108 protein-coding genes, 1 pseudogene and 1 riboswitch (2 of these 110 running past the window's edge) are annotated in these 112,848 nt (G+C 73.5%); of the genes and pseudogenes, 68 read left to right on the plus strand and 41 right to left on the minus strand.

Annotated elements, in window-relative coordinates; genetic code table 11:
• On the plus strand, window positions 1-426 hold the end of the coding sequence (locus tag A4R25_RS15060) for a S1 family peptidase (RefSeq protein WP_064447093.1). It extends 1,125 nt beyond the left edge of the window; the window shows 426 of its 1,551 coding nt (coding positions 1,126-1,551); its start codon lies beyond the left edge, outside the window; the stop codon is at window positions 424-426.
• An 89-nt stretch (window positions 427-515) separates the two neighbouring features.
• Here the strand turns inward: A4R25_RS15060 and A4R25_RS15065 are convergent, their stop codons facing one another.
• Window positions 516-2,162 (minus strand): YbjN domain-containing protein, encoded by a 1,647-nt coding sequence (locus A4R25_RS15065; protein ID WP_064447094.1) that lies wholly within the window; start codon window positions 2,160-2,162, stop codon window positions 516-518.
• Window positions 2,159-2,638, minus strand: a complete 480-nt coding sequence (locus tag A4R25_RS15070; RefSeq protein WP_043325784.1) for a YbjN domain-containing protein — start codon at window positions 2,636-2,638, stop codon at window positions 2,159-2,161. The genes A4R25_RS15065 and A4R25_RS15070 overlap by 4 nt, the downstream gene beginning before the upstream one ends.
• 113 nt (window positions 2,639-2,751) lie before the next feature.
• On the opposite strand from A4R25_RS15070, the gene A4R25_RS15075 reads away from it, so the two are divergent.
• Window positions 2,752-5,208 (plus strand): DNA translocase FtsK, encoded by a 2,457-nt coding sequence (locus A4R25_RS15075; protein ID WP_043325782.1) that lies wholly within the window; start codon window positions 2,752-2,754, stop codon window positions 5,206-5,208.
• A gap of 64 nt (window positions 5,209-5,272) precedes the next feature.
• Here A4R25_RS15075 and A4R25_RS15080 read toward each other — a convergent pair whose 3' ends face one another.
• Window positions 5,273-5,515 carry a hypothetical protein gene (locus tag A4R25_RS15080; RefSeq protein WP_043325780.1) on the minus strand — a complete coding sequence of 81 codons (243 nt, stop codon included), beginning with the start codon at window positions 5,513-5,515 and terminating at the stop codon, window positions 5,273-5,275.
• A gap of 88 nt (window positions 5,516-5,603) precedes the next feature.
• Window positions 5,604-5,918, minus strand: a complete 315-nt coding sequence (locus A4R25_RS15085) for a multidrug efflux SMR transporter (RefSeq protein WP_043325778.1) — start codon at window positions 5,916-5,918, stop codon at window positions 5,604-5,606.
• A 57-nt stretch (window positions 5,919-5,975) separates the two neighbouring features.
• Window positions 5,976-6,041: riboswitch (guanidine-III (ykkC-III) riboswitch) on the minus strand.
• A 96-nt stretch (window positions 6,042-6,137) separates the two neighbouring features.
• Here A4R25_RS15085 and A4R25_RS15090 point away from each other — a divergent pair.
• The 7 genes from A4R25_RS15090 (at window position 6,138) to A4R25_RS15120 (ending at window position 12,280) form a co-directional block, all read left to right on the plus strand.
• The gene (locus tag A4R25_RS15090; RefSeq protein WP_187693670.1) at window positions 6,138-7,061 is read left to right on the plus strand and encodes an ornithine cyclodeaminase family protein; all 924 of its coding nucleotides are present in this window, start codon (window positions 6,138-6,140) and stop codon (window positions 7,059-7,061) included.
• A gap of 50 nt (window positions 7,062-7,111) precedes the next feature.
• Window positions 7,112-8,614 carry a 30S ribosomal protein S12 methylthiotransferase RimO gene (rimO, locus tag A4R25_RS15095; protein ID WP_043325775.1) on the plus strand — a complete coding sequence of 501 codons (1,503 nt, stop codon included), beginning with the start codon at window positions 7,112-7,114 and terminating at the stop codon, window positions 8,612-8,614.
• Between the two features lie 47 nt (window positions 8,615-8,661).
• On the plus strand, window positions 8,662-9,243 hold the full coding sequence (pgsA, locus tag A4R25_RS15100) for a CDP-diacylglycerol--glycerol-3-phosphate 3-phosphatidyltransferase (RefSeq protein WP_187693674.1): 582 nt from the start codon (window positions 8,662-8,664) through the stop codon (window positions 9,241-9,243).
• A gap of 71 nt (window positions 9,244-9,314) precedes the next feature.
• Complete coding sequence (locus tag A4R25_RS15105) at window positions 9,315-9,860, plus strand: CinA family protein (protein WP_043325772.1); 546 nt, start codon at window positions 9,315-9,317, stop codon at window positions 9,858-9,860.
• Between the two features lie 210 nt (window positions 9,861-10,070).
• Window positions 10,071-10,511: a helix-turn-helix domain-containing protein gene (locus A4R25_RS15110; RefSeq protein WP_043325770.1), complete on the plus strand. Its 441-nt coding sequence runs from the start codon at window positions 10,071-10,073 to the stop codon at window positions 10,509-10,511.
• A 127-nt stretch (window positions 10,512-10,638) separates the two neighbouring features.
• On the plus strand, window positions 10,639-11,490 hold the full coding sequence (locus tag A4R25_RS15115; protein ID WP_030503385.1) for a PspA/IM30 family protein: 852 nt from the start codon (window positions 10,639-10,641) through the stop codon (window positions 11,488-11,490).
• Window positions 11,491-11,506: 16 nt separating this feature from the next.
• Window positions 11,507-12,280 carry a hypothetical protein gene (locus tag A4R25_RS15120; RefSeq protein ID WP_043325768.1) on the plus strand — a complete coding sequence of 258 codons (774 nt, stop codon included), beginning with the start codon at window positions 11,507-11,509 and terminating at the stop codon, window positions 12,278-12,280.
• Between the two features lie 294 nt (window positions 12,281-12,574).
• Here A4R25_RS15120 and A4R25_RS15125 read toward each other — a convergent pair whose 3' ends face one another.
• On the minus strand, window positions 12,575-16,201 hold the full coding sequence (locus A4R25_RS15125) for a multicopper oxidase domain-containing protein (RefSeq protein WP_064447097.1): 3,627 nt from the start codon (window positions 16,199-16,201) through the stop codon (window positions 12,575-12,577).
• Window positions 16,202-16,371: 170 nt separating this feature from the next.
• Window positions 16,372-17,163, minus strand: a complete 792-nt coding sequence (locus A4R25_RS15130) for a DNA-formamidopyrimidine glycosylase family protein (RefSeq protein ID WP_064447098.1) — start codon at window positions 17,161-17,163, stop codon at window positions 16,372-16,374.
• A gap of 108 nt (window positions 17,164-17,271) precedes the next feature.
• On the opposite strand from A4R25_RS15130, the gene A4R25_RS15135 reads away from it, so the two are divergent.
• Window positions 17,272-18,522 carry a hypothetical protein gene (locus A4R25_RS15135; RefSeq protein WP_064447263.1) on the plus strand — a complete coding sequence of 417 codons (1,251 nt, stop codon included), beginning with the start codon at window positions 17,272-17,274 and terminating at the stop codon, window positions 18,520-18,522.
• Window positions 18,523-18,625: 103 nt separating this feature from the next.
• Here A4R25_RS15135 and A4R25_RS15140 read toward each other — a convergent pair whose 3' ends face one another.
• From A4R25_RS15140 to A4R25_RS15150, 3 genes are read right to left on the minus strand one after another with little or no spacing between them, the layout of a single operon-like run.
• Complete coding sequence (locus A4R25_RS15140; protein ID WP_064447099.1) at window positions 18,626-19,459, minus strand: S-adenosyl-l-methionine hydroxide adenosyltransferase family protein; 834 nt, start codon at window positions 19,457-19,459, stop codon at window positions 18,626-18,628.
• Entirely contained in the window at window positions 19,456-19,959 is a 504-nt protein-coding gene (locus tag A4R25_RS15145; RefSeq protein WP_064447100.1) for a GNAT family N-acetyltransferase, read from the minus strand. Before A4R25_RS15145 ends, A4R25_RS15140 begins: the two co-directional genes overlap by 4 nt.
• Before the next feature lie 30 nt (window positions 19,960-19,989).
• Window positions 19,990-24,738, minus strand: a complete 4,749-nt coding sequence (locus A4R25_RS15150) for a DEAD/DEAH box helicase (RefSeq protein WP_064447101.1) — start codon at window positions 24,736-24,738, stop codon at window positions 19,990-19,992.
• A gap of 178 nt (window positions 24,739-24,916) precedes the next feature.
• Here A4R25_RS15150 and A4R25_RS15155 point away from each other — a divergent pair, with 178 nt between their 5' ends.
• The 10 genes from A4R25_RS15155 (at window position 24,917) to A4R25_RS15200 (ending at window position 35,368) form a co-directional block, all read left to right on the plus strand.
• Window positions 24,917-25,237, plus strand: a complete 321-nt coding sequence (locus A4R25_RS15155) for a hypothetical protein (RefSeq protein WP_030504176.1) — start codon at window positions 24,917-24,919, stop codon at window positions 25,235-25,237.
• 234 nt (window positions 25,238-25,471) lie between these two features.
• Window positions 25,472-28,306 carry a Na+/H+ antiporter subunit A gene (locus A4R25_RS15160; RefSeq protein WP_064447102.1) on the plus strand — a complete coding sequence of 945 codons (2,835 nt, stop codon included), beginning with the start codon at window positions 25,472-25,474 and terminating at the stop codon, window positions 28,304-28,306.
• Window positions 28,307-28,481: 175 nt separating this feature from the next.
• Window positions 28,482-28,961: a Na(+)/H(+) antiporter subunit C gene (locus tag A4R25_RS15165; protein WP_043325764.1), complete on the plus strand. Its 480-nt coding sequence runs from the start codon at window positions 28,482-28,484 to the stop codon at window positions 28,959-28,961.
• The gene (locus A4R25_RS15170) at window positions 28,958-30,463 is read left to right on the plus strand and encodes a Na+/H+ antiporter subunit D (RefSeq protein ID WP_064447103.1); all 1,506 of its coding nucleotides are present in this window, start codon (window positions 28,958-28,960) and stop codon (window positions 30,461-30,463) included. Before A4R25_RS15165 ends, A4R25_RS15170 begins: the two co-directional genes overlap by 4 nt.
• Entirely contained in the window at window positions 30,460-31,110 is a 651-nt protein-coding gene (locus A4R25_RS15175; RefSeq protein WP_064447104.1) for a Na+/H+ antiporter subunit E, read from the plus strand. The genes A4R25_RS15170 and A4R25_RS15175 overlap by 4 nt, the downstream gene beginning before the upstream one ends.
• Window positions 31,107-31,370 carry a monovalent cation/H+ antiporter complex subunit F gene (locus A4R25_RS15180; protein WP_043325758.1) on the plus strand — a complete coding sequence of 88 codons (264 nt, stop codon included), beginning with the start codon at window positions 31,107-31,109 and terminating at the stop codon, window positions 31,368-31,370. The genes A4R25_RS15175 and A4R25_RS15180 overlap by 4 nt, the downstream gene beginning before the upstream one ends.
• The gene (gene mnhG, locus A4R25_RS15185) at window positions 31,367-31,702 is read left to right on the plus strand and encodes a monovalent cation/H(+) antiporter subunit G (RefSeq protein WP_043325757.1); all 336 of its coding nucleotides are present in this window, start codon (window positions 31,367-31,369) and stop codon (window positions 31,700-31,702) included. Before A4R25_RS15180 ends, mnhG begins: the two co-directional genes overlap by 4 nt.
• A 163-nt stretch (window positions 31,703-31,865) precedes the next feature.
• Window positions 31,866-33,221 carry a hemolysin family protein gene (locus A4R25_RS15190; protein WP_043325755.1) on the plus strand — a complete coding sequence of 452 codons (1,356 nt, stop codon included), beginning with the start codon at window positions 31,866-31,868 and terminating at the stop codon, window positions 33,219-33,221.
• The gene (locus A4R25_RS15195; RefSeq protein WP_043325753.1) at window positions 33,218-34,282 is read left to right on the plus strand and encodes a hemolysin family protein; all 1,065 of its coding nucleotides are present in this window, start codon (window positions 33,218-33,220) and stop codon (window positions 34,280-34,282) included. The genes A4R25_RS15190 and A4R25_RS15195 overlap by 4 nt, the downstream gene beginning before the upstream one ends.
• 156 nt (window positions 34,283-34,438) lie before the next feature.
• Window positions 34,439-35,368, plus strand: a complete 930-nt coding sequence (locus A4R25_RS15200; RefSeq protein ID WP_043325751.1) for a sporulation protein — start codon at window positions 34,439-34,441, stop codon at window positions 35,366-35,368.
• A 61-nt stretch (window positions 35,369-35,429) separates the two neighbouring features.
• On the opposite strand, the gene leuE is transcribed toward A4R25_RS15200, so the two are convergent.
• Complete coding sequence (gene leuE / locus A4R25_RS15205; RefSeq protein ID WP_043325749.1) at window positions 35,430-36,092, minus strand: leucine efflux protein LeuE; 663 nt, start codon at window positions 36,090-36,092, stop codon at window positions 35,430-35,432.
• A complete protein-coding gene (locus tag A4R25_RS15210; protein ID WP_064447105.1) occupies window positions 36,089-37,336 on the minus strand; it encodes a bifunctional pyridoxamine 5'-phosphate oxidase family protein/GNAT family N-acetyltransferase in 1,248 nt (415 codons plus the stop codon). Before A4R25_RS15210 ends, leuE begins: the two co-directional genes overlap by 4 nt.
• 38 nt (window positions 37,337-37,374) lie before the next feature.
• Between A4R25_RS15210 and A4R25_RS15215 the strand changes: the two genes are divergently transcribed.
• Entirely contained in the window at window positions 37,375-38,712 is a 1,338-nt protein-coding gene (locus A4R25_RS15215; protein ID WP_064447106.1) for an aminotransferase class I/II-fold pyridoxal phosphate-dependent enzyme, read from the plus strand.
• 81 nt (window positions 38,713-38,793) lie between these two features.
• Window positions 38,794-39,492, plus strand: coding sequence for a UdgX family uracil-DNA binding protein (locus tag A4R25_RS15220; protein ID WP_064447107.1), 699 nt, complete (start codon window positions 38,794-38,796; stop codon window positions 39,490-39,492).
• A 1-nt stretch (window position 39,493) separates the two neighbouring features.
• Here the strand turns inward: A4R25_RS15220 and A4R25_RS15225 are convergent, their stop codons facing one another.
• Window positions 39,494-40,147, minus strand: coding sequence for a 4a-hydroxytetrahydrobiopterin dehydratase (locus tag A4R25_RS15225; protein WP_064447108.1), 654 nt, complete (start codon window positions 40,145-40,147; stop codon window positions 39,494-39,496).
• A gap of 89 nt (window positions 40,148-40,236) precedes the next feature.
• Here A4R25_RS15225 and A4R25_RS15230 point away from each other — a divergent pair, with 89 nt between their 5' ends.
• From A4R25_RS15230 to rny, 7 genes and pseudogenes are all read left to right on the plus strand, one after another.
• The gene (locus A4R25_RS15230) at window positions 40,237-41,379 is read left to right on the plus strand and encodes an acyl-CoA dehydrogenase family protein (protein WP_043325741.1); all 1,143 of its coding nucleotides are present in this window, start codon (window positions 40,237-40,239) and stop codon (window positions 41,377-41,379) included.
• 67 nt (window positions 41,380-41,446) lie between these two features.
• Window positions 41,447-42,759: pseudogene (locus tag A4R25_RS15235) on the plus strand (MFS transporter).
• Window positions 42,750-42,950, plus strand: a complete 201-nt coding sequence (locus A4R25_RS15240) for a DUF3046 domain-containing protein (protein WP_030504158.1) — start codon at window positions 42,750-42,752, stop codon at window positions 42,948-42,950. The pseudogene A4R25_RS15235 and the gene A4R25_RS15240 overlap by 10 nt, the downstream one beginning before the upstream one ends.
• Before the next feature lie 185 nt (window positions 42,951-43,135).
• Complete coding sequence (recA, locus tag A4R25_RS15245) at window positions 43,136-44,185, plus strand: recombinase RecA (protein ID WP_013284729.1); 1,050 nt, start codon at window positions 43,136-43,138, stop codon at window positions 44,183-44,185.
• Window positions 44,186-44,196: 11 nt separating this feature from the next.
• Complete coding sequence (locus A4R25_RS15250) at window positions 44,197-44,889, plus strand: regulatory protein RecX (RefSeq protein WP_064447109.1); 693 nt, start codon at window positions 44,197-44,199, stop codon at window positions 44,887-44,889.
• 91 nt (window positions 44,890-44,980) lie between these two features.
• Window positions 44,981-45,697 carry a 3-keto-5-aminohexanoate cleavage protein gene (locus A4R25_RS15255; RefSeq protein WP_064447264.1) on the plus strand — a complete coding sequence of 239 codons (717 nt, stop codon included), beginning with the start codon at window positions 44,981-44,983 and terminating at the stop codon, window positions 45,695-45,697.
• Window positions 45,698-46,404: 707 nt separating this feature from the next.
• Complete coding sequence (gene rny, locus A4R25_RS15260; protein WP_064447110.1) at window positions 46,405-48,171, plus strand: ribonuclease Y; 1,767 nt, start codon at window positions 46,405-46,407, stop codon at window positions 48,169-48,171.
• 56 nt (window positions 48,172-48,227) lie between these two features.
• Here rny and A4R25_RS15265 read toward each other — a convergent pair whose 3' ends face one another.
• The 4 genes from A4R25_RS15265 to A4R25_RS15280 are packed head-to-tail and all read right to left on the minus strand — an operon-like array spanning window position 48,228 to window position 51,623.
• Complete coding sequence (locus A4R25_RS15265) at window positions 48,228-49,196, minus strand: amino acid ABC transporter permease (RefSeq protein WP_043325734.1); 969 nt, start codon at window positions 49,194-49,196, stop codon at window positions 48,228-48,230.
• A complete protein-coding gene (locus A4R25_RS15270) occupies window positions 49,193-49,900 on the minus strand; it encodes an amino acid ABC transporter permease (protein WP_043325733.1) in 708 nt (235 codons plus the stop codon). Before A4R25_RS15270 ends, A4R25_RS15265 begins: the two co-directional genes overlap by 4 nt.
• Before the next feature lie 36 nt (window positions 49,901-49,936).
• Complete coding sequence (locus tag A4R25_RS15275) at window positions 49,937-50,815, minus strand: glutamate ABC transporter substrate-binding protein (protein ID WP_043325728.1); 879 nt, start codon at window positions 50,813-50,815, stop codon at window positions 49,937-49,939.
• A gap of 52 nt (window positions 50,816-50,867) precedes the next feature.
• Window positions 50,868-51,623, minus strand: a complete 756-nt coding sequence (locus tag A4R25_RS15280) for an amino acid ABC transporter ATP-binding protein (protein ID WP_030504151.1) — start codon at window positions 51,621-51,623, stop codon at window positions 50,868-50,870.
• A 198-nt stretch (window positions 51,624-51,821) separates the two neighbouring features.
• On the opposite strand from A4R25_RS15280, the gene selD reads away from it, so the two are divergent.
• Both selD and A4R25_RS15290 read left to right on the plus strand, forming a co-directional pair.
• Window positions 51,822-52,811: a selenide, water dikinase SelD gene (gene selD, locus A4R25_RS15285; protein ID WP_064447111.1), complete on the plus strand. Its 990-nt coding sequence runs from the start codon at window positions 51,822-51,824 to the stop codon at window positions 52,809-52,811.
• Window positions 52,812-53,024: 213 nt separating this feature from the next.
• On the plus strand, window positions 53,025-53,504 hold the full coding sequence (locus tag A4R25_RS15290; protein ID WP_043325725.1) for a hypothetical protein: 480 nt from the start codon (window positions 53,025-53,027) through the stop codon (window positions 53,502-53,504).
• Between the two features lie 79 nt (window positions 53,505-53,583).
• Here A4R25_RS15290 and A4R25_RS15295 read toward each other — a convergent pair whose 3' ends face one another.
• Window positions 53,584-53,811: a DUF2277 family protein gene (locus tag A4R25_RS15295; RefSeq protein ID WP_043325723.1), complete on the minus strand. Its 228-nt coding sequence runs from the start codon at window positions 53,809-53,811 to the stop codon at window positions 53,584-53,586.
• A gap of 52 nt (window positions 53,812-53,863) precedes the next feature.
• Here A4R25_RS15295 and miaB point away from each other — a divergent pair, with 52 nt between their 5' ends.
• On the plus strand, window positions 53,864-55,363 hold the full coding sequence (gene miaB / locus A4R25_RS15300) for a tRNA (N6-isopentenyl adenosine(37)-C2)-methylthiotransferase MiaB (RefSeq protein WP_064447112.1): 1,500 nt from the start codon (window positions 53,864-53,866) through the stop codon (window positions 55,361-55,363).
• A gap of 94 nt (window positions 55,364-55,457) precedes the next feature.
• Here miaB and A4R25_RS15305 read toward each other — a convergent pair whose 3' ends face one another.
• A complete protein-coding gene (locus A4R25_RS15305; RefSeq protein ID WP_043325720.1) occupies window positions 55,458-57,080 on the minus strand; it encodes a cellulase family glycosylhydrolase in 1,623 nt (540 codons plus the stop codon).
• Between the two features lie 331 nt (window positions 57,081-57,411).
• Window positions 57,412-58,620, minus strand: a complete 1,209-nt coding sequence (locus A4R25_RS15310; protein WP_064447113.1) for a DUF349 domain-containing protein — start codon at window positions 58,618-58,620, stop codon at window positions 57,412-57,414.
• Window positions 58,621-58,825: 205 nt separating this feature from the next.
• Here A4R25_RS15310 and A4R25_RS15315 point away from each other — a divergent pair, with 205 nt between their 5' ends.
• The 3 genes from A4R25_RS15315 to dapF are packed head-to-tail and all read left to right on the plus strand — an operon-like array spanning window position 58,826 to window position 61,324.
• Window positions 58,826-59,545, plus strand: coding sequence for a hypothetical protein (locus A4R25_RS15315; protein WP_064447114.1), 720 nt, complete (start codon window positions 58,826-58,828; stop codon window positions 59,543-59,545).
• Window positions 59,428-60,447, plus strand: a complete 1,020-nt coding sequence (gene miaA, locus A4R25_RS15320; RefSeq protein WP_082931022.1) for a tRNA (adenosine(37)-N6)-dimethylallyltransferase MiaA — start codon at window positions 59,428-59,430, stop codon at window positions 60,445-60,447. Before A4R25_RS15315 ends, miaA begins: the two co-directional genes overlap by 118 nt.
• A 7-nt stretch (window positions 60,448-60,454) precedes the next feature.
• Window positions 60,455-61,324 carry a diaminopimelate epimerase gene (gene dapF / locus A4R25_RS15325; RefSeq protein WP_064447116.1) on the plus strand — a complete coding sequence of 290 codons (870 nt, stop codon included), beginning with the start codon at window positions 60,455-60,457 and terminating at the stop codon, window positions 61,322-61,324.
• 749 nt (window positions 61,325-62,073) lie between these two features.
• On the opposite strand, the gene A4R25_RS15330 is transcribed toward dapF, so the two are convergent.
• A complete protein-coding gene (locus A4R25_RS15330; protein ID WP_064447117.1) occupies window positions 62,074-63,546 on the minus strand; it encodes an NAD-dependent malic enzyme in 1,473 nt (490 codons plus the stop codon).
• 169 nt (window positions 63,547-63,715) lie between these two features.
• Between A4R25_RS15330 and hflX the strand changes: the two genes are divergently transcribed.
• Window positions 63,716-65,206 (plus strand): GTPase HflX, encoded by a 1,491-nt coding sequence (gene hflX / locus A4R25_RS15335; protein WP_231915529.1) that lies wholly within the window; start codon window positions 63,716-63,718, stop codon window positions 65,204-65,206.
• Window positions 65,207-65,256: 50 nt separating this feature from the next.
• On the plus strand, window positions 65,257-66,948 hold the full coding sequence (locus A4R25_RS15340) for a hypothetical protein (protein ID WP_064447119.1): 1,692 nt from the start codon (window positions 65,257-65,259) through the stop codon (window positions 66,946-66,948).
• Between the two features lie 56 nt (window positions 66,949-67,004).
• Here the strand turns inward: A4R25_RS15340 and lexA are convergent, their stop codons facing one another.
• Window positions 67,005-67,787, minus strand: a complete 783-nt coding sequence (gene lexA / locus A4R25_RS15345; protein ID WP_043325711.1) for a transcriptional repressor LexA — start codon at window positions 67,785-67,787, stop codon at window positions 67,005-67,007.
• Window positions 67,788-68,277: 490 nt separating this feature from the next.
• On the opposite strand from lexA, the gene nrdR reads away from it, so the two are divergent.
• Together nrdR and A4R25_RS15355 are read left to right on the plus strand one after the other, a co-directional pair.
• A complete protein-coding gene (nrdR, locus tag A4R25_RS15350) occupies window positions 68,278-68,778 on the plus strand; it encodes a transcriptional regulator NrdR (RefSeq protein ID WP_064447120.1) in 501 nt (166 codons plus the stop codon).
• A 34-nt stretch (window positions 68,779-68,812) separates the two neighbouring features.
• A complete protein-coding gene (locus tag A4R25_RS15355) occupies window positions 68,813-71,710 on the plus strand; it encodes a vitamin B12-dependent ribonucleotide reductase (RefSeq protein WP_064447121.1) in 2,898 nt (965 codons plus the stop codon).
• Between the two features lie 70 nt (window positions 71,711-71,780).
• On the opposite strand, the gene A4R25_RS30655 is transcribed toward A4R25_RS15355, so the two are convergent.
• The 3 genes from A4R25_RS30655 to A4R25_RS15360 form a co-directional block, all read right to left on the minus strand.
• Window positions 71,781-71,963: a DUF397 domain-containing protein gene (locus A4R25_RS30655; RefSeq protein ID WP_082931023.1), complete on the minus strand. Its 183-nt coding sequence runs from the start codon at window positions 71,961-71,963 to the stop codon at window positions 71,781-71,783.
• Window positions 71,964-72,015: 52 nt separating this feature from the next.
• Window positions 72,016-72,183, minus strand: a complete 168-nt coding sequence (locus tag A4R25_RS30660; protein ID WP_082931024.1) for a DUF397 domain-containing protein — start codon at window positions 72,181-72,183, stop codon at window positions 72,016-72,018.
• 158 nt (window positions 72,184-72,341) lie between these two features.
• On the minus strand, window positions 72,342-73,034 hold the full coding sequence (locus tag A4R25_RS15360) for a helix-turn-helix transcriptional regulator (protein WP_157539069.1): 693 nt from the start codon (window positions 73,032-73,034) through the stop codon (window positions 72,342-72,344).
• 129 nt (window positions 73,035-73,163) lie between these two features.
• Between A4R25_RS15360 and A4R25_RS15365 the strand changes: the two genes are divergently transcribed.
• From A4R25_RS15365 to A4R25_RS15400, 7 genes are all read left to right on the plus strand, one after another.
• Window positions 73,164-73,352: a hypothetical protein gene (locus tag A4R25_RS15365; protein ID WP_064447123.1), complete on the plus strand. Its 189-nt coding sequence runs from the start codon at window positions 73,164-73,166 to the stop codon at window positions 73,350-73,352.
• Window positions 73,349-73,528: a hypothetical protein gene (locus A4R25_RS15370; protein ID WP_047891714.1), complete on the plus strand. Its 180-nt coding sequence runs from the start codon at window positions 73,349-73,351 to the stop codon at window positions 73,526-73,528. The genes A4R25_RS15365 and A4R25_RS15370 overlap by 4 nt, the downstream gene beginning before the upstream one ends.
• Window positions 73,529-73,739: 211 nt before the next feature.
• Window positions 73,740-73,919 (plus strand): hypothetical protein, encoded by a 180-nt coding sequence (locus A4R25_RS15380; RefSeq protein WP_064447124.1) that lies wholly within the window; start codon window positions 73,740-73,742, stop codon window positions 73,917-73,919.
• Between the two features lie 49 nt (window positions 73,920-73,968).
• Window positions 73,969-74,928: a DUF2332 domain-containing protein gene (locus A4R25_RS15385; protein ID WP_064447125.1), complete on the plus strand. Its 960-nt coding sequence runs from the start codon at window positions 73,969-73,971 to the stop codon at window positions 74,926-74,928.
• A gap of 73 nt (window positions 74,929-75,001) precedes the next feature.
• Window positions 75,002-75,652: a class I SAM-dependent methyltransferase gene (locus A4R25_RS15390; protein ID WP_064447126.1), complete on the plus strand. Its 651-nt coding sequence runs from the start codon at window positions 75,002-75,004 to the stop codon at window positions 75,650-75,652.
• A 58-nt stretch (window positions 75,653-75,710) separates the two neighbouring features.
• A complete protein-coding gene (locus A4R25_RS15395) occupies window positions 75,711-75,944 on the plus strand; it encodes a DUF5522 domain-containing protein (RefSeq protein WP_064447127.1) in 234 nt (77 codons plus the stop codon).
• An 86-nt stretch (window positions 75,945-76,030) separates the two neighbouring features.
• Window positions 76,031-76,579 (plus strand): hypothetical protein, encoded by a 549-nt coding sequence (locus A4R25_RS15400; protein ID WP_064447128.1) that lies wholly within the window; start codon window positions 76,031-76,033, stop codon window positions 76,577-76,579.
• A gap of 6 nt (window positions 76,580-76,585) precedes the next feature.
• Here A4R25_RS15400 and A4R25_RS15405 read toward each other — a convergent pair whose 3' ends face one another.
• Window positions 76,586-77,272, minus strand: a complete 687-nt coding sequence (locus A4R25_RS15405) for a metal-dependent transcriptional regulator (protein WP_082931031.1) — start codon at window positions 77,270-77,272, stop codon at window positions 76,586-76,588.
• A 98-nt stretch (window positions 77,273-77,370) separates the two neighbouring features.
• Between A4R25_RS15405 and A4R25_RS15410 the strand changes: the two genes are divergently transcribed.
• The 3 genes from A4R25_RS15410 to A4R25_RS15420 are packed head-to-tail and all read left to right on the plus strand — an operon-like array spanning window position 77,371 to window position 82,037.
• On the plus strand, window positions 77,371-78,228 hold the full coding sequence (locus A4R25_RS15410; RefSeq protein ID WP_064447129.1) for a sulfurtransferase: 858 nt from the start codon (window positions 77,371-77,373) through the stop codon (window positions 78,226-78,228).
• A gap of 47 nt (window positions 78,229-78,275) precedes the next feature.
• Window positions 78,276-79,457 carry an acetoin utilization protein AcuC gene (locus A4R25_RS15415; RefSeq protein WP_064447130.1) on the plus strand — a complete coding sequence of 394 codons (1,182 nt, stop codon included), beginning with the start codon at window positions 78,276-78,278 and terminating at the stop codon, window positions 79,455-79,457.
• Window positions 79,458-79,481: 24 nt separating this feature from the next.
• The gene (locus tag A4R25_RS15420) at window positions 79,482-82,037 is read left to right on the plus strand and encodes a bifunctional GNAT family N-acetyltransferase/acetate--CoA ligase family protein (protein WP_064447131.1); all 2,556 of its coding nucleotides are present in this window, start codon (window positions 79,482-79,484) and stop codon (window positions 82,035-82,037) included.
• Between the two features lie 130 nt (window positions 82,038-82,167).
• Here A4R25_RS15420 and A4R25_RS15425 read toward each other — a convergent pair whose 3' ends face one another.
• The 4 genes from A4R25_RS15425 to sigB form a co-directional block, all read right to left on the minus strand.
• Window positions 82,168-82,575: a VOC family protein gene (locus A4R25_RS15425; RefSeq protein ID WP_043325703.1), complete on the minus strand. Its 408-nt coding sequence runs from the start codon at window positions 82,573-82,575 to the stop codon at window positions 82,168-82,170.
• Window positions 82,572-83,063: an SRPBCC family protein gene (locus A4R25_RS15430; RefSeq protein WP_064447132.1), complete on the minus strand. Its 492-nt coding sequence runs from the start codon at window positions 83,061-83,063 to the stop codon at window positions 82,572-82,574. Before A4R25_RS15430 ends, A4R25_RS15425 begins: the two co-directional genes overlap by 4 nt.
• A complete protein-coding gene (locus A4R25_RS15435) occupies window positions 83,060-83,395 on the minus strand; it encodes a helix-turn-helix transcriptional regulator (protein ID WP_043330536.1) in 336 nt (111 codons plus the stop codon). The genes A4R25_RS15430 and A4R25_RS15435 overlap by 4 nt, the downstream gene beginning before the upstream one ends.
• Window positions 83,396-83,504: 109 nt before the next feature.
• Window positions 83,505-84,491 carry an RNA polymerase sigma factor SigB gene (gene sigB / locus A4R25_RS15440; protein ID WP_043325701.1) on the minus strand — a complete coding sequence of 329 codons (987 nt, stop codon included), beginning with the start codon at window positions 84,489-84,491 and terminating at the stop codon, window positions 83,505-83,507.
• Window positions 84,492-84,711: 220 nt separating this feature from the next.
• On the opposite strand from sigB, the gene A4R25_RS15445 reads away from it, so the two are divergent.
• Window positions 84,712-85,500 carry a sporulation protein gene (locus tag A4R25_RS15445; protein ID WP_043330535.1) on the plus strand — a complete coding sequence of 263 codons (789 nt, stop codon included), beginning with the start codon at window positions 84,712-84,714 and terminating at the stop codon, window positions 85,498-85,500.
• Here the strand turns inward: A4R25_RS15445 and dtd are convergent.
• Both dtd and A4R25_RS15455 read right to left on the minus strand, forming a co-directional pair.
• Window positions 85,497-85,919 (minus strand): D-aminoacyl-tRNA deacylase, encoded by a 423-nt coding sequence (dtd, locus tag A4R25_RS15450; RefSeq protein WP_064447133.1) that lies wholly within the window; start codon window positions 85,917-85,919, stop codon window positions 85,497-85,499. The two genes, A4R25_RS15445 and dtd, sit on opposite strands and share 4 nt — an antisense overlap.
• Window positions 85,919-87,403, minus strand: a complete 1,485-nt coding sequence (locus A4R25_RS15455; protein WP_064447134.1) for a methyltransferase — start codon at window positions 87,401-87,403, stop codon at window positions 85,919-85,921. Before A4R25_RS15455 ends, dtd begins: the two co-directional genes overlap by 1 nt.
• Window positions 87,404-87,583: 180 nt before the next feature.
• Between A4R25_RS15455 and A4R25_RS15460 the strand changes: the two genes are divergently transcribed.
• The 3 genes from A4R25_RS15460 to A4R25_RS15470 all read left to right on the plus strand — a co-directional run bounded on the left by A4R25_RS15460 (window position 87,584) and on the right by A4R25_RS15470 (window position 90,810).
• Window positions 87,584-88,804, plus strand: coding sequence for a S8 family peptidase (locus tag A4R25_RS15460; protein WP_043325696.1), 1,221 nt, complete (start codon window positions 87,584-87,586; stop codon window positions 88,802-88,804).
• Window positions 88,805-88,920: 116 nt separating this feature from the next.
• The gene (locus A4R25_RS15465; protein WP_064447135.1) at window positions 88,921-89,505 is read left to right on the plus strand and encodes an HhH-GPD-type base excision DNA repair protein; all 585 of its coding nucleotides are present in this window, start codon (window positions 88,921-88,923) and stop codon (window positions 89,503-89,505) included.
• 72 nt (window positions 89,506-89,577) lie between these two features.
• Complete coding sequence (locus tag A4R25_RS15470) at window positions 89,578-90,810, plus strand: low temperature requirement protein A (RefSeq protein ID WP_064447136.1); 1,233 nt, start codon at window positions 89,578-89,580, stop codon at window positions 90,808-90,810.
• Between the two features lie 4 nt (window positions 90,811-90,814).
• Here the strand turns inward: A4R25_RS15470 and A4R25_RS15475 are convergent, their stop codons facing one another.
• Both A4R25_RS15475 and A4R25_RS15480 read right to left on the minus strand, forming a co-directional pair.
• Complete coding sequence (locus A4R25_RS15475) at window positions 90,815-91,126, minus strand: hypothetical protein (RefSeq protein ID WP_030502972.1); 312 nt, start codon at window positions 91,124-91,126, stop codon at window positions 90,815-90,817.
• Window positions 91,116-91,427, minus strand: a complete 312-nt coding sequence (locus A4R25_RS15480; RefSeq protein ID WP_043325691.1) for a hypothetical protein — start codon at window positions 91,425-91,427, stop codon at window positions 91,116-91,118. The genes A4R25_RS15475 and A4R25_RS15480 overlap by 11 nt, the downstream gene beginning before the upstream one ends.
• A 107-nt stretch (window positions 91,428-91,534) precedes the next feature.
• Here A4R25_RS15480 and A4R25_RS15485 point away from each other — a divergent pair, with 107 nt between their 5' ends.
• On the plus strand, window positions 91,535-91,891 hold the full coding sequence (locus tag A4R25_RS15485; protein WP_013284780.1) for a DUF3099 domain-containing protein: 357 nt from the start codon (window positions 91,535-91,537) through the stop codon (window positions 91,889-91,891).
• Between the two features lie 40 nt (window positions 91,892-91,931).
• Here A4R25_RS15485 and A4R25_RS15490 read toward each other — a convergent pair whose 3' ends face one another.
• Both A4R25_RS15490 and A4R25_RS15495 read right to left on the minus strand, forming a co-directional pair.
• Entirely contained in the window at window positions 91,932-92,828 is an 897-nt protein-coding gene (locus tag A4R25_RS15490; protein ID WP_064447137.1) for a carbohydrate kinase family protein, read from the minus strand.
• Entirely contained in the window at window positions 92,825-93,751 is a 927-nt protein-coding gene (locus A4R25_RS15495) for a pseudouridine-5'-phosphate glycosidase (protein ID WP_043325690.1), read from the minus strand. The genes A4R25_RS15490 and A4R25_RS15495 overlap by 4 nt, the downstream gene beginning before the upstream one ends.
• A gap of 88 nt (window positions 93,752-93,839) precedes the next feature.
• Between A4R25_RS15495 and A4R25_RS15500 the strand changes: the two genes are divergently transcribed.
• The 3 genes from A4R25_RS15500 (at window position 93,840) to A4R25_RS15510 (ending at window position 96,662) form a co-directional block, all read left to right on the plus strand.
• Entirely contained in the window at window positions 93,840-94,058 is a 219-nt protein-coding gene (locus A4R25_RS15500; RefSeq protein ID WP_030502976.1) for a DUF3039 domain-containing protein, read from the plus strand.
• A 40-nt stretch (window positions 94,059-94,098) separates the two neighbouring features.
• Entirely contained in the window at window positions 94,099-94,749 is a 651-nt protein-coding gene (locus A4R25_RS15505) for a trimeric intracellular cation channel family protein (RefSeq protein ID WP_043325688.1), read from the plus strand.
• A gap of 191 nt (window positions 94,750-94,940) precedes the next feature.
• Complete coding sequence (locus A4R25_RS15510) at window positions 94,941-96,662, plus strand: DEAD/DEAH box helicase (protein WP_043325686.1); 1,722 nt, start codon at window positions 94,941-94,943, stop codon at window positions 96,660-96,662.
• A gap of 151 nt (window positions 96,663-96,813) precedes the next feature.
• On the opposite strand, the gene A4R25_RS15515 is transcribed toward A4R25_RS15510, so the two are convergent.
• Together A4R25_RS15515 and A4R25_RS15520 are read right to left on the minus strand one after the other, a co-directional pair.
• The gene (locus A4R25_RS15515; protein WP_013284786.1) at window positions 96,814-97,047 is read right to left on the minus strand and encodes a hypothetical protein; all 234 of its coding nucleotides are present in this window, start codon (window positions 97,045-97,047) and stop codon (window positions 96,814-96,816) included.
• A gap of 244 nt (window positions 97,048-97,291) precedes the next feature.
• Window positions 97,292-98,896, minus strand: coding sequence for an RNA polymerase sigma factor (locus tag A4R25_RS15520; protein WP_064447138.1), 1,605 nt, complete (start codon window positions 98,894-98,896; stop codon window positions 97,292-97,294).
• Between the two features lie 287 nt (window positions 98,897-99,183).
• Here A4R25_RS15520 and A4R25_RS15525 point away from each other — a divergent pair, with 287 nt between their 5' ends.
• Complete coding sequence (locus A4R25_RS15525) at window positions 99,184-100,005, plus strand: inositol monophosphatase family protein (protein WP_064447139.1); 822 nt, start codon at window positions 99,184-99,186, stop codon at window positions 100,003-100,005.
• 71 nt (window positions 100,006-100,076) lie between these two features.
• Here the strand turns inward: A4R25_RS15525 and A4R25_RS15530 are convergent, their stop codons facing one another.
• Window positions 100,077-100,592, minus strand: a complete 516-nt coding sequence (locus tag A4R25_RS15530; protein ID WP_181373764.1) for a LytR C-terminal domain-containing protein — start codon at window positions 100,590-100,592, stop codon at window positions 100,077-100,079.
• 439 nt (window positions 100,593-101,031) lie between these two features.
• Between A4R25_RS15530 and A4R25_RS15535 the strand changes: the two genes are divergently transcribed.
• Both A4R25_RS15535 and A4R25_RS15540 read left to right on the plus strand, forming a co-directional pair.
• Window positions 101,032-101,328 carry a DUF4193 domain-containing protein gene (locus A4R25_RS15535; protein WP_013284790.1) on the plus strand — a complete coding sequence of 99 codons (297 nt, stop codon included), beginning with the start codon at window positions 101,032-101,034 and terminating at the stop codon, window positions 101,326-101,328.
• A 137-nt stretch (window positions 101,329-101,465) separates the two neighbouring features.
• Window positions 101,466-102,407, plus strand: coding sequence for a hypothetical protein (locus A4R25_RS15540; protein ID WP_373888006.1), 942 nt, complete (start codon window positions 101,466-101,468; stop codon window positions 102,405-102,407).
• 62 nt (window positions 102,408-102,469) lie between these two features.
• On the opposite strand, the gene A4R25_RS15545 is transcribed toward A4R25_RS15540, so the two are convergent.
• Window positions 102,470-102,961, minus strand: coding sequence for a DUF3093 domain-containing protein (locus A4R25_RS15545; RefSeq protein ID WP_064447141.1), 492 nt, complete (start codon window positions 102,959-102,961; stop codon window positions 102,470-102,472).
• Window positions 102,962-103,046: 85 nt separating this feature from the next.
• On the opposite strand from A4R25_RS15545, the gene dut reads away from it, so the two are divergent.
• The 4 genes from dut (at window position 103,047) to A4R25_RS15565 (ending at window position 105,423) form a co-directional block, all read left to right on the plus strand.
• The gene (dut, locus tag A4R25_RS15550) at window positions 103,047-103,544 is read left to right on the plus strand and encodes a dUTP diphosphatase (RefSeq protein ID WP_030502984.1); all 498 of its coding nucleotides are present in this window, start codon (window positions 103,047-103,049) and stop codon (window positions 103,542-103,544) included.
• Window positions 103,545-103,569: 25 nt separating this feature from the next.
• Window positions 103,570-104,193 (plus strand): DUF3710 domain-containing protein, encoded by a 624-nt coding sequence (locus tag A4R25_RS15555; protein WP_043325677.1) that lies wholly within the window; start codon window positions 103,570-103,572, stop codon window positions 104,191-104,193.
• A 172-nt stretch (window positions 104,194-104,365) separates the two neighbouring features.
• A complete protein-coding gene (locus A4R25_RS15560) occupies window positions 104,366-104,746 on the plus strand; it encodes an OB-fold nucleic acid binding domain-containing protein (RefSeq protein WP_043325675.1) in 381 nt (126 codons plus the stop codon).
• Window positions 104,743-105,423: a DUF3159 domain-containing protein gene (locus A4R25_RS15565; protein WP_043325672.1), complete on the plus strand. Its 681-nt coding sequence runs from the start codon at window positions 104,743-104,745 to the stop codon at window positions 105,421-105,423. Before A4R25_RS15560 ends, A4R25_RS15565 begins: the two co-directional genes overlap by 4 nt.
• Window positions 105,424-105,430: 7 nt before the next feature.
• Here the strand turns inward: A4R25_RS15565 and A4R25_RS15570 are convergent, their stop codons facing one another.
• Window positions 105,431-106,114 (minus strand): TrkA family potassium uptake protein, encoded by a 684-nt coding sequence (locus tag A4R25_RS15570; RefSeq protein ID WP_043325670.1) that lies wholly within the window; start codon window positions 106,112-106,114, stop codon window positions 105,431-105,433.
• A gap of 3 nt (window positions 106,115-106,117) precedes the next feature.
• Window positions 106,118-106,783, minus strand: coding sequence for a TrkA family potassium uptake protein (locus tag A4R25_RS15575; protein ID WP_043325668.1), 666 nt, complete (start codon window positions 106,781-106,783; stop codon window positions 106,118-106,120).
• 158 nt (window positions 106,784-106,941) lie between these two features.
• On the opposite strand from A4R25_RS15575, the gene A4R25_RS15580 reads away from it, so the two are divergent.
• The 4 genes in view from A4R25_RS15580 to dxs are tightly spaced (at most 58 nt apart) and all read left to right on the plus strand, a layout consistent with a single transcriptional unit that may run on beyond the window.
• Window positions 106,942-109,029 (plus strand): APC family permease, encoded by a 2,088-nt coding sequence (locus A4R25_RS15580; protein WP_043325667.1) that lies wholly within the window; start codon window positions 106,942-106,944, stop codon window positions 109,027-109,029.
• Window positions 109,026-110,306 carry a class I SAM-dependent RNA methyltransferase gene (locus A4R25_RS15585; protein ID WP_064447142.1) on the plus strand — a complete coding sequence of 427 codons (1,281 nt, stop codon included), beginning with the start codon at window positions 109,026-109,028 and terminating at the stop codon, window positions 110,304-110,306. Before A4R25_RS15580 ends, A4R25_RS15585 begins: the two co-directional genes overlap by 4 nt.
• 45 nt (window positions 110,307-110,351) lie before the next feature.
• Window positions 110,352-111,512, plus strand: coding sequence for an anhydro-N-acetylmuramic acid kinase (locus tag A4R25_RS15590; protein ID WP_064447143.1), 1,161 nt, complete (start codon window positions 110,352-110,354; stop codon window positions 111,510-111,512).
• 58 nt (window positions 111,513-111,570) lie between these two features.
• Window positions 111,571-112,848, plus strand: the 5' portion of a protein-coding gene (dxs, locus tag A4R25_RS15595; RefSeq protein WP_064447144.1) for a 1-deoxy-D-xylulose-5-phosphate synthase. 666 nt of this gene lie beyond the right edge of the window; the window shows 1,278 of its 1,944 coding nt (coding positions 1-1,278); it begins with the start codon at window positions 111,571-111,573; its stop codon lies off the right edge, out of view.

Below are 112,848 nucleotides of genomic sequence, written 5' to 3' on the forward strand. Positions count from 1 at the left end.
CGCAACAACCTCACGCTCGTCACCGCCGGTGGCCAGCCGGCCCCGACGCAGCCGCCCGCCGGTGGCGGGGAGACCGCCCCGCCGGCGACCGTCCCGCCGACCCCGCCGGCCGGTGACACCGAGTGCGCCGGCCAGGTGAGCCGGAGCGGCCGGATCGCCGCCGGGCGGGTCCAGGTGCAGCCGGACGGGCGCTTCTTCCGGGTGCCCGGCGGCACCCAGGAGGCGTGCCTGGCCGCGCCGGACGGCGTCCGGGTGACGCTGGAGCTGCAACGCTTCACCAACGGCGCGTTCCGTACCGTGGCCCGCGCCACCAGCGCCGACGGTGTGGCCCGGCTGACCGTCGAGGGCCCGGCCGGCGCCTACCGGTACCGGGTGGCCGGACTGTCCGGCTCCGGCGAGTACACGCTGGCGTTCTCCGCCCGCTGACCGCCGCATCGGAACCGCGGCCCCCGACCACCACCGCCCGGTGGTCGGGGGCCGCGCCGCGTAGCGGGCCGGCCGGTCGGCTCGGCGGCTCAGGCCAGGGCGGCGACCGCTTCGGCGTACGCCGCGCCGGTGCGTACCGCCGCGGCCACCAGCACCTCCAGCTGCGCCGGGGCGACCCCGCAGGACAGGTCCGTGGAGACGCCGGCGGCCAGCACCAGCGTTCCGTCGCCGGGCTCGTGCACGTAGGCGGCGGGCAGCAGCCGGTCGTGGTTCCAGGCGTTGCAGAAGGCGTACGCCTCGGCGCGCCGCTCGGCCGGCAGCCGCCGCTGCGCCACCACGCGGGCGTGCAGCACGTCACCGTGGCGGCCGAGCAGGCGGAACTGGATCGTGGCCTCGCCCCACCGGCCGACGAGTGTGCCGTCCGGCTCAGGCGAGTACGGCTCGCCCCGGGCGTCGAGCGCGGCGGCGAGCAGCGCCGCGTCCAGCGGGGCGGGCTCCTCCGGGCCGGGCGGGCCGGGCTCGGCCGGGTCCGATTCCGGCTCCTCGTCGAACTCGCTCTCGGCGGCCAGCGACACCGGCGCGGCGAGCGGCCGCTCGGCCAGCCACGAGGCGATCCGGCCGGACTGGTGCCCGGTGCCGTTGCGGGCGTCGAAGCTGCCGGCGAGCGCCGTGGCCAGCGCCTGGAGCTGCGCCCCGAGTGTCGCCACGTCCACCTCGGCGGCCGGCCGGGAACCGTGCCCGGGGCGGTGGATCCGCCGCCCGCCGAGCCCCGCCTCGGCGGCCAGCCCGCAGAGCAGCGCGCCGGCCGCGGCGAACTCCATCGCGGACAGGTCGTCGGCCGGGCGGTCCAGCCGGGGCAGCTGCTCGGTCAGCACCTCCAGCCCGCGATGCAGGTAGCCGCCCAGCGCGCAGAAGCGCAGGTGCGCGGCGAGCAGCGGAAACGCGGCCCGTTCCCGACGGTGCCGGCGGTACGCGCGTACGTGCGCCCGGGCCGCCTCGGTCACCGCGCCGGTGCGCAGCCACGGCAGCAGCCCCACGGTGAGCGCCCGCTCGGGCTGGTCGGTGCAGGTCGTCGCCACTGTCGCGGCGGTCTGCCGTTCGGCCCGCCGGGTCGGTGGCCCCTGCGGCTCGACCCAGCCGGTCAGCGCCGGCGCGAGCGCCGCCAGCGCCGCCTCCGGGTCACCCCACCCGGCCAGCAGGTCGGCCCGCCGCGCCGGGGCGCACCCCGCACAGCCACCCACCGGGTCCGTCGCGTCGGCGGCCGACCAGCGTTCGTACGCCCGCCGGGCCGCCGGCTCGTCGCCGAGGTGGTCGGCGACGCGGCAGCGCAGCTCCGCGACCGGCGCGGCGTCCTCGCCCAGCTCCCCGGCGAGCGTGTCCAACAGGGACCGGGCCTGATCCAGTCCCACCCGGGGCGTGCCGAACAGCGCCTCCACCGCCTGCCGCTGGTGCCGGCGCAGCCGGGTCAGCTCGTCGGGCCGGGCGTCCAGCAGCCCGGGGTGCCGGGCCACCGTCTCCCGCATCCGCCGCACCGGCTCCACCGCGCGCCACCGCTCACCCAGGTGCAGGTACGCCTCGACCAGCGCGAACCGCGCCGACAGGGCGGTACGCGGGTCACCGGTGGCGTCCGCGCGGGAGGCGATCCGCTCCAGCTCGGCGCAGCGCTCCTCGCCGTCGGGCCGGTCCCGGGCGTCGGCGAGCGCGGCGGCCAGCCCCCGGTCGCGTGCCGTGGTCATCGGAGCGTCCCGCCGGTCAGCTCGGCGACGGCGGCGGCCAGCTGACAGCCGGTGGTGACACCGCAGTCGACCAGCCGGTCGAGCTGGTGCGGTGTGACGCCGCGCTCCAGGTCGGTGGTGACCTCGCCGCAGATCTGGGCCGACCCGTCGTCGGCCACGTGCACGTACGCCTTGGGCCAGAGCCGGTCGTGGTTCCACCTGTTGCAGAAGGCGTGCAGCTCGGGCACGTGCTCGATGCCGAAGTGCGGCGCGACGACGGTGCGTACCTGGAGCAGCTCACCTGCCGCGCCCCGGCGGTGGAACCAGATCAGGTTCCGTTCCCAGCGGCCCACGAGCGCGCCGTCGGGCTCCTCGACCACCGCGTACCCCCGGTGTGCCAGCACGGCGGCGATCAGCTCGCCGGTCAGCGGGCGCAGCGCCTGGGGGTGTCCGGTCAGCGGACCGTCCGGACCGTCCTCGATCTCCGGCGACGCCATCGGGCATCCCTTCTGAGGCGAATAACACAAACGACGGTCCGACCCGTGCTGCGACGCGCGGACACGACCCGGAAAAGCGGCGTTCCACCGGGTGCCGCCGTTACCGTGACTCTATGGCGGGCCGTACCTCTCAGGCGAGCCGGCGGCGCGGCGCGTCGCCGCGTGGCACCACGAACAACCGCGCCCGGCAACCGGCGAAGAAGGCGGCGGCGCGGAAACCGGCGCGGCGGCCGGCGCGCCGCGGGCCGGCCCCGGCCGCGTTCGTCGGCCGCGCCGCGGGCGCCGTCTGGATGGGACTGGCCCACACGGTGGGCTGGGCGTTCCGGGCCGCCGGCCGGCAGGCCGCGTCCACCCGGGAGCTGGATCCGGAGCACCGCCGCGACGGCGCCGGGCTGCTGCTGTTCGGCCTGGCCATCCTCAGCGCGGTGGGCATCTGGGGCGGCGGCGCCGGGCCCGTGGGCCGGCACCTGGCCGACACCGTACGGCTGTTCATCGGCGCCATCTCGATAATCCTTCCGGTGCTGTTCATGGTCGGCGCGTGGCGGCTGATGCGGAGCCCGGCCGACCCCGAGCACCGCGGTCGCGGCCTGGTCGGCTGGGGCTCGATGATGCTGGCGACCGCCTCGATGCTGCACATCGGGCAGAACCCGGTCGACGAGGTCCAGCGCGACTACGCCGGCGGCCTGATCGGCGCGGGCGTGGGCGACGTGCTGAAGTCGGCGGTGACCGCGTGGGTGGCGATGCCGCTGCTGCTTCTGCTGCTGGTGTTCGGCCTGCTCGTGGTCACCGCGACCCCGATCAACAAGATCCCGGAGCGGCTCGGCCTGCGCGCCGACCCGGCCGCGCCCGAGGACGATGAGGAGGAAGCCGAGGCCGAGGCGGCGGCGAAACCGGCCCGTAAGCGGCCGGCGAAGCGGATGCCGTCGCCGCTGGAGCCGCTGGACCCGGACGACGAACTGGCCGGCGTCGACCTCCAGGAGACGCTCGTGCTGCCGCGCAAGCCGCCGCGGGTGCCGGCGAACCGCAAGCCGGTCGAGCCGCCGGAGCACTCGCCGCTGCCCACCCGCGCCGAGCAGCTCGCGCTCACCGGGCTGGCCGGCGACTACACGCTGCCGCCGGCGAACCTGCTCGGCAGCGGCGCCAAGCCGAAGAGCCGGAGCAAGGCCAACGACGAGGTGATCGCCGCGCTGACCGGCGTCTTCGAGCAGTTCGACGTGGACGCCGCGGTCACCGGGTTCACCCGCGGCCCGACGGTCACCCGGTACGAGGTGGAGCTGGGCCCGGGCGTGAAGGTCGAGCGGATCACCCAGCTGTCCCGCAACATCGCGTACGCGGTGAAGTCGCCGGACGTGCGCATCCTCAGCCCGATCCCGGGCAAGAGCGCGGTCGGCGTGGAGATCCCGAACACCGACCCGGAGAACGTGTCGCTCGGCGACGTGTTGCGCTCCCGCGAGGCGACCAGCGACCACCACCCGATGGTGGTGGCGCTCGGCAAGGACATCGAGGGCGGCTACGTGGTGGCCAACCTCGCGAAGATGCCGCACATCCTGATCGCGGGCGCCACCGGCGCGGGCAAGTCGAGTTGCCTCAACAGTCTGCTTGTGTCCATTTTGACCCGGGCCACGCCGGACGAGGTGCGGCTGCTGCTGATCGACCCGAAGCGGGTCGAGATGACCGGCTACGAGGGCATCCCGCACCTGGTCACGCCGATCGTGACCAACCCGAAGAAGGCGGCCGACTCGCTGGAGTGGGTCGTCCGCGAGATGGACATGCGTTACGACGACCTCGCCGCCAACGGGGTCCGGCACATCGACGACTTCAACCGCAAGGTGCGCAACGGCGAGATCAAGGCGCCGCCGGGCAGCGAGCGGGAGATGCGGCCGTACCCGTACCTGCTGGTGATCGTGGACGAGCTGGCCGACCTGATGATGGTCGCGCCGCGCGACGTGGAGGACTCCATCGTCCGGATCACCCAGCTCGCCCGCGCCGCCGGCATCCACCTGGTGCTGGCCACCCAGCGGCCCTCGGTGGACGTGGTCACCGGCCTGATCAAGGCGAACGTGCCGTCCCGGCTCGCGTTCGCCACCTCCTCGCTCGCCGACTCGCGGGTCATCCTGGACCAGCCCGGCGCGGAGAAGCTGCTGGGCCGCGGCGACGGCCTGTTCCTGCCGATGGGCGCGTCGAAGCCGCAGCGAATCCAGGGCGCCTGGGTCACCGAGCGCGAGATCGCCGACGTGGTCAAGTTCTGCAAGGACCAGCGGGAGCCGGAGTTCCGCCCGGACGTGCTCGCCCCGGCGCAGGACAGCAAGAAGAAGATCGACGAGGACATCGGCGACGACCTGGACCTGCTCGTGCAGGCGGTCGAGCTGGTGGTCACCTCGCAGTTCGGGTCGACCTCGATGCTCCAGCGCAAGCTGCGTGTCGGTTTCGCCAAGGCGGGCCGGTTGATGGACCTGATGGAGACCCGCGGCGTGGTCGGGCCGTCCGAGGGCTCCAAGGCCCGCGACGTGCTGGTCAAGCCGGACGAGCTGGAGGAGGTCCTGGCCGGCCTGCGCGGCGGCGAGGACTGACGACCCACGACGGACGACGGCGGCCCCCACCGTCAGGTGGGAGCCGCCGTCGGCGGTTTCCGGCTCAGTTGAGCAGCGCGGCGACGAGCACGGCGCCGATGATCGCGCCGACCACGCTCGCGGCGGCGGCGTACCAGCCCAGCGGCTTGTCGCCGAGGACGGCGCCGACGATGCCGAGGATCAGGCCGAGGACGCCGAAGATCAGCGGGGACAGGAAGATCGCGAGAGCCGCGAAGACGAACGCGATGATCGTGCAGATCCGGGCGGCGTTGGTACGCGGACGGGCGCTGGCGTGGATGTCGGCCATGGGGTTCCTCCGTGAGTGATCTCGCTACCGGTCAACGAAAGATCCGGTACCCCGGCCGCCGCGTCGTCCAAACCGGATGCGGCATCGATCAGGCGAACAACTTCAATCCGATCACGCCGGCGACCACCAGCAGCAGGCAGGCCACGCGCGGCAGGTTGACCGGCTCGCCGAGCGCGAGCATGCCCACCAGCGCGGTGCCCACCGCGCCGATGCCGACCCACACCGCGTAGCCGGTGCCGACCGGGATGTCGCGCAGCGCGTACGCCAGGCCGGCCATGCTGCCGACGAGCGTGACGCCGAAGACGGCGGAGGGGAGGGGACGGGTGAAGCCGGCGCTGCGATCGAGCGCGATCGCCCACGCGGTCTCCAGGAGTCCGGAGAGCACCAGTACGAGCCAGGCCATGAGATCACCTCTGACGGGCGGGCCCGGCGTGGAGCGGGCCGGGCGACGGTCGGGTCACGCGGGGCGTCTTGGCCTGACCGGGTACGCCCACCACTCGTCCGGGACGGCCCGCGGGCCGTCGTGGCCGACGGTAGCACCGGCCGGGCGGAACGGGCGGTGGGGTGAGAAAGCCCACCATGGGTGGAGTTGACGTCAACTTCAGGTTGCACGATGGAAGGCATGACCGTGCTCTTCTCCGACGACGACGTCGCGGCCGCCGTGGACGCCCCGCTCACCGTCGCGGCCATGCGGGACGCGCTGCTGGCCGCATACGCCGGGCGGCTCATCGCCCCGCCCCGGGCGTCCGCGCCGCTGGGCGGGGGCCGGATGGTGCTCACCGCCGGGCACCTGACCGGGCAGTGGTACGGCTTCCGCTCCTACGACACGTTCGGCCACCCGGAGAGCGGTCAACTGGTCGTGCTGCACGACGCCACCACCGGCGCGGTACGCGCCATCGCCGTCGGCGAGGAGCTGGGCTCGCGGCGTACCGGAGGACTCGGTGGCGTGGCGGTGGACGCCCTGGCCCGCGCGGACGCCGCCACCCTCGGCGTGGTGGGCTCCGGCCGGCAGGCGTGGACCCAGGTCTGGGCCGCCGCGGCGGTCCGGCCGCTGCGCGAGGTGACCGTGTACAGCCGCTCGGCGGCCCGGCGGGAGGCGTTCGCCGCCCGGGTCCGCGCCGAGCTGGGCGTGCCGTCCCGCGCCGTCGGCTCGGCCGCCGCCGCGGTGCGCGACCGCGACGTGGTGGTGCTCGCCACCACCAGCACCGTCCCGGTGATCGACGCCGCCGACCTGTCCCCCGGCACGCACGTCAACACCGTCGGCTTCAAGCAGACCGACCGGCACGAGTTCGGCCCCGACCTGCTCGACGCCGCCGACCTGCTGGTCACCGACTCGCCCGGGCAGGCCGCCGCGTACGTGCCGCCGATGCTCGCCGCCGTCGAGCCGTACGCCGGTCGGTTGCGCGACCTGGGCGCGGTGCTGGCCGGGGCGGTCCCCGGCCGGACCGGCGCGGACCAGATCTCGGTCTTCTGCTCCACCGGTCTGGCCGGCACCGAGGTGTTCCTGCTCGACCGGCTGGCCCGCGTGGCCGCTCCCGCCCGCTGAGCGTGCCGGACGGGCGGCGTGGCGGTACGGAACCGGCCCGGTACCCTCGGATGGTGTCTGCCACCTCCTCCACCCCGCAATCCGACGGGCGCCGGGTCGCCCTGCTGACCCTCGGCTGCGCCCGCAACGAGGTCGACTCGGAGGAGCTGGCCGCCCGGCTGCACGCCGACGGATGGCAGGTCACCACCGACGGCGAGGGCGCCGACGTGGTGGTGGTGAACACCTGCGGCTTCGTCGAGAAGGCCAAGCAGGACTCGATCCAGACGCTGCTGGCCGCCGCCGACACCGGCGCGAAGGTCGTCGCCGCCGGGTGCATGGCCGAGCGGTACGGCCGTGAGCTGGCCGACAGCCTCCCCGAGGCGCAGGCCGTGCTCAGCTTCGACGACTACCCGGACATCGCCGCCCGGCTCGACTCGGTGCTCGCCGGTGAGGCGATCGGCGCGCACACCCCCCGCGACCGGCGGGAGCTGCTGCCGCTGACCCCGGTGAAGCGCCGCGACGCGGCGGTGTCGCTGCCCGGGCACGGCACCCCGGCCCGGGTCGCGCCGGAGACCGACGCGCACACCCCGGCGCACCTGCGGCAGGTGTTGCGGCACCGGCTCGACACCGGCCCGGTGGCCTCGCTGAAGCTCGCCAGCGGCTGCGACCGGCGCTGCGCGTTCTGCGCCATCCCGGCGTTCCGCGGGGCGTTCGTCTCGCGTACCCCGGACGAGCTGCTCGCCGAGGCCGAGTGGCTGGCCAAGACCGGCGTCCGCGAGCTGGTGCTGGTCAGCGAGAACTCCACCTCGTACGGCAAGGACCTGGGCGACCCGCGCGCGCTGGAGAAGCTGCTGCCGCAGCTCGCCGCGATCGACGGCATCGTGCGGGTCCGCGCCAGCTACCTCCAGCCCGCCGAGACCCGGCCCGGCCTGGTCGAGGTGATCGCCACCACGCCCGGCGTGGCCGCGTACTTCGACCTGTCGTTCCAGCACTCCAGCGAGCCGGTGCTGCGCCGGATGCGGCGCTTCGGCTCCACCGACCGGTTCCTGGAGCTGCTCGCCTCCGCCCGCGCGCTGGCGCCGGACGCGGGCGCGCGCAGCAACTTCATCGTCGGCTTCCCCGGCGAGACGAAGCAGGACGTGGCCGAGCTGGTCCGGTTCCTGACCGAGGCGCGGCTGGACGCGATCGGCATGTTCGACTACAGCGACGAGGACGGCACCGAGGCCGCCGGACTGGCCGGCAAGGTCTCCGCCGCCACGATCAAGCGGCGGTACGACAAGCTCAGCGCGCTGGCCGACGAACTCTGCTCGCAGCGCGCCGAGGAACGCCTCGGCGCGACGGTGGAGGTGCTTGTGGACTCGGTCGCCGACGGCGTGGTGGAGGGGCGGGCCGCCCACCAGGCGCCCGAGGTCGACGGCTCGACCACGCTCGTCGCGCCGGTCGGCGGCGGCGTCGACCTGGCCGCGTTGCGCCCCGGTGACCTGGTCCGGGCCACCGTCACCGCCACCGAGGGCGTGGACCTGGTCGCCGTACCGGATGAGATGATCTCGGCGGCGCCCGGCGCGGTACGGTGACGGCGGGCCCGGACGAAGCGGGGAAGCCACGTGGGGCGATGCGGGACATGACGGGAGCGGAGTCGACGGCGGCCGCCCCCGTACCGCTGCTCAACGCGGCGAATGTGCTGACCGGCGCGCGCCTGGTGCTGGTGCCCGTCTTCGCGGCCACCGTGGTCGCGTCCGCGATGACCCACGCGGGCTGGCGGATGGCCGCCTGCCTGATCTTCGTGGTGGCGTCGGCGACCGACCTGGTCGACGGCTGGATCGCCCGCCGGTTCGAGCTGGTCACCTCGCTGGGCAAGGTCGCCGACCCGATCGCCGACAAGGCGCTCACCGGCGCCGCGCTGGTGCTGCTCTCCGTCTACGACCGGCTGCCCTGGTGGGTGACTGTGGTGATCCTCGCCCGTGAGCTGGGCATCACCGGGCTGCGCTTCTGGGTGATCCGGCACGGCGTGATCGCGGCCAGCCGGGGCGGCAAGGTCAAGACGGCGCTGCAGATCCTGGCGATCACCTGGTACCTCTGGCCGATGCCGGAGGCGCTCGCCGCGATCGGCCCGTGGATCATGGGCGCGGCGGTGGTGGTCACCGTGGTCACCGGTTTCGACTACATCGCCCAGGCGTTGCGGCTGCGGCGTCCGGCCCGTTGACCCGGGCAGCCGGCTCGTCGCTCCGGGCGGCCGAAGAGTAAGCCGCCCTGGCGCGGGAAGAGAGGGCGGGCATGGACACCGACGAGAGACACCAGCGGCCCGCCGGCAACCCGGCGGCCTCCGTCGTGCACCGCCTGCACGAGTGCGGCCAGACGCTGGCCACCGTCGAGTCGCTGACCGGCGGGCTGCTCGCCGCGGCGGTCGTGGAGATCGCCGGGGTCAGCTCGATCTACCGGGGCGGCATGGTGGTCTACGCCACCGAACTCAAGGCGACGCTCGCCGGCGTACCGGAGGACCTGCTGGCCGAGCGCGGCCCGGTCGATCCCGACGTGGCCGCCGCCCTGGCCGAGGGCGGACGGCAGCGGTGCGGCGCGGACTGGGGCCTGGCCACCACCGGCGTCGCCGGGCCGGAGCCGCAGGACGGCAAGCCGGTCGGCCTGGTCTACGTGGCGGTCGCCGGGCCGGACGGCACGCAGGTACGCCGGCTCGACCTCGACGGCGGCCGCGACCACATCCGCTCGGCCGTGGTGATCGAGGCGCTGCGGCTGCTCGCCGACCGCATCCAGCTCCCCGAGGACGCCGACGCCGCCGAGGCGGCGGGGGTCGGCCCCCGATGAGCCGGCCCGGCGCCGACACGCCCGGCCGCGGGCCCGCCGGCCGGCCGATCCGCACGGATTTTCAGAGGCGGGGTGGGATGTCGTCGTGGCAACCAACGGGTACGGTTGCGGGAAGGCTCCGACGGTCGCCGTCGGCGCCGGAGCGGTTTCCGCGTCCGGCGCCCGGCGCGGCTCGGCCGGGCATGGTGGTCCCGTCCAGGGGGAGGTGCGATGGTCCTGCTACGCCGGGTGATCGGTGACGCGCTGCGGACACGCAGGCAGGGGCAGCACCGCACCCTCCGCGAGGTGTCGTCCGCCGCCAACGTCAGCCTGGGCTACCTGTCCGAGATCGAACGCGGCCAGAAGGAACCGTCGAGCGAGCTGCTGGCCGCCATCTGCGACGCGCTCGGCGCCCGCCTGTCGGAACTGCTGCGCGAGGTGAGCGACACCGTCGCCCTCGCCGAGCAGATGCCCGGCGTGTTGGTCCCGGTGGCCGACGAGCCGGCCCCGGTGGCCACGGCCGCCGTGCGTAAGGCGACCAACCGCGGTGTCCGGCAGGTCACCACCGACGGCGCGGTCGCCGTCCAGGTCCGGCAGGACTCGCCGCTCAAGGCCACGCTGCGCAGCACCCGGGTACGCCCCGCGGAGCGGGACGTGGTCTGCGCCGCCTGACCCCGGCTGTCGCGTCGTGGGCGGTGCTGGCGTCCGCGTCGTACTGTTGATCAGGAGCGTACGGGTGCCGGAGTGGCGTCCGGCTGGAACGATGTAGGCGCGACGCTACTAAGGGGACGAGGCGGAGATGGCTAACCCGTTCGTCAAGGGTTGGAAATACCTGATGGCGCTCTTCGGCGCGAAGATCGACGAGCACGCCGATCCGAAGGTGCAGATCCAGCAGGCCGTCGAGGAGGCGCAGCGCCAGCACCAGGCGCTGGTGCAGCAGGCGGCCGCGGTGATCGGCAACCAGCGCCAGCTGGAGATGAAGCTGTCCCGGCAGATGACCGAGGTGGAACAGCTCCAGGGCAACGCGCGGCAGGCGCTCGCAGTGGCCGACCAGGCCCGGGGCCGGGGCGACGAGGCCGAGGCCGGGCGCTACGAGCAGACCGCCCAGATGCTGGCCACCCAGCTGGTCTCCGCCGAGCAGGCCCTGGAGGACCTCAAGACGCTGCACGACCAGGCGCTCGGCGCGGCCGCCCAGGCCCGCAGGGCGGTCGAGAACAACTCGATGATCCTCCAGCAGAAGCTGGCCGAGCGCACCAAGCTGCTCAGCCAGCTGGAGCAGGCCAAGATGCAGGAGAGCGTGGCCCGCTCGCTGGAGTCGATGTCGTCGCTCACCGCGCCCGCCAACACCCCGTCGCTCGACGAGGTCCGCGACCGGATCGAACGCCGCTACGCCACCGCCATGGGCCGCGCCGAGCTGGCCGGCAACTCGGTCGAGGGCCGGATGCTGGAGATCCAGAAGGCCACGCTCGACTCGGCCGGATCGGCGAGACTGGAACAGATCCGGTCGAGCATGGCCGGCGAGCAGCTCGGTGGCCGGCAGGAGACCCCCGCCGTCGGGCAGCCGGCCGACCCGGCCGCCGCGGCCCGGCTCGACGAGATCCGGGCCAGCATGAGCCGGGAACGCGGCACCGGGGAGAGCACGACCGGCTGACGGAGGGGCGGACACCATGGCGGACGAACGGGCCCGACATTTCCGCAGGTTGCGCAGGCTGCGCAACTCGGCGCGACGGTGGAGCGTGCTGGCCGGCGGGCTCGGCGGCGCCGCGGCGGTGCTCACCCCGTACGCCGGACTGGGCCTGCCGGACGCGGCCTGGGCCGGCGCCGCGGGCAGCGCCATCGCGATCGCCGCCTGGCGCTGGGCCGACCACCGGGCGCTCGCAGCAGTGCCGGCGCCGCCCGCGCTCGACCCGGCGGAGGCCGCCGCCCGCTCCCGCGCCCGGCTGGTCGCCGCCGTCGAGCGGCTGCCCGTCGGGCCGGGTGTCCTGGCCGAGGTACGCCGGGTCCGCTCCCGCATGGCGCTGCGCGGCACCGCCGCGGCCGAGCCGTGGGCACGGCTGGACCGGGCCGCGCTCACCCTGGCCGGGCTCGCCGGACGGCTGACGGGTCTGGCCGAGCCGGCGGTCCGGGAGGCGGCCGAGGCCGATCGTTCGCTGCGTGAGCTGGCGAACCGGGTGGCGGGCGTGGAACGCGCGGCGAAGCTGACCCCGCAGAGCACGCTGGACGAGGTGCACGCCACGCTGGTGGCGCAGTTGGAGGACGGGGTGGCCGCGTACGAGCGGCTGGTGGTGGCCGCCGCCGGCTACGTCGCCGAGGACGCCCGCCCCGACACCGCGCACCCGGCCGCCGCGCGGCTGACCGAGGCCACCGACCTGCTGCACGGGGTGGCCTCGGCCCTGGCCGAACTCCGCACCCCCCTCCGAGCCCCCCAGCCCGGACGCTGACCGCCCCCGCCGCACGCCGATCCCCCGCGCGCCGATCGTCCCGCGCGCTGATCGTCCCGCGCGTTGATCAAGGAGTTTGTGTCCTGAGGCGGGCCGAATCCGTACACCAACTCCTTGATCACCGGCGCGGACAGGGGGGCGGGCGGAGGGCTTCGGTCTGCCCGGGCGGGCAACTCGCGGTCAGGCACCCCCACACCCGCCCATCGCCCCGCCAGCGCCGGTGATCATGAGGTTGGCGGTGTTGTTGATCTCGGAAACTGCCGTCAACTTCATGATCGACCCTGAGTGGGAGGGCTAGGTGGGGGTGGTTATGGGGGTTGGTGGGGTCCAGGGGGACGTGCCAACCACGTTCGTCGTGCGTACTCGGTAGTAGTAGGTGGTGGAGCGGGCCAGGCCGGTGTTGGTGAAGCCGCGGCCGGTGACGCGGAACGTGGCCGGCTCCCTGGTGAACGCGGCGTCGGTGGCGCGCTGCACGATGAAGCCGGCGCCCGGTCCGGCCGGCGTCTCGGCCGACCAGCTCAGCGTCACGGTGGCGGTGTCCGGTCCCGGCGCGCTCGCGATGACGCTCACCGCCGTGGGCGTCGTCGGCCGGGCCGGGGTGGTCACCCGGGCCACTGTCGACCAGGGGGACGCCGCGCCGAGGTACGTCGTGCGTACCCGGTAGTAGTACGTGGTGTCCGGCGCGACGGCCGGGTCCACGTGGTTCTCGCCCACGGCGATGGCGGTGGTCCCCGGGCCGCTGCTGAACGTCGGGTTGGTGGCGCGCTGCACGTCCACACCGGTGGCGAAGGAGTGGTTCGCCCAGCGCAGCGCCACCCGCAGCGGCGCGGTCGGCGGCACCGCCGCGGTGAGCCGGGCCGGCGCGGCCAGACGCACCGCCGCCGGTACGGCATTCGACCAGGACGAGCAGCTCACCGCGTTCTCGGCGCGGATCCGGTAGTGGTAGGTGACGCCGGGGGTGACTGTCGCGTCGGTGTAGCGGGTCGCGGTGGCGGCCACGGTGATCTCGGTCAGCCCGGCGGTGAAGGCGCTGTCGGTGGCGCGTTGCAGCAGGTGGCTGGTGGGCACCGGGCGGCTGCCGTTGCCGGTCCAGGTCAGCGCGATGGCGGGCAGCGCGGTGGCGCTGCCGGGCGCCGGGGTGGCGGTCAGCCCGGTGGGCGCCTTGGGTGCCACCCGCAGCACCAGTGGACGGCTCATGCCCTGGTCGCGCAGTCCCGCCGAGCGGGTCTGCCAGCGGTACTCCCAGCCCAGGTTGACGAGTTGGTTGACCACCGTGGCGGGGCGGCCGTCGGCCGGGCTGACCGGGCTCGCGTCCAGCCGCGCGCCGGCGGGCCGGGACGGGTCGAGCAGCCGTACGCTGTCGCTGATCTTGAACGGCAGGGGCGGCGGTACGGGACGCAGCGCCACCACGACGTCCTCCCGGGGGTTGACCCGGACGGTGTCCTTCCAGCCCAGCTCGCCCGGCTCGGGCGGGCGCAGCGTGCCGTCCCAGCCGACCCGGTTGACCAGTTGCACGTCGCAGCCTTCGATGTGCACCGGATGGGTGCGCGGCGCGTCGCCGACGATCCGCCACAGTTGCGTGCCGTCGCCCGGCGCGCCGACCGGCACGGCCGGGTCGGTGGCGTGCAGCACCTCGGTGGCGGGTTCCACCGGGCCCAGCGGCAGCGTGGCCGGCAGCAGCGGCCCGCTGACCGGGTGGCCGACTCCGAGCCGGCCCACCGCGCGGCCGTGCCGGGGCTCGAACACCTGCCCGACCGACTTCACCGCCAGCGGCAGCGTGACCGGGGCCGCCGCGCCGGGCGGGGTGAACGTGACCGAGCCGTCCCGCGCGCCGACGAGCGTCGGACGCGGGGTGTGGGTGCCGAACGCGGCGTCGTACGCCGGTTGCGGCACGATCGGCGGCGGCTGGCTGTGCGCGTACGCCCCGGGCAGCCGGTCGGCGAGCCGGCGCGTGTCGTACGGCTGCGCAGGGCTGCCGGTGACCCGGATCTGGAGCAGCGTGCGGGTGTTCGGGCCGTAGCCGGGCCGGGTCGGCGGCAGCCCGCCCGAGCCGGTCCGGTCGGGCGCGCCGGTGTGGTGGTCGTAGCGCGTGTCGAACCGGGGCAGCGGCGCGGGGCAGTCGTTGTAGAGGATCAGCGTGCTGCCCGGCGGCACGGTGGCGAAGTCCACGATCACGTCGGCCCGCTCGCCGGGGGCCAGCAGCAGCGCGTGGCCGTCCACGTTGAGCACCGTCGGGTCCTGCCTGTCGTAGCGGTAGTCCACCGGCCGGTTGGCGAGCACCACCGGGGCGGGGAGCAGGCCGCTCTCGTTGCCTATCTGGATCAGGTCGGGTCCGGCGGCGGCCGGGTCGGGCACGCCGCCGTCGCGCCCGTCCACCGGCCAGTACGCGGGCCGCCCGGGCGCGCGTACCGCCTCGACCATCGGCACCTCGCCGGCGTCCGGGTCGGCCGGGCTGCCGTCGTCGGCCCACATCGGGCCGTCCGAGGCGGCCCGGTAGAGCTGCAGGTTGAGCGCCCGGTCCGCGCAGGCGTTGAGGATCCGGAACCGGTACGCGCGCGGGGCGACCTCCAGGTACGGGTAGGCCACGCCGTTGACGAGCGGGGTGTCCCCGTACGCCTCGGGCACCGCCGACGGGTGCGGCACGGCGGGCGCCAGCGGCGGCTCGTCCGGGTCGGCGTCTGGGTCGTGGTGCGGGTTCGGCACCGGGGCGACCCACGGGCTGGCGCCGCCGTCCGGGTCGTGGGTCCACGGGCCGTAGTCCCAGCGGCCGGTGGGGTTGCCGCCGGTGAGCCGGTACGGGTTCTGCCGGGGCTGGTAGACGTGCGGGTGCCAGAGGCTGCCCTTGGCGCCCCAGCGGTCCCGGTCCCAGGTCGGGTCCTGGGCGGCGAGTTGCGCGTCGTCGGGTACGAACGTCTTGTCCTCGATCACCAGCGGGAACTGTTCCGCGGGCAGCACGCCGTCGTCCACGAGGCGGTCCTCGGCGGGGTCGGTGAGCAGGTACAGCGCGATCTGCCCGGAGTAGACGGTGAGCCGGGACAGGCCGAGCGTGTTGTCGTGCAGCCACATCAGCCGGCCGCTCTGCTCGTTCGGGAAGTACAGCGTGGTGGCGCCCGCGCCGGGCGGCGGCATGTCCGGCACCGGGGTGACACCCACCCCGGCCGGGTACGGGGTGATCTCGCCGGCCGGGGTCACCCACTGCCACGGGTTGCCGGCGCTGATCCACCCGGTCTGCGCGCCGGACAGGTGCGGCACGGCCCGGTTCTGCGGGTACGGCGCGGGACCGTCCAGCGGGCCGGCGCCGGCCCCGTCGACGGTCTCGTCCACCGGCAGGAACAGCTCGCCCGCCCGTCCGGTGGGGAGCTGGTTGATGAACTTGATCCGGACCGGGCGGCCCCGCCGCGCGACGATCATCGGGCCGAGGTGCCAGGGGCGGTCCGGTGGGCTGACCGTGTTGTGGCCGGCGGCGTCGGTGCCCAGGTTGAGCTGCCGGTAGCCGCGCAGCCGGGTGGCCGGCAGGTCGCGGTGCAGGCGCTGCGCGTACTCCTGGAGGCCGATCTCGTAGTAGTCGCAGCCCGGCCAGGTGATGGTGTCCGGGACCGCTACCGGCAGGCGGGCGCCGAGCCCGTCGGTGGCGGGCTGCCCTGGTAGCGGCAGCGGGTCGACGAACTTGCGGATGCCGGTGCCGGGCGCCGGGCGGCCGTCGGCGTCGAGCGTGGGCAGCGGGCTGGCGGCGGTGTTCGGCACCGGGCCGAACAGGCGCGGGACGGCGGCCGGGTCCAGGCTCGCCGGGGTGGTCCCCGGCTCGTCGTCGCCGGCGCGCGCGGCGGGAACGCCCCGCGCTGCGGAACCGGTGAACGCGGTCTCCTCGGCGACTCCGGCCCGGTCGGGCCGTCCCGGCCGGAGTCTGCGGAACAGCACCATGGCTCTCCCCGGGGTCGGGGCGCGCCGGCCGACACCCCGGCGTGGCGGGCGTACGCGCTGCTGACGATCGGTGAGCGGTCAATCGCAGCATGCGACGCCACGGGGGTGGGACGGAAGTACCCAATCGTCCCTATTCTCGGCGATCTTTGGCGTTTCGTGGAAGTTCCACGTCACGAGCGGTCGGGCTGGCAGACCGGGCACCAGTAGGTGACCCGTTCGCCCAGTTCCTCCTTGCGGATGGCCGTCCCGCAGCGCCGGCACGGCTGGGCCCGGCGGCCGTAGACGTAGCTGGTCCCGCCCCGGCGCAGCACCCCGGTCGTGCTCTGCGTCCAGCGGCCCCGGTTCGCCGCGAGCAGCCGCTGCGCCAGCGCGACGGTGCCCGGCAGGTCCGGCACCGCGCCCACCGGCGTCCACGGGGACACCCCGCGCAGGAACAGCACCTCGCACTTGTAGAGGTTGCCCACCCCGGCGAGGTTGCGCTGGTCGAGCAGCGCCTCACCGATGGTGCGTTCCGGCTCGGCGGCCAGGCGGCGTACCGCCTCGTCCGCGTCCCAGTCCGGGCCGAGCAGGTCCGGGCCGAGGTGACCGACGAGCGACAGCTCCTCGGCCGTCGGCACCAGCGCCAGCTCGTGCAGGTGGTAGCCGACGGCGACCGCGCCGGGGGAGCGGAGCACCACGCGGATCAGGTGCGCCGGCCGCGCCGTCCAGCGCTCACCCGGGGTGTAGGCGCGCCATGCGCCGTCCATCCGCAGGTGCGAGTGCAGCGTCCACTGCGCTGCGGTGGGCGCGGTGAGGCGCAGCAGCAGGTGTTTGCCCCGGCTGGCCGACTCGCGCACGGTCCAGCCGGTCAGGTCGGTGGCGGCGAGCTGCGGCACGCGGAAGTCGGACCCGGTGAGCCGGGCCCCGGCCAGCGCGCGATCCAGGACGCGCGCCGTGTTCCAGACGGTGTCGCCTTCGGGCACCCCGCCATTGTTCCCTACCGAACAGAATTCGCATGTGTCGCCATTTGTACTGAGGTTCCACTTGATCAGCGGAAACGCAACGATCAGGGGGTTCTGAGGAGAATGCTGATGGCTCATTCCGGACGTCGTATCGTCGTCGCCCTGACTGCCCTGCTCACCGTGGCCGCCGGACTGCCCGGCACGCCCGCGTCGGCCGCGCACCCGTCCACCGCCGTGCCGGCTCGCGCCGGCGCGCCCGACCCCGAACGCTGGTCCGTCGACCTCGCCGTCGCCGGTGGCGACGACGTCAACGTCGCCTGGCGTTCCGGCCGCCTCCGGCTGGCCGATCCCCGCCCCTCCGCCCGCACCCGCCCGGCCGCCGTGGGCGGTCCGGTCGCCGAGGGCATCCTGCTCTCCGCGCCGCGCGTCCTGGACCGGCCCGCCACCCGGGTACGCGCCCGGCTCGCCGCCCGCACCGGCGACGGGGGTACGGCGGTGGCCCAGGTGCGCGGCTGGCGCGCCCGGGGCTGGACCGAGTGGCGCGACGCCGCCGAGGCCGTGTTCGACGAACCGGTCCGCCGGGTGCAGGCGCGCGTCGTGCTGACCACCCGGGACGCCGCCTCGGAGGCCACCGTCACCGGGCTGACGCTCGCCGCCGACTCGGCCGCCACCACGGCGGTCCAGCCGGCCGCCCCGCTCACCTACCGGGTGTACGCGACCCGGATCGGCCTGGTCGGCGGCACCACCGCGAACGGGCATACCGTACGCGCCCGGGACCACTTCGCGGCGCTGCCCAGCCGGCGCGGACTGTCCCCGCGTGGCACCGGCGACTACACGGTCAAGGTCTGCACCACCAGCGGAAGCCGCTGCGAGTACGCCCCGGTCTGGGACGTCGGCCCGTGGAACACCCGCGACGACTGGTGGAACCCGTCGTCGATCCGGGAGAACTGGAAGGACCTGCCGCGCGGGCGGCCCGAGGCCCAGGCGGCGTACCAGAGCAACTACAACGGCGGGCTGGACCAGTTCGGACGCACCGTGCGCAACCCGGCCGGGCTGGACCTGGCCGACGGGACGTTCTGGGACGGGCTGCGGCTCACCGACAACGCGTGGGTGGACGTGACGCTGCTTTGGACAGGTGGCGGGGCGCGAGCGGTCGTCGGCTCCGGGCCGCTGAACCTGCGCGCCGGGGCGGGCACCTCGTACGCGAGCCGCGGCCTGGCCGCCACGTACGCCCAGGTGCCGGTGCAGTGCTACGTGACCGGGCAGAAGATCACCGGTACCTATCGCACCACGACGAGGTGGTACCGCCTGGTCGGCGGCACCTACGTCAGCCACGCGTACCTGTCCTCGATCTACGGCGGCACCGTCCCCCGCTGCTGACCCTGCCCTCTCGCCCCCTGACTCCCGTTGATCTTGCAGTTTCGGCCCTTTCGGTGGGGCATTTGTCCTCTGTGCCGGGGCGCCAACTGCAAGATCGCGGGGGTCAAGGGTGGGGGGTGGTGAGGGTGAGGAGGGCGCCGGGGGTGGTGTGGAGGGTTTCTGCGGCTCGGCCGCTGTTCACCGCTACGGCGACCAGGCCGGCGGAGTCGACGTAGACCACCAGGGCGCCGGGCGGGGCGTCGCCGAACGTGCGGCCGTGGACCGCCTCCCGGCCGTTCACCAGCACCCGGGGCGGCAGGCCGTCGAGCAGCGTGCCCGGCGCGGCGAGCTGGACGTTGCCGAAGTGGTCGACGGTCAGCACCTCGGCGGTGAGGCTGCCCGGCTCGGCGCGGACCACCGGTTCCGGCAGCCGGACCAGCGTGCCCGGATCCACGGCCGGACCGGCCTCGGCCAGTGGCGCGCCCAGCGCCAGCCGCGCGGCGACCGGCGCGAACACGTCCCGCCCGTGGAACGTGCGGGAGACGGCCGGGCCGAGCCAGTCCGGGTTGGTCAGCTCCACCGCCGCGCTCACCCCGCCGAGCGCCTCGGCGGCCGGAAGCAGCAGCCCGTTGTCCGGCCCGACCAGCAGCCCACCGGGCGCGGCCAGCGCGATGCCTCGGCGTGCGGTGCCGACACCCGGATCGACCACCGCCACGTGCACGCCCCACGGCAGGTACGGCACTGTCTGCGCGAGCACGGCCGCGCCCCGGCGTACGTCGGCCGGCGGCACCAGGTGCGTCACGTCGATCACCCGGACAGCCGGGGCGAGCCGGGCCAGCACCCCGTGGCACGCCGCCACGAACCCGTCGGCCAGCCCGTAGTCGGTGGTCAGCGAGACACAGCTCGGAACGTCGCCCGGCGTGGCGCGGCCCTGGCCCGCGGAGACCGGGCCGCTCATCGCCGCTCCGCCACGGTCAGGCGCCGGGCCAGGCGCAACTCGTCGTGCAGCGGGATGCCGTCCGCCCCGACCTCCGGGATCGTCGGCTTGACCGCGCGGGCCCGGTCGACAGCGCCCGCGTCCACAGCGACGATCCGCAGCCCCCGGCGCTGGTAGAAGCGCAGCGCGCCCAGGTTGTCGTTCGTCGTGACCAGCCAGATCCGGTCCGCCCCGGCGGCGGTGGCCGTCTCCTGCGCGGCGGCCAGCAGGGCGGTGCCCGCGCCGTTGCCCGGTGCCGCCGCGGCCAGGCTGACCACCTCCAGCCCGTCGGCGTCGACCCGGTACGCCAGCGCCCCGGCGAACCCGCCGGTCTCGTCCACCGCCACCAGCGCGGGCAGGGCACGCAGGTCGTAGCGGGTGTCGTGGACCACCACGATCGGCCCGCCCCACTCCCGCTCGTGCAACGCCGCCAGCGCCGCGCGGTCCTCGTCGCGCGCCTGGCGTACCCGGATCGAGGCCATCGGCACACCCTAACCGGGGCGGCCGGGCCCTCAGCCGCGCAGCCGCAGACCGCGCGGGGTGGCGCGGAAACCGGCGGCGGTGAGCGCGTCGCGCAGCGGGGACGCGTGCACGGCCTCGCCGTCGGCGCGTTCCACCGAGATCGCGCCGAGCGCGCCGGAGTGCACCGCGTCGGCGAGCGCCTTGCCGGCCGCGCCGAGCGTGTCGGTGTCGTCGGTGAACGACAGGATCGTCCGGCCGCCCCGCTCCACGTAGAGCACCACGTCACCACCGACCAGGACGACCAGCGCGCCCGCCTTGCGCCCGGCCCGGTGCCCGGTGGCCGGTGCCGCGCCGTCGCCGGAGTCGACCACGCGCTCGGGCCAGGGCAGCGCCGCGCCGTACGGGTTCGCCGGATCGGTGGCGGCGAGCACCACCGCCGGGCCGCCCCGGCCCTGGCTGTCGTCGGCGAGCGCCCGGATCCGGTCGACCGCGCCGGGCACCGCGAACTGTGCCGCGCCCAGCCCTTCCACGAAGTAGCCGCGCCGGGCCGCCCCGCGTTCCTCCAGCGCGGACAGCACCGGGTAGACGGCGGCGAAACCACCGGTGACCTGTTCGGCCACGACCGCGCCCCGGGTCACCACGCCGTGCCGTTCCAGCAGCAGGTCGGCGAGCGCGGCGGCGCGCCGGGTGGGGTCGCTGTCGCGTTCGGGCAGCCGGGACCAGCGACCGGCCATTGTGGGCGGGCCGCCCCGGCTGGGCAGTGCCACCCGGCCGGGCCGGCGGTAGCGGGTGCGCGGCGCCGACGGCCGGGACCGGTGCGCCCCGCCCGCGCCGAGCGCGGCCCGCAACGGGGCGAGCGTGTCGTTCGTGAGGTGACCGGCCCAGACCAGGTCCCACACCGCGCCGGACAGGGCGTCGTCGGTGGCGCCGACCCGGTCGGAGAGCGACCGGAAGAACAGCGCCTGCCCGTCGGCGAGCGCGTCGAGCACTGATTCGTGCAGCGGGGTCAGCGTCAGCGCCTCGTCCGGCGGGGGGAGCAGCAGCGGGGCGACGTCGGCGTACGCGAGCGTCACCCACCCGTCGCCGCCGGAGATCGCGCCCGCGCCGGCCCACACCACCTCACCACTGGCGCACAGCTCGTCGAGCTGGGCGGGGGAGTAGTCGGCGACCCGGGCGGGCAGCACCAGGCGTTCCAGCGCGGACGCCGGCACGTTCACGCCCTGCAACTGTTCGAGGGCGGCGGCGACCGCCTCGACGCCCCGGGCCGACGAGCCGACCTGCTGCCAGCGGGGCAGGAACGTGGCGAGCGCGCGCGGCGGCACCGGTTCGATCTCCCGGCGCAGGGCGGCCAGGGAGCGGCGGCGCAGCAGGCGCAGCACCTCCGCGTCGCACCACTGCGTGCCCACCGTGTCCGGGGCGAACTCGCCGGAGACCACCCGGCCGTTCGCCGAGAGCCGCCGCAGCGCCTGCTCCACCACGAACACGCCGAGCCCGAACCGGGCCGCGCAGGTGGCCGCCGCGAACGGGCCGTGCGTGCGGGCGTACCGGGCGACCAGGTCGGTGAGCGGATCGGCCACCGGCGCGAGGTACGCCTCGGCGACCCCGACGGGCAGCGCTACGCCGAGCGCGTCGCGCAGCCGGGCGGCGTCCTCGACCACTACCCAGCGGTCCTCGCCGGCGATCCGGACCCGCAGGACGCGCCGGGCCGCCGCCAGCTCGTCGGCCCAGGACTCCGGCGCGCCCCGCTCGGCCAGCTCGGCGCTGCTCAGGTCACCGACCACGCGCAGCAGCTCGACCACGTCCTCCGGGTCGCGGGGCCGACGCTGCTCGGTGCGCCAGCGCAGTTGACGGGCGGTCTCGGCGAGCACCTCCGGGTCGAGCAGCTCCCGCAGATCGACCCGGCCCAGCAGTTCGCCGAGCAGCCCGGAGTCGAGCGCCAGCGCGGCGGCCCGCCGCTCGGCCAGCGGGGCGTCGCCCTCGTAGAGGAACGCGCCGACGTACCCGAACAGCAGCGACCGCGCGAACGGCGACGGGCGCTCGGACTCCACCTCGACCAGGCGTACCTTGCGGGCGGCCAGGTCACGCATCAACTCGGCCAGAGCGGGCTGGTCGAAGACGTCCTGGAGGCACTCGCGGGCGGCCTCCAGCGTGACCGGGAAGTCGGCGTACTCGCGGGCCACGTCGAGCAGTTGCGCGGCCCGCTGGCGTTGCTGCCACAGCGGCTGCCGCCGCCGGGGGTCACGCCGGGGCAGCAGCAGCGACCGGGCCGCGCACTCGCGGAACCGGGACGCGAACAGCGCGGACGTGCCCACCGACTCCTCGACCAGCTGGGCGATTTCGTCCGGCTCGAACACGACCACGTCGGCGCCGGGCGGCGTCTCGGCGGTGTCCGGCAGGCGCACCACGATGCCGTCGTCGGAGGGCATGACCTGGGCGTCCACGCCGTACCGCTCGGCCAGCCGGCGGCCGATCGCGAGCGCCCACGGCCCGTTGACGCGCGCGCCGAGCACCGAGTGCACGGCGAGCCGCCAGTCGCCCAGCTCGTCGCGGAACCGTTCGACCACCACCGTCCGGTCGTCCGGCAGCGACCGGGTGGCCGCCTTCTGCTCGCGCAGGTAGTTCATCAGGTTGCCGGCGGCCCAGTCGTCCAGCCCACCGGCGCGCAGCGCCGCCACCGCGTCGGCGTCTGACTGCCGCAGCAGCGCCCGGACCCGGGCCCCGATCGCCCGGCCCAGCTCGACCGGACGGCCGAGCTGGTCGCCCTTCCAGAACGGCATCCGGGCCGCCTGCCCCGGCGCGGGGGAGACGAGCACCCGGTCCGGGGTGATCTCCTCGATCCGCCAGGACGACGAGCCGAGCAGGAACACGTCACCCACCCGGGACTCGTAGACCATCTCCTCGTCCAGCTCACCCACCCGGGCGGCCCGCTCGGCGCCGGCCAGGAACACACCGAACAGGCCCCGGTCGGGGATGGTGCCGCCGCTGGTCACGGCGAGCCGCTGGGCGCCGGGCCGGCCGGTCAGCACGTCGGTGGCGCGGTCCCAGACCAGCCGCGGCCGCAGCTCGGCGAACGCGGTGGACGGGTAGCGCCCGGAGAGCATGTCGAGCACCGCGTGCAGCGCCGAGTCGGGCAGCTCCGCGAACGGCGCCGCCCGGCGGATCAGCACGGCCAAGTCGCCGAGCCGCCACGGCTCCAGCGCCACCATCGCGACGATCTGCTGGGCCAGCACGTCGAGCGGGTTGCGTGGGTAGTGCAGCTCCTCGATCGCCCCGGCGCCCATCCGCTCGGCCACCACCGTGCAGGAGAGCAGGTCGCCCCGGTGCTTGGGGAAGACGACGCCGCGCGAGACCGCGCCCACCTGGTGCCCGGCCCGCCCGACCCGTTGCAGCCCGGCGGCCACGCTCGGCGGCGCCTCGATCTGCACCACCAGGTCGACGGCGCCCATGTCGATGCCCAGCTCCAGGCTGGACGTGGCCACCACGGCGGGCAGGCGCCCGGACTTGAGCGCCTCCTCGATCTGCTTGCGCTCCTCCCGGGACACGCTGCCGTGGTGCGCCCGCGCGATCACCGCCGGCGCCCCGGTCGCCGCGCCGGACTGCGCCATCACCTCGGCCGGCTGCCGCGGCGCGCGCACCGGCCCCACCGGCCCGCCGAACGCCTCCGCCCCGCGCTGGGCCCGGCTCCCGTCGGCCGGCCTGCCGCCGGACATCGGGCCGAGCCCGTCGGCGTCGTCGAGCCCGGCCTCGTCGCCGGCCGGCGGGCCGTCGACGCCGGGCAGCAGATCGGATACGCGCACCGGCTCCCCGCCCCGGGCCACGCGGCTGCCATCCGGGGCGGACGCCGCCTCCAACTCCTCGGCGGCCAGCTCGTTGAGGCGGGCGCAGAGCCGTTCGGCGCTGCGCCGGGAGTTGGTGAACACGATCGTGGACCGGTGCGCGCGGATCAGCGAGAACACGCGTTCCTCGACGGCCGGCCAGATCGAGGGGCGGCGGGGGGCGAGCCCGCCGAGGTCGTCCTCCGGTGGCTCCTGCTCGTCGAGGCGCGTCATGTCCTCCACCGGGACCTGGACGCTCACCTCGATGGTCTTGTCGGCCGGCGGCTGCACCACGTCGACCGGGCGGGCGCCGCCGAGGAAGCGGGCGCACACGTCGATCGGCCGGACCGTGGCGGAGAGCCCGATCCGCTGGGCGGGCCGCTCCAGCAGCGCGTCGAGGCGTTCCAGGGACAGCGCGAGGTGGGCGCCGCGCTTGGTGCCCGCGACCGCGTGCACCTCGTCCAGGATGACCGTGTCCACGCCGCGCAGCGAGTCGCGGGCGGCCGAGGTGAGCAGCAGGAACAGGGACTCGGGCGTGGTGATGAGGATGTCCGGCGGGGTGCGGGCGAAGGCGCGGCGCTCGTCGGCCGGGGTGTCCCCGGTTCGCATGCCGACGGTGACGTCGGGCGGGGCCAGGTCGAGCCGGGCGGCGGCCTGGCGGATCCCGGTGAGCGGGGCACGCAGGTTGCGTTCGACGTCGACGGCGAGCGCCTTGAGCGGGCTGACGTAGAGCACGCGGCAGCGTCGGCGGGGGTCGGCCGGCGGCGGTTCCTTGGCGAGCCGGTCCAGTGACCAGAGGAAGGCCGCGAGCGTCTTGCCGGAGCCGGTCGGCGCGACGACCAGGGCGTTGCGCCCGGCGGCCACCGAGTGCCAGGCGCCCTGCTGGGCCGGGGTGGGCGCGGCGAACGCCGCGGTGAACCACTCCCGGGTCGCCGCGCCGAACTCCTGGAGCACCCCGCCCGACCGGGTCACCTCGTCCGCCACGACCCCATCCTGCCGCGCCGGTGTGACATCCGGCCGCCTCGCCGGAGCGATCTGTCCCGGCGACGACGCTCAGGGAGGGAAATGGGTGGTTATTCCGTTAAGTCTTACTTAACTGGTTGCTTGTGCACTGCAACATAAAGTAACTTCACTCGCGATGCGGCGTGGGCTGGAGGCGTGGATGACCGTCGAGGAACGAGGCTTCGGGCCCGGCACCGACCTGCTCCTCCGTCAGGTCGACGGCCGGCTGGCCGCGCTCCGCGCCGGGCTGCGCGGTCCCGACCTCGAACTGGCCGAGGAACTGGCCCGGCGGCTGCGCGAGATGATCCTCGCCACCGCCCGTTCCAGTGCCGCCGACCGGGCGCGCGTGCGGGCCGCCGTGCACTACTTCGTCCAGCGCCGGGAGAGCCGCGACGCCCGGCTGCCGCTGCGGTCGCTCGCGGTCGCCCAGCGCGCCGTCGACCGGGCCGCCCGCCAGTTGGACTCCACCGCCCTGTCCTGACCCACCCACCCGCCCCGACCGGTGCCCGATCTCCGCGTTGATCAAGGAGTTCGTGTCACCGCACCAGCCTGCTCCGGACACAAACTCCTTGATCACCGCGAGAAGGCGGGTGGGGTGGGTGGGGGGGAGATGGGTGGCTTTTGGGGAAAAGGGCGCGGTTGGGGTTGGTTGTGACGTCTGATCGGTTGTGTCCCAGCGTGTTCCGGCGCGCTGTCACCTCGACCGGGAGTACGCGTGCTCGTCCTGCTGATCGTGCACCTGGTGGCGGCGCTGCTCGCCCCGCTGCTGGTCCGCCGGTGGGGTCCACGCGCCTGCCTGCTGCTCGCGCTCGCCCCGGCCGCCACCGCGGTCTGGGCGGCGGCCCACACCGGGGCGGTACGCGACGGCGGCGCGGTCGTCGAGACGTACCAGTGGATCCCGGAGCTGCAGTTCGACGTGGCGCTGCGGGTCACCACGCTGTCCTGGCTGATGCTGCTGCTGGTCGGTGGCGTCGGCGCGCTGGTGCTCGTCTACTCCGCCCGCTACTTCGAACCCGGGTCGGTCGGGCTGGCCCGGTTCGCCGCCGTCATGGTCGCCTTCGCCGGGGCGATGCTCGGCCTCGTCGTCTCCGACGACCTGCTGCTGCTCTACGTCTTCTGGGAACTGACCACCGTCTTCTCGTACCTGCTGATCGGGCACAGCACCGAGCGCCGGTCCAGCCGGTGGGCGGCCGCGCAGGCGCTCACCGTGACCACGCTGGGCGGCCTGGCGATGCTCGTCGGGTTCCTGATGCTCGGTCACCACGCGGGTGGCTACCGCTGGTCGTCGGTGGCGTCCGCGCCGCTGCCCGGCGGCGGATACCTGGCGCTGGCGGTGCTGCTCGTCCTCGCCGGCGCGCTGGCGAAGTCGGCGGTGTTCCCGTTCAACGCCTGGCTGCCGGTGGCGATGGCCGCGCCGACACCGGTCAGCGCGTACCTGCACGCGGCGGCGATGGTGAAGGCCGGCATCTTCCTCATCGGACTGCTCGGCCCGGCGCTCGCCGCGGCCGGACCGTGGCGGCCGGTCACCGTCGTCGCCGGGCTGCTCTCGCTGGTCCTGGGCGGCTGGGCGGCGCTGCGGCAGACCGACCTGAAGCTGTTGCTGGCGTACGGCACGGTCAGCCAACTCGGACTGCTCGCCGTGCTGTTCGGGGCGGGCACCCCGAAGGCGGCGCTGGCCGGCGTGGCGATGCTGGCGGCGCACGCGCTGTTCAAGGCGGCGCTGTTCCTGGTCGTCGGCATCCTCGACCACGAGGCGGGCACCCGTGACCTGCGGGACCTGTCCGGGGTGGGCCGGGCCGCGCCGTGGCTGGCGATCGTCGCCACGCTCGCCGCCGCCTCGATGGCCGGCGTGCCGCCGCTGCTGGGGTTCGTGGCCAAGGAGTCGGTGCTCGCCGCGTTCACCGGCGACCCGCTCGTGCTCGCCGTGCTGGTGGCCGGCAGCGCGCTCACCGTCGCGTACAGCATCAGGTTCGTCTGGGGCGCGTTCGGCACCCGGCCCGGCGTCGCGGACACGGAGGTGGCCCGGCCACCGGCCGCGATGCTCGTACCCCCGGCGCTGCTCGCCGTGGCCGGGCTCGCCGCCGGTCCGGCCGCCGGGTGGCTGAGCGGCCTGTTCGAGCCGTACGCGGAGTTGTTCGGACCGGTCGAGGAGCATCTGGCGCTCTGGCACGGGCCGACCGCGGCGCTCGGCCTCTCCGCCCTCGTGCTGGCCGGCGGCGCGGCGCTGCACCTGGTCCGCGGCCCGCTCGCGCCCGCGCTGGCGCGGCTGCGCTCGCCGGTGAGCGGCAACCAGGGGTACGAGTGGGTGACGCACGGCTTCGACCGGCTCGCCATCGAGGTCACCGGCGCCACCCAGCGCGGCTCGCTGCCGCAGTACCTCGGTACGGTGCTGCTCGCGCTGGTGTTCGTGCCCGGCGGGGCGATGCTCGCCACCGCGCCGTGGCGGGTCGAGCTGGCGGTGTGGGACAACCCGGCCCAGCTCGTGGTCGCCGTGGTGATCGCGGTGGCCGCGCTGCTCGCGGTCGGCGCGCGTCGCCGGCTCACCGCGATGCTGCTGGTCGGGGTCACCGGCTACGGCACCGCGATGATGTTCGTCCTCTACGGCGCGCCGGACGTGGCGCTGACCCAGTTCCTGGTGGAGACCGCCACGATCGCCGTGTTCGTGCTGGTGCTGCGCCGGCTGCCGGAACGCTTCTCGGCCCGTCCGCTGCGCCGCAGCCGCTGGGTGCGGCGCGGCATCGGGATCGCCGCCGGCGTGGTGATGGCCGGCCTGGCGCTGACCGCGGCCGGAGCGCGCCGGGCGCCGTCGATCTCCGCCGACTTCCCCCAGCTCGCCCTCGTCGAGGGGTACGGCCGCAACGTCGTGAACGTGACCCTGGTGGACATCCGGGCCTGGGACACCATGGGGGAGATCTCGGTGCTCGTGGTGACCGCGACCGGTGTGGCCAGCCTGATCTACGAGCGTTCCCGCACCGGGCCGCGTCCGCGCCGCCCGCGGCCGGTCGCGATGCGCGCCGGTGACCGGCGCACGGTGTGGCTGCGCGGCGGGCAGACGCTGCCGGAGCGGCGGCGCTCGATCGTGTTCGAGGTGGTCACCCGGCTGATCTTCCACACCGTACTGATCTTCTCGCTGTTCCTGCTCTTCTCCGGGCACAACGCCCCCGGTGGCGGTTTCGCCGGCGGCCTGGTGGCGGGCCTCGCGCTGGCCCTGCGCTATCTGGCCGGCGGCCGGTACGAGCTGGCCGAGGCGGCGCCGGTCGGGGCCGGCACCGTGCTCGGCGCGGGTCTGGGCATCTCGGTCGGCAGCGGGGTGCTCGGGCTGGCGCTGACCGGCGACGTGCTGCAGAGCGTCAAGGTCGGCCTGTGGCTGCCGGTGATCGGCGACTTCTACCTGGTCACGTCGCTCTTCTTCGACATCGGCGTCTACCTGGTGGTGGTCGGGCTGGTGCTGGACATCCTGCGCAGCCTGGGCGCCGAGGTGGACCGGCACGTGGAGGCCGCCGGTGAGGCGGGACGCGGGTTGATCGTCCAGCGGGACGGGCCATCGTGAGCGCGAGGAGTGAGCCGGGTTTGCGAGCCCCGCAGTCGCGAACAGAGGTGGCACCCGTGAGCGCGAGGAGTGAGCCGGGTTTGCGAGCCCCGCAGTCGCGAACAGAGGTGGCACCCGTGAGCGCGAGGAGTGAGCCGGGTTTGCGAGCCCCGCAGTCGCGAACAGAGGTGGCTCAGTGACCAGGGGCGCGGCCGGTCCGACGCTGGTGCTGGTGCTGGCGGTCGGGGTGCTCGTCGCCGCCGGTGTCACGTTGCTGCTGGAACGCAGCCTGACCCGGATCCTGCTCGGCATCATCCTGCTCGGCAACGGCGTGAACCTGCTCATCCTGCTCGGCGGGCGAGCCGGCGCCGCACCGTTCGTGGGCTCCTCCCCGCAGGGTGAGATGAGCGACGCGCTGCCCCAGGCCATGGTGCTCACCGCAGTGGTGATCACGTTCGGGCTGACCGCGTTCCTGCTCGCCGTCGCGTACCGCAGCTGGTACACCAGCGGCGACGACGAGGTGCAGGACGACCTGGAGGACCGGCAGATCGTCCGGCTCGCCGAGAGCAACGAGGTGTCGACCGCGGACCACGGCGGCGAGGGCCCGGACGACGACCCGGAGCAGGTGGACCCGGAGCCGGCCCGCCGGCGGCTGCGCCGGGACGGTGAGACATGAGCGGGCTCGTGCCGCTGCCGGTGGTGGTGCCGCTGCTCGGCGCGGCGCTCACCCTCCTGCTGTCCGGGCGGCCCCGCCTGCAGCGGTCGATAAGCGTGCTCTGCCTGTCCAGCGTCCTGGTGGTGGCGGCGGTGCTGCTGGTCGAGGCGTACCGGTTCGGGCCGGTGGTGGTGCAGGTGGGCGGCTGGCCGGCGCCGGTGGGCATCGTGCTGGTGGCCGACCAGCTGGCGGCGCTGATGGTGCTGGTCTCCTCTGCGGTGACCTTGTGCGTGCTGCTCTACTCGATCGGCCAGGGCCGGGGGGAGACCAGCGAGACCGCGCCGGTGAGCATCTACCACCCCACGTACCTGGTGCTCACCGCGGGCGTGACGAACGCCTTCCTGGCCGGGGACCTGTTCAACCTCTTCGTCGGCTTCGAGATCCTGCTCGCCGCGAGCTTCGTGCTGATCACGCTGGGCGGCACCGAGGTGCGGCTGCGCACCGGCTCGACGTACGTGGTGGTCAGCATCCTGTCGTCGCTGCTGTTCCTGTCCGCGGTGGGGCTGGTGTACGCGGCCACCGGCACGCTGAACATGGCGCAGCTCGCCGGCCGGCTGGACGCGCTGCCGTCGGGCGTACGCCTGACGCTGCAACTGATGCTGCTGCTCGCGTTCGGGATCAAGGCGGCGGTGTTCCCGCTGTCGGCGTGGTTGCCGGACAGCTACCCGACCGCGCCCGCGCCGGTGACCGCTGTCTTCGCCGGCCTGCTCACCAAGGTCGGCGTGTACGCGATCATCCGCACCGAGACGCTGCTGTTCCCCGGCGGCCAGGTCGCCGGCCTGCTGATGGTGGTGGCCGGCCTGACCATGGTGGTCGGCATCCTCGGCGCGGTGGCCCAGTCGGACCTGAAGCGGCTGCTGTCGTTCACGCTGGTCAGCCACATCGGTTACATGATCTTCGGGGTGGCGCTGAGCAGCGTCGCCGGCCTGTCCGGGGCGATCTTCTACGTGGTGCACCACATCACCATCCAGACCACGCTGTTCCTGGTCGCCGGCCTGGTCGAGGAGCGGGCGGGCAGCACCGACCTGCGCCGTATCGGCGGGCTGGCGCGGGTCGCCCCGATGCTCGGCGTGCTCTTCTTCGTCCCGGCGATGAACCTGGCGGGCATCCCGCCGTTCTCCGGCTTCCTCGGCAAGCTGGGTCTGCTCCAGGCCGGCGTGGCGGCGGGCGGGACGCTGCCCGCCGTGCTGGTCGGGGCCGGCACGCTGACCAGCCTGCTCACGCTCTACGCGGCCTCCCGGGTGTGGAACATCGCGTTCTGGCGGGCGCCCCGGCTGGCCTCCACCACCGTGCCGGCCCGGCTGCCCGGCCTGATGGTCGGCGCCACCACCGCCCTGGTCGCGCTCGGTGTGCTGTTCACGCTGGCGGCCGGGCCGCTGTTCCAGGTCACCTCGAACGCGGCCACCGACCTGCGCGAACGCACCCCGTACGTGCGGGCGGTCCTGCCCCGGGACGTGCCATGACCGACGACCTGCCCCCGGGCGGGGGCGCGACCGGGGAGCCGACGGGCGTACCCCGGGCCGCGCCCGAGCCCGACGCGCCGATTCAGGTGGTGGGCCGGGGTGGGCGGCGCCGCGACCAGGCGCTCGCGCTCGGCTGGCTGGTCGCCGCGTGGCTGCTGCTGTGGGGCGACGTGTCAGTGGGCAACCTCATCGCCGGGCTGGTGGTCGGCGCGGCCGTGCTGCTGTTCTTCCCGCTGCCGCCGGTCACGTTCGGCGGCCGGTTCCGCCCCCGCGCGCTGCTGGTCTTCCTGATCACCTTCATCGCGGAGCTGGTGAGCGCCAGCCTGCACGTCGCCGCCGTGGCGCTGCGCTTCGGTTACCGCCCGCGCGGCGCCATCATCGCGGTGCCGCTGCGCGTGCGTACCGACCTCAACCTGGCGCTCACCGCCGAGGTGATCTCGCTGGTGCCGGGCACGCTGATCATCGACGTCGACCGGGCCGCCGGCGTGCTCTACGTGCACGTGCTCGACGTGCGCGGCCCCGAGGACATCACCGGCAGCCGCGAGCGCGTGCTCGCCGTCGAACGGCGCATCGTCCGCGCCATCGGATCTCCCGCCGAGGTACGCCGGCTCGACCTCGAACCCGCCGAACGGAGGAACCACCCGTGACAGTCCTGCTCGCCGTCGCGCTCACCGTGCTGCTCTCGGCCACCGCGCTGCTCGCCCTGGCCCGCATCTACCGCGGCCCGTCCCTGCTCGACCGGGTCGTCGGCGCCGACCTGCTGCTGACGGCGATGCTCGCCGCGGTGGGGGCGGAGGCCGCCGTGAACCGGCACGCCACCACGCTGCCCGTGCTCGTGGTGCTCTCCCTGCTCGGCTTCATCGGTTCGGTGTCGCTGGTGCGCTTCGCGGTCCGGGGCGAATCGTGAGCGTCGCTGCCGTCGCGGACTGGGCGGGTGGAGCGCTGCTGCTGGCCGGGGCGGTGCTGGGGCTGGTCGCCGGCATCGGACTGGTGCGCTTCCCGGACGTGCTGGACCGGATGCACACGGCCACGAAACCGCAGGTCCTCGGCGTCCTGCTGCTGCTGGCCGGGCTGGCGTTGCGCCTGCGTACCCCCTCGGACCTGGGCATGCTGGTCCTGGTGGCGATCTTCCAGCTCTCCACCGCGCCGGTCGCCGCGCAGATGATCGGCCGGGCGGCCTACCGGTCCGGCCGGGTCGACCGGAGCCTGCTGGACGTGGACGAGCTCGCCGGGCGGTGAACCGGACGTGGGGGAGGGTTCCCGGCACCCTCAGCGGACGTCCAGCCGGTACCGATAAAATGGGCCGCATGATCGACTCTCCTGCCCCGGAGGGCAGCAGTAGCCGGCCGGGTCATACCCGGCGAATTCCCTCCCCGACGACCCCGGGAGCACTGAACCTCCCGTGCTGATCCTCGTCGGTCTCCTTCTCATCATCGTGCTCACCGCCGCCACCGGTTACTTCGTGGCCCAGGAGTTCGGTTACGTCGCCGTGGACCGGGGCAAGCTCAAGCAGCTCGCCGACGGTGGCGATCGTGCCGCGGCCCGGGCCCTGGAAGTCACCGCGCGGCTCTCGTTCATGCTGTCCGGCGCCCAACTGGGCATCACCGTGACCGCCCTGCTCGTCGGTTACGTCGCCGAGCCGTTCCTCGGCGCCGGGCTGGCCGACCTGCTCGGCCTCACCGGCATCTCCAGCGCGGTGGCGTTGCCGCTGTCGGTGGCGCTGGCCCTGGTCATCGCCACAGTGGTGCAGATGGTCCTGGGTGAGCTGGCCCCGAAGAACCTGGCCATCGCCCGCGCCGAGCCGCTGGCCCGGGCGCTGTCCCGGTCCACCCTGATGTACCTGAAGATCGCCGGCCCGCTGATCACGCTCTTCGACCGGGCCGCGGTACGGCTGCTCCGCCGCATCGGCATCGAGCCGATCGAGGAGCTGCCCAGCGGCGCCACCCCGCAGGACCTGGAGCAGATCATCGCCGAGTCCCGGGAGGAGGGGCACCTCGACGCCGAGATGTCCGACCTGCTGGACCGGGGCCTGGACTTCCGGGAGCTGACCGCCGGCGAGGCGATGGTGCCCCGCGTCGACGTGCACACCGTGCGGGCCGACGAGCCGGTCAGCCGCATCGTCGAGCTGCTGGACACCGGCCACTCCCGGTTCCCGGTGCGCGGCGCCGAGGGCGTCGACGACCTGATCGGCGTGGTCGGCATCGCCGACGTGCTCGGGGTGCCCCCGGCGCAGCGCGCGACCACCCGGGTCGACGCGGTGGCCGTACCCCCGTTGCTGGTGCCCGAGACGCTGCCGCTGCCGACGGTGCTCGACCGGCTGCGGTCCGGGCACCGGCAGCTCGCCTGCGTGGTCGACGAGTACGGCGGCTTCGCCGGCGTGATCACGCTGGAGGACCTGGCCGAGGAGCTGGTCGGGCCGATCCGCGACGAGGACGACCCGCCGGACCGGGCCGCGGCGCGGCAGGAGGACGGCTCCTGGGTCGTCCCGGCGCGCTGGCGCATCGACGAGGTCGCCGACAGCACCGGCATCGAGCTGCCCGAGGCGCCCGAGTACGACACGCTCTCCGGTCTGGTGATGCGGGAGCTGGGCCGGGTGCCCGAGGTCGGTGACCGGCTGGAGATCCCGGTCGCCGCCGACGGCGACGAGCCGGCCTCCGGCCCGCGGGTGCTGGTCGAGGTGCTCGCCGTGGACCGGCACGTGGCCGACTCGGTACGGCTGCGGTCCACCGCCGACGTGTCCGGGGAGGGTGCGGCATGACCCCCGGGTTCGCGTTGTTCTTCTCCGTGGTGCTGCTCGCGCTCAACGGATTCTTCGTGGCCGCCGAGTTCGCGCTCGTCGCGGCCAAGCGGTACCGGCTGGAGCAGTCGGCCGCCGGTGGCGGCCGGGCCGCCCGCGCGGCGCTCGACGGCGTCCGCGAGCTGAGCCTCATGCTGGCCGGCGCGCAGCTCGGCATCACGCTGTGCACGCTGGGCCTGGGCGCGCTGGCCGAACCGGCCATCGAACGGCTGATCAGCCCGCTGCTGCACGCGGTCGGCCTGCCCACCGCGGCCAGTCACGTGGTGGCGCTGGTGTTCGCGCTGTCCCTGGTGACGTTCCTGCACCTGGTGGTCGGCGAGATGGCCCCGAAGTCGTGGGCGATCACCGACGCGGAGCGTTCGGCGACGCTGCTGGCGCTGCCGTTCCGGGCCTTCGCCCGGATCGTCCGGCCGGTGCTCTCCGTGCTCAACGGGCTCGCCAACGCGATGCTGCGGCTGTTCGGCGTGCAGCAGCAGGACCAGCTCGCCCAGGTGCACGGCCCGGACGAGCTGCGCATCCTGCTGGAGCAGTCCCGGGAGCACGGGCTGCTCGGCGCCGAGCAGCACCAGCTGCTCAGCAGCATGCTGGAGCTTCAGGGCACCACTGTGGCGCAGGTGATGGAGCCGTTCGACCGGATCGTCACGGTGGGCCGCGACGAGACCGCCGAGCGGATCGAGCACGTCTCCCGCGACAGCGGCCGGTCCCGGCTCGCCGTGGTCGACGCCGGTGGCGAGGTGTGCGGCCTGGTGCACGTACGCGAGGCGGTGCGTGCCGTCACCACCGGCCGCCCGGCGACCGCGGACGAGCTGATGACCAACGCCTTCACGCTGCCGGCCGAGGCGTCGGTGACCGAGGCGGTGGCCGCCATGCGGGCGCAGCAGGCGCAGCTCGCGCTGGTGAGCAACGGTGGCGGGCCGACCCGGCCCATCGGGTTCGTCGCGCTGGAGGACCTCCTGGAGGAGGTCATCGGCGAGTTCGACGACGAGACCGACCCGGTGCCGCGAGGCCGCCGGATGCGCTGACCGTCATGATCCGTACCGGCCCGGCGAGGTGGGAGACCACCTCGCCGGGCCGGCGTCCGTTGCGGCGTCTGGCACCCGGCGTCCGGCGCCCGGCAGCCGGCGTCCGGCGTCCGCTTCGGTCGGGCATGGCCCGGCGGGCAGCGGGAATGCCCCGGCATGCGGTTGACCGGGGTGTCGCGGGACTCCGCCTGGACGGGGCTCTCCGTGAGCACCACGCTGCCCAATCCGAGCACCCGGCCGGGCCTGCGCCTGCCGGGCCGGGTGACGCTCAGCGCCGGCGGATCGGACGTACCGGTCCGGCACATCCGGCTCGGCCTGGTCACCCAGGTCGAACCGGAGGACCCGGAGGCGCCGCGCCGCCTGGTGCAGTTCCAGACGTGGACGATCGCGGGCCGGTTCGTGGTGCCGGCCGGACGACGGCGCGCCGTCGAGTTCGCCGTGCCGCTGCCGTGGGAGTCGCCGGTGACCACGTACGGCGGGGTGCCGCTGCTGAGCCTGCGTACCGGGCTGCGTACCGAGGTGTCGGTGGATCCGGAGGTCGACCAGGGCGCGATGGTGCCGGTGCTGATCCACCCGCTGCCCTCCCAGGAGCACGTGCTCGCCGCGCTGGACACGCTCGGCTTCGCGATCCGGCAGGCCGGGCTGCGCGAGGGACGCCTGCCGGGGGTGGAGCAGACGCTGCCGTTCCAGCAGTGGTACGGCTTCTGGGCCGCCCCGCTCTACGCCGGGCCGATGACCGAACTCGAAATGATCATGCTGACCGACTCGGCCGGCATGGAGGTGCTGCTCTGGCTGGACCGGCGGCTCTCCCTGGCCGGGATCACCCACCAGAGCATCAGCCGGTTCCGGATCTGGCACGCCGGGGCCGACCAGCGGGACTGGGTGGCGACTGTGGACGGCTGGCTGCGGCACGCCATCGACCGGCACGCGGCAGCGGCGGCGCACGCCGACTGGTCGGCCACGATCCGCGAGTCGGCGCACGTCAGCCGCCCGCCCGACCGTCCGGTCGCGCCCGGCTACGGGCTCGGCGGCACGGCCGGCGGCGCGGGCATCGGCGGCGGTGGCGGTGGGGGCGACGGCACGTGATCTTGTTAAGAAGGGGCCCTTCCTCTACCGGAGGCGTTAAGAAGGGGCCCTTCCTTACACCTCAGCCGGCGGCGAGCTTGAGGCTGAAGCCGAGGAACAGCATCGCCACCGCCGTGGTCCCGGTCGCGGCCAGCCGACGGCGCTGCCGGAACTGGGCCGCCAGGAACGTGCCGGTGAAGATCAGCGCGGTCAGGTAGAGCGCGCTGGCGACCTGCGCGATCAGCCCGAGCAGCAGGAACGACAGCGCCGGCCAGGCGTACCCGGGGTCGACGAACTGGATGAAGAACGAGACGAAGAACAGGATCGCCTTCGGGTTGAGCAGGCTGATCACCAGCGCCCGCCGGAACGGCTCCTGCGGCCCGGCCGGCTCGACCTCGTCGATCAGGCGCGGCGTGGCCGGGTCGTTGCGGTCGCGCCAGCGCCGCCACGCGCCGCGCAGCATGGCCAGCCCCAACCACCCGAGGTACGCCGCGCCGGCGTACTTGATCACCAGGTAGAGCGGCGGGTACGCCTGGAGCAGCGAGGCCACCCCGGCGGCGGAGAGGAACATCAGCACCGCGTCGCCGACGAACACCCCGGCGGCGGCCCGGTAACCGGTGGCCACGCCCCGGCGGGCGGCGGTGGCCAGCACGAAGAGCGAGTTCGGTCCGGGCAGCAGCACGATCGCCACGGTGCCCAGCACGTACGTCCAGATGTCGGTGATCCCCAGCACGCCGGACATCATGACGCCACGGGGGCCGCCGCGCGAAGACGTTCCCGCAGGCTGGCCTGTGCGCTCGGCCACTCCTGCGCGAGCATGGAGTACTGCACGGTGTCCCGCCAGGAGCCGTCGGCGCGCTGCTTGTGCTGCCGCAGCACGCCCTCCCGGCTCGCGCCGAGCCGTTCGATGGCCCGCTGGGAGCGCTCGTTGCGGATGTCGGTGTGCCAGACCACGCGCACCGCGTCCAGCTCGTCGAAGGCCCGGCCCAGCAGCAGCAGCTTCGCCTCGGTGTTGACGCCGGTACGCCACCAGGGGCGGCCCAGCCAGGTGTAGCCGATCGCCAGCGACCGGCGGACCGGGTCGATCTCGTAGTACGAGGTGGTGCCGATGACCGCGCCGGTGGTGGCGCAGCGCTGCGCCCAGCACACCTGCTCGCCGCGTTCCTGCGCGTCCAGGTAACTGGCGACAACCTGGCGCATCTCGTCGGCGTCGGCGGGCCGCGTACCGCCCAGGTGCTGCCACACCTGCGGGTCGTCGGTGGCGGCGTGCAGCTCGTCGGCGTGGGCGAGGTCGAGCGGCTCCAGCACCACGTGCTCGCCGCGCAGCACCGCGGGCTCGTGCCACGGCGAGCGGGCCGCCCGCAGGTACGCCGGCACCGGCGCGCTCACCCCGGGGGCGGGTTCGGGTCGGCCCGGTGTGAGCCGCAGCGGCACCACACCGGCCCAGTACGGCAGCGCCTCGTCGGCCGGCTCGTCGTTGACGCCGCCGGTGCGCACCCGTACCGACACTTCCCGCAGCGGCAGCGCCAGCACCGCCGTCTCGGCCAGCTCGCGCCGGTTCGGCGGGCGGCTCTCGGCGGAGCGCCCGGTGGCCACCTTCTCGATCAGCGCGGTCATCACCGCCGCCTTCTCGTCCGTGTCCTCGACCAGCCGGGCGGTGCCGTGCGCCACCACGGACCGGTAGTTGGCGCTGTGGTGGAACTGCGACCGCGCGTAGACCAGCCCGTCGAGGTGGGTGACGGCGACGCAGACCGGCAGCCCGGCCTCGCCCCGGGCGGCCAGCAGTGGCCGGCTGCCGGTGGAGCCGTGCAGGTAGAGCGTGTCGCCGACGCGCACGTGCAGGGTCGGTAGGACGCGCGGCTCGCCGTCGACGGTGAACGACAGCGCGCAGTGGTACGCCTCGTCGAGCAGCGCGTGCGCGGTGGCCGCGTCGTAGCGCATCCGGTCGCGGACGCGGCTGGCCGTGGTGCGGGGGGTCGGAGGGTACATGTGACATCCCACCTTTGTTCTAGTACAATCGCCAAACTGTGGCAGCACATTATCAGGTCAGCGGCTCGACCTCCGCCGCGATTTCGGCCAGCGTCGAATCGGGCATCCGCAGCGGCGCGCTCGCCCCGGGCGACGCCCTGCCCGCCGTCCGGGCGCTCGCCGCCGACCTCGGCGTCAGCCCGGCCACCGTCGCGAAGGCGTACCAGGAACTGCGGCAACGTGGCCTGGTCGCGACCGCCGGCCGGCACGGCACCCGGGTCCGCCCCCGCCCACCGGTGGCCGCCCGCCGCGCCGCGCTGCTGCCCCCGCCGCTGCCCGGCGGTCGCGACGTCTCCGCCGGCCAGCCCGACCCCCGGCTGCTGCCCCCGCTCGGGCCGCACCTCGCCGCGCTCGCCGCCGACATCGGACCCCCCGGCGGGTACGCGACCGACGCCGTGCTGCCCGACCTGGCCGCCCTGGCGAGGGACCGGCTCGCCGCGGACGGGGTGCCGCCCGGCGAGCTGACAGTCACCGGAGGCGCGCTCGACGGCATCGAACGGCTGCTCGCCGCGCACCTGCGCCCCGGCGACGCGGTGGCGGTGGAGGACCCGGGCTGGGCCAACCTGCTCGACCTGATCGCCGCGCTCGGGCTGCGTACCGTCGGGGTGCCGGTGGACGACGACGGCCCCACAGTCGGCGGCGTCCGCGCGGCGCTGGCCGCCGGGGTCCGGGCGCTCGTGGTGACCAGCCGGGCGCAGAACCCGACCGGCGCGGCCGTCTCCACCGACCGGGCCGACGCGCTGCGGACACTGCTGGACGGCCGCGCCGACCTGCTGCTGATCGAGGACGACCACGCCGCCGAGCTGGCCCGCGTACCCCTGAGCCCGCTCGCCGGGGCGACACCGGCGTGGGCCTTCGTCCGGTCGGTGAGCAAGCCCTACGGGCCCGACCTGCGGCTCGCGGTGCTGGCCGGCGACGAGGCCACAGTGGCCCGGGTGGCCGGCCGGGCGCGGGTCGGCGCCGGCTGGGTGTCCACGGTGCTGCAACGGCTGGTCGTGTCGCTCTGGCGCGACCCGGCCACCGCCGGGCTGGTACGGCGCGCGGCGGACAGCTACGACCGGCGGCGCGACGGGCTGGTGGCCGCGCTGGCCGCGCGCGGGGTGGCCGCGCACGGGCGTACCGGGATCAACGTCTGGGTGCCGGTGCCCGACGAGACGGTGACGGTCACGACGCTGCGCGACGCCGGATGGGCCGTGGCGCCCGGCGGCCTGTACCGGATCGCCGCCGCGCCCGCCGTGCGCGTCTCGGTGAGCGCGCTGGACGAGGCCGACATCCCCGCGCTCGCCGACGCGCTCACCGCCGGAAGGAAGGGCCCCTTCTTAACGCATTCGGTATAGGAAGGGCCCCTTCTTAACACCTCCGGGCGAGCGCGGCGGGCCACTCGCGTGCGCGCCGCCGGACGGGGTAGAACGATCGGCATGGCCGAGACCGAGAGCGCACCCGGAGCGCAGGAGTTCATCCCGCCGTCGGCGGACACCATCGACGAACTGCGCGCCGCCGCGACCGGCTGCAGGGGCTGCGATCTGTACCGGGACGCCACCCAGACCGTCTTCGGCCGCGGCGACGAGCACGCGCGCGTGGTCTTCGTCGGCGAACAGCCGGGCGACATCGAGGACCAGAAGGGCCTGCCGTTCGTCGGCCCGGCCGGGCGTCTGCTGCGCAAGGCCGTCGACGACGCGGCGCTCGACCCCGCCCAGATCTACCTCACAAACGCGGTCAAGCACTTCCGGTTCGAGCTGCGCGGCAAGCGGCGCATCCACCAGACCCCGGACCGGGTGCACGTCACCGCCTGCCGGCCCTGGCTGGTCGCCGAGTTCGCCCGGCTGCGCCCGGAGATCGTGGTGGTGCTCGGCGCCACCGCCGCCAAGGCGCTGCTCGGCCCGAGCGTCCGGGTGACGAAGCAACGCGGCGAGCTGCTGCCCTGGCCCGCCGCCGCCCAGCGCCCGGAGGACTTCGAACGGGTGCCGGTGGACCGGACGGGCGCGGTCGCCGACGCCCCGGCGGCCCGGCTGCTCGCCACCATCCACCCGTCGGCGGTGCTGCGCGCCGACAACCAGGACGTCGCGTACGAGGGCCTGGTCGCCGACCTGAAGGTGGCCGCCGAGGCGCTGCGCTGAGTCAGGCGCGCTGCTGCCAGGTGCACAGGCACACCCGGTTGCCGTCCGGGTCGGCCAGCACCCAGAAGCTCGGCGCCTCCGCGTCGCTGACCAGCGTCCCGCCGGCCGCCAGCGCGGCGGCGATACGTGCGTCCACCTCGGCCGGGTCGACCCACACGTCCGGATGCCACCGCTGCCGGGGCTCGTCCCGGCCGGAGCGCTGGAACCAGACCGTGGGCAGCACGCCGTCCGGGTCGCGTACCTCGTCGTCGGGGCCCCGGCCGTCCGGCGACTGCCAGGTCAGCACCGCCCGCCAGAACGGCAGCACCGCCGCGTGCTCCGGGGTGTCGAGCGCGAGCTCCAGCCGGGCCAGCCCGGCGGCCGAGAGGGTAAGCCCGGAGTCCGCGGCCAGCCCCGAGACGAACCGGGCCAGCCGCAGGTCACGCTGCGTCACCCCGCCCACGTCGTGCGACCACAGCCGCACGTCCACGTGGGTGTAGCGCAGGTCCAGATCGGGATGATGATCGACCCGCTCGGCCTCCGCGCCCACCGCGGCCACCAACGCCAGCCCGGCCGCGAAATCGGGGGTACGGATGCGCGTCTGCAACGCCCCCAGCAGGTACGTCCACCCGTCCAGCCCGGCCTCGGCCACCTGTTTCCCCGTGAGTGTGCCCATCCGGCCATCCTGGCCCACCGCGCGGGGACGGGCCACCCCGCCCGGCTCGCCCCTGTCCGGGGCGGGTGAGCGGTGCCAGACTTGCCGGCATGGAGCAGCATCTCTACGAACCCGTCCACGACGAGTTCCGTGACCTGTGCCGCCGGTTCCTGACCCGGGAGGCGGTGCCGCACCACGAGCGCTGGGAGGCCGACGGGATCGTCGACCGGGAGGTGTGGCGGGCCGCCGGCGCGGCCGGGCTGCTCGGCCCCGACGTCGACCCCGAGTACGGCGGCGGCGGGCAGCGCGACTTCCGGTTCAACGCGGTGCTCGACGAGGAGATCGTCGCGTCCGGGTGCTCGGGCCTCGGGTTCGGGCTGCACAACGACGTGGTCGCGCCGTACCTGACCGAGCTGACCACCGACGACCAGCGCAAGCGCTGGCTGCCGGGCTTCTGCTCCGGCGACCTGGTCACCGCGATCGCGATGAGCGAGCCGGGCGCGGGCAGCGACCTGGCCGGCATCCGCACCGGCGCGGTCCGTGACGGCGACAGCCTGGTCCTCAACGGGCAGAAGACTTTCATCACAAACGGTGAGATGGCCGACCTGGTGGTCGTGGTGGTCAAGACCGCGCCGGACCAGGGCGCCCACGGGGTGAGCCTGGTCGTGGTGGAGAGCGGCACGCCGGGTTTCAGCCGGGGCCGCCGGCTGGCCAAGGTCGGCCTGAAGGCCAACGACACCGCCGAGCTGTTCTTCGACGACTGCCGGGTGCCGGCGGAGAACCTGATCGGCACCGAGAACCACGGCTTCTACCACCTGATGGCCAACCTGCCCCGGGAGCGGCTGAGCATCGCCGTCGCCGCGGTGGCGGCCTGCGAGAAGCTGCTCGCGCTCACCATCGAGTACGCCCGCTCCCGGGAGGCGTTCGGGCGGCCGATCGGCCGGTTCCAGCACAACCGGTTCCTGCTGGCCGAGCTGGACACCGAGGTCACCATCGCGCGCACGTTCGTCAACCACTGCGTCGCCGAGTTCAACGCGGGCCGCCTGTCGGTGACCGACGCGGCGAAGGCCAAGTGGTGGACCACCGAGCTGCAGACCAAGGTGGCCGACCGGTGCGTGCAGCTGCACGGCGGCTACGGCTTCATGGCGGAGTACCCGGTGGCGAAGGCGTGGCTGGACAGCCGCGTGCAGACCATCTACGGCGGCACCACCGAGATCATGAAGGAGATCATCGGCCGGGGCCTCGGCCTGTAGCGAAACCGGGTGCCGGCCGGGCGGGCCGGTACGGGAGGATGGGGCACCCGTCCCACCAGGAGCGCGCATGTCCACCGACCTGACCGCGCCGGCCCCGCCCCGGCCCGACGTCGCCGGCATCCAGCGGCGTACCGTCCGGCTGCTGTTCCTCACCCAGATCATCGGCGGCATCGGCGTCACCATCGGCATCTCGGTGGGCGCGCTGCTCGCCGCCCGGGTCGCCGGCACCGCCCTGGCCGGGCTCGCGCAGAGCGCCGGGGTGGTCGGCGCCGCGCTGCTCGCCATCCCGGTCACCCGGCTCATGGCCGCGCGTGGCCGGCGACCGGGCCTGGTTCTCGCGTACGCGGTCGGCGCGGTCGGCGGCGTGCTGGTGGTGGTCGCCACCGTGACGCGCCTGGTGCCGTTGCTCTTCGTCGGCATGCTGCTGTTCGGTGGCGGCACGGCGGCCAACCTCCAGGCCCGCTACACGGCGGTGGACCTGGCCGAGCCGCAGCGCCGGGGGCGGCAGCTCTCGCTGGTCGTGTGGGCCACCACCATCGGCGCGGTGGCCGCGCCGAACTTCGCCGCGCTCGCCGACGAGACCACCCGGGGCTGGGGCCTGCCGGCGCTGTCCGGCCCGTTCGCGTTCAGCGCCGTCGCGTTCACGCTGACCGCCGTCGTACTCCTGGTCCTGCTGCGGCCGGACCCGCTGCTCACCGCGCGCCGGCTGGCGGCGGCCGAGCCGGCGCCGGGCGCCGCGCCGGCGGTCACCCGCCGCGGTGGCATGGTCGCCGCGTGGCGCACGGTACGCGGGCGGCCGGCCGCCCGCCTCGGCATCGCCGCTGTCGCGGTGGGGCACCTGGTGATGGTCGCTGTCATGTCGATGACCCCGGTGCACCTCGGCGAGTGGCACTCCGACGAGGACGTGCTGCCGGTGGTCGGCCTGGTGCTGAGCCTGCACATCGCCGGCATGTACGCGCTGTCGCCGGTGGTGGGGTGGCTCACCGACCGGGTGGGCCGGCGGCCGGTGATCCTCGGCGGGGTGGCGCTGCTGCTGGCGGCGTGCGCGGTCTCCGGCACCGCCGGGCACCACACGGCGCCGCTGTCGGTGGGGCTGACGCTGCTCGGGCTGGGCTGGTCGGGCACGATGGTGGCGGGCTCGACGCTGCTGTCGGAGTCGGTGCCGACCGCCGACCGGCCCGGTGTGCAGGGGCTGTCCGACCTGCTCATGGGGCTGGCCGGGGCGGGCGCGGCGGCGGCGAGCGGGTTCGTGATGCGGGCCGTGGGGTACCCGACGCTCACCCTGCTGGCGGCGATCGCCGTGGTGCCGCTGGTGGCGCTGGCGCTGCGCCGTCCCGGCCCGGCGCCACTCGACGAGGAGGACTGAACACGTGCGGCTGACCGACTTCTGGACGCGGCTCGAGGAGGCGTTCGGGCCCGGCTACGCGGCCAGCATCGCCCGGGACCAGGTGCTGTCCCAGCTCGGTGGGCGGACCATCGAGCAGGCGCTCGCGGCCGGTGAGCAAACGCACGTGGTGTGGCGCGCCGTGGTCGCCGCGTACCCCGACCGGGTGCCCGCCCGACTACGCTGAGCAGCCTTTTCATCGATCCCGCGTGTCGCTTGCCCAGTCGTACACCTGTTCGGCTATTGTCCACAGCGGGGTGCTCGTCCACAGCTCGCGGCCCGTCGGCTGGTTTTCTGTCGGACCCAGCGCCTAGCGTGTCCCGCGTGACGCGAAGCTCAGGAAAGACGCCGGCGAAGGCAGGGGTGGCAACGATGGCAGCAGGGCCTGACCGGGAGAAGGCGCTCGACCTTGCTCTCGCTCAGATCGACAAGCAGTTCGGCAAGGGTTCGGTGATGAGGCTGGGGGAGCGGCCCGTCGTGCAGACGGCTGTCATCCCGACCGGCTCCATCGCGCTCGACGTGGCGCTCGGCGTGGGCGGTCTGCCGCGCGGCCGGGTGGTCGAGATCTACGGTCCGGAGTCCAGCGGTAAGACCACCGTCGCGCTGCACGCGGTCGCGAACGCCCAGCGGGCCGGCGGCATCGCCGCGTTCATCGACGCGGAGCACGCGCTCGACCCGGAGTACGCGCGGGCCCTCGGCGTCGACACCGACGCCCTGCTGGTCTCCCAGCCGGACACCGGCGAGCAGGCGCTGGAGATCGCCGACATGCTGGTCCGCTCCGGCGCGATCGACATCATCGTGATCGACTCGGTGGCGGCCCTGGTGCCGCGCGCCGAGATCGAGGGCGAGATGGGCGACAGCCACGTCGGCCTCCAGGCCCGGCTGATGAGCCAGGCGCTGCGGAAGATCACCGGTGTGCTCAACAACACCGGCACCACCGCGATCTTCATCAACCAGCTCCGCGAGAAGATCGGCGTGATGTTCGGCAGCCCGGAGACCACCACCGGTGGTCGGGCGCTGAAGTTCTACGCCTCGGTCCGGCTCGACGTGCGCCGCATCGAGAGCCTCAAGGACGGCACCGACGTGGTCGGTAACCGCACCCGGGTCAAGGTCGTGAAGAACAAGGTCGCCGCGCCGTTCAAGCAGGCCGAGTTCGACATCATGTACGGCAAGGGCATCTCCCGCGAGGGCTCGCTGATCGACGTCGGCGTGGAGCAGGCGATCATCCGCAAGTCCGGCGCCTGGTACACCTACGACGGTGACCAGCTCGGCCAGGGCAAGGAGAAGGCCCGCGAGTTCCTCCGCGAGAACCCGGACGTCGCGGCCGAGATCGAGAAGAAGATCCTGGAGAAGCTCGGCGTCGGCACCGGTGGTGCGGGCGACGCCGCCGGTGGCCCGGAACTGCCGCCGGTCGACTTCTGATCCGCTGACTCGTGGCAGGACGACGCGCCCGTACGGGCCGGGGCTGGGATGCCAGTCCTCCCCGTACGGGCGACGCCACAGGTACGCCCCGGCCCCGCCGGGGACGCCGTGATCGCGCGGCGGAGTCCGACGCAGGGGAGGCTCCGGCTCCGCCGCGCGACGAGGCCGAGCTGGCCCGGGAGATCTGCCTTCGGCAGCTCGCGGTGCGCCCGCGTACCCGGGCCGAGCTGGCCGGCGCGCTGGCCCGGCGCGGCATCTCCGAGGAGGTCGCCGAGCAGGTCCTCGACCGGTACGACGAGGTGGGCATCGTCGACGACGCGGCCTTCGCCCGTGCCTGGGTGAGCAGCCGGCACAACGGTCGTGGGCTGGCCCGCCGGGCGCTCGCCAACGAGCTGCGCCAGCGCGGCGTCGACGGCGAGGTGGCCGGCGCTGCCCTGGACGACCTGGACGAGGAGACCGAGGCGGAGACCGCCCGTGCCCTGGTGGACCGCAAGCTGCGCAGCACCCGGGGTGAGCCGGACGCGGTGTTCCGGCGTCTGGTCGGCATGCTGGCGCGCAAGGGCTACCCGGCCGGGGTGGCGATCCGGGCGGTGAAGGACGCGCTGGCCGCGCAGAGTGCCGAGGCGGCCGAGTTCGCCGAGCACATCGACGCCGACGCGATGGCCGACGCCGAGCACGATCTCGACTCCCGCCGGCTCGACTGACCGACCGCCGGCCGGCCGTCGACCGACCGGCCGTCGACTGACCGACCGGCGGTCGGTGTCGCGGCCGCCGTCCCGAGGGGAGGCGCACACCGTGCTGAAGGCATGTCTCAACGGCACCCGGCGGCGGGACGAGCACCCCGCCGTACCGCTCACGCCGGCCGAACTGGCCGCCGACGCGGTGCGCTGCGCGGCCGCCGGGGTGGCGGCGGTGCACGTGCACCCGCGCGACGACACCGGCGCCGAGTCGCTCCACCCGGCGGTGATCGCCGCTGCGGTTACCGCCATCCGGGCTTCCCGTCCCGGCCTGCCGGTGGGCGTGAGCACCGGCGCCTGGATCGTCCCGGACCCGGCCGAGCGGGTCGCCGCCGTCCGCGCCTGGACGGTGCTGCCCGACTTCGCCTCGGTCAACGCCCACGAACCCGGGGCGGCCCAGGTCGCCGCCGCCCTGCACGAGCGTGGCGTGATGGTCGAGGCGGGCCTGTGGACACCGTCTGCGGTCGACGCCTGGCGCCGCTGGTCCGCGCCCACCGGGCGGGTCCTGGTCGAGTGCATGGACGAACAGGTCGAGACGGCGCTCGCCGACGCGGCGGCGATCCTCGCCGCGCTGCCCGACCAGCGCCCGCCGGTGCTGCTGCACGGCGAGGGGCCCGCCACCTGGCCGGTCTACGCCGAGGCGGTCCGCCGGGGTCTGCACACCCGGATCGGCCTGGAGGACACGCTGCTGCTGCCCGACGGCACCCAGGCCCGCGACAATGCCACCCTGGTAACCACAGCCCGCACCCTCGCCCCCCACGGACCCACCCACTGACCCACCCACCCCGACCGCCCCTGCCCCGTTGATCATGAAGTTGACGGCACTTGCCGTCCGTTTTGTCCAGGCCAACTTCATGATCGCGCCCGTCAACCTCATGATCGTGCGGGGGAGTGGTGCGCGGCGTCGATGGGGGAGGTGGCCTGAGCAGGTCGGGAGCGGCGAGTGGTGGGGCCGGACGGCGAAGTTTGTCCGGGCCTGTCCGGCATCTGATCACCAATGAGTGACGCTGTAACTTCTCTCCGTCCGGGTGGTTTGATCATGACTTCTTGACCGAACGGCCCCTCGCGACCTAGCCTCGCCATACAGGCTCACTTTGCCCGACCAGCGCAGGCTAAGCGCACAACATAGATCTCGTAACAGAACAGCATCACTTTGGCCAGCTACACCGGCCCTTGACGGAAGCTCCGGAACCTTTCGGGGCCTCCGACAACTGCAACCGGCCGCCAGCGGTGCCCCTCGCGGGTCACCGCCGACGGAAAGCTGCCCAGAACCAGCCGCTCCGGTCGGGCGTACAGAGCCGCAGGCGCGTGTCCTTCGCGCGTGTCCTGCGGCGCCGACGTTCAGGGGGAGGCGGCCATGGCGGGGCGGCACAGGTTCACCGGCGGTCTGCCACACGGCCCCGACCCCGCATCGGCGGGCGACAGCCCGGCCACCGGGTATCGACGAGCCGGCAACGCCGGCCGGGCCGGCGGAGCGGTTCGATGAGCGCCTTCGACATCGTTCTCCTCGTGGTGGTGCTGCTGCTCGTCGTGGTGGTGGTCGGCGCCGTGCTGTTCGGCGTGCGTACCCTCAAGCGGCTCAGCCTGGCGCCCGCGCCGGAGGATCCGGCCTTCATCGCGGAGAAGGACCGGCAGGAGCAGTCGCTCGCGGCGCTGCGGACCGCCGCCAGCGAGGCCAACAGCACCATCGACGTGGCGAAGTCCGCGGCCGCGGCGGCGCGGGCCGAGGCGGCCGCCGCGAAGGCGGAGGCGAAGGCGGCCCGGGCCGAGGCGCGGCGGGTGCTCGACGACGCCCGCGCCGAGGCGGACACCGTGCTGGAGCGCGCGCACAAGCAGGCCGAGGCGGACGCCGAGCAGCTGCGCGCCACCGCGCGGCGCAGCGGCGAGCGTGAGGTGGCGGTGCTGGCCGCCACCACCCGGGAGCAGGCGGCCGAGGTGGAACGCCGGGCCGCCCGGATGGACGAGCGGGAACGGCTGCACACCGAGGAGGTGGAGCGGCTGGCCGAGCGGGAACGGCAGCTCACCGCCGCCACCGCGGCGCTCGCCGCCCGGGAGGCAGCCCTGGCCGAGCGGGAGCGGACGCTGACCGAGGTGGAGGAGCAGCGCCGCCGGGAGCTGGAGCGGGTGGCCGGCCTGACCGCCGACGCGGCCCGCACCGAGCTTGTCGAGTCGATCGAGGGGCAGGCGAAGCGGGAGGCCGCGCTGCTGGTCCGGGAGATCGAGGCGGACGCGCGGGGCAGCGCCGAGCAGCGCGCCCGCAACATCGTGGTGGACGCCATCCAGCGGGTCGCCAGCGAGCAGACCGCGGAGAGCGTGGTCAGCGTGCTGCACCTCCCCGGTGACGAGATGAAGGGGCGCATCATCGGCCGGGAGGGGCGCAACATCCGCGCCTTCGAGTCGGTCACCGGCGTCAACCTGATCATCGACGACACGCCCGAAGCGGTGCTGCTTTCCTGCTTCGACCCGGTACGCCGGGAGGTCGGCCGGGTCACGCTGGAGAAGCTGGTCCTGGACGGCCGGATCCACCCGCACCGGATCGAGGAGGTCTACGACCTGGCCCGGCAGGAGGTGGAGGAGCTGTGCCACCGGGCCGCCGAGGACGCGCTGGTCGAGGTCGGCATCACCGAGATCCACCCGGAACTGGTGACGCTGCTGGGCCGGTTGCGCTACCGCACCTCGTACGGGCAGAACGTGCTCAAGCACCTGGTGGAGACCGCGCACATCGCCGGCGTGATGGCGGCCGAGCTGCGGCTGGACGTGCCGACGATCAAGCGGTGCGCGTTCCTGCACGACATCGGCAAGGCGCTCACCCACGAGGTGGAGGGCAGCCACGCCATCATCGGCGCGGACGTGGCCCGCAAGTACGGCGAGAGCGAGGACGTGGTGCACGCCATCGAGGCGCACCACAACGAGGTGCCGCCGCAGACCATCGAGGCGGTGCTGACCCAGGCGTCGGACGCCTGCTCGGGCGGGCGGCCGGGCGCGCGGCGGGAGAGCCTCGAGGCGTACGTGAAGCGGCTGGAGCGGATCGAGGAGATCGCGGCCGGCAAGCTGGGCGTGGAGAAGGTCTTCGCCATGCAGGCGGGCCGGGAGATCCGGGTGATGGTCAAGCCCGACGACGTGGACGACATCGGCGCGGCGGTGCTGGCCCGGGACGTGGCCAAGCAGATCGAGGAGGAGCTGACCTATCCGGGTCAGATCCGGGTGACCGTGGTGCGCGAGTCCCGGGTCACCGAGATCGCCCGCTAGACCGGGGAACACGAAAGGGCTGGCCGTTCACGGCCAGCCCTTTCACGTGTGGCGGGTCAGACGCCGCCGGCACCCTCGGCCTGCGAGGTGAGCGCGGCCGGTGGCGGGGCCGGCGCCGGGGTGCCGGCGCTCTTGCGGCCCTGGGAGAGCCGGTGCTGGACGTACTGGGCCAGTTTCGACAGCGAGTAGTTGATGGCGATGAACAGCACGGCGATCACCACGTACACCTGGATCGGGTTGCCCAGGACGCCGATGATCTGCTTGCCGATGTTGAGCGTCTCCTCGTAGCTGATGATGAAGCCCAGCGAGGTGTCCTTGAGCACCACCACGAGCTGGCTGATCAGCGCCGGGAGCATGATCCGGAAGGCCTGCGGCAGCAGGATCAGCCCGGTGGTCTGGAACGGGGAGAGCCCGATCGCCGAGGCCGCCTCGGCCTGCCCGGAGGGCAGGCCCTCCATGCCCGAGCGCAGGATCTCGGCGATGACCACGGAGTTGTAGATGGTCAGGCCGATGACGAGGTACCAGAGGTTGTCGAACGAGGCGCCGAACTCGGGGAAGCCGCGCGCCACGAAGAAGATGGTGATGACGACCGGCAGGCCGCGGAACACCTCGACGCAGACCCGGGTCACGGCGGCCAGCACCCAGCTCAGCCCGCGCAGCAGGTACGCCACAGGTGCGGCGGCTCCGGTGAAGCGCCGCCGGGTCAGGCTCTTGAGCTGGATCCGCAGGACGGCGAGCAGGGTGCCGACGACGAGCGACGAGACGATGGCCAGCGCCGCGGCGATCAGGGTGTTCTTGAGGCCGTACCCGATCCGGTCCCAGACGAGCGGGAAGTTCTCGTTCGAGGGGTCGACCAGCGGCCCCCACAGCTCCATCGAGAACTGGCCTTTGTCAGCAAGCGGCCGGTAGATGAACAGGTAGGCGCCGGCCAGCACCACCACGACGGCGACCAGGCTGCTGATGAGCGTGACGCGTCGCTGGCGCGGCCCGGGAACGTCGTAGAGGACGCTGGTCTGCTGGCTCATCGGGCCACCGCCTGTCGCTTCTCGATCCGGTCCAGCAGGGCGCCGAGCGGGACCGTCATGATCAGGTATCCGACGGAGATGCCGATCGCCACCGGAATGAAGGGGTAGCCGCCGGCGGAGGTGAGCTGATCGGCGGTCTGCGAGAGGTCACCGACCACGCCGAAGAAGCCGACGAGCGCGGAGTTCTTGATCATCGCGATGATGACCGAGCCGAGCGGCACCACCGAGGCCTTCCAGGACTGCGGGAGCACGACGTGCCGCAGGTTCTGGCCGAAGGTGAGGCCCAGCGAACGCGCCGCCTCGGCCTGCCCGGGCGGCACCGCGTTCACGCCGGAGCGCAGGGCCTCGCAGACGAACGCGGCGGTGTAGAGGACCAGCGCGATCAGGCCGAACCGGAAGTAGGGCAGGTCGGTGCCGAGCCGGCTGAAGATCGAATCCAGGCCCGGGATACGCAGGAAGTCGGCGTTGGAGCCCAGCGCCGGCAGGCCGAACGCGGCGAAGAACAGCACCACTGTCAGCGGCAGGTTACGGAAGATGTTCACGTACGTGGTGCCGACCGCGCGCAGCGGCGGCACCGGCGAGATTCGCAGCACCGCCACGACGGCGCCCAGGATCAGGGCGCCGATCGCGGCGAGAAAGCAGATCTGGAGGGTGAGCCAGAACCCGCCCGCGAAGACGTCGAACTTGTCGATGAGCACATTCACGGGTCGGTTTCCTCCCCACCCTCCGGATCTAGCGGATCAGTAGCGGTTGACGGCGGGCGGGTCGCCCAGGGTGGCGCCGAACTTGCCGGCGGTGTCGTCCCACGCCTTCTTCCAGCTGCCGTCCTGGAACGCCTTGTCGAGCGTGTCGTTGATGAAGTTACGGAAGTCGGTGTCCTCCTTCTTGACACCGATGCCGTAGGGCTCCTTGGTGAAGTTGTCGCCGGCCATCTTGAAGGACGCCTCGTCCTTGGCGATGTAGCCGAGCAGGATGACGTTGTCGGTGGTGACGGCGTCGACCTGCTTGCCCTTCAGGGCGTCGCGGCACTTGTCGTAGGTGTCGAAGAGCACCAGCTGCGTGCCGACGTCCTTGACGTACTTCTTGATCTCCTCGGCCGGGGTGGAGCCGGTGACCGAGCAGACCTTCTTGGTGCCGTCCTTGAACGAGTCGGGGCCGGTGATGGCCGCCTCGTCCTTGCGGACCATGATGTTCTGGCCGGCCTCGTAGTACGGCCCGGCGAAGGCGATGCGCTCCTTGCGCTTGTCGTTGATCGTGTAGGTGGCCGCGACCAGGTCGACGGTGCCGTTCACGATGACGTCCTCGCGGACCTTCGACGGCGTCTCGACGTACTCGATCTTGTCCTCGGGGATGCCGAGTGCCTTCACGATCAGCTTGGCGACCTCGACGTCGAAGCCCTCCGGCTTGCCCGACAGGCCCTTCTGGCCGAAGCCCGGCTGGTCGAACTTGGTGCCGACCTTGATCTTCTGGGCCTTGCTCAGCCGCTCCATGGTGCTGCCGGCCGCGAAGTCCTTGCTGCCGGCGCCGGTGCCCTCGTCGTCGCTGTCGCCACCGCAGGCGGACAGGCCGAGCGCCAGAGTCGCCGCCGCGGCAACCGCCGCCACGCGCTTGTAACGCATACTCAATCTCCTTCTTCGACGGAGCCGCCGGGACGACTCCAACTACGGACGCTCAGTGAGTGAGGATCTTGGAGAGGAAGTCCTTGGCCCGCTCGCTGCGCGGGTTCGCGAAGAACTCGGCCGGCGGCGCGTCCTCGACCAGTTGCCCGTCGGCCATGAAGACCACCCGGTTGGCGGCGTGCCGGGCGAAACCCATCTCGTGGGTCACCACGACCATGGTCATGCCCTCGCTCGCCAGGGACGTCATCACGTCCAGCACCTCGCCGACCATCTCCGGGTCCAGCGCGCTGGTCGGCTCGTCGAAGAGCATCGCCTTGGGCTGCATGGCCAGCGCGCGGGCGATCGCCGCCCGCTGCTGCTGACCGCCGGAGAGCTGCGCCGGGTACTTGTCCGCCTGGTTGGCGATGCCGACGCGGTCGAGCAGCGCCAGGCCGCGCTCGCGGGCGGCGGCCGGCTTCTCCTTGCGCACCTTGACCGGCCCCAGCGTGACGTTCTCCAGGATGGTCTTGTGGGCGAAGAGGTTGAACGACTGGAAGACCATGCCGACCTCGCTGCGCAGCTTGGCCAGGGGCTTGCCCTCGGCCGGCAGCGGCTGCCCGTCGAACGTGATGGTGCCCTTGTCGATGGGCTCCAGCCGGTTGATCGTGCGGCACAGCGTCGACTTGCCGGAGCCGGACGGGCCGATCACCACGACCACCTCGCCCCGGCCGACGGAGAGGGACACGTCGTCGAGCACGTGCAGCGGCCCGAACCACTTGTTGACCCCGTCGAGCACGATCAGCGGGTCGCCCGTCGTCACGTCGTCCACCGTCCCTGTCGTCCATGCCGGAATTGGGGGTCGATCGACCCCCGGTTGGGCAACTGTAGGCGGGGTGATGTGGCAGTACGCAACTCAGATGGTCACGGAGCGGTAACACCGGTCACCTGCATACCGGCACGTCCGAATTTTGTCGCCGTCCGGGTGGGCCGAGTGGCGCCGAAGGCGCTGGCCAGAGATCATGAGGTGATGACCGACGCGATCCGGCTGACCGACTACGCCCGCGGTGGCGGCTGCGCCTGCAAGATCCCTCCGGGCGAGCTGGAGGCGATGGTCGCCGGCCTCGGCGCGACCGGCGGCTCCGCCGACCTGCTGGTCGGGCTGGAGAACGGCGACGACGCCGCGGTGGTCCGGCTGGACGAGCGTACGGGCCTGGTGAGCACCGCCGACTTCTTCACCCCGGTGGTCGACGACGCCTACGACTGGGGGCGCATCGCCGCCGCCAACGCGCTCTCCGACGTGTACGCGATGGGCGGCACCCCGCTCGTCGCGCTGAACCTGCTCTGCTGGCCGCGCGGCGTGCTGCCGCCGGAGATGGCCCGGGAGGTGCTGCGCGGCGGTCTGGACGTGGCCCGGGAGGCGAACTGCCACCTGGCCGGCGGGCACAGCGTGGACGACGACGGCCCGAAGTACGGCCTGGCGGTCACCGGCGTGGTCCGGCCGGAGGAGCTGATCACGCTGGACGCCGGGCGGGCCGGGCTGCCGCTGTCGCTGACCAAGCCGCTCGGCGTGGGCGTGCTCAACACCCGGCACAAGCAGACCGGCCAGCGCTTCCCCGAGGCGGTCGAGTCGATGGCCCGGCTCAACCGGGACGCGGCCCGCGCGGCGGTGGCCGCCGGCATCCGCTGCGGCACCGACGTGACCGGTTTCGGCCTGCTCGGGCACGCCTCGAAGCTGGCCCGCGCGAGCCGCCTCACGGTGGCGATCGACGCGGCGGCGGTGCCGTACCTGCCGGGCGCGCGGGAGGCGATGCGCGACGGGTACGTCAGCGGCGGCACCCGGCGCAACCTGGAGTGGGTCAACCCGTGGACCGACTTCGGCGACGCGGACGAGGGAGAGCGGCTGCTGCTGGCCGACGCGCAGACCTCGGGCGGCCTGCTGGTCGCCGGTGAGGTGCCCGGTGGGACCGTCATCGGTGAGTTGCTGCCGGCCTCGGAGCACCTGATCCGGGTTCGCTGAACGCGCCGGTCGGGCGCGGCGGGAACGCGAACGCGGCACCGTACCCGATAAACTGTCATCTTCCAGCTACTCTGGGCAACGTCGCCCGAGGGAATTTTGCCCGGAATGGTCACAGACCGGTAACTTGCGCCCGGCTGAGGGCAAATGCCCTCCACCATCGTCAGTAGGGCCCGATCCGGAGGCCGGTGGAAACGAGCGCGGCGAGGAGGCGGCATGACCGAGCTGTGGAACTGGAGAATCGACGGCGGCGAGCCGGTGGAGGTCTACCCGGCACTGGCCGAGGCGCTCGGCCGGGTGGTGATGCCCATGGCCGTCGCCGACCCGATGCGGCTCCCCGCGTACGCGGTGGTCTGCGACGTGTGGGAGGCGCCCGGGCTGTACGGCACCGTGGTCGACTGTTACGGCGTGCCCGAGAGCCTGGCCGAGCTGCCCGCGCTCGCGGCGCTGGCCCGGCTGCTGGGCCGCAACTGCCTGATGCGCGACGACACCCTCGACGCCGGCCGGCACCTGCTGTTCGCGCCGGACGGCACGATCCGCCCGGTGCACTTCGACGTGGCCGACACCGACGACGGCGAGGTGCTCAGCCACCACCGGCTCTGCACCCAGGCCGACCCGCGCTGCCGGGGCTGGTCGCAGTGCCACCGCTCCCGCTGGGCTCCCGACACGGTCGCCCCGGCGCTCGCCGCCGCCTGACCGCGAGCGCCAGCCGGAGGCGGTGACCGGCGCTCGCCGCCGTGCCCCCGCCCGGCGGCGAGCCGTGGCGGCCCCGGGCTCAGTCCCGGGTCGCCGGCTGCTGGCCCCGCACCACGAGCTGGTCGAGCAGCGTCGCGGTGGCGGCGGCCACGGCGTCCACCGCGGCGTCGAACGCGGCCGCGTTGTGCGCCGCCGGGGTACGGAATCCGGAGATCTTCCGGACGTACTGCAACGCGGCGGCGCGGATGTCCTCCTCGGTCACCACCGGGACGTACGGCTCACGCAGGGTCTTGATGCTCCGGCACACGGCTCCTCCTCGTTCGATCCGATCAGCTCCACCCGGATACGCTGTCCGGGTCATGACTACCGCAGCCGCGGGCAGCCCGCGCACCTACCAGGTGCGTACGTACGGCTGCCAGATGAACGTGCACGACTCCGAGCGCATCTCCGGCCTCCTCGAGGACGCCGGGTACGTGCGCGCCGCCGAGGCCGACGAGCAGCCCGACGTGGTGGTGTTCAACACCTGCGCGGTCCGGGAGAACGCCGACAACCGGCTCTACGGCAACCTGGGTCATCTGCGCCCCGTGAAGGCCAAGCACCCCGGGATGCAGATCGCCGTCGGCGGCTGCCTGGCCCAGAAGGACCGCGGCGACATCGTCCGCAAGGCGCCCTGGGTGGACGTCGTCTTCGGCACGCACAACATCGGCTCGCTGCCGGCGCTGCTGGACCGGGCGCGGCACAACACCGCGGCCGAGGTGGAGATCCTGGAGTCGCTGGAGGTCTTCCCCTCCACGCTGCCGACCCGGCGCGAGTCGACGTACGCCGGGTGGGTCTCGATCTCCGTCGGCTGCAACAACACCTGCACGTTCTGCATCGTGCCCTCCCTGCGCGGCAAGGAGAAGGACCGCCGCCCCGGCGACGTCCTCGCCGAGGTGCGCGCGCTCGCCGACGCCGGCGTGCTGGAGGTGACGCTGCTCGGGCAGAACGTCAACTCGTACGGCGTCGAGTTCGGCGACCGGTACGCCTTCGGCAAGCTGCTGCGCGCCTGCGGCGACATCGACGGGCTGGAGCGGGTGCGGTTCACCAGCCCGCACCCGAAGGACTTCACCGACGACGTGATCGCCGCGATGGCGGAGACGCCGAACGTCTGCCACTCGCTGCACATGCCGCTGCAGTCCGGCTCGGACGACGTGCTGCGGGCGATGCGCCGCTCGTACCGGTCGGAAAAGTACCTGGGGATCATCGAGAAGGTCCGGGCGGCGATGCCGGACGCGGCGATCACCACCGACATCATCGTCGGCTTCCCCGGCGAGACCGAGGCCGACTTCGCCCGCACGCTCGACGTGGTCCGGGAGGCGCGGTTCTCGTCGGCGTTCACGTTCCAGTACTCCAAGCGCCCCGGCACCCCGGCCGCCACGATGGACGGGCAGCTGCCCAAGCAGGTCGTGCAGGAGCGCTACGAGCGGCTGATCGCCTGCGTCGAGGAGATCACCTGGGCGGAGAACAAGAAGCTCGTCGGGGAGACCGTCGAGGTGCTGGTGGCGGTCGGCGAGGGCCGCAAGGACGAGCGCACCGGCCGGATGTCCGGCCGTGCCCGCGACGGCCGGCTCGTGCACTTCGCCACCGGTGAGCTGGCCGGGCAGATCCGCCCCGGCGACATCGTGCACACAGTCGTCACGTACGCCGCACCGCACCACCTGAACGCCGACGGCGCGCCGCTGGCACATCGGCGTACCCGGGCCGGTGACGCGGCCGAGGCGGGACAGGTTCCGCGTACCCCGGGGGTGCTGCTGGGCCTGCCGACGATCGGCGCGCCGGCCGCGGCGCCCGCCCCCACCGGCGGCTGCGCCGCCCACTGACCGGATGCAAGGAAGGGCCCCCTTTTAACACTCGGTGTTAAAAGGGGGCCCTTCCTCTACCTCAGGCGTTAATAAGGGGCCCTTCCTTGCACGGTCAGCAGGCGGTGCCGTTGAGCTTGACCGTGGCGGGGGCGGCGGCGGTGCCGTTGGCGGTGAAGCCGACGGTGACCGACGCGCCCGCCGCCAGCGACGACGCCCAGGCCGGCGCGGCCGCCGTCACAGTGGTGCCGGACTGCGTGACAGTGGCGTTCCAGCCGCTCGCCAGCGTCACCCCGGACGGCCAGGTCCAGGTGGCCGACCACGGGTTCACCGCGGCGGTGCCGGTGTTCTTGACCGTCAGCTCACCCTGGAAGCCGCCCGCCCAGGAGTTGATCTGCTTGTAGGTGGCGGTGCAGCCACCGGTCACCGGAGGCGGCGGGGTGGTCGGCGCCGGTGACGTGTTCGGCGTGCCGGTCGGGGACGGGCTGGTGGTGCCGCCACCACCGGTCGGCGGGATCAGGTACGGCGTGAGGATGTCCTGCTTCGGCTGGTTGATAGTGGTCCAGTCGTCGTTGGCGATGCCGCCGGTGTCACCGGAGTTCGGGTTCCACGACCAGTACGTGAACGACATGCCGTTCACGCCGGTGCCGGTGTACGCCATCAGGTTCTGCAGCCAGATCTTGTCCTTGGGGTCCTGCAGCGTGGTGCCGAACTCACCCATCATGATCGGCGCGATGTTCTGCTTGTACAGGTAACCCCAGTACTTGTCCCAGATGGCCGGCATGTTCGCCGGGTACGTCGGGTCGTCGAACCAGGCCTGCCGGTAGACCGACGTGGCGTACTCGTGCGGCGAGTAGACCAGCCGGTTCGCCACGTTCAGCCGGACCGGGAACTGCCCGGCCTTGGACAGGTTGCCGCCCCACCAGCCGCAGTCCTCGTCGTTGCTGGGGTCGTTGTCCCAGACGTTCGACAGGCCGCCGCTCGGGCAGCTCACGCCCTCCACGAAGATCAGCCAGTTCGGCTGCACGCCGAGGATCGCGTTGCCGGCCCGCTCGGCGGCCAGCCGCCAGTCCCGGGCGGTATCGCCGCAGCCCCAGCAGGCGCCGGTGGCGGCCGGGTTGGTGCCCTCGGCGTGCGGCTCGTTGTGCAGGTCCGCGCCGATCACTGTGGTGTTGCCGGCGTACCGCTGGGCCAGCATCTTCCAGTCGTTGATCCAGGTCGCCTCGGAGACGGTCGAGGTGTACCAGAGCGGCGACTGCCCGGCCGACGTGGGCCGGTGCCGGTCCAGGATGACCCGCATCCCCTTGCTGCCCGCGTAGTCGATGACCTTGTCGAGGATCTGCAGCGGGGAGAGCCCGATCAGGTCCGGGTTGACGAAGTCGTTGATGCCGGTCGCTGTCGCGCCGGACTTGAGCGCGTCGTTCGAGTACGGAATCCGCAGCGTGTTGTAGCCCAGCCGGGCCATGGTGTCGAGCTGGCCGCGCCACGGGTTGCTCGACCACAGGCCGTGGAACGTCTTGTTGTCGGTCTCCATCCCGAACCAGTTGATGCCGGTCAGCCGGACTGTCGCGCCCGTACTGTCGACGATCTTGTTGCCGCTGGTGTGCAGGTAACCGGTGCCGGTGCCACCGGCCGCCGCGGCGGCCGGTGTGGTGGAGACGGCGGCGGCGACGAGAACGCCGGCCGCAGCGGTGGCGAGCGCTGTCAGGGCGCCGCCGAGGGCGGTGCGTCGGTGCATGGGAGCTCCACTTCGGATGCCCGCGCCGCGCAGGCGCCGCGGGCGGCAGGACCAGGAGGCACGTCCCGCTCGTCATCGAGTACGCGCGCAGCGCGCGCCGGGCCGTGTCGTGTGGACGGCCAACCGCGAGATGTCGCACCGGCGACCGTCGACGGCGAGATCAGCCGTCGGTGCCCTCGTGCCGGTGCCTGAACCTGGCTCCGCCGCTCATTCTGATCAGCCCGCCTCGATGCGTCAACCCGGCCCGGACGCAGGTGAGCCCCCGGGCCGGAACGGCCGGGGGCTCACCCGATGTGTCTGTCCGCCGGCCTGCCCGGCCGGGGTGCGTGCGTCAGCCGGCCTGCTCGGCGAGCTGGAGGAACTGCCGCTTCGACGCGAGCGCCTGCTCGGCCTCCTTGATCCGGCGGGCGTCACCGGCGGCCTGGGCCCGGGCCAGCCGGTCCTCGGCCTCGGCGACCTGGGCGCGCATCTGCGCCAGCAGCGGGTTGTCCTCCTTGGAGGTACGCCGCCACGCCGAGTCCATCACCTCGCGGACCTTGTCGTCCACGGCCCGCAGCCGGCGCTCCAGCCCGGACGCGGCCTCGCGGGGCACGCGACCGGCCTCGTGCCACTGCGCCTGGATCTCCCGCAGCTTCGCCTGGGCGCCCTTCGGGTCGGCGTCGACGTCGAGCGCCTCGGCCTCGGCCAGCAGCGCCTGCTTGCGCTCCAGGTTGGCGCGCTGCTCGTTGTCGCGTGCCGAGAAGACCTCGCTGCGCCGGCTGAAGAACTCGTCCTGCGCGGCCCGGAACCGTTCCCAGAGCTTCTGCTCGGCCTCCTTGGCGGCGCGCGGCGCGGCCTTCCACTGGGCCATCAGGTCCTTGAGCTGCCCGGCGGTGACGCCCCAGTCGGTGGAGTCCTTGAGCTTCTCCGCCTCGGCGACCAGCTCCTCCTTGACCGTCTGCGCCTGCTTGCGCTGCTGGTCCAGGGAGGCGAAGTGGGCGCCCCGGCGGCGGGTGAAGCCGTCCCGCGCGGCGGCGAACCGCTTCCACAGCTCACCGTCGGTCTTCTTGTCGACGCCGCGGATGGTCTTCCACTCGTCGAGGATCTCCTTGAGCCGGTCCCCGGCGGTCTTCCAGCCGGTCGACTCGGCCGCCAGCTTCTCGGCCTCCTCGACCAGGGCGGTCTTGCGCGCCAGCGCCTCACCGCGGGCGGCCTCGCGGGCCGCCTTGGCCTCGCCGGCCTTCTCCTCGGCGACGACGGCGAGCTTGTCCAGCCGGGCGGCCAGCGCGTCGAGGTCACCGACCACGTGCGCCTCGGCCAGCGAACCGCGGATCCGCCGGATCGTGGTCAGGGAGTGGCCGGCATCAGCCGCGCCCGAGTTGAGCCGGGCCTCGGTCAGGTCGACCTCGGTCACCAGATCGGCGTAGCGCCGGGCGAAGTGGGCGAGCCCTTCCTCCGGTGCGCCCGCCTGCCAGGATCCGACCACCCGCTCGCCCTCGGTCGTCTTGACGTAGACGGTGCCGTCCTCGTCCACCCGTCCGAAGGCAGTCCAGTCGCTCATGTGCCCATCCTCGTTCTCCCGGCGTCGAGGGGACAGTCCCCTCGAATCGCCGCCACGGCGCAGCAAACTTTCTCCCGGCATTGTCACAGGTCCGACCCGGTCCGTGTCGAGCGCCTGCCGTCGACCGTGACCATACGGTGTCGTACGCCCTCGATGACCGGATCGGCGCGGGGACGCACCGGCGGATCCCGATAGGTTTGGGGGCGTGCCACTGGTCGCCGCCGCAGTCTGCCCCCATCCGCCGTTGATCGTGCCCGAGCTGGCCGGCGCCGCCGCGCCCGAGCTGGACGACCTGCGCGCCGCCGCCGACGCCGCTGTCGCACGGCTGCTCGCCGCCGGGCCCGAGGCGGTCCTGCTCGTCGGAGCAGGGCCGGAGACCGTCCGGTTCAACGCCGCCGACTGGGGTTCCCTGCGCGGCTTCGGGCTGGACCGGCCGGTGCGGCTGTGGAAGATCTCCTGCTCCGGTGCGGAGCGCCTGCCGCTGAGCCTGACCGTCGGCGCCTGGCTGCTCAACCGTTCCGGCACCGAGCTGCCCCGCCTGGCCCGGTCGGTGGCCCACGACGCCACACCGGCGGAGTGCGCGGCGTTCGGCGCGAGCCTGATCGCCGACGACGATCCGCGGGTCGCGCTGCTCGTGCTCGGTGACGGGTCCGCGTGCCGCGGCGTCAAGGCGCCGGGGTACGACGATCCGCGCGCCGAGGCGTACGACGAAGGGGTTGCGGTTGCCCTGGCCGGCGCGGACGCCGACGCCCTGCTCGGCCTGGACCCGGGGCTGTCGGCGCAGCTGCGGGTCGCCGGGCGCGCGCCGTGGCAGGCGCTGGCCGGAGCGGCCCGGGCGGCGGGCGGCGACTGGCGAGGCGACGTCAGCTACCAGGACGCGCCCTACGGCGTGGCCTACTTCGTGGCGAACTGGGAGCGGGCGTGACCGTCGTCGCCGTGGTCGGGCCGACCGCGGCCGGGAAGTCGGCGCTGAGCATCGCGCTGGCGCACGCGCTCGGCGGCGAGGTGGTCAACGCCGACTCGATGCAGCTCTACCGGGGCATGGACATCGGCACCGCGAAGCTGACGCCGGCCGAACGCGAGGGTGTGCCGCATCACCTGCTGGACATCTGGCCGGTGACCGAGCCGGCGAGCGTCGCGGAGTACCAGGCGCTGGCCCGCGCGGCCGTCGACGACATCCTGGCCCGGGGGCGGGTGCCGCTGCTGGTCGGCGGCTCCGGGCTGTACGTGCGGGCGGTGCTCGAACAGTTCGAGTTCCCCGGCACCGACCCGGCGCTGCGGCAGCGGCTGGAGGCGGAGCTGGCCGCTGTCGGCCCGCTGCCGCTGCACGCGCGGCTGGCCGAGGCGGACCCGGGGGCGGCGGCGAGCATCCTGCCCACGAACGGACGGCGGATCGTGCGGGCGCTGGAGGTGATCGAGCTGACCGGCGCGCCGTTCACCGCGTCGCTGCCGTCGCCCACGCCGTACTACCCGTCGGTGCAGCTCGGCGTCGACCTGGACACCGCGTCGCTGGACGAGCGGATCGCGCTGCGGGTGGACCGGATGTGGGCCGACGGCCTGGTCGACGAGGTGCGGGCGCTGGTCGCCGAAGGGCTGCCCGAGGGCCGTACCGCCAGCCGGGCGCTCGGCTACCAGCAGGTGCTGCGGTTCCTGGCCGGGGAGCTGACCGAGGCCGAAGCGCACGAGGAGACCGTCCGCGCCACCCGCCGGTTCGTCCGGCGGCAGCGCTCCTGGTTCCGGCGCGACCCGCGCGTGCACTGGCTGGACTCGGCGTCGCCCGCGTTTCTCGACACTGCCCTGCGGGTGGTCGCCGAACATCGGGAATGATGGGGGCGTGGAGTTCACGAAGGGTCACGGCACCGGCAACGACTTCGTCATCCTGCCCGACCCGGACGGCACGCTCGACCTGACACCCGGCCTGGTCGCCGCGCTCTGCGACAGGCGGCGCGGCCTCGGCGGCGACGGCGTGCTGCGCGTGGTGCGCGCGGCCAAGCACCCCGAGGGCGTCGCGCTCGCCGGCGAGGCCGAGTGGTTCATGGACTACTGGAACTCCGACGGCTCGTTCGCCGAGATGTGCGGCAACGGGGCCCGCGTGTTCGTGCGGTACCTGCTGGACCGTTCGCTGGCCGCCGCCTCGTCCTCGTCGTCCTCGTCCTCGTCGGGCGGGACGCTGCCGATCGCCACCCGCGCCGGTCTGGTGCGGGCCCGGGTCGAGGGCGCGGACGTGGCGGTCGAGATGCGCCGCCCCCGGCTGTACGACACCGCGACCGCCACGCTCGGCGGGCTGACGCTGCCCGGTGCCGCAGTGGACGTCGGCAACCCGCACCTGGTGTGCGCGCTGCCCGCCGCGCTGGAGCTGACCGGCCTCGACCTGACCCGCGCGCCCGAGGTGGACGCCGGGACCTTCCCGGCCGGGGTGAACGTGGAGTTCACCACGCCCGGCGAGCCGGTGACCGGCGCCGACGCGCACGTGCTGATGCGGGTCTACGAGCGCGGCTCGGCCGAGACGCTGTCCTGCGGCACCGGCGCGTGCGCGGTCGGCGCGGTGGCGTTGCGCGACGCCGGGCTCGACACCGGCACGGTGGCGGTGGACGTACCGGGCGGACGCCTGACGGTCACCGTGACAGCCGACTCGTGCTGGCTGTCGGGCCCGGCGGTCCTGGTGGCCACCGGCACCCTGACCCCGTCCGCCCTGACCCCCTGACCGCGCCCTCTCCGTCTGCGGCGCCCCCCTTCGCGGTTGATCAAGGAGTTCGCGGGGGATTTCCGGCGTCCCGGTGACACGAACTCCTTGGTCAACTTGGGGTGTTCGCCGGCCCTGGCACGCGGGGCCTCGTCCGTACCATCCCGCCCTGGCGCGCTGCCGCCCGGCATGAGATCGACACCAGTTCGCCGAAGTGGTGGTGTCGCGGAGCCTCTGATGGCACCACTTCGGGGAACTGGTGTCGATCAAGGGCGATGATGCCGCCACTTCGGGGAAGTGGAGTCGATCAAGCCGGGGTGATGGTCATTTGTCTGACTTGTTCCCCTCGGGGTGGGGCGCTGTTGTGGATCTTGGAAGATTAGGGCCCCTCTGGCTGCCATTTCCTTCCAAGATCTCGCGTGGACGCGCGTCGGGCGACGCGCGTCCACGCGGGTGCGGGTGGCGTGCGTAGCCGAAGAAGTGCGCGCGTGTGCTGAGAAGAGCGTCTGAGCCGGGCAACTCGCGTGCGGTGGAAGCCACGCCCCTGTCCCCGAAGCTGCTGGTGTGCCCGAATCGGCACGTGCACCCAGAAGCCGTGCGCGTGCCCGGAACACGCGCGCTCGTGTCTCCGACCCGGCAGGGGCGTGCCCCGCGACGAGGCGCTGCCCTGAGGAGGTGCTGTCCCGCGAGGAGGCGCTGTCCCGCGAGGAGGCGCTGTCCCGCGAGGAGGCGCTGCCTTGCGAGAGGGCGCCGCGAGCGGGAGGAGCGCGTCAGGGGGTGGCGCTGGCGTTGGCGGCGATCTCGGGCAGGTCGGCCGGGCCCGGGTCGGCCGCCGGCGCCGGCGTGGCGGCCGGGTTCTGGGCGGCGGCCCGTACCGCGGCGGCCACCGCCGGGGCGACCCGGGAGTCGAAGACGCTCGGCACGATCACCGTCGGGTTGATCTTGTCTTCGCCGACCACGTCCGCGATGGCCCGGGCGGCGGCGAGCGCCATCTCCTCGGTGAACTCCTCGGCGTGCGCGTCGAGCATGCCGCGGAACACGCCGGGGAAGGCGAGCACGTTGTTGATCTGGTTGGGCTGGTCGGAGCGGCCGGTGGCGACCACGGCGGCGTACTTGCGCGCCTCGCGCGGGTCCACCTCCGGGTCGGGGTTCGCCAGCGCGAAGACGATCGAGTCCTTCGCCATCTGGGCGATGTCGTCGCCGGTGAGCAGGTTCGGCGCGCTCACGCCGATGAACACGTCCGCGCCGCGTACCGCACCGGCCAGGTCGCCGGAGTAGTTCTCCTTGTTGGTGTTCTCGGCCAGCCACTGCCAGGCCGGGTTGAGGTCCGGCAGGCCGCGGTGCAGGGCGCCCTGGCGGTCGTACGCGATGATGTCGCCCACGCCCTGGCGCAGCAGCAGCTTCATGATCGCGGTGCCGGCCGCGCCGGCGCCGGAGACCACGACCCGGACGTCCGCGAGCTGCTTGCCCACGACGCGCAGCGCGTTCGTCAGCGCGGCCAGCACGCAGATCGCGGTGCCGTGCTGGTCGTCGTGGAAGACCGGGATGTCCAGCGCCTCGCGCAGCCGGGCCTCGATCTCGAAGCAGCGTGGCGCGGCGATGTCCTCCAGGTTGATCCCGCCGTACGCGGGCGCGATCGCCTTGACGATCGCCACGATCTCGTCGGTGTCCTGGGTGTCCAGCACCACCGGCCAGGCGTCCACCCCGCCGAAGCGCTTGAACAGGGCGGCCTTGCCCTCCATCACCGGCAGCGAGGCGGCCGGGCCGAGGTTGCCCAGGCCGAGCACGGCGGTGCCGTCGCTGACCACGGCGACGGTGTTGCGCTTGATGGTGAGCCGGCGCGCGTCGGCCGGGTTCTCCGCGATGGCCATGCAGACCCGGGCCACACCCGGGGTGTACGCGCGGGACAGCTCGTCGCGGGTACGCAGCGCGACCTTCGGGGTCACCTCGATCTTGCCGCCGAGGTGCAGCAGGAACGTGCGGTCGGAGACCTTGCGGACGTCCACCCCGTCGAGCGCGGTGAGCGCGTCGACGACCTGGTCGGCGTGCCCGGCGTCGGCGGTGTCGCAGGTGAGGTCGACGATCACGTGCGCGGGGTCGGAGTCGACCACGTCCAGCGCGGTGACGATGGCCCCGGCCTCGCCGGCGGCGGTGGTGAGCCGGCCGATGGAGGAGGCGTCGGCGGGTACCGCGATCCGGATGGTGATGGAGAATCCGGCACTCGGCAGTCGTGTGTTGGCCACGAGAAACTCCTCCGTCGGCGCTGAGCGGCTCGACTGGCATTTCTACTCGCCCGCGCAGGTCGCCCGGCATCCGCCCCCGCTACCGGTCAGTAGCGTCACGGGCATAAGGCAGGTGCGTCGGGCGTTGTCACATGTCAGGATTGCTGTCACGCGCCGAAAATTCTCGGCGATGCACATAACGGACAGGAGACGCAGTTTGCGCGAGCAGGAGACCTTCCATCCCTACACCGACGACGAGCTCGAGGCCACCACGGGCGAGTACGAGCTGTCGGAGCGGCAGGCGCTGCGGCGGGTCCCCGGCCTCTCCACCGAACTCACAGACATCACCGAGGTCGAATACCGCCAGCTGCGGCTGGAGCGGGTCGTCCTGGTCGGCGTCTGGACCGAGGGCACCCAGACCGACGCCGACAACAGCCTCACCGAACTGGCGGCGCTGGCCGAGACGGCCGGCTCGCAGGTGCTCGAAGGGCTGATCCAGCGCCGGCACCGGCCCGACCCCGCCACGTACATCGGCCGCGGCAAGGTCGACGACCTGGGCGCGGTGGTGCTGTCCACCGGCGCCGACACCATCATCTGCGACGGTGAGCTGTCGCCGTCGCAGCTGCGCAACCTGGAGCAGCGCACCAAGGTCAAGGTGGTCGACCGGACCGCCCTGATCCTCGACATCTTCGCCCAGCACGCCAAGAGCAAGGAGGGCAAGGCGCAGGTCGAGCTGGCCCAGCTCGAATACCTGCTGCCGCGCCTGCGCGGTTGGGGCGAGACGCTGTCCCGGCAGACCGGCGGTAGCGGTCGCGGCGGTGGCGCCGGCGGCGGCGTGGGCCTGCGCGGTCCCGGTGAGACCAAGCTGGAGACCGACCGTCGGCGTATCCGCCACCGCATCGCGCGGCTGCGCCGCGAGATCAAGAGCATGGCGACGGTACGCCAGACCAAGCGCTCCCGGCGCACCCGTAACGCGGTGCCGGCGGTGGCCATCGCCGGCTACACCAACGCCGGCAAGTCCAGCCTGCTCAACCGCCTCACCGGGGCGGGCGTGCTGGTGGAGAACGCGCTGTTCGCCACGCTGGACCCGACCACCCGCCGCGCCACCACGTCCGACGGGCGGCTCTACACGCTGTCCGACACGGTCGGCTTCGTCCGGCACCTGCCGCACCAGATCGTCGAGGCGTTCCGCTCGACGCTCGAGGAGGTCGCCGACGCGGACCTGGTCGTGCACGTGGTCGACGGCACCCACCCGGACCCGGAGGAGCAGGTCCGGGCGGTACGCGAGGTGCTCGCCGAGGTGGGCGCCGACCGGCTGCCGGAGCTCCTGGTGGTGAACAAGACCGACGCCACCGACGAGGAGACGATGCTGCGGCTCAAGCGGCTGTGGCCGGACGCCGTGTTCGTCTCCGCGCACAGTGGCCGCGGGATCGACGAGCTGCGCGAGGCGGTCGAGCGCCGGCTGCCCCGGCCGGCCGTCGAGGTGCGCGTCGTGCTCCCGTACGACCGGGGTGACCTGGTCGCCCGGGCGCACCGGCAGGGTGAGGTGCTCAGCACCGCTCACCTGCCCGAGGGCACGCTGCTGCACGTACGGGTGGGCCAGGGGCTCGCCGCCGAGCTCGCGCCCTACCGGGCGGGGGATCGGCTGACCAGCGACGAGCGGGTGGGCGCCGGACGGTGAGCCGTCCGGCGTCACCCGCCGGAAACCCGCGTCGTGCGACACTGAGCGTCATGCGGCACGTTGTCTCCTCGGTCACGCTCGCGCTCGGCCTGGTCGGCGCGGTCGTGGCGCCGGCCGGGCCGGCCCCGGCGGCTCCCGCCGCGGCCCCCGTGCTGGCCGCGGCTCCCAAGAAGAAGTGCACGGTCGAGGACAACCGCCTCCGCGAGCTGTCCGGCCTGATCGCCACCAGCAGCGGGTACGTCGTGATCAACGACGGCACCGACGACCCCAGCCGCAAGCGGGTCTTCTACCTGGACGCCAAGTGCAAGGTCGAGAAGGAGGTCCGGTACTCCGGTGACGGGCCCTTCGACACGGAGGACCTGGCGCTCGGCCCGGACCGCAAGACCCTCTGGATCGCCGACACCGGCGACAACGTGGAGAAGAAGACCCGCCGGGAGCGGGTCGCGGTCTGGACGATGCCGCTCAGCGGCGCGAAGCAGCCCGTGCTGCACCGGCTCAGCTACCCGGGCAAGGAACCGCACGACGCGGAGGCCCTGCTCGTCGGCGACGACAACATGCCGCTGGTGATCACCAAGGACCTGTCCGGCAAGTCGGAGATCTTCACGCCGACGGTGAAGCTGAAGACCGCCGGCGACCCCGAGCCGATCCCGATGAAGAAGGTCGGCGAGGTCACGCTGCCGAAGACCGACACCGAGAACAAGCTCGGGTCGCCCGGGCGAGCGCTGGTGACCGGCGCGGCCCGTTCACCCGACGGCAGCAAGGTCGTGCTGCGCACGTACGCCGACGCGTTCGAGTTCGACGTGTCCGGCGGCGACATCGTCAAGGCGCTGACCACAGGTAAGCCCCGGATCACCCCGCTGGCCGACCCGTTCGGCGAGGCGATCTCGTACACGCCCGACGGCAAGTTGTTCGTCACCGTCTCCGACGGCGGGACGCTGGACGACTCGGATCCGATCGACATTCTCAGCTACACGCCGTCCACCAGTGGCGCGGAGGCGCTCCCGAACGGCGGCAAGGCCGAGACGAAGGCGGCCGCCGAGAAGTCCTGGCTCGAAGGGCTCTCACTCGACGAGATCACGTACCTGATCGCGGCGGTCGGGGTGATCGGCGCGCTCCTGGTCGGCGCGGGCGTCTTCGGGATCCTGCGGTCGCGGCGCAAGCCCGCGCCGCGGGCTGCGGCCGAGGAGCCCGAGCGCAGCGGCGAGTTCCCGGTGAACGGCGGGTTCCCGTCGGCGGAACGGCCGGAGGCACCGCGCGGCGGGGTCTACGGCGGGGGCCAGGGCGGCGTCTACGGTGGCGCGGCGAACGGCGACCGTCCGCCCTCGGGCGGCGTCTACGGCGGTGGCCGGCCGGGTGGCGGCGTGTACGGCGGCGGCCCTCAGGAGGGCGGCCGTGGCCAGGGCGGTGGCCGTCCCCCGGGCGGCACCCGTCCGCAGGGTGGTGGGGTGTACGGCGGTGGCGCCCCGGCCGGCGGCGGAGGTCGCGGTGGCGGTGTCTACGGCGGTGGCCAGGGCGGCGGCGGCCAGGGCGGTTCGGGTCGTGGCGGTCAGGGTGGCGGCCCGGGCGGGCCCGGTTACCGCGGGCAGCCCGGTGGCGGGCCGCGCGGAGGCGGCGGCCGGGCCGAGCCGCCGCGTCGCGGCCAGGACCCGCGTGGCGCGCGCCGCGACGACGGCTACGACGATCGGGGTCAGTACGGCCCGGTGTCCGGTGGTGGCCGGGAGTACCGGGGCGACCGCTACTGAGACGACACGGAAAAGGGGGTGACCGCGACGGTCACCCCCTTTCCGCTGCTGTGGGGTCAGATGCGGCGCAGCACCGCCACCACGCGACCCATGATGGTGGCGTCGTCGCCGGGGATCGGGTCGAAGGCCGGGTTCTGCGGCATCAGCCAGACGTGCCCGTCCCGCCGCCGGTAGGTCTTGACCGTCGCCTCGCCGTCGAGCATCGCGGCGACGATGTCGCCGACCTCGGCGTTGGGCTGCTGCCGGACGACCACCCAGTCGCCGTCGCAGATCGCCGCGTCGAGCATCGAGTCGCCCTTGACCTGGAGCATGAAGACCTCGCCCTCGCCGACCAGCTCGCGGGGGAGGGGGAAGATGTCCTCCACCGCCTGCTCGGCCAGGATCGGCCCACCGGCGGCGATGCGGCCCAGCATCGGCACGTACGCCGGGGTGGGGCGCTGCGCGCGGGCGGCCTCGTCGTCGGCCTCGCCCGGGGCCCGGACGTCGACGGCGCGTGGCCGGTTCGGGTCGCGGCGCAGGAAGCCCTTCTTCTCCAACTCCTTGAGCTGGTAGGCGACGCTGGACGGGGAGACCAGGCCGACCGCCTCACCGATCTCGCGCACGCTCGGCGGGTAGCCGTGCCGCTCGACCCAGGTGCGGATGAACTCCAGGATCCGCCGCTGCCGGGCGGTCAGGTCGACGCTCGTCGGGTCGGGGAAGCTGCTCACCACCGGCGTGACCGGGCGTACCGCCGCCGGGGCGGTGCGGCTGCGGGCGGCGCGGGGGCGGCGGGTCGCCGGAGGACCCGCCCCGTCGTTCGGCTGCGGGTTCTTCTGCCGGCTGGCCCGGTCCTCGGTCACGTCCGTCCCTCCCTGGTCGGCGCTGGGGTGCCTCGTCGGCTCGTGGTGCGTGTGGTCTGACCGTATAGGTGAGATCGGTCATTTTCAAACATCTGTACGACCTGCTGTCGGCGTGTCGTGCCGAATTCCTGGATTTCCGAACTGTTGTTCTGATAGAAGGGTACGCCGCTCGTACAGATGTTCCATTGCGGCGGGCCGTGTCCAGCGCGGGAGGCCGTCCGTTGGGCTCCTCGGCGGGGTCGGGCCGACCGTGATTCTGATGACGCGCCGGACACGCCCGCCAACTTGACCTCGCTTGGGGTTCGGCATACGGTCGACCCCTAGATGTAGTAGTCACACGGGCGTAAGTCGCCCACAGGTTGGGTTCAACTACCGAACGCACTCCCGCACCGCGCATCCGGCGACGGTCATCGGACGATGACTCCGCCGTGCCGACGTGTGCCCGGGAGCCGGTAGGTGTGCCCGCGATCGACGCCAGGAGGTCGGGCCCATGCGCTGTCCGTACTGCCGGCACGCCGACTCCCGGGTGGTCGACTCGCGGGAGGCCGACGACGGCCAGCTCATCCGGCGGCGGCGGTCCTGCCCGGAGTGCGGCAAACGGTTCACCACCGTCGAGGAGGCGGTGCTCGCGGTGGTCAAGCGCAGCGGGGTGACCGAGCCGTTCAGCCGTACGAAGATCATCGGCGGGGTGCGCAAGGCGTGCCAGGGGCGGCCGGTCGACGACGACTCGATCGCGCTGCTGGCACAGAAGGTCGAGGAGACCGTACGGGCCAAGGGGGCGGCCGAGATCCCCAGCCACGAGGTGGGCCTGGCCATCCTCGGCCCGTTGCGTGACCTCGACGAGGTGGCCTACATGCGGTTCGCCAGCGTCTACCGGTCCTTCGACTCGCTCGCCGACTTCGAGCGGGAGATCGAGACGCTGCGGGCCGCCGCGCGCGCCCGGGAGGGCGCCGGTGCCGGTGCGGCGGACGCCGCCGGCGCGAACAGCTGACATTTTCGGGTTTCTGACAGGTACACGAGGCGCGGTGGGTGACCGTGCCGACGAGGGGGGCGAGGGCGTGACGACCAGCAGGTCACGGAACAAGGCCGGGGCAGGGCTGAAGATCGAGCGCGTCTGGACGACCGAGGGGGTGCATCCCTACGACGAGGTCGCCTGGGAGCGCCGCGACGTCGTCATGACGAACTGGCGGGACGGCTCGATCAACTTCGAGCAGCGCGGGGTGGAGTTCCCCGAGTCCTGGTCGGTGAACGCGGCCAACATCGTGACCACCAAGTACTTCCGGGGCGCGGTGGGGACCCCGGAGCGGGAGTGGTCGCTGCGGCAGCTGATCGACCGGGTGGTCGACACCTACCGCACCGCAGGCGAGGAGTACGGCTACTTCGCCACTCCGGCCGACGCCGAGGTGTTCGGCCACGAGCTGACCTGGATGCTGCTGCACCAGGTGTTCAGCTTCAACTCGCCGGTGTGGTTCAACGTCGGCACGCCGTCGCCGCAGCAGGTCAGCGCCTGCTTCATCCTGGCCGTCGACGACTCGATGGACTCGATCCTCGACTGGTACAAGGAGGAGGGGCTGATCTTCAAGGGCGGCTCCGGCTCCGGCGTCAACCTGTCCCGGATCCGCTCCTCCCGCGAGCTGCTCTCCTCCGGCGGCAACGCCTCCGGCCCGGTCAGCTTCATGCGCGGCGCGGACGCCTCCGCCGGCACCATCAAGTCCGGCGGCGCCACCCGGCGCGCGGCGAAGATGGTGATCCTCGACGTCGACCACCCGGACATCCAGGAGTTCGTCGTCACCAAGGCGCGCGAGGAGGACAAGATCCGCGCGCTGCGCGACGCCGGGTTCGACATGGACCTGGGCGGCGCCGACATCGTCAGCGTGCAGTACCAGAACGCCAACAACTCGGTCCGCGTCTCGGACGAGTTCATGTCCGCTGTGGAGAACGGCGGCGGCTTCGACCTGCGCGGCCGGCTCGACGGCCAGGTCATCGAGACCATCGACGCGAAGAACCTGTTCCGCACCATCGCCCAGGCCGCCTGGGAGTGCGCCGACCCGGGCCTGCAGTACGACGACACCATCAACGACTGGCACACCTGCCCGGAGACCGGGCGGATCACCGCGTCGAACCCGTGCTCGGAGTACCTGCACCTGGACAACTCCTCGTGCAACCTGGCCTCGCTGAACCTGATGAAGTTCCTGCGCGCCGACGGCGGCTTCGAGGTCGAGAAGTTCGTCAAGTCGGTCGAGTTCGTCATCACCGCGATGGACATCTCGATCTGCTTCGCCGACTTCCCGACCGAGAAGATCGGCGAGACCAGCCGCGCCTACCGGCAGCTCGGCATCGGGTACGCCAACCTGGGCGCGCTGCTGATGGCCTCCGGCCTGCCGTACGACTCGGAGCAGGGCCGGGAGGTGTCCGCCGCGATCACCTCGCTGATGACCGGCACCGCCTACCGCCGCTCCGCCGAGCTGGCCGGCATCGTCGGCCCGTACGACGGCTACGCCCGCAACGCCGAGCCGCACAAGCGGGTCATGCGCAAGCACGCCGCCGCCAACGACGCGATCAAGCCGACCGGCACCGTGGCCACCGCCCTGCAGCGCGAGGCGACCAAGCAGTGGACGCTGGGCAACAAGCTCGGTGACAAGCACGGCTGGCGCAACTCGCAGGCCAGCGTGCTCGCCCCGACCGGCACCATCGGCCTGATGATGGACTGCGACACCACCGGCGTCGAGCCGGACCTGGCGTTGGTGAAGTTCAAGAAGCTGGTCGGTGGCGGCTCGATGCAGATCGTCAACCAGACCGTGCCGCGCGCCCTGCGCAGCCTCGGCTACCCCGAGGAGCAGGTCGAGGCGATCGTCGAGCACATCGCCGACCACGGCCACGTGGTGGACGCCCCGGGCCTCAAGCCGGAGCACTACCCGGTCTTCGACTGCGCCATGGGTGAGCGCTCGATCGCGCCGATGGGCCACGTGCGGATGATGGCGGCCGTCCAGCCGTTCATCTCCGGCGCCATCTCCAAGACGGTGAACATGCCGGAGCAGGCCACCGTCGAGGACGTCGAGAAGATCTACTTCGAGGGCTGGAAGCTCGGCCTCAAGGCGCTGGCGATCTACCGGGACAACTGCAAGGTCGGCCAGCCGCTGTCGGCGGCGAAGAAGAACAAGAGCACCGTCGAGACCCAGGCCCCGGCCGCCGAGCCGGAGAAGGTCGTGGAGAAGGTCGTCGAGTACCGCCCGGTGCGCAAGCGGCTGCCGAAGAAGCGCCCGTCGGAGACCATCTCCTTCTCGGTCGGCGGCGCGGAGGGCTACCTCACCGCCTCGTCGTACCCGGACGACGGTCTCGGCGAGGTCTTCCTCAAGATGTCGAAGCAGGGCTCGACCCTGGCCGGCGTGATGGACGCCTTCTCGGTGGCCATCTCCATCGGTCTCCAGTACGGCGTCCCGCTGGAGACGTACGTCAGCAAGTTCACCAACATGCGCTTCGAGCCGGCCGGCATGACCGACGACCCGGACGTGCGGATGGCCGCCTCGGTGATGGACTACATCTTCCGTCGCCTGGCGCTGGACTTCCTGCCGTACGACCGCCGCGCCGAGCTGGGCATCTTCACCGCCAAGGAGCGGGCCGCCCAGCTCGCGGCCGAGGCGGAGGCGGAGGCGAGCGGTGCGGACCTCACCGCGATGGCCGCCTCCGCCCCGGTCGAGGCGCCGGAGCCGAAGACCGGCCCGGTCGCGCAGCCGGCGCAGGAGATGGCCGACGTCGCCGCGGTCAAGCCCGCTCCGGTGGTGGGTTCCAGCACGGAGCTGCTGGAGGCCGTGATCGGCAAGGCCGCCGACGCGCCGCTCTGCTTCACCTGCGGCACGAAGATGCGGCCCGCCGGTAGCTGCTACGTCTGCGAGGGCTGCGGCTCCACCAGCGGCTGCAGCTGACGACCGACCGAAGACGCGAGCGCGGCAGGGACCTCCCTGCCGCGCTCGCGCGTGCTTTGGCGAGTCGGGCTCAGCGCAGGGTACGGAGGAACACCTGCCACGGCTGACGCCCAAAGCGCAGAACCGGGCCGGACGCATCCTTGCTGTCGCGGATCAGGATGCTCCCGTTGACTGCGGCAATCTCAACGCACGCTCCGCCGTTGTTGTCGCTGCGACTCGATTTGCGCCACTTGATGCCGATCCGGTCTGTCATGCCACCTCCATTTCCTGCCAGCGCCTGGCACGAGCACCGCCGAGGTGGGCGCTCAGCGCAGGGTGCGGAGGAACGCTTGCCACGGCTGACGCTTGAAGCGTAGAACCGCGCCGCCTGCATCCTTGCTGTCGCGGACTTCTACTGCCTGGTCGGCGTATCTCGCTTCGACGCAGGCTCCGTTGGTGCCGCTCCGGGTGCTCTTGCGCCACTGCGAGTCCACGTCCGCCTCCTACTCCACGGGCAGCGCGCCTCGGATTGCTTTGATCATTGTCGCCGAGTCGGTTGGCGACAGGGCCGCGGCGCGCAGGCTGTTGAACACCACCGTACAGCGGCGCACATCCTCGCCCTCCGCGTAGAGATCGCCCGTCAAACCCTCGATTACACCACGCTGGGGCCGTCAGCGAAGTTGAGGATGTGGAAGCTCGACAGCATGGAAGCGTAGGCACCTTCCCGGAACGGGATCACCTGGACCGTGACGTTCCATCGGCTGCCGGCGTCGAGCAAGGCGGTGAGCTGGTCGGCCATGACGGCTGCACCACCGATCTGGCGGTGCAGGACTGCTTCGTCCAGTACAGCTACCAGGCGGAGCTTGCCCGACGAGATCAGCTCCTGGCGGTGCGTCCGGACGGCGACTCGCCTCTCGACCGCCTCGGGTGAAGGTTCGAAGGCATCCTCCGCCATCATCGCCCGCGAGTATGCCGGTGTCTGGAGCAGGCCCGGCACGACAAGCGTCTCGAAGGTCTGCACCTCCTCGGCTGCGGATTCCAATCCGATGTACTGCCGATACGACGAGGGCAGATCCCCGTACTTCGCCCACCAGCCGCGCTGCTTCCCGGTGCGCGCCATCGACAGCAGCGTGTCGCGCAGCTCGGCATCGGTGACGCCGTAGCGATCAAGCAGCGCGTTGAGCGCAGGGCCTTTGATACCGACCCGACCGGCCTCGATGCGGCGCAGGGTGCTCGCGGTCACCTCGATTGCCGCCGCTGCTTCCTCGGCGGTGACATCGGCCTGCTCTCGCGCTTTGCGTAACTGCGCCCCGAGCTGGAAGCGAACGAAGGTCGGACTTTCCATGCCGGTGATTGTGCCGCCGGCCGGCGTGCGGTGGACACGCGACACGCCCGCACGACATGCGCGCACATCGTTGACTGACTGAAAATGCGCGCGCAAAATTATCCGCGCATGAACAAAGTAGGAGGCGGCATGCGTGCTCGTGTGTCGTACGAGGAGTACGTGTTGGCGGTCGCGCTGACCCTCGCCCGGCGGCACCGTCCGGTGTGGTCCTGGCGACGCTGGCGGTGGATCTGCCGCTGCGGTGCGGAACTGCCGTGCCGCGCACGCCATCGCATCCCGATCCGTCGCGGCCACTGGCCGGGTGAGGAGCAGACGTGACGGAGCCGCAGGTCCGGCAGATCCTGTCGGTACACGTACCCGGCATCGACGGCTTCTGCACGGGGTGCCGGGCATGGTGGGCGCGTCTGTGCCCGTACCCCTGTCAGCAGGTCGAATGGGCGGCCCGCAGGCAGGCGCGGACCGCCACCCGGCGCTTCCTGGACGGCCTCCGGTGACCACCCACGGGCCGGTTCTTCCGGTGTGGAGCTGCGGTGGGTGTGGCGCTCCGTGGCCCTGCCCGACGCGGCGTCGCGAGCTGCGGGCCGAGTTCGCCGGAGCGCCGGTGTCGTTGAGCTTGTACATGGGGTCCTATCTGGTGTGGGCGGCGGAGGATCTGACCTGGGTACCGGCCGGGGTGTTGCATCAGCGCTTCCTCGGGTGGGTGCGATGAGTGTCATTCGGCCGGGCGACGAACGGTTCCACTACTGCGACGGCTCGCACCGGTGGGTGCCGCTCGATCCGGACTTCGACCAGGAGGTCTGGGAGGCCATGGTGCGCGAGCACCAACAGCGGCACCTGGAGGAGATCTCCCGAGGGCTTCGTCCCCGTCGGCCCAAACTTCCGTAGGTGCCCACTGTCACAGCCCATCGCGTACGCGAGCTGGAATGCTCGGGGGATGAGCACGACCGACATCTATCGGGTCTTCGCCGAGCGTGAGACGCGCGGCGTGTCCCCGGCGTACGAGCGGTTGTCGCGGGTGGTCGCCGGTGACCCGGAGTTGCTCGCCCTGCTCGACACGCTGCCGCCGGCCAAGCGTCAGCCGAACCTGCTGTTCGGGGTGGTGCGGCTGCGCGGCGGGCCGGTGGACGACCCGGCGGCGTTCCGCGCGTACGTGATGGGGCACTGGCCGGACGTGGCGGCGCAGATGCGGGTGCGGGCGACGCAGACGAACGAGGCGGGACGCTGCGCGGCTCTGCTGCCGGTGCTCGCCGCGTTGCCGCAGCCGCTGGCGTTGCTGGAGGTCGGCGCCTCCGCCGGGCTGTGCCTCTACCCGGACCGGTACGCCTACCGCTACGGCGATCGGCGGATCGGCGACGGCGAGCCGTTGCTCGACTGTGACCTGACCGGCACCGAGCCGCCGCAGCGGCTGCCCGAGGTGGTGTGGCGGGCCGGGCTGGACGTGAACCCGCTCGACGTCACCGACCCGGCCGACGTGGCCTGGCTGGAGGCGCTGATCTGGCCGGAGCACCGGCACCGCCGGGACCGGCTGCGCGCCGCGGCGGCGGTCGCGGCGGCCGATCCGCCACTGCTGGTACGCGGTGACCTGGTGGACGACCTGCCGGCGCTGGCCGAGCAGGCCCCGGCCGGGGCGACGCTCGTGGTGTTCCACAGCTCGGTGCTCTACCAGGTGCCGAAGGCGCGCCGGGACGCGTTCACCGCGCTGGTCCGGACCCTGCCCGGCCACTGGATAGCCAACGAGGACCCGTCGGTGCTGCCCCACGCCGACCTGCCGGAGCCGCCCACCGACGGCTTCCACAACGTCCTGGCCCTCGACGGCCGTCCCGTGGCCTGGACGACAGGCCACGGCCAGGCCCTCACCTGGCTCCCCACCCCCACCCCAACCCCGAGCGCGTGATCATGAAGTTGGCGGTGCGACACGCCGACGCGGCGACCGTCAACTTCATGATCGAGGGGTGGGGCAGGTGGGTGTGAGCGAACCCGGGTGGCTGGTGGAGACGCGGGCCGCGTACGACACGGTCGCCGAGGACTACGCGCGGCTGCTGCCCGACGTGGTGGAACCACCGCTGGACCGGGCGCTGCTGGCCGCGTACGCCGAGACGGTCGGGCCGGGCCGGCCGGTGCTGGAAGTGGGCTGCGGCACCGGTCGCGTCACCGCCCACCTGCACCGGCTCGGCCTGGACATCGGCGGCGTCGACCTGTCGCCCGGCATGGTGGCGGTGGCCCGCCGCGCGTACCCGGAGCTGCGTTTCGAGGTGGGCTCGCTGACCGAGCTGACCGTGCCCGACGCCTCGCTGGCCGGGCTGGTCTCCTGGTACTCGATCATCCACCTGCCACCGGAGCTGCTGCCCGGGGTGTTCGCCGGTTTCCACCGGGCGCTCGCCCCGGGCGGTCACCTGCTCCTCGCGGTCAAGGCCGGTGACCGGTGCGTACGGCTGGAGCGGGCGTACGGCCACGACGTCGCGTACGACGTGCACTGGCTGCCGCCGGAACGACTGGCCGCGCAACTCGCGACGGCCGGGTTCACGGTCTCGGCGACGCTGGTCCGCGCGCCGGTCGCCACGGAGCGGCAGTCCCAGGCGTTCCTGCTGGCCGAGCGGACCATCCGTGGGGGATGTTAAAAGGGGGCCCCTCCTATGCAGAAAACGTTAAGCAGGGGCCCTTCCTTACACTTCAGCGGTGCGTGACGAGCTGGCGGACCGGCCGCTTACCGAACCGCACCCGTCGCGGCTGTTGCCGGATCACCCGGGGCGGGACCGGATCCTGGCCGCGCACGCCGCCGCCCTGGCCGCCGGGGAGGCCGGCTACCTGGACCCGGAGACCGGACTGTTCGTGCTCAGCGCGGGCTTCCTGGCCCGGCGAGGGACGTGCTGCGGGCGAGGATGTCGGCACTGTCCGTACGTAACCGATTAGGGGCTTCCGTCCCCGCGCGGGCACGCCGTACGGTGTCCGACGGAACTCCGGCGGGTCGGACCCGCCGCCGACCGCGGAGGTCTCCCGTGCGTGCCCGAATCTGGCTGGCCGTGCCGGCCGTCCTGCTCGCCGCCGGCTGCGCCGAGGAAGCCCCGACGGTCGACGTGCCGACGGAGCCGCGCCCACCGGTCGCGGTCGCGGCCGCCTCCTCGGGCGGCGCCTGCCGGCTGCTCGACTTCGCGGTGATCGCCGAGCACACCGGTGGCGAGTTCGACGTGGCCGCCGCCACCGAGCGGGGCGACACGCACACCTGCGTGGTGCGCGCGGCCGGGGCGGTGCTGCCGGAGCTGACGCTGTCGGTCACCGAGACGTCGATCGACGCGGCCACGTTCACCCTCGACGTGCAGCCCAGCGGCGCCACGAAGATCACCAAGCTGGGTAAGGCCGGCTACCGGCGCACGCTGCCCAAGACCGCTAAGGCGGGCCCGGTCGCCGAGGTCGGCTGGCTGGCCACCGAGGGCCGGCTCGCCACCCTGCGCTGGACCGCCCCCACCGGCACCGCCAAGGCGGAGGCGGACAAGACGGCCGGCAAGCTGGTCACGCTGGCCAAGGTGATCGACACCCGCCAGCTCTGACCCGGGTCAGCGGGCCGCGACGAACACCCGGGACGCCACCTCGCGGGGCAGGCGGACCCGGTCGCCGGAGCGGTCGATGGAGACGCCGTCGCGTTCCTGCGCCACGGTCACCGTCGCGCCCGGGTCGACACCGGCGGCGTGCAACTGCCGGAGCACGTCCGAGTCGGTCTGCACGCTCTCGCAGATGCGGCGCACCACGACCTGGCCGGACAGGCCCGGGAAGGCCAGGTTGCGCTCGCTCTCGCCGGCCTCGACCGGCGGCTGGCCCGGGTCGCCCAGCTCCTCCAGGCCCGGGATCGGGTTGCCGTACGGCGAGCGGGTGGGGCGGTTGAGCAGGTCGAAGACCCGCTTCTCCACCGCGTCGCTCATCACGTGCTCCCACCGGCAGGCCTCTTCGTGGGCCTCCTCGTAGGGCATCCCGATCACGTTCACCAGCAGCAGCTCGGCCAGCCGGTGCTTGCGCATCACCGACACGGCGGTGTTGCGACCCGCCGGGGTGAGGCTCAGGTGCCGGTCGCCCTCGACCGTGAGCAGGCCGTCCCGCTCCATCCGCGCGACGGTCTGGCTGACGGTCGGGCCGCTCTGCTTGAGCCGCTCGGCGATGCGGGCACGCAGCGGCGGCACACCCTCCTCCTCGAGTTCGAGGATGGTGCGCAGGTACATCTCGGTCGTGTCAACAAGGTCGTGCTTCACGTCAGCGGCCTCCCGGGCACCGATGGTACCCGTTACCACCGACCATCGACGGCAGGCGAAGCCGGAGGTGGCGGCCCGGATGGTGTTGACTGGACCGCATGTCCGCCACCGCAGACCTGCTGGTCGAGCCCGACCGGCTCGCCGCCGAACTCGATCATGCCGACCCGCCGACCCTGCTCGACGTCCGCTGGCGGCTCACCGGACCGCCCGGCCGCGCGGACTACGCCGCCGGCCACCTGCCCGGCGCGGTCTTCGTCGACCTGGACACCGAGCTGTGCGGGCGGCCCGGCGCCGCCGGCCGGCACCCGCTGCCGGACCCGGCGGCGTTGCAGGCCGCGCTGCGGGCGGCGGGCGTCCGCGCCGGTCACCCCGTTGTCGTGTACGACGGCGGCGACGGGATGTCCGCCGCCCGGGCCTGGTGGACGCTGCGTTGGGCGGGCCACCGGCAGGTGCGGGTGCTGCACGGCGGCTACCCGGCCTGGACGGCAGCCGGCCTGCCGGTCGACACCGGCGTACCCGCCCCGGCGCCGGGCGACGTGACGGTGGCGCCGGGCGCGCTGCCGGTGCTGGACGCCGCGCGGGCCGCCCGGCTCGCCGCCGCCGAGCCCGGGGTGCTGCTCGACGTACGGGCCGCGCCGCGCTACCGGGGCGAACACGAGCCGGTCGATCCGGTCGCCGGGCACGTGCCGGGCGCGGTCAACCTGCCCGCCCCGGAGTACGTCACGCAGGGGCGGTTCCCGGACGCGGACGCGCTGCGGGAGCGGTTCGCCGCCGCCGGGGTGGACGCGGGCGCGGCGGTCGGCGCGTACTGCGGCTCCGGGGTGACCGCCGCGCAGGCGGTGCTCGCGTTGCACCTGGCCGGCCGTCCGGACGCCGCGCTGTACGTCGGTTCGTGGAGCGAGTGGGTGGCCGACCCGGACCGTCCGGTCGCCACCGGTGGCACGTCCGGCCGGTGAGCGTACGTCAGGTGGGCGCACCCGGGCCCACGTGCGACGATGGCCGCATGGCCGACGACACGGTGGTGGTGTGGGACGAGGCTCTCCTCACCTACGACATGGGCGACCATCCGCTGGACCCGGTCCGGGTCGAGCTGACCATGGCGCTCGCCCGCGAGCTGGGCGTGCTGGACCGGCCCGGCGTGCGGCTGGTCAAGCCCGAGCCGGCCGACGACGCGCTGCTCACCCGCGTCCACGATCCGGCCTATCTGGACGCGGTCCGGGCCGCGCCGCGCGACCCGCTGTTCGCCGGGTTCGGCCTGGGCACGTCGGACAATCCGGTCTTCGACGGCATGCACGAGGCGAGCGCGCTGATCGCCGGTGCCACAGTGGCCGCCGCCGAGGCGGTCTGGCGCGGCGACGCCCGCCGCGCCGTGAACGTGGCCGGCGGGCTGCACCACGCCATGCCCGCCCGCGCCGCCGGCTTCTGTGTCTACAACGACCCGGCCGTGGCCATCGCCCGGCTGCTCGACCTCGGTGCGCAGCGGATCGCGTACGTGGACGTGGACGTGCACCACGGCGACGGCGTGCAGGAGATCTTCTACCGCGATCCGCGGGTGCTCACCATCAGCCTGCACGAGACGCCGCTCGCGCTGTTCCCCGGCACCGGGTTCCCGGACGAGACCGGCGGGCCGGGCGCGGAGGGCACCGCCGTCAACGTGCCGCTGCCGCCCGGGGTCGGCGACGCCGGCTGGCAGCGCGCGTTCCACGCGGTCGTGCCGTCGGTGCTGCGCGCGTACCGGCCGCAGGTGCTTGTCACCCAGTGCGGCGCCGACGGGCACCGCAAGGATCCGCTGGCCGACCTGCACCTGTCGGTGGACGGGCAGCGGGCCACCTACCGCTCGCTGCGCGCGCTCGCCGACGAGCTGTGCGACGGCCGCTGGATCGCCACGGGCGGCGGCGGGTACGCGCTGGTCGAGGTGGTGCCGAGGGCCTGGACGCACCTGCTCGCGATCGCCACCGGCGAGCCGGTCGACCCGGCCACGCTGACCCCGCCGGGTTGGCGGGACCTGGCCGCGCGGCGGCGACCCGGGCACGAGGTGCCGCTGCGGATGACCGACGACGTCGACCCGTCGTACCAGCCGTGGCAGCCCAGCGGCGAGCCGAACGCGGTGGACCGGGCCGTCGCGGCCACCCGCAAGGCCGTCTTCCCGCTGCTCGGGCTCGACCCGCACGACCCGCGCGACTGAGCCGGCGGCAGGGAGGACCGACCGGTGACCACCGTCGAACAACCGGTGGACGTGCTGCTCAGCGACGGTACGACCGTCCAGCTGCGACAGATCCGTCCCGAGGACGCGCCCGAGATCGTGGCCATGCACGGCCGCTTTTCCGAGCGCACCCGCTACCTGCGCTACTTCTCGCCGTACCCGCGTATCCCGGAACGCGACCTGAAGCGCTTCGTCAACGTCGACCACCGCGACCGGGAGGCGTTCGTGGTGCTGGCCGGCGAGCGGATCGTCGCCGTCGGCCGGTACGAGCGCCTCGGCCCCGCCTCGCCGGAGGCCGAGGTGGCGTTCGTGGTCGAGGACGCCTACCAGGGCCGGGGCATCGGCTCGGTGCTGCTGGAGCACCTGGCCGACGCGGCCGGACGCAACGGCATCGTGCACTTCGTCGCCGAGGTGCTCCCGGCCAACGGGGCGATGCTGCGGGTCTTCGCCGACTTCGGCTACCAGGTCCAGCGCCAGTACGCCGACGGCGTGGTGCACCTGACCTTCCCGATCGCGCCGACCGAGGCGACGCTCGAGGTGCAGCGCGGCCGGGAGCACCGTACCGAGGCCCGCTCGATCGCCCGGCTGCTCGCGCCACGCGGCATCGCCGTCTACGGCGCCAGCACCACCGGTCAGGGCGTCGGCGCGGCGCTGCTCGGGCACCTGCGCGACGGCGGGTTCACCGGCGCGATCGTGCCGGTGCACCCGAGCGCGGCGACGGTGGCGGGGCTGCCCGCGTACCCGTCGGCGGCCGACGCCGGCCAGGACGTCGACCTGGCCGTGGTGGCGGTCCCGCCGGACGCGGTGACCGACGTGGTCCGCGACGCGGCCCGGGCGGGCGCGCACGGCCTGGTGGTGATCTCGGCCGGGTTCGCCGAGTCCGGCCCGGCCGGCGCGGCGGCGCAGCGCGCGCTGGTCCGCGCCGCGCACCTGGCCGGCATGCGGGTGGTCGGCCCGAACTGCCTCGGCGTCGCCAACACCGACCCGGCGGTACGCCTCAACGCCACGCTCGCCCCGGTGCTGCCCGCGGCGGGCCGGGTCGGCGTGTTCAGCCAGTCCGGCGCGTTCGGGGTGGCGCTGCTGGCCGAGGCGTCCCGGCGCGGGCTCGGCCTGTCCAGCTTCGTGTCGGCCGGCAACCGGGCCGACGTGTCCGGCAACGACCTGCTGCAGTACTGGCAGGACGACCCGGCCACCGACGTCATCACGCTCTACCTGGAGACGTTCGGCAACCCGCGCAAGTTCGCCCGGCTGGCCCGGCGCATCGGCCGCAGCAAGCCGGTGGTGGCGCTCGCCTCGCTGGCCCGGCCGCCGGGCGTGGGGGAGGCGCCCGCGCTGGACGCGGCGGCGGTGAGCGCGCTGTTCGCCCAGTCCGGGGTGATCCGGGTGGACACCGTGTCCGAACTGCTCGACGTGGGTGTGCTGCTGGCCCACCAGCCGCTGCCGGCCGGGCGGCGGGTCGCCGTGGTGGGCAACTCGTCGGCGCTGACCGGGCTGGCCGCCACCGCCTGCGCCGCTCAGGGACTGACGGTCGCCGACGGGTACCCGCGGGACGTCGGGCCGAGCGCCGGGGCCGCCGCGTACGCCGCCGCGCTCGGTGACGCGGTCGCCGACGAGCGGGTCGACGCCGTGGTGGCGGTGTTCGCGCCGCCGCTGCCGGGGCAGCTCGCCGACCCGGTGGCCGACTTCGCCTCGGCGCTGCCCGACGCGCGGGTCACCGGCAAGCCGGTGGTGGCGACGTTCCTCGCCGGGCTGGTGCCGGCCGGGGTGCCGGCGTACCCGAGCGTCGAGGAGGCGGTACGCGCGCTGGGCCGGGTCACCGCGTACGCGGACTGGCTGCGCCGGCCCGCCGGGGTGCTGCCGGAACTTCCCGACGTGGACCGCACGGCGGGGCACGCCGCGCTGCGCCCCGACGGGGCCGACGCGGCGGCGTTGCTGCGCGCGTACGGCATCGACGTGGTGGACTCGGTGCCGGCCCGCTCGGCCGAGGAAGCGGCGGCGGTGGGGGAGCGGCTCGGCTGGCCGGTGGCGCTCAAGGCCGCCGCCCCCGGGCTGCGGCACCGCCTCGACCTCGGCGCGGTACGCCTCGACCTGGCCGACGCCGCCGCGCTGCGCCGCGCGTACGCCGAGATGGCACCGGCGTTCGGCGCGGAGGTCCTGGTCCAGCCGATGGTCGCGCCCGGCGTGGCGTGCGTGGTGGAGCTGGTGGAGGATCCGGCGTTCGGGCCGGTGGTCGGGTTCGGGCTCGGTGGCGTGGCGACCGAACTGCTCGGCGACCGGGCCTGGCGGGCGGTGCCGCTGACCGACCGGGACGCCGCCGAACTGGTCGACGAGCCCCGGGCCGCGCCGCTGCTGCGCGGGCACCGGGGCGCCGCGCCGGTGGACCGGGCGGCGCTGGTCGACCTGCTGGTGCGGGTCGGGCGGCTCGCCGACGAGCAGCCCCGGGTGCGGTCGCTCACGCTGAATCCGGTGCTGGCCCGGCCGGACGGCATCTCGGTGCTGCACGCCACCGTGCGCACCGGCGCGGAGGTCGCGCGCCCCGACACCGGCCCCCGCCGCTTGTAAGGAAGGGCCCCTTATTAACGCCTCCGGTAGAGGAAGGGCCCCTTCTTAACAGCGCCCGCCCGCGCGACCCGCAGCGCCCGCCCGCGCGACGGCCGCGCGCCGCCGCGCCCGACCGCGGGCGCCGCAGCGCTCAGCCGCGGGCGGAGATCTGCTGCACCGACCACCCGTTGCCGTCGGGGTCACGGAAGAAGACGAAGCCGACGTTGTCCAGCGGGTGCGGCACCGGGTGCGGGTTCTGGCCCATCACCTGGATCTCGCTCACCTCGACGCCCCGCTCGACCAGTTCGGCGCGCGCCCGTTCCAGGTCGGCCACGACGAGTTGCAGGCCCTTGAGTGAGCCCGGCGGCATCTCCGGTACGACGCCCCGGCCGAGGACGATCGAGCAGCCGGAGCCTGGGGGAGTGAGTTGCACGATCCGCCCCATCCCGCCGAGATCGGTGTCGTGGTCGACGGCGAAGCCGAGCCGTTGCGCGTAGAACTCCTTGGCCCGGTCCAGGTCGGAGACCGGTACGACCACCACTTCCAGCGTCCAGTTCATGTTGTCGCTCCTGTCGTCGAGTCGGTGTGCAGCACGGCGGTGAGCCGGTCGAACGCCTCGCTCAGGCCGCGGATCATCGGGTAGCGCAGGACGGTGTCGCGGCCCTGCGGGGTGGCGTAGCGCAGGTGGGTGACGACTGTCGTCCGGTCCGCCGAGCCGGTGAAGTCGTGCCGCACCAGCGTCTCGCCCGGGTAGGACTGGTCGTCGAAGAGTTCGGTGCAGACCAGCCGCGCCGGCGGGTCGATCTCCCGGTACGTGCCGCCCTGGGCCATCAGGTCGCCGTCCGGCCCGCGGGAGACGAACCGCCAGCGTCCGCCCACCCGCAGGTCCACCTCGCACTCGACGAGATGCCAGCCGCGTGCGCCCCACCAGCGCATCAGCAGTTCGGGGCGGGTGAAGGCGGCGAACACCAGATGCCGGGGAGCGGCGAAGTCGCGGCTGAGCCGGATCTCCCGGTCGCCGTGCAGGGTCACGGTCAGGCCGGTCACCGCTGCTCCTCGGCGGTCAGTTCGGCGAGCACCTCGTCCAGGCGCGCGTAGCTCTCGGCCCAGTAGTCCCGGTAGTTCGCCAGCCACGCCACGGCCTCCCGCAGCGGCCGGGCGTCGAGCCGGCAGGGGCGGCGCTGCGCGTCCCGGCCCCGGGTGACCAGGCCGGCGCGTTCGAGCACCTTGAGGTGCTTGGAGACGGCCGGCTGGCTCATCGCGAACGGCTCGGCCAGCTCGGTGACTGTGGCCTCCCCGGCGGCCAGCCGGGCGAGGATGGCCCGCCGGGTGGGGTCGGCGAGCGCGGCGAAGGTGGCGTCGAGCAGATCCGGGGGCACGTTCATAACCTCCTGGTTGTGTAACCATTCGGTTCTATACGCTGGGAGCTCCCGGGTCAAGCGCGACAGGCCCCGGCGAACCGCCGGGGCCTGTCGGGGTAGGGGTGGCTCAGCAGGCGTACGCCTCCAGCCGGTTCGCCCGCTCCGGGTCGCGCAGCTTCAGCAGCGTCACCTTCTCGATCTGCCGGATCCGCTCCCGGGACAGCCCGAACTCGCGGCCCACCTCGTCCAGCGTGCGCTGCCGGCCGTCGTCCAGGCCGAAGCGCAGCCGGATCACCGCCTGCTCCCGCTGGGACAGCGTGGCCAGCACGATCCGGACCTCGTTGCGCAGCTCGCCGTTGGTGGCGGCGTCGCCCGGCTCGGTACGCGGGTCGACGGCGGCGACGAAGTCGCCGAGCGCGCTCTCGCCGTCCTCGCCGACGGCCTGGTCCAGGCTGACCGGCTCCCGGTCGTAGGAGATCAGCTCGATCACCTGGAACTCGGGGATCTCCAGCGCCACGGCCACCTCGCTCACGGTGGGCTCGCGACCCAGCGACACGGACAGCTCACGGCGCACCCGGACCATCCGGTTGACCTGCTCGACCATGTGCACGGGGATGCGGATGGTGCGGGCCTGGTCGGCCATGGCGCGGGTGATGGCCTGGCGGATCCACCAGGTGGCGTAGGTGGAGAACTTGTAGCCCTTGGTGTAGTCGAACTTCTCGACGGCGCGGATGAGGCCGAGGTTGCCTTCCTGGATGAGGTCGAGGAAGGCCATGCCGCGACCGGTGTAGCGCTTGGCGATGCTCACCACCAGCCGTAGGTTCGCCTCCAGCAGGTGGTCCTTGGCGGCGCGGCCCTCGGCCGCGATCAGCGCCAGGTCCGCGCGCAGCTCGGCGGAGACGGGGGTGCAGGTGGCCAGCTTCTCCTCGGCGAAGAGGCCGGCCTCGATCCGCTTGCTCAGCTCGACCTCCTGCGCCGCGGTGAGCAGCTTGGTGCGGCCGATGCCGTTCAGGTACGCCCGGACCAGGTCGGTGGAGACGCCGCGCTCGTCGGTGGCGTCGAGGTCCGTGAGGGTGACGTCCATGTCCTGGTGCTCGATCATCTGCTGGGTCATCTCTGTTCTCCCCGTGTCCGACGTGCCTACCGGTCCCGTGCCGCCCACGCGGTGGGGGCCGATGACAAACAGCTTGGCGGTCGGGGCGTGAGACGGGAGTGAGGCGATCGGGGACCCGACAGGAATCCACGTGGGAATCCGGCATTCCCTTGTCCGGCGCGGTTACCGTGCCACCGACCGGCCGTCGGGGCCGGCCCGGCACTGATGATCGGAGAACGTGGTGGTCTTCAAGCGGCTCATGCAGGCGATGGGTGTGGGCGGACCGTCGGTGGAGACGGTCCTGGCCAACCCGAACTGTCGCCCGGGCGGCGTTCTGGAGGGCCGGATCCAGGTGGTCGGCGGCGACCACCCGGTGGACGTGAGCTACGTCGCGCTCGGTCTGGTCACCCGGGTCGAGGTGGAGAGTTCCGATTCGGAGTACGACGTCAACCAGGAGTTCGGCCGCGCCCAGATGACCGGCGCGTTCCGGCTGGAGCCGGGGCAGCGCTACGACGTGCCGTTCCGCTACCAGGTGCCCTGGGAGACCCCGCTCACCGACCTGTACGGCCAGCACCTGCACGGCATGACGATGGGTCTGCGTACCGAGCTGGAGGTGGCCCGGGCGGTGGACAAGGGCGACATGGACGCCGTGTCGGTGCACCCGCTGCCCGCCCACGAGCGGCTGCTGGAGGCGCTGCTGCGGCTGGGCTTCCGCTTCGCGCGCGCCGACGTCGAGCGTGGGCACATCTACGGCGTACGCCAGCAGTTGCCCTTCTACCAGGAGATCGAGTTCTACCCGGCGCCGCAGTACGCGGGCGCGATGAACCAGCTCGAGGTCACCTTCGTCACCGATCCGCAGCAGGTGCACGTGGTGCTGGAGCTGGACAAGCGGGGCGGTCTGTTCACGGAGGGCCGCGACGCCTTCGGCCGGTTCACGGTGGACCACGCCACGGCGGAGCAGACCGACTGGGCCGCCCAGCTCGACGGCTGGCTGCGGCAGTCGCTGTCCCGCCGTGGGCTGTTCTTCTAGAGATCGAGCACGAGGGTCCGGGGACCGACGTTGACGCTCTCCACCAGCATGTGGGCGCGGAAGCGGCCGGTCTCCACCTTCGCGCCCCGGGCGCGCAGCTGTTCGACCACCGCGTCTACCAGGGGTTCGGCCACCTCGGCGGGAGCGGCGGCGGTCCAGCTCGGCCGCCGGCCCTTGCGCGCGTCGCCGTAGAGCGTGAACTGGCTGACCAGCAGCAGCGGCGCGCCGACGTCGGCGGCGCTGCGTTCGTCGTCGAGGATGCGCAGCTCGTGCAGCTTGCGGGCCATCGTGGCGGCCACCTGCGGGGTGTCGGTGTGGGTGACGCCGAGCAGCACCAGCAGCCCGTCGGTGATCTCACCGGTCACCTCGTCGTCGACTGTCACCCGGGCCCGGCCGACCGTCTGCACCACCGCCCGCATCAGTCGGTCACCGGCTCGATGATGCCGCGCTCGACCAGGTGCGCCACGATCGGCCCGGCCGCCTCGGCCAGCTCGTCCGGCGCCACGTCGTGCGCGGCGGCCAGCAGCGAGAGCTGGTCGCGCAGCGGCAGCCGGCCGTCCGCGCCGCCGACCAGGGCGAGCACCAGCGGGTCGATCTCCTCCGACCAGCGCAGCCCGCGCGGCATGGCCAGGACCTGCCGGTCCACCGCCCAGCCGTCGTCGCCCATGGTGGCCTCCTGCCGGAGCTGGAGCCCTTCGGCGGCGCGGTAGCGGACGGCGAGCAGGCCCTCGGTGTCCCGGGCGCGCAGCCAGTCCTGCCTGGTGAACCACTCGCCGATCCGGTCGCCCAGCGGCGGCTCGACCCGCTGGCGCAGGTCCTCCACCCGGACGACCGGCCGGGCGTGGCCGGAGCGGCGCAGCGAGACGATGCCGAAACCGATCGCCTCCACCTTGTGCGCGTCGAACCAGTCCAGCCAGGCCGCCATCCGCTGCGGGTCGGCGCTCTCGCCGACGTCGGTCAGCCAGAGGTTCACGTACGCCATCGGGTCGGCCACCTCGCGCTGGATGACCCAGGCGTCCAGGCCGGTGCCGGCGAACCAGCCGGTGACCCGCTCGGCCCAGTCCTCACCGGTGACGTGCACCCAGTTCGCCAGGTACTGCATGGTGCCGCCCTCGGTGAGCAGGTCCGGCGCGGCGGCGGCCAGTTCCGCGCCGATCGCGTCGCCGACCCGCCCGGAGTCCCGGTAGACGTGCGTGGTGGTGCCCGGCCCGACCACGAACGGCGGGTTGCTGACCACCAGGTCGAAGCGGCGTCCGGCCACCGGGGCGACCATGTCCCCGCGCAGCAGTTCCCAGTCCTGTCCGTTGAGCGCGGCGGTGGTGGCGGCGAACCGCAGCGCCCGCTCGGAGACGTCGGTGGCGGTGACCCGGCGGGCGTGGGTGCCCAGGTGCAGCGCCTGTACGCCGGAGCCGGTGCCGAGGTCGAGCGCGGTGTCCACGACCGGGCGTACGGCCGCCGAGATCAGCGTCTGGGTCGCGCCGCCGATGCCCAGCACGTGCTCGGCGTGCAGCGGACGGCCGGGCCGGGCGCTGGCGGGCACGTCGGCGAGCACCCACCAGTCGTCGCCGTACGGCTCCAGGTCGACAGCGGCGCGCAGGCCGTCGCCGTGCCGCTCGACGATGCCCCCGGCCAGCGCCTCGTCCAGCGCCAGCGGGGCCAGCGCGTCGGCGACCGCCGCCTCCGGCTCGGTCTGGTCGCAGATGAAGACGCGGATCAGCGTGGCCAGCCGGTCCCGGTCCTCGGTGGCGCGCAGCGCGGCCCGGTAGTCGTTGCGGGCCACGCCGCCGGTGCCCTGCGGGCCCAGGCGGTCGGCGATCCCGTTGGCGGTGAAGCGGGCGAGTGTCAGCGCGGTGCGCAGCGCGTCGACCCCGGCGGGGGAGAGCAGCATGTCGTGACGGTCCACGTGCTCATCCTGCCTCGGGCGCCGTCCGGCGTGGCGCGCACCCGCCGATCCATAACGTGGACCGTATCTATCGGCAACTATCTCTTTCATGTTTGTCGATCTCTGGTTAGCATTCCTGCCAACATCCGTCGATGGGGTGATCCGGCCACAAACCGGGCTGCCCCGGTAGGGAGCCAGACGATGCCCGACGTGTCCCTTCCCCGGCGCCGCGCGCTGCGTGCGCTCGCCGTCACGGCCGCCGCCGCGGCCTTCGCCGCCGCCGCCTCCACGCCCGCTCTCGCCGCGCCCACCGGGGAGATCCGGTACGCCGGTGCCGCCGACGCCGTCAGCGGCAGCTACGTGGTCGTGCTCAAGGGCGACGCGGTCGGCACCGCGAACACCCTCGCCGCCCGTACCGCCGTCCCGGACCGGGCCGCCGGCCTGGCCAAGCGCTACGGCGGCAACGTCGGCACGGTGTGGAGCTCCGCTCTCACCGGCTACAGCGCGAAGATGACCGCCGCCCAGGCGCGCCGGCTCGCCGCCGACCCGGCGGTCGCGTACGTCGAGCAGGACCGCGTCATGACCACCCAGGGCACCCAGACCGGGGCCACCTGGGGCCTGGACCGGATCGACCAGCGCAACCTGCCGCTGAACAGCACCTTCACCTACCCGAACACCGCCAGCAACGTGCGCGCCTACATCATCGACACGGGCATCCGCACCACGCACAGCGACTTCGGCGGCCGGGCCACCTGGGGCACCAACACGGTCGACACCAACAACACCGACTGCAACGGCCACGGCACCCACGTCGCCGGCACCGTCGGCGGCACCAAGTACGGCGTGGCCAAGGGCGTGCGCCTAGTGGCCGTCAAGGTGCTCAACTGCTCCGGCAGCGGCACCACCGCCGGCGTGATCAGCGGCGTCAACTGGGTCACCTCGAACGCGGTGAAGCCGGCCGTGGCCAACATGAGCCTCGGCGGCGGCGCCAGCACCACGCTGGACAACGCGGTGGCCAACTCGATCAACTCCGGCATCACGTACGCGCTCGCGGCCGGCAACTCCAGCGCCAACGCCTGCAACTCGTCGCCGGCCCGGGTCGCCGCGGCGATCACGGTGGGCGCCACCACCAGCACCGACGCCCGTGCCTCCTACTCCAACTACGGCTCCTGCGTGGACATCTTCGCCCCGGGTTCGTCGATCACCTCGGCGTGGCGGACCAGCGACACCGCCACCAACTCGATCAGCGGCACCTCGATGGCGTCCCCGCACGTGGCCGGCGCGGCGGCGCTCGTGCTGTCCGCCAACACCTCCTACACCCCGGCTCAGGTGGCCAGCTACCTGACCAGCAACGCCACCACCGGCAAGGTGACCAGCCCGGGCTCGGGCTCGCCGAACCGGCTGCTCTTCGTCGTCAACTGACGACACGGGTGACCTGACCACACCGTGGGCCGCGGCCCGGTGGACCTCCAGGGGTCCGCCGGGCCGCGTCACGTCGTCGGGGAGTCGGCGCCCCGACCGCCGGGCGGGACGGCACTATGGTCCCTATGACGCTCTCCCTGCCCATCGACCCGCAGGCCAACGAACTGCTGGCGCGCAGCCCGCTGGCCCTGCTCCTCGGCATGGTGCTGGACCAGCAGGTGCCGATGGAGAAAGCGTTCTCCTCCCCGTACGTGCTGGCGCAGCGGCTCGGCCACGAGCCGGACGCCGCGGAACTGGCCGGGTACGACCCGGAGGCGCTGGTGGAGCTCTTCGCCCGGCCGCCGGCGCTGCACCGCTTCCCGAAGGCGATGGCGGCCCGCGTGCAGGAGGTGTGCCGGATGCTCGTCGAGCGCTACGACGGCGACCCGGCCCGGCTCTGGTCGGATGTGGCCGACGGGCGGGAACTGCTGCGCCGGGTCGGCGAGCTGCCCGGGTTCGGCCGGCAGAAGGCGCAGATCTTCGTCGCGCTGCTCGGGAAGCGGTTCGGAGTCACTCCGGACGGCTGGCGCGAGGCGGCCGGTGACTACGGCGACGCGGACGCCCACCGGTCGGTGGCGGACGTGACCGATCCGGAGTCGCTGCGCCGGGTACGCGAGTTCAAGCAGCGGATGAAGGCGGAGGCGAAGGCCGCGAAGGGCTGATCCGCCGCCCGCCGCCGCAACCGGCCCGCCGCCCCTGTCGTTTGTTGCCAGGACGGGGGACGGGGGCGGACGATGACCGAGCAGCGGGGCGGGGCGCTGCTGCGTACCGCGTCCAGCCCCGGCCGGGCCACCTTCCTGGAGCTCTTCTTCGACCTGGTCTTCGTGTTCGCGCTGACCCGGGTCTCGCAGCGCCTGATCGACGGGCTCGACGGCTCGGCCGGTGCGGTGGCCGCCGACGTGGGCAAGACCCTGCTGCTGTTCCTGGTGCTCTGGCAGGTCTGGACCCTCACCACCTGGGTGACCAGCCGGTACGAGCCGGAGCGCACGGTCATCCAGGTCGTGGTGGTCGGCACCATGTTCGGCAGCCTGGTGCTGGGGGTGACGCTGCCCCGGGCGCTGGAGGAACGGGCGCTGCCGTTCGCGCTCGCGTACGTCGCGGTGATGGTCGGCCGGCCGCTGTTGATCGCGGTGGCGCTGCGGGGGCATCCGCGCCGCATGGTCCCGCTGCGGCTGGCCGCCTGGGCGGGATTCAGCGCCCCGCTCTGGCTCGCCGGCGCGCTGATGCCCGGTCCGCGCCTGGCGCTGTGGGTCGTCGCGCTGGCGGTGGACCATCTCGGCACGCTCCTGGGCTGGCCGCTGCCCCGGCTCGGGGCCTCGCGGGTCCGGCAGTGGCTCGTCGCCGGGGAGCACCTCGCCGAGCGCTACCAGCAGATCTTCCTCATCGCGCTCGGCGAGTCGATCCTGGTGATCGGCGTGACCTACAGCGGGAAGGAGTTCTCCGGCGACGCCGCGGTGGCGTTCGCGATCTCGTTCGTGATCACGGCGTTGCTCTGGCGGATCTACTTCTACCGGGCCGGTCACCTGCTCGCGCAGGCGCTGCGGACGGCCGGCACGCCGGGACGGCTGGCCGAGTCGGCGGCGCAGACCCACCTGTTCATGGTGCTCGGGGTGATCGGCGCGGCGGTCGGCTACGAGTTGGTCATCGCCCACCCGTACGACACGGCCCGGCCCGACTGGCTGGTCTTCGTGGTGGGCGGTCCGGCGCTGTTCCTGGCCGCCCGCTCCCGGTTCGAGTACGAGATCTTCGGCCGGGTGTCCCGCCCCCGGCTGGCCGGGCTGCTGGCCCTGGTGCTGCTCCTGCCCGCGCTGGTGGCCGTGCCGGCGATGTTCGCGCTCGGCGCGGTGGCCGTCCTGCTGGCGCTCGTCGCGTTCGCCGACGCCCGCCGGGCCTGGCACCGGCCGCCGGAGTCCTCCGCCTCGCCGATCGGGCGGGAGGCGCTCGGCGAGGGTGGCCCCGAGGCGTGAGTCGTCAGGCGGCGGTCGGGCGGGACAGCGAGGCCAGCGCGCGGCGTACGTCGGCCAGCGAGACGGTGGCCGAGTCGTCCAGGTCGGCCAGGCCGGCCTCGATCCACTGCCGCATCAGCGTGGTCACGCCGATGCCGCGCGCGTCGGCGGCGGCGCGGACGCGCTCGTACGTCTCCAGCGGCAGCCGGACCGACCGGCTGACCATCGGCACGTCGGTGTCGGGGGTGGGCAGTTGGGCCGGTGACGTGTCGTCGATCAGGTCGGCGAACGTGTCGCCCCCGGCGTGGAACCGCTTGGTCGCCTCGTCACGGTGCATCGTGACCGCCTCCTCGTCGGCGTGAGTTCCGCACCGCCTCGTCGTAGCGCTTGGCCTCGACGTCGCTCAGTTCGCGGGCGGAGAGGATGTCCCAGTCGTTGTCGGTGCCGTCGGCCTCGGCCAGCAGCACGGCGAGTCGCCGGCCGCGGTGCTCGGTGGCGTAGACCACCATCACGTCGTCACCGAGGTGCCGGATGACCCGGTGCCTGCTGTGCAGGGCCTCCCAGACTTCCCCGGGTGTGACGTCGTAGACCCGCAGGTTCGCCAGCGCCTCGTCGGTGAAGCTGAACCGGTTGGCCACGGATCGAAGCGTACCACCCACGTAACACGCGACCGCTCGTCACGAATTTCGCCGATCATCCGTCCGGAGTGACAGGATGGGCCGTATCCCCTCGTAGGAGGTCCGTGGTGAAGCGTCAGGCGTACCAGCCGATCCTGATCACCGACGCCCCGCGCAGCCAGGACGACCAGCTCAACAGCCGGCAGAAGCGTTACGTGCTGATGATGGCCATCCGGGTCGCGTGTCTGGTGGCGGGCGCGATCCTGGTCGGCGCGAAGGCACCGCTGCTCTGGCTCTGGCTGCCGCTGTGCGCGCTCGGCATGGTGCTCGTGCCCTGGCTCGCCGTGCTGCTCGCCAACGACCGTCCGCCCAAGGAGGAGCACCGGCTGGCGAACCGGTTCCAGAACCGGCGCCGCGAGGAGCCCGCACCCACCGCCCTCACCGCCGAGGAGAACCCGCACAAGATCATCGACGCCGAGCCCTGACCGGCCCGGGCGGAGCACCCGCCCGGACCGGCCACCGCCGTCAGGGCGCCGGGCGGGCGCCCACCGTCGTCACGGCGAGCGCGCCCAGGTCACCGGCGCGGGCCAGCGCGGCGCGCGGGTCGGCGCCGGCCAGCCACGCGGTGAGCAGCCCGGCGGCGAACGCGTCCCCGGCTCCGGTCACGTCCACCACGTCCACCCCGGGTGCCGGCGCGAACTCCACCACACCGCCGCGCTCCACCCACACCGCGCCCGCCGCGCCGCGCTTGACCACCACCCGGTGCGCCACCGCGGTCAGCGCCCGCGCCTGCGCCGCCGGGTCCAGCCCGCCGGCCAGCACCGTCGCCTCGTCCGTGTTGACCAGCAGCAGGTCGACGTCGCGTACCCAGGTCAGGAACGCCCCGCCGACGCGCCGCAGCGGCGCCGCGGACGCCGCGTCGACGCTGACGGTCAGCCCGCGCTCGCGGGCCGTGGCCAGCGCGCGCAGGCCGGCGCCGCGCGACCCGACGTCCAACAGGGTGTACGCGGACAGGTGCAGATGCCCGGCGTCGGGCGCGGCGGCCAGCGCCGCGTCCACGTGCGCGGCGGTCAGCCGCAGGTTCGCGCCCCGCTGACTGATCATCGTGCGCTCCCCGTCGTGGGCGAGCACGATGACGGTGCCGGTCGGGTAGCCCTCGTGCCGCTCCACCGCGCAGTCCACACCGATCCGGGTCAGCTCGGCCACCCGTTCCCGGCCGGTCTCGTCGTCGCCGACGGCGGCGACCAGCGTCACCGCCGCGCCCTGCCCGGCGAGCCAGGCCGCGGTGTTCGCCGCCTGCCCGCCGCCGCTGAACCGGATCCCGGCCGCGGTGTCCGAGCCGGTCGCGAGCGGCCCGGACAGCACCGCGAGCACGTCGGTGATCACGTCGCCGACGACGACGATGCGCGGCGTGGCGCTCATGGGGCGCGACGGGTCGCCGCGGCGACCGCGATCCGGGCCGCGAGGTCGGCGTTGCGCAGGATGATCCGGACGTTCACCGCCAGGCTGGCGCCCTCGGTCGCCGAGTGGAAGTGCGACAGCAGGAACGGGGTGACCGCCTTGCCGGTGATCCCCTCGCGGGCCAGCGCGGCCAGCCCTTCGGCGAGCGTCCGGTCGTGCAGCGCCGGGTCGAGCTGCTCGTCGGCGGGCAGCGGGTTGGCCACCACCAGGCCGCCGTGGTGCACGCCGTGCGCCGCGCGGGCGGCCAGCACGTCCGCCACCTGCTCCGGCGACTCGACCGACCAGTCCAGGTCGAAGCCGGCGTCGGTGAGGTAGAAGCCGGGGAAGCGGCGGGTGCGGTAGCCGACCACGCCCACCCCGAGCGTCTCCAGCCGCTCCAGCGTGGCGCCCACGTCGAGGATCGACTTCACCCCGGCGCAGACCACCGCGATCGGGGTCCGGGCCAGCGTGACCAGGTCCGCCGACTCGTCGAACGTCTGCGCCGCCTCCCGGTGCACGCCGCCGAGCCCGCCGGTGGCGAACACGCCGATCCCGGCCGCCGCCGCGACCGCGCTGGTGGCCGCGACGGTGGTGGCGCCGTCCGCGCCGGTGGCCGCCGCCGGGGCCAGGTCGCGGACCGAGAGCTTGCTCACGCCGTCGACGGTGGCGAGGCGGGTGAGCTGGGCGTCGTCCAGCCCCACCCGCAACTCGCCGGCGACCATGCCGATGGTGGCCGGCACCGCGCCCGCGTCCCGTACCGCCTGCTCGATCTCGCGCGCCACGCGCAGGTTGTCCGGCCGGGGCAGCCCGTGCGAGACGATCGTGCTCTCCAACGCCACGACCGGGCGGCCGTCGCGCAGGGCGTCGGCCACCTCACTACCGAGACTGATGTGAAAGTTGGTCACGTCGGCTACCGTACGGCCCGCTCCCGCCCGGGGCCCAGGTGGACCAGGACGGACCGACCTGGAAAACTGGAACGCCGGAGGTGGAGTCGTGAGCACAGAGGTTCTCGAGCGTCCCGAGCTGAAGGACGCGGACACTGGTCCGGAGATGTTCCACTACGTCCGTAAGGAGAAGATCGCTGAGAGTGCCGTCATGGGCACCTTCGTGGTCGCGCTCTGCGGCGAGACGTTCCCGGTCACCAAGGCGGCCAAGCCCGGCTCGCCGGTGTGCCCGAAGTGCAAGGAGATCTACGACTCGTACGCCGAGTGACAGCGGGCGGCTCCGCCGCCCCTCGACGTAACCTGCGGCGGTGACCACCTCCACCGCCCTGCTTGTCGCCGACCTCACCGGCGTGGCGGTCTTCGCCGCCTCCGGCGCCTCCGCGGCGGTGGCGAAACGGCTCGACCTGTTCGGCGTCGTCTTCGTCGGCGTGGTCGCCGCGCTCGGCGGAGGAATCTTCCGTGACCTGGCGATCGACGAGGTGCCCCCGCTGGCGTTCGCCGACTGGCGGTACGCCGCCACCGCGTCCGTCACCGCCGCCGCCGTGTTCTGGCTTCACCCGCAGCTCGCCCGGCTGCGCACCACGGTGCTGGTGCTCGACGCCGCCGGCCTCGGCCTGTTCACCGTCATCGGCACGCTCAAGGCCCTCGACGCCGCCGTGCCCCCGGTCGGCGCCTGCATGATCGGCATGCTCACCGCGATCGGTGGCGGGCTGGGCCGCGACCTGCTCACCGGCGAGATCCCGGTGGTGCTGCGCCGGGAGATCTACGCCCTCGCCGCGCTCGCCGGCGCGGTCACCGTGGCGCTGCTGTCGGCGTCCGGACAGGCGACCGCCGTGCCGCTCACCGCCGCCGCCCTGCTCGTGTTCGGGCTGCGCCTGATCGCGCTGCGCCGGCGCTGGTCCGCGCCGGTGGCGACGCTGCGGCCGCCGCGCACCGGCACCCGGGGACCACTGCCCTGACCCGCTTCCCACCGGGGTGGGCGGATGTGACAGGCGTGGCGTCGAGTGGGGCGTACGGCCCGCGCTGGTTATGCTGAGTCCGCCTTCGCGGCACCGGATGCGCGAGGGCGTTTTCATGGGCGGCGGCTCCCGTGGCCCCGGTCGGGCCCGCCGCCGTCCGCGGCGGAGAGGAGCTACGCGTGCCACCGCGGATGCCGGCGCTCGACACGTTCCCGCCCCTGCGCGCCTGGCAACGCAAGGCGCTCGTGGAATACCTGCGCCGCCGGACCGAGGACTTCACCGCGGTCGCCACGCCCGGCGCCGGTAAGACCACGTTCGCGCTGCGCATCGCCGCCGAGCTGCTCGCCGACGGCACCGTCGAGGCGGTCACCGTGGTCGCGCCGACCGAGCACCTGAAGACCCAGTGGGCGCAGGCCGCCGCCCGGGTCGGCATCCAGCTCGACGCCGCGTTCCGCAACGCCGACCTGCACTCCGCCGCCGACTTCCACGGCGCGGTGGTCACGTACGCGCAGGTGGGCATGGCGCCGCAGGTGCACCGGCGGCGCACCATGACCCGACGCACGCTGGTCATCCTCGACGAGATCCACCACGCCGGCGACTCGCGTACCTGGGGCGACGGCGTCAAGGCGGCCTTCGAGCCCGCGGTACGCCGGCTGATGCTCACCGGCACGCCGTTCCGCTCCGACGACAATCCGATCCCGTTCGTCAGCTACGAGCGCGGCGGCGACGGGCTGCTGCGCTCCCGCGCCGACTCGGTCTACGGCTACTCCGACGCGCTGCGCGAGGGCGTGGTCCGGCCGGTGCTGTTCCTGGCGTACTCGGGGGAGACCCGGTGGCGCACCAACGCCGGTGAGGAGCTGGCGGCCCGCCTCGGCGAGCCGATGACGCAGGACCTGATCGCCCAGGCGTGGCGTACCGCGCTGGACCCGGCCGGCGACTGGATGCCGCAGGTGCTGCGCGCCGCCGACGCCCGGCTCAGCGTGCTGCGCGACAACGGCATGCCCGACGCGGGCGGCCTGGTCATCGCCAGCGACCAGCAGGTGGCCCGCGCGTACGCGAAGCTGCTGGAGCAGGTGACCGGTGAGAAGGCCGCCGTGGTGCTCTCCGACGACCAGGGCGCGTCCGCGCGGATCGCGACGTTCGCCGCCTCGCAGCAACGGTGGCTGGTCGCGGTGCGGATGGTGTCCGAGGGCGTCGACATCCCCCGGCTCGCGGTCGGCGTGTACGCGACGAGTGCCAGCACCCCGCTGTACTTCGCGCAGGCGATCGGCCGGTTCGTCCGGGCCCGCCGTCCCGGCGAGACCGCGTCGGTGTTCCTGCCCAGCGTGCCGCACCTGCTGGGACTGGCGAGCGAGATGGAGGCCGAGCGGGACCACGTGCTCGGCAAGCCGAAGGACCGCGAGGGCTTCGACGACGACCTGCTGGAGCGCGCCCAGCGCGACGACGGCGCCAGCGGCGAGCTGGAGAAGCGCTTCGCCGCGCTCTCCGCGACCGCCGAGCTGGACCAGGTCATCTTCGACGGCGCGTCCTTCGGCACCGCCGCCCAGGCCGGTACGCCGGAGGAGGAGGAATATCTCGGCCTGCCCGGTCTGCTCACCGCCGACCAGGTCTCGCTGCTGCTGACCAAGCGGCAGGCCGAGCAGCTCGCCGCGCAGAAGCGCCGGGCCGCCCAGCGGACCGCTGAGCCGGCCGCTGCGGCCCCGGCGGCGGCGCCCCCACCGATGAGTGCCGCCCAGCGCCGGGTGGCGCTACGGCGGCAGCTGAACGCTCTGGTGGCCGCCCGGCACCACCACACCGGCCAGCCGCACGGCAAGATCCACGCCGAGCTGCGCCGGATCTGCGGCGGCCCACCCAGCGCGCAGGCGACGATCGAGCAGCTCGAAGAGCGCATCGCCACCGTGCAGACCCTGTAAGGAAGGGCCCCCTGTTAACGCCTCCGGTAGAGCAGGGGCCCCTTCTTAACACCGGGCGGCGCAGGCGGCACCGGCACGAAAAACCGGCCGGAGGCGACCCGTGTGGGTGCCTCCGGCCGGTTATGTCGTGATGTGGATTTCCTGTCGGACCTCAGTTCGCCATGAGATCGGCGCCACGCCAGCTGAACTCCGGGTCCGACGCGTAGCGCACGGTGATCTTCACGAGATCCTCCGCGTACTTGTTCGCGTGGTGCCCACAGAACACCAGCTCACTCCCACCCGCCAGAGTGATCCGGAGCTTGCCGGCAGCATTGCAGCGGTCGCACCGTTCATCGGCGGCCGGGGGGCTCACCGTCTCGGGCGGCGGCGTGAGGGTCGGGGTCATCGCCTTCCTCCTCTGGTCGTCACCGATGAACACTCTCTTCGGTTGCTCACCTATCGTGCAACACCCATCTCGGGCCCTGCCTTCCCTGTGTGCCCGCGGGGGACCGAGGTCACACATGGCGTGGGGGACAGTGTGCCGTGCACCAAGGGTGCCACGTCAACGATCACAAACAGGCAACCGATCGATCACTGATGAGTGTTCTACGGCTGGTGATCAAACCGGCACGAATTGTTGACGTACGCGGTCAGTCCAGGTAGTCGCGGAGCACCTGGGAACGCGAGGGGTGCCGCAACTTGGACATGGTCTTCGATTCGATCTGCCGGATGCGTTCCCGGGTCACGCCGTACACCTGACCGATCTCGTCCAGGGTGCGCGGCTGACCGTCGGTGAGGCCGAAGCGCAGGCGCACCACGCCCGCCTCACGCTCGGACAGCGTCTGGAGGACCTGCTGGAGCTGGTCCTGCAGCAGCGAGAACGACACCGCGTCGACGGCGACGACCGCCTCGGAGTCCTCGATGAAGTCGCCGAGCTGGCTGTCACCCTCGTCACCGATGGTCTGGTCGAGCGAGATGGGCTCCCGGGCGTACTGCTGGATCTCCAGCACCTTCTCCGGTGTGATGTCCATCTCCTTGGCCAGCTCCTCCGGGGTGGGCTCGCGGCCCAGGTCCTGGAGCAGCTCGCGCTGGATCCGGCCGAGCTTGTTGATCACCTCGACCATGTGCACCGGGATGCGGATGGTGCGGGCCTGGTCGGCCATGGCGCGGGTGATGGCCTGGCGGATCCACCAGGTGGCGTAGGTGGAGAACTTGTAGCCCTTGGTGTAGTCGAACTTCTCGACGGCGCGGATGAGGCCGAGGTTGCCTTCCTGGATGAGGTCGAGGAAGGCCATGCCGCGACCGGTGTAGCGCTTGGCCAGCGAGACCACCAGGCGGAGGTTGGCCTCCAGCAGGTGGTTCTTGGCGCGCTCGCCGTCCCGGGAGATCCACATCAGGTCGCGCTGCAGGTCGCGGACCAGCTTCTCCTCGCCCTCGTCGGCGGCGCGCAGCCGCTCGGCGGCGTAGAGGCCGGCCTCGATCCGCTTGGCCAGCTCGACCTCCTGCTCGGCGTTGAGCAGCGGAACCTTGCCGATCTGCTTGAGGTACGCCCGCACGGAGTCGGCGGAGGCGGTCAGCTCGGCGTCCCGGCGCGCCTGCTTGAGCGCCTCGGACTCCTCGTCGTCCCACTCGAAGTCGTTGTCGGTGGCGGAGCTGGCCGCGTCGGCCTCGGCGGCCTGGGTCAGCTCGGCCGGCTCCTCGACCACCACGTCCTCGATCTCGGCGGCCAGCTCCTCCGGGTCGATCTCGCCGTCGGGGCCCTCCGCCTTGCCGCCGGCCTTCCCCGGCTTCGCCGCGGCGGTCTTGGCGGCCACCGTGGCCTTGGTGGCGCGGGTCGCCTTGGTGGCCTTCGCCGGGGCGGCGGCCTTGGCGACGTCGGCCGTGGTGGCCTTGCGCGCGGTCGCCTTCCGGGGGGCCGGGGCGGCGGGCGCCTCCTCGGCGGCCGGCGCCTGCTTCGGGGCGGGCGCGGCGGCCTTCTTCGTGGTCTTGGCGGTGGTCGCGCGGGAGGCCGGGGTGGCGGACCGGGCGGCGGCGACGCGGCGGCGGGTGCTCGCCGAGCCGTCCACCACCACCGTCACGCCCGCCTCGGAGAGCGCGCGGAGGATCTTCTTGGCCTGGGCCGGGGTCACCTCAGCGGACTCGACGGTGCGCGCGAGCTGGGCCGACGTGAGCTGACCGCCGGCGCTCTGCGCGTGGGCGATCAGGGTGTCGGTGAGCGAGCGAACGTCGGCGCCGGTCTGGCGGGGATCTGTCACGAAGACCTTCCGGAGGCGAAAAGAGCGAGCACGGCCGGGTCGTCCGGCGCAGCATGGGACGGCCGTGCCGGGCGAGTCGTTGAGGACCCCCGTGTCCCGGGCCGTCCGGTCGCTGGCGGTCCGTGGCGCGTGGGCAGGGTGAATTGTAACGCCGTCTGCCGCGATCATCCCGCGCCGCACGGCGGACCGGCGGTCCGGGACCGCCGAATCGGCGCAGATGTGGACTTTGTAAGGATGATACCCGCGCACGGGTGGGCCGGTCCCGATCGTGCGGGAAGGGGACAAACATGATCACCGCGACGCCTACGGCGCGGGAGTTGCTCACGATCGCGGTCGAGGTGGCCCGGGAGGCCGCCGCCACCGCGTACCGGATGCGGGTCGAGGGTGTCTCGGTGGCCGCGACGAAGAGCACGGTGACCGACGTGGTCACCGCCGCCGACCGGGCGGTGGAGCGGCAGGTGCTGGCCGCGCTGGGGCAGCGGCGGCCGGGCGACGCGGTGCTGGGCGAGGAGTACGGCGCGGGGGAGACCGGCCCCGCCGGCGCCGACGGGGTGCGCTGGATCCTCGACCCGATCGACGGCACCGTCAACTACCTGTACGGGCTGCCCTACTGCGCGGTCTCGCTGGCCGCTGAGGTGGCCGGCGAGGTGGTCGCCGGGGTGGTCCGCAACGTCGTCACCGGCGAGGAGTGGACCGCGACGCTCGGCGGCGGCGCCTGGCGCGACGGGCAGCGGCTGAGCGGCTCGACCGCGACCGATCTCGGCCAGGCGCTCGTGGCCACCGGCTTCGGCTACGACGCCGGCCGCCGGGCCCACCAGGCGCGGGTGGTGACGGAGCTGATCCCGCACATCCGGGACATCCGCCGGATGGGCGCCGCCGCGCTCGACCTCTGCCTGGCCGCCGAGGGGCGGGTGGATGCGTACTACGAGAAGGGCCTGGCCGACTGGGACCTGGCCGCCGGCGGGCTGGTCGCCCGGGAGGCCGGGCTGCTGGTGACCGGCCTGTCCGGCCGCCCGGCCGGACCGGACCTGGTGCTCGCCGCGCCGCCAGCGCTGCACGGGCCGCTGCACGCCCGGCTGGTCGACCTGGACGCCTCCGGCGGGCCGTGACCTGACCCGCACACGCGACAGGGCGGCCCTCCCGGAGGAGGACCGCCCTGCGTCGTCGGGCCGCCGGCCGCCTACTTCTCGACCGGCTTCGGGCAGGTCTCCGGCGGCGCCTGCGGGGCGCCCAGGTCGCCGAGCGACTGGTTGACCTCGGTGGTGGTGGCGAGCTGCTGGAACTGGTTGCCCAGGACCACGTCGACCACGTCGTCCTTGCGGTTCGCGTCGAACTTCTGGCTGGCCTCGTTCAGGAAGTACGCGCGCAGCAGGTGCGCCGACCCCACGGCGTTGGGCCCGAACCGCAACTCGGCCACGCCGTCGAACGCCTTCTTCTCGTTGCCGACCTTCTTGACCTGGAACTTGCGGTTGCGGAAGTCGTCCGCGACGCTGCCGGCCCGGCCGGCCTCGTCGGTGGCGTTGTAGACGTTGATCTTGACGTCCTTCTGCTCCCGCAGCCGCAGGTCGACCAGCGGCCAGCCGTCCGGGCAGGCGGCCGCCGTACCGGCTGTGCCCTGACTGTCCTTCAACACGGCGACGACCACGACGACCAGGGCGACGACCGCCAGCAGTCCGACGACAACGAGTGCCCGCACTCGCGCAAAACTCATCCTGGGCGCTCCCCGGACAGTGATTGGGTGGTGGCGGGCGACGCGGTCGGGCCGCGACCGGTCGGCCGTCCAGTACGCCGCTGAGGTTAACCGTTGTCCGGCCCAGGCGTGGAAACAGTCCGACATACCGGCGCGCCACGCGGTGAACCGGTAGGACTACCCCTATCTTCGTGTCGCCTGAGTCACATTGGGAACAACTTCGGGCGCCGAGGCGTACATCTCCCCCGCGAGGGCGGTATACATGCCTCGCCCACAGGGGGGGTAAGGTTCCGCGCTCACCGGGGGCATTTCGCACCGGCGAGCCCGGCCCACCGCTCGTCGGGTCGGGTGCCCGACAGAGATGGTGGCCGGTCAGGGGAACCGAAACGGCGTCGTCCGGCGTTACAACCGGCAGCGACAATATCGATATTGGAGAGTGAAACCGATGGCCACCGACTACGACGCCCCGCGTCGCGACGAGGTCGACCTCGGCGAGGACAGCCTCGAAGAGCTCAAGGCCCGGCGGGTCGACTCACAGTCGGGCGCCGTGGACGTCGACGAGGCCGAGGTGGCCGAGAGCTTCGAGCTGCCCGGCGCCGACCTGGCCGACGAGGAGCTCACGGTCAAGGTCCTTCCGATGCAGCAGGACGAGTTCCGGTGCGCCCGCTGCTTCCTGGTCCACCACCGCAGCCAGCTGGCGGTCGAGCGCAACGGCGACCTGATCTGCCGCGAGTGCGTCTGATCCCGACCGGGGACACCGGCGGCGGCCTCCTCGACGGGGCCGCCGCTGTTCGAGCCGCCGCCGTGCGCCGGTGGCCGGTTGCTGCTTGACTCGTTACGGGCGGCTGCCACGCCGCGCGGAGCAAGGAGGGCGGACGGGTGAGCGAGCGCAGCGAGGGGACCGGCGCCGACCGGACCCCGGCTCCAGCGGCGGGACCGGCACCGACCGGGCCGGATGCGACACCGACCGGCTCCGCCGTGCCCGCACCTGGCGGCTCCACCGTGCCGCCGGCCTCCACCGAACTCGCCGCGACGGCGGCCACTACCGGCTCCGGTTCGACGTCCGGTGAGCCGGGCGCGGACGCCGGGGAACTCGGCGCGACGGTCGCCGCCCTGACCGCCGACGACATCGCCCCGGCCCGCCGGCGGCAACTGCTGACCCGGCTGGTCGGGCAGGCCCGCGCCCGGGGGATCACCGACCTGTTCAAGCCGAGGGCGGCGGTGCGCTGGATGACCGACACGGTCGCCGAGATCGCCCCGCACGTGCCGATCCGCGACCTCGCCACGCTGCGGCGGCACTTCCCCGGCCTGGACGACGACGCGCTCGCCGACCGGCTGGTCCGCAACGCGTCCCGGGCCACCGCCGGGGTCGGCGCGGCCGGCGGCGGAGTGGCAGCTGTCGAGTGGGCGGTGACGCCCACGCTGCTCTCCGCCCCCGTCCTGCTGGCCGCCGAGACGGTCGCGGTGGTGGCGATCGAGCTGAAACTCATCGGCGAGCTGCACGAGGTCCACCGGGTGCCGCTGCCGGCCGGCGGCGCCGGCCGCGCGGTGTCGCTGGTGCAGTCCTGGGCCACCCAGCGCGGGGTCAACCCGATGATGCCGGGCGTCGGAGTGAGCGCGGTGCTCGGCACCGCCGCCCGCCGCGAGCTGCGGGACAGTCTGATGCGCCGATTCGGGCGCAACCTCACCACGCTCGGGCCGTTCCTGACCGGCGCCGCCGTGGCCGGCTACCTCAACCGCCGGGCCACCCGCGCGCTCGGCGAGCAACTGCGCAAGGACCTGCGGCGGACCGCCCGGGCACTGCCGGACAAGCCGTCCTGACCGGCGGCGGACCGGCCGCTCGCGGGCGGCGCCGGGTCAGGCCGCCTCGGGGCGGCGTCGGATCAGGCCGCGTCGCGGGCGGCCAGGACGGCGGCCGCCAGCTGGACCGGGTGCCGGGTGCTGACCACCCAGAACGGGGTCGGGTCCTCCGGGTCGTCCAGCACCACCTGCACGGCGCCGTCGATCCACGGACGCTGCACCACGAAGGCCAGCGGGTCGGAGCCGACGCCGAGCACCTCGCGCCGGCCGGCCGCGTCCAGCGGCACCACGTCCGCGACGTACCGCACCGGGAGGTGGGCGTCGTCCACCCGCAGCTCGCCGTCGCGCACCTCGACCCGGATCCGGCCCAGCCACCACAGGGCGGCCACCGCGGCGGGGATCAGCAGCACGAACGGCAGCCAGGCGCGGACGCCGGTCGCGCCCATCCACAGCTCGACCGCGAGCAGCGCGGCCGCGGCCAGCCCGAGCGGCCAGGCCCACCAGGGCAGGCCGAGGCGCTCCGCGTACGGCGCGGCGGTGGCCGGCGGCGCGGCCGGAGATGACGACTGACGCACACTGACGAGGGTACGGCGCGTCGCGGGCCCGGCAACCGGCAGGATGACAGGGCACCCCCGCAGGACCGGACGGAAGAGGATGACCGTGACAGACGTCGTACCCGTGCCCGTGCGGCTGCTCGACCCGGAGCTGCCGCTGCCGGCGTACGCCCATCCCGGTGACGCCGGCGCGGACCTGGTGGCCGCCGCGGACGTCGAGCTGCCCCCCGGCGGCCGGGCCCTGGTGCCCACCGGCGTGTCGGTGGCGCTGCCCGACGGGTACGTCGGGCTGGTCCACCCCCGATCCGGTCTGGCGGCGAGGCTCGGCGTGACGGTGCTCAACGCGCCCGGTACGGTCGACGCCGGCTACCGGGGTGAGATCCTGGTCAACCTGATCAACCACGATCGGGACACGCCAGCCAAGATCAGCCGGGGCGACCGCATCGCGCAACTGGTGGTCCAGCGGGTCGCCCGGGCCGAGTTCCGGCCGGTGGCCGAGCTGCCCGCGTCCCGGCGTGGCACGGGCGGGCACGGGTCCACCGGCGGGCACGCCGGCCTGGTCCCGGCGCCGTCCGGCGGGCAGAGCGAAGAGGTGGCAGGGTGAGTGCGAACAGCGGAGGGTGGGCGCAGTGATCTTCTCCCGGAAGCGGGCCGACGAGGCGCGTGACAATGGGGTCCTCGACGCCGAGGAGACCCCGTCGGCGCCGGACCGCGGGCCGTACGACGTCAGCGAGGCCCCCGACGCGCCCCGGCTCGACCTGGGCAGCCTCCAGATCCCGGCGGTGCCGGACGTGGAGGTGCGCGTCCAGGCCGACCCGCAGGGCGTGATCCAGCAGGTGGTGCTGGTGCACGGGCAGAGCGCGCTGCAGCTCGGCGTCTTCGCCGCGCCCCGCTCCGAGGGCATCTGGGACGAGGTGCGCGAGGAGATCCGCCAGTCGCTCGTCGCCGACGGCGCCACCGTCCAGGAGGTCGACGGGGAGCGCGGTCCCGAGCTGCGCGCCCGGGTGCGTACCCCGGACGGCCCGACCGACCTGCGCTTCGTCGGCATCGACGGCCCGCGCTGGATGGTGCGCGGCGTCTTCCAGGGCCTCGCGGCCACCGAGGCGGCCACCGCCGGGCCGCTGACGGCCTGCCTGGACGGCCTGGTGGTCGACCGCGGGCAGGAGGCCAAGCCGGTGCGCGAGCCGCTGCCGCTGCGGCTGCCCCGCGAGGTCGCCGAGCAGCAGGCCGCCGCCGAGCAGCAGGAGGTCTGATCCACACGTGCCCGGGCCCGGCGTCGAACGGCGCCGGGCCCGCGGCGTGCCGGCGTCCCGGGCGGCGGTACGCGTACCACGGCGCTCCCGCCGGCGGGCCGTGTCGGCGTACGCTGGCGGGACGGTTCCGCCACCAGCGGGGCCCCGCTGTGGAGAGGGTGACGCGGAGGTCATGACGACCGACGAGAGCCGGGGGTCGCTGCGGCGGCTCCTGCACCGGCTCACCGCCAGCGAGGCCGAGATCGAGGCGCAGGAGCTGCGCCGGGAGAGCGCCGAGTCCGGCGGCACGCCGGCCCGCCAGTGCAACAGGGGCCAGGTGGTGTCGGTGGCCGGGCGGCTGCGCACCGTCGTCTACACGCCGCGGACGAACCTGCCCACGCTGGAGGCGGACCTCTACGACGGCACCGACGTCGTCACGCTGGTCTGGCTGGGCCGTCGGCACATCGCCGGGATCGAGCCGGGCCGGCACCTGACCGCGCGCGGCCGGGTGGCGGTGCGTGACGACCGCAAGGTGATCTACAACCCGTACTACGAGCTGGAGTCGCCGAAGTGACGACCGGACAGCAGCACACCCCGTCGGGTCTCGGCCCGCAGGACGAGGAGCGGCTGCCCAGCCTCGCCGAGCAGATGGCCGACCAGCTCGGCGGATGGCGCGGGCTGGTCGAGTCGAGCATCCCGGTGGTGGTCTTCGTGGTCGCCAACGTGATCGGCGAGCTGCGCCCCGCCGTGTACGCCTCGGTAGCGGTGGCGCTGCTGATCGCCGGCCTGCGGCTGGCCCAGCGCAAGCCGGTGCGGCACGCGGTGAACGGCCTGTTCGGCGTCGGCATCGGCGCGCTGCTGGCCCTGCGTACCGGCGACGAGCGCGACTTCTACCTGCCCGGCATCCTCTACGGCATCGGCTACGGCCTGGCGCTGCTGCTCTCGGCCGCGATCCGGCAGCCGCTGGTCGGCTGGATCTGGTCGGTGCTGGTCGCCAAGGGCCGCTCCGAGTGGCGCGACGACCCCAGGCTGGTCCGCACCTTCACCCAGCTCACCGTGCTGTGGGGCGTGGTGTGGCTGGCCAAAGTCGGCGTACAGGCCGGGCTCTACCTGGCCCACCAGGACACCGCGCTGGGCGTGGCCCGGCTCGCGCTGGGCTACCCGCCGTACGCGCTGCTGCTGCTGATCACCGTCTGGGTGGTGCGCCGGGTCACCCGGGAGGGCGCGCCCACCCCGCTCCCGGGCGCCTGAGGCCGCTTCAGGAACGGTGGCGGTCCGCGCTGGCCGGGCCGAGGATCACCGCGCGTACGTCGTCCTCCACCGCGGCGGTGCAGACGAACACCAGCTCGTCGCCGGCCTCGATCGGGTCGTCCGGGGTGGGCACCAGCACCCGCTTGCCGCGCACGATCGCCACCAGCGCCGCGTCCCGGGGGATCGGCACCGCGTGGATCGCCTGCCCCACGTAGGGCGCGGTCGGCGGCAGGGTGATCTCGACCAGGTTCGCCTCGCCCTGCCGGAACGTCATCAGCCGGACCAGGTCGCCGACGGTGACCGCCTCCTCGACCAGCGCCGCCATCACGCGCGGCTTGCTGACCGCGACGTCGACGCCCCACTGCTCGGTGAACAGCCACTCGTTCTCCGCCCGGTTGACCCGGGCCACCACGCGGGGCACCGCGAACTCGGTCTTGGCCAGCAGCGACACCACGAGGTTGACCTTGTCGTCGCCGGTGGCCGCGACGACCACGTCGCACCCGGCTACGTCGGCCTCCTCCAGGCTGGCCAGCTCGCACGCGTCGGCGAGCACCCAGTCGGCGGCGGGCACCCGGTCGGGCCGCAGCATCTTCGGCTGCCGCTCGATCAGCATCACCTGGTGGCCGTTGTCGATCAGCTCCTGGGCGATCGAGCGGCCCACGTTGCCGGCGCCGGCGATGGCGATCCGCATGGCTCAGTGCCCCCCTTCCGGCGGCGCCGCCGCCACCGACGTGACCGGGCCGTTGATGTCGTCGGTCACCAGCATGAAGACCTGGTCGCCCTCCTGCACCACGGTGGAGGCGGTGGGCAGGGTGCCGATGCCGAACCGGTTCAGGTAGGCCACCCGGGCGCCGGCGGCCTGCTCCAGCTGCCGCAGCGGCCGGCCGATCCAGTCCTTGTGCACCGGCACCTCCATGATCGACACGGTGCTGGTCGGGTCGCGGAAGATCTCCACGTTGCCCTCCGGGACCAGGTGGCGCAGCATCCGGTCGGCCGTCCACCGGACGGTCGCCACGGTGGGGATGCCCAGCCGCTCGTAGACCTGCGCCCGGCGCTGGTCGTAGATGCGGGCCGCGACCCGGGACACGCCGAACGTCTCCCGCGCCAGCCGGGCCGAGATGATGTTGGAGTTGTCACCGCTGGAGACCGCCGCGAACGCGTCGGCCCGCTCGATGCCGGCCTGGCGCAGCACCTCACCGTCGAAGCCCGCGCCGGTCACCGTGATGCCGGCGAAGTCCGGCCCGAGACGGCGGAACGCGTCCGCGTCCTGGTCGATCACCGCCACCGAGTGGCCGCGCGACTCCAGGCTGTGGGCCAGGGTCGACCCGACCCGGCCGCAGCCCATGATCACCACATGCACGGTGTCCGCTCCTCCCACGGCGCCGCCCGCCGACCCGTCGCCTGCGAGCCTGCCACGTCCCCCTGCCGGACGGGGGACCGAACCGTACCGCGCGGACGCACGCGGGGGAGATCGACCACCCCTGCGCCCCGGATCCGGTGGTCGTACGCTTGGCGGTTGTGGCCCGACCCACCTCGCTGCTGAAGCGACTCCTCCTCGGTCGACCGTTCCGGTCCGACCGCCTGCAGCACACGCTGCTGCCGAAGCGCATCGCGTTGCCGGTCTTCGCCTCCGACGCGCTCTCCAGCGTGGCGTACGCGCCGGATGAGATCCTCCTGACGCTGTCCATCGCCGGCGCCTCGGCGTTCTTCTTCTCGCCGTGGGTCGCGCTCGCGGTCGTCGTGGTCATGCTCACCGTGGTGGCGAGCTACCGGCAGAACGTGCACGCCTACCCCTCCGGCGGCGGCGACTACGAGGTCGCGACGGTCAACCTCGGTCCCAAGGCCGGCCTGGCGGTGGCGAGCGCGCTGCTCGTCGACTACGTGCTCACCGTCGCCGTCTCGGTCTCCTCCGGCGTGGCGAACCTCGGCTCGGTGGTGCCGTTCGTGGCCACCCACAAGGTGCTCATCGCGGTCAGCGCGGTGGTGCTGCTCACCGCGATCAACCTGCGCGGCCTGCGCGAGTCCGGCACCGCCTTCGCCATCCCCACGTACGGCTTCGTGATCGTCATCGGCGGCATGCTGCTGACGGGGCTGGTCCGCGTCTTCGTGCTCGGCGACGACCTGCGCGCGCCGAGCGCCGGCCTGGAGATCCAGGCCGAGCACAGCGTCACCGGGTTCGCGCTGGTGTTCCTGCTGCTGCGCACGTTCTCGTCGGGCTGCGCGGCGCTCACCGGCGTGGAGGCGATCTCCAACGGCGTACCCGCCTTCAAGGCCCCGAAGTCGAAGAACGCGGCGACCACGCTGCTGCTGCTCGGCGGCATCGCGGTCACCATGCTGGTCGGCATCATCTGGCTGTCCCGGCTCACCGGCCTGCAGTTCGTCGAGGACCCGAGGACGCAGATCGTCTCCGGCCCGGTCGACTACGTGCAGAAGACGGTGACCGTGCAGCTCGGGGAGACCGTGTTCGGCGGCGGCTCGGTGCTGCTCTACGTGGTCGCCGGGATGACCGCGCTGATCCTGTTCCTGGCCGCCAACACCGCCTTCAACGGCTTCCCGGTGCTCGGCTCGATCCTCGCGCAGGACCGCTACCTGCCGCGCCAGCTGCACACCCGAGGCGACCGGCTGGCGTTCTCCAACGGCATCCTGTTCCTGGCCGTCTTCGCGGTGGTGCTGATCATCGGCTTCCAGGCCGAGGTGACCAAGCTCATCCAGCTCTACATCGTCGGGGTGTTCGTCTCGTTCACGCTCTCCCAGGCCGGCATGATCCGGCACTGGAACCGGCACCTTCGCAACGAGCGGGACCCGGAGGCGCGCCGCCGGATGCTGCGCTCCCGGGCGATCAACACGTTCGGCATGGTGATGACCGGCGTGGTGCTGGTCATCGTGCTGGCCACGAAGTTCCTGCTCGGGGCGTGGATCGCGATCGTCGCGATGGCGGTGATGTACGTGGTGATGCTCGGCATCCGCCGGCACTACGACCGGGTCGCGGAGGAGCTGGAGCCGACCGAGCAGCGGGGCGTGCTGCCCGCCCGCAACCACGCCATCGTGCTGGTCAGCAAGCTGCACAAGCCGACGCTGCGGGCGGTCGCGTACGCCCGGGCGACCCGGCCGGACACGCTCACCGCGGTCACCGTGAACGTGGACGAGCAGGACACCCGGGAACTGCAGGCCGACTGGGAGCGCCGCGAGCTGCCGGTGCCGCTCACCGTGATCGACTCCCCGTACCGGGAGATCACCCGGCCGATCCTCAACTTCGTCGCGTCGGTGCGCCGGGAGTCGCCGCGCGACGTGGTCACCGTCTTCATTCCCGAGTACGTGGTGGGGCGCTGGTGGGAGAACCTGCTGCACAACCAGAGCGCGCTGCGGCTCAAGGGGCGGCTGCTGTTCGAGCCGGGCGTGATGGTGACGAGCGTGCCCTGGCAGCTCGCCTCCACCGCCAGCAAGAACCTGGACCGCCTGGACGCCACGCTCAGCCGGGGTCCGGCGCGCGGCCCCCGGGTGGCGCCGCAGAGCACGCTGCCGCCGCCGGTGGCGTCCACCCCGTCCGCGCCGTCCGCGCCCTCCACGCCGTCCGCGCCCTCCGCCGAGCGGGAGGAGCGGCCGTGAGCGCCGACGAGCGTCCCGGTCCGGTGCCGACGGCGGAACGCCCCGGGCTGGAGGAGGCCGAGCGGGTCGAGCTGACAGTCGACGCGGTCGCGCCGGGCGGGCACTGCGTGGCCCGCGTCGGCGGGCAGGTGGTCTTCGTCCGGCACGCGCTGCCCGGCGAGCGGGTGATCGCCGAGGTGACCGAGCTGCACCGGGGCTTCGCCCGCGCCGACGCGGTGGAGATCCTGGACGCCGCACCGGACCGGGTCGCCCCGCCGTGCCCGTACGCCCGGCCGGGCCGGTGCGGCGGCTGCGACCTCCAGCACGTCGCCCCGGCCGCCCAGCTCGACTGGAAGCTCGCCGTGGTGCGCGAGCAGCTCACCCGGCTGGGCGGCCTCACCGCGGAGCAGATCGACGCGCTCGGCGTACGCGTCGAGGCGCTGCCCGGCGGGCCGCTGGGCTGGCGTTCCCGGGTCCGGTACGCGGTCGACGCGGCCGGGCGGGCCGGGCTGCTCAAGCACCGCTCGCACGAGGTGGTGCCGATCGAGCGGTGCCTGATCGCGCACCCGGCGATCCAGGAGCTGCCGGTGCTCCCGCCGACCGGCGCCCGCTGGCCCGACGCCGACGCGGTGGAGACCGTCGCCAGCACCGGCGGGGACGTCGCCGTGGTCGCGTACGCCGAGGGGGTTCCGACGGCGGTGAGCGGGCCGGAGCGGGTCCGGGAGACGGCGGCCGGGCGGTCCTTCACGCTGCCCGCCTCCGGGTTCTGGCAGGTCCACCCGGCGGCGGCGGACGCGCTGACCGGCGCGGTGCTCGACCTGCTCGACCCGCAACCGGGCGAGACGGCCTGGGACCTGTACGGCGGCGCCGGGCTGTTCGCCGCCGCGCTCGCCGAACGGGTCGACGGGGCCCGGGTGACGCTCGTCGAGTCGGCGCCGGACGGCGTGGCCGCGGCCCGGGAGAACCTCGCCGACCTGCGCGGCGTCGAGGTGGTCGCGGCGCGGGTGGAGACCGCGCTGGCCCGGCGCCGGATCACCGGCCCGGTCGACCTGGTGGTGCTCGACCCGCCGCGCTCCGGCGCGGGCGCGCCGGTGGTCCGCGACGTGGTGGCCGCCGGGCCGCGCGCGGTCGCGTACGTGGCGTGCGAACAGGCCGCCTTCGCCCGGGACGTCCGCACGTTCCGCGAGGCGGGGTGGCGGCTGGCCGAGTTGCGCGGGTACGACCTGTTCCCGATGACCCAGCACGTGGAGCTGGTCGGCCTGTTCCTGCCCGCGCACGGCCCCGGCCCCGCGCGTTAACAAGGGGCCCTTTTGCTACCGGATCCGTTAAGAAGGGGCCCTTCCTTGCGCATCGTCGGGCTGATGTCGGGCACGTCCTACGACGGCGTGGACGTGGTGGCCGCCGAGTTCACCGCCGACGGCGACACGCTGCGGCTGCGGCCGCTCGGGCACCGCGAACTGGCGTACCCGGACGACCTGCGGGCCGAGATCGGCGCGCTGCTGCCCCCGGCGGCCACCACCATCGAGGCGGTCTGCCGGCTGGACAACCGCCTCGGCGAGGTGTTCGCCGAGGCGGCGGCGGCCGGCGTCGAGCTGGCCGGGGGCGCTGCCGACGCGGTCGTGTCGCCCGGGCAGACGGTCTTCCACTGGGTCGAGGCGGGCCGGGTGCGCGGCACGCTCCAGCTCGGCGCGCCGGCCCGGGTGGCCGCCCGGGTGGGCGTACCCGTGCTGCACGACCTGCGCTCGGCGGACGTGGCGGCCGGCGGCCAGGGCGCGCCGCTGGTCCCGGCGTTCGACGCGCTGCTGCTCGACCCGGCTGCCGGCCCACGTGCGGCGTTGAATCTCGGCGGGATCGCGAACCTCACCGTGGTCGCGCCCGGCGCGCCCGTCCTCGGGTACGACGTGGGACCGGCCAACGCGCTGCTGGACGCCGCCGCCCGGCGCTTCCTGGACCGGCCCTGCGACGTCGACGGAGCGCGGGCCGCGGCCGGGCGGGTGCACGAGGCGCTGCTGGCCCGGCTGCTCGCCGAGCCGTACTACGCCGCGCCGCCGCCCAAGTCCACCGGCAAGGAGCTGTTCCACGGCGGCTACCTGGACGCGGCGCTGGCCGCGCTCGGCGAGCCGGTGGCCGCCGACGACGTGCTGGCCACGCTCACCGAGCTGACCGCCCGCACGGTGGCCGACGCCTGCGACCGGCACCGGGTCACCGAGGTGGTGGCCGCCGGCGGGGGAGTGCGCAATCCCACACTCCGGGCGCGGCTGGCCGCGCTGGGCGCGGGACGCTGGCGGCTGCGCACCACCGACGAGCTGGGCGTACCCGCCCAGGCCAAGGAGGCGTACGCGTTCGCGCTGCTCGGCTGGCTGTCCTGGCACGGCCTGCCGGGCGCGGTGCCGTCGGTGACCGGCGCGTCCCGGGCCGCCGTGCTCGGCTCCTGGACGCCGGCCGGCCCGTCCGCCGCCGCGCCGCGCCCACCCGCGCCCCGGCGGCTGGTGGTCGACGCCTGACCTGGGTCGATGCACGGCCGGGCTGCGGACTGTCGCGCGGCCGATAGACTCTCCGGTCATGAGTGTTGAAGAGGGCACGGCCAACCACGGTCGGCTGCTGGGCACCGTCCGCGGCCCGCAGGACGTGAAGCGGATGACCGCCGAGCAGCTGGACATCCTCGCCGCCGAGATCCGTGACTTCCTGATCGCCAAGGTCTCCCGCACCGGCGGCCACGTCGGCCCCAACCTGGGTGTGGTCGAGCTGACCCTGGCGATGCACCGGGTCTTCGACTCCCCCCGCGACCGGCTCCTCTTCGACACCGGCCACCAGGCGTACGTACACAAGATCCTCACCGGCCGGCAGGAGGGCTTCGACAAGCTCCGCCAGCGCGGTGGCCTCTCCGGCTACCCCAGCCAGGCGGAGAGCGAGCACGACCTGATCGAGAACTCGCACGCCTCCACCGCCCTGTCGTACGCCGACGGCCTCGCCAAGGCGTACGCGCTGCGCGGCGAGAAGCGCTCCGTGGTGGCCGTGGTCGGCGACGGCGCGCTCACCGGCGGCATGTGCTGGGAGGCGCTGAACAACATCGCCACCGCCGGCAACCCGCTGGTGATCGTCGTGAACGACAACGGCCGGTCCTACTCGCCGACCATCGGTGGCCTCGCCGACCACCTGTCGTCGCTGCGGCTCAACCCCGGCTACGAGAAGGTGCTCGACACGGTCAAGGACGCACTGGGCAACACCCCGTTCGTCGGCAAGCCGATGTACGAGGTGCTGCACGCGGTCAAGAAGGGCATCAAGGACGCGGTCGCCCCGCAGGCCATGTTCGAGGATCTCGGCATCAAGTACGTCGGCCCGGTCGACGGCCACGACGTGCCGGCCGTCGAGGCGGCGCTGCGCGCGGCCAAGAACTTCGGCGGCCCGGTGATCGTGCACGCGGTCACCCGCAAGGGCTACGGCTACCGTCCCGCCGAGGACGACGAGGCCGACTGCCTGCACGGCCCCGGCGCGTTCGACGCCGAGACCGGCAAGCTGCTCGCCGTGCCGTCGGTGAAGTGGACCAACGTCTTCGCCGACGAGCTGGTCGCGATCGCCGACGAGCGGCCCGACGTGGTCGGCATCACCGCCGCCATGGCCGAGCCCACCGGCATCGCCACGTTGGCCCGCAAGTACCCGGAGCGGGTCTACGACGTGGGCATCGCCGAGCAGCACGCGGCCACCTCCGCCGCCGGCCTCGCCATGGGCGGGTTGCACCCGGTGGTGGCGGTCTACGCCACGTTCCTCAACCGCGCGTTCGACCAGGTCCTGCTGGACGTGGCGATGCACAAGCTGCCCGTCACGTTCGTGCTGGACCGC

The organism is Micromonospora sp. NBRC 110037 (assembly GCF_001652995.1).
In the GTDB taxonomy this organism is placed as follows: domain Bacteria; phylum Actinomycetota; class Actinomycetes; order Mycobacteriales; family Micromonosporaceae; genus Micromonospora; species Micromonospora chalcea.

Excerpts from the sequence above, each read along its gene's own strand:
- A4R25_RS15065 (WP_064447094.1), bottom strand. The coding sequence starts at position 2,162 with ATGACCACGGCACGCGACCGGGGGCTGGCCGCCGCGCTCGCCGACGCC.
- A4R25_RS15070 (WP_043325784.1), bottom strand. The coding sequence starts at position 2,638 with ATGGCGTCGCCGGAGATCGAGGACGGTCCGGACGGTCCGCTGACCGGA.
- A4R25_RS15075 (WP_043325782.1), top strand. The coding sequence starts at position 2,752 with ATGGCGGGCCGTACCTCTCAGGCGAGCCGGCGGCGCGGCGCGTCGCCG.
- A4R25_RS15080 (WP_043325780.1), bottom strand. The coding sequence starts at position 5,515 with ATGGCCGACATCCACGCCAGCGCCCGTCCGCGTACCAACGCCGCCCGG.
- A4R25_RS15085 (WP_043325778.1), bottom strand. The coding sequence starts at position 5,918 with ATGGCCTGGCTCGTACTGGTGCTCTCCGGACTCCTGGAGACCGCGTGG.
- A4R25_RS15090 (WP_187693670.1), top strand. The coding sequence starts at position 6,138 with ATGACCGTGCTCTTCTCCGACGACGACGTCGCGGCCGCCGTGGACGCC.
- rimO (WP_043325775.1), top strand. The coding sequence starts at position 7,112 with ATGGTGTCTGCCACCTCCTCCACCCCGCAATCCGACGGGCGCCGGGTC.
- pgsA (WP_187693674.1), top strand. The coding sequence starts at position 8,662 with ATGACGGGAGCGGAGTCGACGGCGGCCGCCCCCGTACCGCTGCTCAAC.
- A4R25_RS15105 (WP_043325772.1), top strand. The coding sequence starts at position 9,315 with ATGGACACCGACGAGAGACACCAGCGGCCCGCCGGCAACCCGGCGGCC.
- A4R25_RS15110 (WP_043325770.1), top strand. The coding sequence starts at position 10,071 with ATGGTCCTGCTACGCCGGGTGATCGGTGACGCGCTGCGGACACGCAGG.
- A4R25_RS15115 (WP_030503385.1), top strand. The coding sequence starts at position 10,639 with ATGGCTAACCCGTTCGTCAAGGGTTGGAAATACCTGATGGCGCTCTTC.
- A4R25_RS15120 (WP_043325768.1), top strand. The coding sequence starts at position 11,507 with ATGGCGGACGAACGGGCCCGACATTTCCGCAGGTTGCGCAGGCTGCGC.
- A4R25_RS15125 (WP_064447097.1), bottom strand. The coding sequence starts at position 16,201 with ATGGTGCTGTTCCGCAGACTCCGGCCGGGACGGCCCGACCGGGCCGGA.
- A4R25_RS15135 (WP_064447263.1), top strand. The coding sequence starts at position 17,272 with ATGGCTCATTCCGGACGTCGTATCGTCGTCGCCCTGACTGCCCTGCTC.
- A4R25_RS15140 (WP_064447099.1), bottom strand. The coding sequence starts at position 19,459 with ATGAGCGGCCCGGTCTCCGCGGGCCAGGGCCGCGCCACGCCGGGCGAC.
- A4R25_RS15145 (WP_064447100.1), bottom strand. The coding sequence starts at position 19,959 with ATGGCCTCGATCCGGGTACGCCAGGCGCGCGACGAGGACCGCGCGGCG.
- A4R25_RS15155 (WP_030504176.1), top strand. The coding sequence starts at position 24,917 with ATGACCGTCGAGGAACGAGGCTTCGGGCCCGGCACCGACCTGCTCCTC.
- A4R25_RS15170 (WP_064447103.1), top strand. The coding sequence starts at position 28,958 with ATGAGCGGGCTCGTGCCGCTGCCGGTGGTGGTGCCGCTGCTCGGCGCG.
- A4R25_RS15175 (WP_064447104.1), top strand. The coding sequence starts at position 30,460 with ATGACCGACGACCTGCCCCCGGGCGGGGGCGCGACCGGGGAGCCGACG.
- A4R25_RS15195 (WP_043325753.1), top strand. The coding sequence starts at position 33,218 with ATGACCCCCGGGTTCGCGTTGTTCTTCTCCGTGGTGCTGCTCGCGCTC.
- A4R25_RS15200 (WP_043325751.1), top strand. The coding sequence starts at position 34,439 with ATGCGGTTGACCGGGGTGTCGCGGGACTCCGCCTGGACGGGGCTCTCC.
- leuE (WP_043325749.1), bottom strand. The coding sequence starts at position 36,092 with ATGATGTCCGGCGTGCTGGGGATCACCGACATCTGGACGTACGTGCTG.
- A4R25_RS15210 (WP_064447105.1), bottom strand. The coding sequence starts at position 37,336 with ATGTACCCTCCGACCCCCCGCACCACGGCCAGCCGCGTCCGCGACCGG.
- A4R25_RS15220 (WP_064447107.1), top strand. The coding sequence starts at position 38,794 with ATGGCCGAGACCGAGAGCGCACCCGGAGCGCAGGAGTTCATCCCGCCG.
- A4R25_RS15225 (WP_064447108.1), bottom strand. The coding sequence starts at position 40,147 with ATGGGCACACTCACGGGGAAACAGGTGGCCGAGGCCGGGCTGGACGGG.
- A4R25_RS15230 (WP_043325741.1), top strand. The coding sequence starts at position 40,237 with ATGGAGCAGCATCTCTACGAACCCGTCCACGACGAGTTCCGTGACCTG.
- recA (WP_013284729.1), top strand. The coding sequence starts at position 43,136 with ATGGCAGCAGGGCCTGACCGGGAGAAGGCGCTCGACCTTGCTCTCGCT.
- rny (WP_064447110.1), top strand. The coding sequence starts at position 46,405 with ATGAGCGCCTTCGACATCGTTCTCCTCGTGGTGGTGCTGCTGCTCGTC.
- A4R25_RS15265 (WP_043325734.1), bottom strand. The coding sequence starts at position 49,196 with ATGAGCCAGCAGACCAGCGTCCTCTACGACGTTCCCGGGCCGCGCCAG.
- A4R25_RS15275 (WP_043325728.1), bottom strand. The coding sequence starts at position 50,815 with ATGCGTTACAAGCGCGTGGCGGCGGTTGCCGCGGCGGCGACTCTGGCG.
- selD (WP_064447111.1), top strand. The coding sequence starts at position 51,822 with ATGACCGACGCGATCCGGCTGACCGACTACGCCCGCGGTGGCGGCTGC.
- A4R25_RS15290 (WP_043325725.1), top strand. The coding sequence starts at position 53,025 with ATGACCGAGCTGTGGAACTGGAGAATCGACGGCGGCGAGCCGGTGGAG.
- miaB (WP_064447112.1), top strand. The coding sequence starts at position 53,864 with ATGACTACCGCAGCCGCGGGCAGCCCGCGCACCTACCAGGTGCGTACG.
- A4R25_RS15305 (WP_043325720.1), bottom strand. The coding sequence starts at position 57,080 with ATGCACCGACGCACCGCCCTCGGCGGCGCCCTGACAGCGCTCGCCACC.
- A4R25_RS15310 (WP_064447113.1), bottom strand. The coding sequence starts at position 58,620 with ATGAGCGACTGGACTGCCTTCGGACGGGTGGACGAGGACGGCACCGTC.
- hflX (WP_231915529.1), top strand. The coding sequence starts at position 63,716 with ATGCACATAACGGACAGGAGACGCAGTTTGCGCGAGCAGGAGACCTTC.
- A4R25_RS15340 (WP_064447119.1), top strand. The coding sequence starts at position 65,257 with ATGCGGCACGTTGTCTCCTCGGTCACGCTCGCGCTCGGCCTGGTCGGC.
- nrdR (WP_064447120.1), top strand. The coding sequence starts at position 68,278 with ATGCGCTGTCCGTACTGCCGGCACGCCGACTCCCGGGTGGTCGACTCG.
- A4R25_RS30655 (WP_082931023.1), bottom strand. The coding sequence starts at position 71,963 with ATGACAGACCGGATCGGCATCAAGTGGCGCAAATCGAGTCGCAGCGAC.
- A4R25_RS15360 (WP_157539069.1), bottom strand. The coding sequence starts at position 73,034 with ATGGAAAGTCCGACCTTCGTTCGCTTCCAGCTCGGGGCGCAGTTACGC.
- A4R25_RS15365 (WP_064447123.1), top strand. The coding sequence starts at position 73,164 with ATGCGTGCTCGTGTGTCGTACGAGGAGTACGTGTTGGCGGTCGCGCTG.
- A4R25_RS15380 (WP_064447124.1), top strand. The coding sequence starts at position 73,740 with ATGAGTGTCATTCGGCCGGGCGACGAACGGTTCCACTACTGCGACGGC.
- A4R25_RS15385 (WP_064447125.1), top strand. The coding sequence starts at position 73,969 with ATGAGCACGACCGACATCTATCGGGTCTTCGCCGAGCGTGAGACGCGC.
- A4R25_RS15410 (WP_064447129.1), top strand. The coding sequence starts at position 77,371 with ATGTCCGCCACCGCAGACCTGCTGGTCGAGCCCGACCGGCTCGCCGCC.
- A4R25_RS15415 (WP_064447130.1), top strand. The coding sequence starts at position 78,276 with ATGGCCGACGACACGGTGGTGGTGTGGGACGAGGCTCTCCTCACCTAC.
- A4R25_RS15425 (WP_043325703.1), bottom strand. The coding sequence starts at position 82,575 with ATGAACTGGACGCTGGAAGTGGTGGTCGTACCGGTCTCCGACCTGGAC.
- sigB (WP_043325701.1), bottom strand. The coding sequence starts at position 84,491 with ATGACCCAGCAGATGATCGAGCACCAGGACATGGACGTCACCCTCACG.
- dtd (WP_064447133.1), bottom strand. The coding sequence starts at position 85,919 with ATGCGGGCGGTGGTGCAGACGGTCGGCCGGGCCCGGGTGACAGTCGAC.
- A4R25_RS15460 (WP_043325696.1), top strand. The coding sequence starts at position 87,584 with ATGCCCGACGTGTCCCTTCCCCGGCGCCGCGCGCTGCGTGCGCTCGCC.
- A4R25_RS15465 (WP_064447135.1), top strand. The coding sequence starts at position 88,921 with ATGGTCCCTATGACGCTCTCCCTGCCCATCGACCCGCAGGCCAACGAA.
- A4R25_RS15470 (WP_064447136.1), top strand. The coding sequence starts at position 89,578 with ATGACCGAGCAGCGGGGCGGGGCGCTGCTGCGTACCGCGTCCAGCCCC.
- A4R25_RS15475 (WP_030502972.1), bottom strand. The coding sequence starts at position 91,126 with ATGCACCGTGACGAGGCGACCAAGCGGTTCCACGCCGGGGGCGACACG.
- A4R25_RS15490 (WP_064447137.1), bottom strand. The coding sequence starts at position 92,828 with ATGAGCGCCACGCCGCGCATCGTCGTCGTCGGCGACGTGATCACCGAC.
- A4R25_RS15510 (WP_043325686.1), top strand. The coding sequence starts at position 94,941 with ATGCCGGCGCTCGACACGTTCCCGCCCCTGCGCGCCTGGCAACGCAAG.
- A4R25_RS15515 (WP_013284786.1), bottom strand. The coding sequence starts at position 97,047 with ATGACCCCGACCCTCACGCCGCCGCCCGAGACGGTGAGCCCCCCGGCC.
- A4R25_RS15525 (WP_064447139.1), top strand. The coding sequence starts at position 99,184 with ATGATCACCGCGACGCCTACGGCGCGGGAGTTGCTCACGATCGCGGTC.
- A4R25_RS15535 (WP_013284790.1), top strand. The coding sequence starts at position 101,032 with ATGGCCACCGACTACGACGCCCCGCGTCGCGACGAGGTCGACCTCGGC.
- A4R25_RS15560 (WP_043325675.1), top strand. The coding sequence starts at position 104,366 with ATGACGACCGACGAGAGCCGGGGGTCGCTGCGGCGGCTCCTGCACCGG.
- A4R25_RS15570 (WP_043325670.1), bottom strand. The coding sequence starts at position 106,114 with ATGCGGATCGCCATCGCCGGCGCCGGCAACGTGGGCCGCTCGATCGCC.